Source organism: Sphingobium sp. TKS (assembly GCF_001563265.1).
GTDB lineage: Bacteria > Pseudomonadota > Alphaproteobacteria > Sphingomonadales > Sphingomonadaceae > Sphingobium.
The window spans coordinates 3,844,260-3,959,602 of record NZ_CP005083.1; the positions used below are offsets into that span (position 1 = coordinate 3,844,260).

The following is a 115,343-nucleotide window of genomic DNA, read 5'->3' on the forward strand; positions in this document are numbered from 1 at the left end:
ACCTGCAGGCCCGCCAGATGGTCGGAGTGCTTGCCGCGCCGGGATGCAGCCTCGAAATCCTGCCCAAGGTCGATCCCGACGCGCCGCACGAGGACATGCCCACGGTCCGCCGGCGGCTGGTCGCGCTCCTCGACCTCGCCCTGGGTCTCGACATCGGCGCCGGCGCCGCGACGGCGATGGGGTGGGGGGCCGGGAATCTGCTCGAGATTCTCATCAGGATATTCGCCGACCGGCTCCTTGTCGAAACCCGGCGAGGCCTCCCGCGGCGCTATCTGCCGCATGAGGACGATCTGTCGGCGTTGCGGGGGCGTCTCGATGTCACCCGGCAGTTCACGCATCATGCGGTCCGGCCCGATCGGCTCCCCTGCCGGTACGATCAGCTCTCGAGCGATCTTCCGCTGCTGCAGGTCATGAAAGCGGCCGTGCTTGCGCTGCGCCGGCTGAGCCGCGCGCCCGACACCCAGCGGCTGCTGGATGAGCTTCGTTTCGTGCTCGCCGGCGTCTCCGATATCCCCCTGTCGTCATTGCCGTGGGATCGGGTCAGTATAGATCGGACCAACCGGCGCTGGGAGAGCCTGTTCGCCCTCGCCCGTCTGCTTGTGAGGCGCGACTGGCAATCGACCTCGGCGAGCGCCGGCGGCGGGGAGGGTGTTGCGCTGCTGTTCGCGATGAACGACCTGTTCGAAGCTGCGGTCGCCGCGCTGCTTCGCCAGGATCTTGCCGGCAGCGGCATCGATGTCGTCGCGCAGGGCGGCCTGCGCTATTGCCTGGGCGACTGGCGTGGGGACGAGGATTGCACGGGGCACCTGTTCCAGACGCGGCCCGACATCCTGCTGCGCCGGGACGGCGAGGTGGTGGCCATCGTCGATACCAAGTGGAAGTCTCTGAGCGGAGATCCGCTCGATCGCCGCAAGGGCGTCGGCCAGGCCGATGTCTACCAGATGATGGCCTATGCGCGGCTCTACCGCTGCGACCGCCTGATGCTCCTCTATCCCGCGCGTCCGGGATCGGGAGGCGCCGTGGTGCGGGAGTTCGGTATGGATGGCGGCAGGGAATTACTCGTGTTGGGGCAGGTCGATATGTCGGGCAGCCTGGATGACGCACGAACCGGGCTTTCCGGGTTGGTTGCTGGGATGCTTTCGCCTTTGGCGACGTGACCATCGGCGCCGTCACAAATCTGGTCGGGCTTGCGTCAGTGTACTCCTTCGATGGGGCTGGCGGACTTGCACAGCTTGGCAGGCTTGGTGGACGGCCTGTGATCTGCTGATCGGTGAAACTGACGACAGGCAGGCAATGGCGCGATAGGGTGGCCACGAGGAGGGACAATGTTTCATGGAAATGTCAGCCTAGCACTACTTTGGCAGAATTGCAGGATGTGCAGTTGCCAGGCATCCTCCGCAATGAGGGCAATGGCGCGGCGGCGCGCGCGATAAGCGGTCAAGGATAGCTTGGCGTACAGCCGGTAGGCTCGGCTGAGGGGGCGGACCGGAGACTCTTTTTTTTCCGCCCCGTCTGAGCGAGCCTTCGTGTTTGCAGGAAGGCATAGGCGATCATTGTCATGAGCGCATGGCGATGCAGCCCGGTCCACGAGCGGCCCTCGAAATGGTCGAGACCAAGTTCTTCCTTGAGTTGCTGATGCGCCTGTTCGCAGACCCAGCGCGCCTTGATGGCGCCGGCGACATCTTTGGCTGGCGTGTCGGCGGGAAGGTTGGAAAGATAGTATTTTCGCTCGCCGCTGGAGCGATGCTCGCCCACCAGCCAAGCCTCTTCGCCTGGCATGTGCTGTGCGCCAGCAGCACCGATCCGCTGTGGCGCGCCATCAGCGATCCGCACGCGCATGACAGCGAAGCGGGCGCTCAGACGGCCTTTGGTTCCGCGGCGCCAACTGATCTTCCGCCACTTCGCCTCCTCCAGCATGGTATGGGCGGCCAGGGATTTGACGTCGGGTACGTGCCGGACACGCGGTCGTCCACGTCCCGCCACCGGGAAGATCAACTGCACGTCTGAGGGATAGACCTTCTGGTGGCGGGGGATGCCGACCGCCCAGCAGAGGCCCCGTGCGCTGAGCGCCTGCCGGAACGGTGCGGACAGGCCATAACCGGCATCGGCCAGGACGCAGCCAAAGCGCACGCCGGCAGCGATGATGCGGTCGATCTCCTCAATCGCGATGTCAGGCTTTGTGCGATAGGCCCGAAATGCTTCGGGCACAGCCGCCTTGGCCATCCGTGCAGTGTCGCTGGTCCAGCTTTCCGGCAGGAACAGCCGCAAACCCAGCATGACCGGAACTTCTCCCGAGGCCAACGTCACCGATACCAAGGTCTGGCAGTTGGCGTTCTTGCCCAACACCGTGGCGTATTGCGGCGCGACACCGACCGAGGCCTTGCCCTTCTTGGGTAGCGCTGTGTCGTCGATGATAAGCCAGGCCTTGTCGCCGCCGACCAGCTCATCAGCCTGTCGCCACAACGTCGCCTCCAGCGGCGCGCTGTCCCAGATCCCTGCTCCGACGAAATGGTGTAGCCGGTCATAGCTGAGCGCGTCGATGCGTGCTGCCATCGGCTGGATACTCTTGCGATCGCCCGGGCCTATCAATCCGGCGATATAAGCCGGACACATCCGCCGCCGCGTCTTGTTGGCCAGAGCCTGCAAATACGGCTCAAGCCACTGTTCGAGGTCCCGCCGCCAATCCTCTTCCATCGCCAGCCTCCACAAAAGCTGGCTCCCTATGAATCACGCATTCCTCCGAAGGGGAATCCCAAAAATTACACTTCTGCCAAAGTAGTGCTAGAGATCGCGCGAGCCCTGAAGGTTCTGCGCAGGCGCATCGAAGCGGCGCAGATCCCCTCATCGAATCTCGATGAGACGCTCAACATCGCCACCTGGAATAACCGCAGAACTATGTCCTGTATGATCTCGGCAAGCCGATTCTTGAGATATTCTTGAGATAAAGCGGCTGCGATATTGAGAGACTGGGCGATCAATTGAAAACATTTGGGATGAGTATGACGCCCGCGCCCGCAGCGGAATGATCATGCATTTGTGTTGCCCATGACCTGCTCTCGATCTTGGGCCATCCGGCCGGAGCTGATCCGGTCAATCTGATGATCGAGCTGAAGTCCATCGATACACTCAGGAGCCTTACGTAGTGACGTTGCCAGTCGGCGCGGTGATGGTGACCACAAAAGAGGTGGCTGGGTGAAACCTTGAGGCGGCCTCTGGCACCTTACGCAAGCTGGAGATGAGCTATGTCCAAGCCGATGATTTTGTGGTTCGAAGACATCGGTATCGCTGATGTGCCGGCCGTAGGCGGCAAGAACGCGTCTTTAGGCGAGATGACCGCGGCCCTCGCTCAGAAGGGCGTGAAGGTGCCCTCTGGCTTTGCCACCACTGCGGACGCTTACAGGGCGTTCGTTCACGACAATGAGCTTGCACCCCGCATTACGGAACATCTCTCCGCCTTCCACTCCGGCGGATGCACCCTTCAGGAAGCGGGGCAGGCTATAAGGAGTCTGTTTCTGGAAGCGGAAATGCCCTCCCATATCGCCGAGGAGATTGTGTCCGCTTATGCGGAACTTGGCCGGCGTACCGGCACAGAGCGTCCCGCCGTTGCCGTGCGCAGCAGCGCGACCGCCGAAGATCTGCCGGATGCGAGCTTCGCGGGCCAGCAGGAAACCTTCCTCAATGTCCGGGGCCGGGCCGCACTTCTGGCGGCCTGTCGTCGATGCTTCGCCTCGCTGTTCACCGATCGCGCGATCAGTTACCGCGATGCGAAAGGCTTCGATCATCTCGAGGTTGCGCTGTCGATCGGCATTCAGCAGATGGTCCGTTCGGACCTGTGCGGATCGGGCGTCATGTTCTCGATCGATACCGAAACCGGCTTTCCAAATGCTATCGTCATCAGCGCCGCCTGGGGGCTGGGTGAGACCGTCGTCCAGGGGAGCGTAAACCCGGACAGATATGTCGTATTCAAACCGCTTCTCGCGCAGCCGGGGACCGAACCGATCATCGACAAGGAGTTGGGCGGCAAGGCGTTCCGCATGGTCTATGGGGAAGGCGGAAGCCACCGTACGAGGATCGTCGAGACAACCGAGCAGGAGCGTCAGAGCTTCGTTCTCGATAACAGCGATATCGTCCAGCTCGCCCGGTGGGCCGTGGCGATCGAGGACCATTACCAGCGTCCCATGGACATGGAATGGGCGAAGGACGGCGAGACTGGTGAACTCTACATCGTCCAGGCACGCCCCGAAACGGTTCAGGCCCAGGCCAGCACCTCGACATTCCGGCATTACCGCCTCAAGGAGAAAGGCGACCCGCTATTGACGGGCGCGGCGGTGGGAACAGCCATCGCTGCTGGCAAGGCTTGTGTCATCCGGACCGCCGCCGACATCGCCCAGTTCCGGGACGGGTCTATTCTCATCACTGAGACGACCGACCCCGATTGGGTTCCGGTCATGAAACGCGCGGCGGGGATCGTGACCAATCATGGCGGCACCACCAGCCACGCCGCCATCGTCAGCCGCGAACTCGGTGTTCCCGCAATCGTCGGCACCGGAAACGCGACCGAGATCATTGCCGAGAACAGCGAGATCACGATCAGCTGCGCTAACGGTGACGTCGGAACAATCTACGCCAGCATACTCGATTTTTCCGTGACGGACGTGGATATCGGCTCCCTGCCGGCCACCCGGACGGACATCATGGTCAATATCGCGAACCCGGCGGCGGCATTCCAGTGGTGGCGGCTTCCTGCCCGAGGGGTCGGCCTTGCGCGCATGGAGTTCATCATCAACGCGCATATCAAGGTGCATCCGATGGCACTGGTTCACCCGGATCGCGTGAGCGCTGAAGCTCAGCGGCAAATACGCGATCTGACCAAGGGGTATTCCGACCCATCGGAGTTTTTTGTCGATGTCCTCGCGCGCGGCATCGCGAAGCTTGCAAGTCCCTATTACCCGCACCCCGCCATCGTGCGCCTGAGCGATTTCAAAACGAACGAATATGCGCACCTTGTGGGCGGCGACGCCTTCGAGCCGGATGAGGAGAATCCGATGCTCGGCTTCCGCGGCGCCTCGCGCTATTACGATGAACGGTATCGCGAAGGCTTCGCTCTCGAATGCCGCGCGCTCAAGCGGGTCCGGGAGGAACTGGGCTTCTCGAACGTCATCGTCATGGTCCCCTTCTGCCGCACGCCGGCCGAGGCGGATCGCGTGCTCGAAGCGATGGCCGAGAACGGTTTGCGCCGCGGGGAGAATGGGCTGCAAATCTACATGATGTGCGAGATACCCTCGAACGTCATTCTCGCCGAGCAGTTCGCTACGCGCTTCGACGGATTTTCCATCGGCTCCAACGACCTCACCCAGCTTGTGTTGGGTGTCGACCGCGATTCCGGGATTCTGGCCAATCTCTTCGATGAAAGAGACGAAGCCGTCACCCGCATGATCTCGGAAGCCATTCGCAACGCGCACGCGGCGGGCATCAAGATCGGCATATGCGGCCAGGGGCCGAGCAACCATCCGGACTTTGCGGCGTTCCTGGTTTCGGAGGGTATCGATTCCATGTCGCTCAATCCCGACAGCTTCGTGCGAACGATCAAGGCCGTCGCGGAGGCGGAGGGACAGTCGGGCTGAGCGCCGGGTGAAATGACACTGATGCGAGGTACAGGAAATTGCGTCTACCGGTGATGATCCGCCTGGTGTGCATGGCGGTGACAAAACCAGCCAGTGGAGCGCCGGCATTGTGCTGAGCGCGGCGGAGTAAAATCCGGCCATTGGTTAGGCTGAACCTTTTTGAGGTCGGCCAAGGATGTTTGCCGTGGAGAGCTACGCCGCTGTTCGGCGCTTTGTGTTTATCGAGGGTCACAGCCAGCGCGAGGCGGCGCGGGTCTTCGGGCTGAGCCGGGAGACGGTGGGGAAGATGTGCCGGTTCTCGCTACCGCCGGGCTACACGCGGACCAAGCCCGTGGAGAAGCCGAAGCTGGGTCCTCTGCTACCGGTGATCGACGCGATCCTGGCGGCGGATGGGACCGCGCCGGTGAAGCAGCGGCATACCGCCAAGCGGATCTTCGAGCGGCTCCGCGACGAGCATGGCTTTGCAGGCGGCTACACGGTGGTGAAGGATTATGTCCGGATCAGCCGAGCCCGCGGGCGCGAGACGTTCGTGCCACTGGCCCACCCACCGGGCCATGCGCAGGTCGATTTTGGCGAAGCGGTCGGGGTGATCGGCGGGGTGCGGCAGAAGATCCACTTCTTCTGTATCGACCTGCCGCAGTCGGACGCCTGCTTCGTGAAGGCGTTCCCGCGCGAGACCACCGAGGCATTCCTCGACGGGCACGTGTCGGCGTTCGCCTTCTTCGGCGGAGTGCCGCTATCGATCCTGTACGACAACACCAAGATCGCGGTGGCGAAGATCTGCGGCGACGGGAAGCGCGAGCGGACGCGGGCCTTCACCGAACTGGTCAGCCATTACCTGTTCCGAGACCGCTTCGGCCGTCCGGGCAAGGGCAACGACAAAGGCAAGGTCGAGGGACTGGTGAAGTTTGCCCGGCGCTGCTTCATGACGCCGGTCCCTGACGCGGCGAGCTTCGATGCCTTCAACGCCGAACTGGAGCATCGCTGCCGCGCGCGCCAGGCCGAGCGTGCCGGCCGGCACACCGCGACCATCGGTGAGCGCCTGGTGGCCGATCTGGCAGCGCTGCGCCCATTGCCGGCGGTGCCGCTGGAACCGTGCGAGAAGCGGGCAGCGCGTGTCTCCTCGACGGCGCTGGTGCGCTACCGGACCAACGACTACTCGGTGCCGACGGCCTATGGGTTCCAGGACGTCGTGGTGAAGGGCTTCGTCGATGAGGTCGTGATCCTGTGCGGTGGGCAGGAGATCGCCCGGCATCCCCGCTGCTACGCCGAAGGTGCGTTCATCGCCGAGCCGCTCCACTATCTCGCCCTCATCGAGACCAAGCCGGGGGCGCTCGACCAGGCGGCTGCGTTGCAGGGCTGGCGCCTGCCTGAGGTGTTCCAGCATCTGCGGCATCTGTTGGAGGCCAGGATGGGCAATCGCGGCAAGCGCGAGTTCATCCAGGTCCTGCGGCTGCTGGAGGCCTTGCCGCTCGATATCGTCACCGCTGCGGTGACCCAGGCGATCCAGATCGGCGCGCCCGGCTTCGACGCAGTCAAGCTGATCGCGCTGGCGCGCATCGAGCGGCGGCCCGCCCGGCTCGATCTGGCGGCCTATCCGCATCTGCCCAGAACCGCGGTGAAGACGACGTCGGCGGCCGACTATGCGGTGCTGGCGGCATGACCCGGGCTGATGACCCGATGCCCACGGGCACGATGAGCACGGCGCCGCAGGTGCTGCTCGCCCATCACCTCAAGCAGCTGAAGCTGCCGACGGTGCTGCGCGAGTATGACAAGGTCGCCCGCGAGTGCGCCCGCGATGGTGTCGATCACCCGCGCTACCTGCTCCGGCTGATCGAACTGGAGCTGATCGACCGCGAACGGCGCACGGTCGAGCGACGCATCCGGGCCGCCCGGTTCCCGGCGGTGAAGAGCTTCGACACGTTCGACTTCGCCGCCATCCCCAGCCTCAACAAGCCGCTGGTGCTCGAGCTGGCCCGCTGCGAGTACATCCTGCGCCGCGAGAACGTCATCGCACTTGGCAACAGCGGCACCGGCAAGACCCATGCCGCGCTCGCGCTGGGCCTGGCGGCCTGCCAGAAGGGGTTCACGGTCGCGTTCACCACCGCCGCCGCACTGGTCAACCAACTCATGGAGGCGCGCGACGAGCGCCGGCTGCTCAAGCTCCAGCGCGAGCTTGCCGCGGTCAAGCTGCTGATCGTCGATGAGCTGGGCTATGTGCCGCTGACGGCGACCGGCGCCGAACTGCTGTTCGAGGTCTTCTCGCAGCGCTACGAGCGCGGCTCGACCATCGTCACGTCCAACCTGCCCTTCGAGGACTGGACACAGGTCCTGGGCTCCGAACGGCTCACCGGCGCGCTGCTCGACCGGCTGACCCACCACGTCAGTATTCTGACCATGAACGGCGACAGCTACCGGCTGAAGCAGTCCGCCGGCCGCCGCCGATCCGCCGCCAGGGCGGAGCAATACCCGGCCAGCGACACCATCGACCCGGACACCGGCCAGATCACCACCACCTGATCGGCAAAGACAACAATGATATGAAGAGGGCCCCGATCGGGGCCCTCTTCATATCATCATCCCTGCATCAACAATGGCCTGCTTTTACTCCGCCCCGCTGGCTTGGAATCAGACCGCCGTTGACAGCCTGGGTTCACCCGCATATTGTCGCGCAATCGCGAGCTCGGGAAGGTTACCCGAGAACGTCGTCTGAGTCCGGCGGCATTCGTAAAAGCCCTAATGGCCCCATCCTGGAACCGCCGATAGCCTTTGAGTGCTGGCTGGAATCGGGGAACAGGGTCCGGCCAGATGACGTTGATAGCAACAGTCGGAATGAGCGCCGCCGGTAGCGGGGAGACGGACGGCAACAGGAGGTTTTCCTATGTCTGCCGTATCTGCCTTTCCATCCTTCTCCCAGCCCCGAATGTCCGCGAAGACATCCGGCGTCGTCGCGTGCATCGATTGCACCGATCGCAACGCGTGGATCTATCCACACGCTCTTGCTCTGGCTTCAACGCTCGACGTTCCGGTAACGCTGCTTCAGGTCTTGGACAGAGACGCGTCGCCCGACGCACGGCCTGACCCCATCGAGTGCAATCTTCGTCGCCGCGAGGCCATGCGGGTGCTCGATCGTTGTGCTGCGACGATCGAACCGTCCTCATCTCAAACGACCATTGAGCTCGCAGAAGGACCGGCGGCGGAGGAAATCTGCCGGTACGTGCGGGAGTGTGACGAAGGGATGGTCGTGCTGGGCAGGCGCGGACGAAAGGAAGCCGGCCGCGACGGCGTGGGGGGCACGGTCCACAAGGTGCTGTCCCAGGCACCAGGCCCTGTCCTGCTTGTTCCGGTGGAAGCGCCCGTCCCGGGTTCGGCCTATCGACGGATCGTGGTGCCGCTCGATGGCTCGCGCTGGGCCGAAAGCGTGCTGCCCCTTGCGGTGCGCCTCGCGAAGGCAGCCGACGCCGAGCTGCTGCTCGTTCATGTCGTCCCCACGCCCGAAATGATCCAGGCGCGACCCCTGGAAACCGAAGACGAGACGCTGCGCGAAAACCTGATCGAACGCAACGAGCAGGCCGCGCGCAGCTATCTGGATCGGACCAGGTCCAATCTTTCGGCGATGGGCCTTCGCGCTCGCGCGATTGTCATCCGTGGCGGCGACGTTCGCGACACGCTTTGCGCGTTGGTCGATCGCGAAGCGGCTGATCTCGCGGTGATGTCCGCACGCGGGCACGGGCATCAGCATGTCAGGGACGTCCCGTACGGAACGGTTGCCTCCTATCTGATGGCCCATTGCAGTGTCCCGATGCTCGTCCTGCCTTCGGCGAGCCGCAAGGCGCAAATGACTTCGCCTGCCGCCAGCCAGAGCGTGAGATTGCCAACGGCCATTCAGGTCTGATTGATGGCCGATTATGAGGAGCGCGATCCGCTCGCCGGGGCGGCGGAGGAGGTCGCCGACCGTCATCACCTGACAGGACTGCTCGGCAAGTCGGTGCCGCTGCCCGCATGGGCGCATCTCGAGGAGATGAAGACGTGGCTGAGGCAGGCCCGACAGGCGGCCGCCAAGGCCGACAAGCGCGCAGGCGCCGCGGCTGAATGGCTGCTCGACAACGATTATCAGATACAACGCGCCATCCTGCAGATCCGCGAGGATCTTCCCGAAGAGTTCTACGCGAAACTTCCGGCGATCTCCGGGGACGGGCTCGGTCGCCCTCGCGTGCATCAGCTTGCCCATGCCTTGCTGCAGGCTTCTCACCTGCAGGTCTCGCTGAATGGCGCGGTGCTGTTCGTAGAACAATATCAAAAGACGATGCCGCTCAGCATCGCCGAGACCTGGGCCTTCCCGACCATGCTGCGCATAGTCTGCCTGGAATTGCTCATCGGAGGTTTCAGCCACCTCTTCCCGGAGGTCGAGCCGCCCTTTGAGATCGTCGAGACGCCCGACACGGCGATGGTTGGTTTTGACGATACGGAATGCGTCGCGCGCGCAATCGCGAACCTTGGCGTGATCGCGACGATTCAATGGAACGACTTCTTCGATCGAACGAGCCAGGTCGAAGCCATCCTCCGGCGCGACCCGGCAGGCGTCTATCCACATATGGACTTCGATACGCGCGATCGATATCGCCATGCGGTCGAGCAGCTTGCCGACCAGTCGGGACTCCCGGAATGGGATGTCGCCGAGCGTGCCTTGCGCCAGTGCCATAGCAGCGACGAAGCGCCATCGGGCCATGTAGGCTTCTGGCTCATCGATATCGGACGGCCTGCCTTTGCCGACGCGATCGATCCTCGTCCATGGACGCCGGGCTCGATATTGCGACGCGCGCTGCGTTATCCAGGCCTGCTTTATGCAGCCGCCTTGCTGCTCGCGGGCCTTGCGGGCTTTGCTCTACCCGCAGCCTATCTGGTTTCCACCGGCGCCACCGCCGGATCCTGGCTTCTAGGGATCGCGCTCACCCTGCTACCCGCATCGATCCTGAGCATCACCTTCGTCAATTGGCTCGTGACCCACATCGTTCGGCCGAACGTACTCCCCAAGCTCGATTTCAAGGAAGGCATCCCCGAAAGTTCGGCGACGGCAGTCGTGATGCCTGTCTTGGTCGCGCGATTGTCGGACATCGCGCCGCTGCTTCGGCGCCTGGAGGCGCACCGCCTTTCCAATCCCGACGCCGCGCTCGAATTCGTGCTGCTCAGCGACTTCGCCGATGCATCACAGGAAAGTGTCTCGGTCGATGCCGATATCGTTCGCGCGCTGACCAGCGGGATCGAGGAACTCAACGCGCGCTTTGCCAATGCCAAGGGACGTGGGCCGTTCCATTTGCTGCATCGGCCACGACGGTTCAACGCGGCCCAGGGCTGCTGGATGGGCTGGGAGCGAAAGCGCGGAAAGCTTGAGCAGTTCAACGCCTTCATCCTGAACGGAGATGCGTCCCCCTTCAATGTGACCGTCGGCAGCATCGAACGGTTGCGGCGATGCCGTTTCGTGATGACGGCCGATGCCGATACCAGGTTGTCGGCCGGCATCGTCCGGCGACTGGTGGGGACGCTATCTCATCCCCTTAACCGCGCCCACTTCAACGCTGCGACCGGCGCGGTCGAACGAGGATATACGGTTCTTCAGCCGCGCGTTGAGCTGGCGCCGGAAGCGACCGGCCAATCCTTGTTTTCGCGCCTCTACGGGGGCGACACGACCATCGATATCTATTCGCGCGCCGTATCCGACGTCTATCAGGACCTGCTCGGCACAGGCGTCTACGTGGGCAAGGGCCTCTATGATGTGGCGGCCTTTCATCGGAGCCTCGAAGGGCGCGTTCCCGAGAATACACTTCTCAGCCATGACCTGTTCGAAGGACTGCACGGGCGAGCGGCGCTGGTCAGCGATGCGATCGTTTATGAGAGCTTCCCGACCAGCTATCTCGACTTCACCTGGCGCTGGCACAGATGGGTCCGTGGGGACTGGCAGATCCTGCCATGGCTCTTTCCCTTCGTGCCCGGCGGCGATGGCCGATGGCTGCGCAACCGGCTCGGCTGGTTCGATCGGCTGAAGATATTCGACAATTTGCGGCGCAGCATAATTCCAGCGAGTATTGTGGCGCTGCTGGTGGGTGGATGGTTTCTTCTCCATGGGCAGCCCTGGGTCTGGACCTTGCTTGCCGTCATCGCGCCCGGTGCATATCTCTTTACGGACCTCGTGACCGGCCTCGCGCAGGGCCGCCGCCGCGGCGTCATGCAGAACCTGCTGCGACGTCTGGCGGATCACGCGGGTCGCTGGTTTCTCGCTATCGTCTTTCTCGTCAGTGACGCGATGATAGCGCTGCATGCCATTGCCATCACCCTATGGCGTCTCCATTCGGGCCAAAGAAAGCTCGAATGGACGTCGGCCGCCCACATGGCGACGCGCAACGCGGCGCGACATCCGCGACTGGCGGCATGGCGTGACATGGCCGCCTCTCCGGTGTTCGCGCTGATCATCGGCGCGGGTCTGTTCCTTGCCGCGCCCGCTTCCCTGCCTGTCGCGGCTCCCCTGCTGCTGCTCTGGTTCATTGCGCCTGAGATCGCGATCCGGATCAGCCGTCCGATTGAGCCGGCAAAGGACACGCTGTCCGAAAACGATCGAAAGTTCCTGAGACTGATGGCGCGGCGCACCTGGCTCTTTTTCGAGACCTTTGTGCGCCCCGAGGACAACTGGCTGCCACCCGATAACTATCAGGAGCCGCCCGACGAGGAAATCGCGCACCGAACCTCGCCGACCAACATCGGAATGATGATGGTATCGGTCCTCACTGCCTGGCGCCTCGGACATATCGGCCTCAACGAGGTTGCGACACGGCTTCACAACACGCTCGATACGTTGGATCGCCTGGACCGCTACCGCGGGCATATTCTCAACTGGTACGAGACGAGAACGCTCGCGGCCCTGGAGCCCCGATATGTTTCGACCGTCGACAGCGGAAATCTCGCGGTCAGTCTGATCACCGTCGCGCGAGCCCTTCAGGAAGCCAGAAGCTTGCCACCGGTCGCCACGGATTTGTGGCGAGGGTTTGACGACAATATCGAGTTGCTCGCCGAAGCGATTGCGACGATCGACCTCGAAGCGGCCTCCGCCGCCGGCTCGATCCTTGAGGCTATGCGGGAAACCGCCCGCAGGATTGAGGAAGGGAGGCAAGACTGGGCCGAGAGGATCGACGATCTCCTGTCGACCGATCTTCCTCGCCTGCGCGAGCAGATTACCCTGATGGCCGAAAGCGTCGGCGAGGATGAAATCGCCTCCCTGCGGAATGTCCAAGCCTGGCTGGAGCGGCTCGAACATCATCTGTCCGGCATGCGGCGAGACCTTCGGCTGTTCTCGCCCTGGTGGGAGACGCTCGCGCCGCATCCGGCAGAGTGTTCGAACGTCGCGGCAAAAGTCGCCGACCTGTTGGCGAACGACCGGCTGCCGTCCACGCACGCGGGCGCCGCGGCAGCAATTGGCGTCCTCAATGCGGCGAGAGACCAGCTACCGGCGGAAAGCCGGCAATGGGCGCACGATCTCCAGGCGGTGATCGAGGAAGGCCAGGCGGCCCGGCAAGCGCTTCATGACCGCCTCGATGACCTCTCCAGTCGCGCTAACGCCGCCGCGCACGCCATGGACTTCTCGTTCCTGTTCGATGCCGGCAGCCGGCTCTTTCATATCGGCTACAATGTGAGCGCCGATCGAATAGATCCGCACCACTACGATCTGCTCGCCAGCGAAGCACGCCTCGCCAGCTTTTTCGCCATCGCGAAGGGCGACATAGAGCCTCTGCACTGGTTCCATCTCGGGCGGCCCATCACCAAGCAGCACGCAGGCCTGGCGTTGATATCGTGGAACGGCTCGATGTTCGAATATCTGATGCCGAACATCTTCCTGCAGAGCGATCCCCAAACCCTGCTCGGAATGAGTGACCGGACCGCGATTGCTATCCAGATCGCATTCGGGCGGTCACATGATATGCCTTGGGGTATTTCGGAGTCGTCCTTCGCATCGATGGGCGAGGACCGCGTCTACCGATATCACGCATTCGGCGTCCCTGCGCTCGGCCTCCAGCGAGGTCTGGGGCGCGATCTGGTTATCAGCCCCTATGCGACGGCGCTGGCGCTGACGATCCGGCCCGCGCTGGCGACGCGCAACCTTCAAACTCTGGCGGATCTTGGCCTCATCGGCCGATACGGATTTTTCGAAGCGGTCGACTTCACGCCCGAGCGGGCGCCTGACGGTGAACGCTTTGCCGTCGTGCGCTCCTACATGGCTCATCATCATGGCATGAGCCTTGCCGCGCTCGGAAACGCGTTGTGCGATGACATGCTCGTGCGCTGGTTCCACACCGATCCTCATATCCGCACCGTCGACCTGCTCCTTAACGAAAGGATTCCATGGGAGCTGCCGCCCGAGATCGCGCGGCTTGAGGTTCGTGAGCCACAGCCGGAACCCGACGAACTGATTCCGGGCCTTTACGGCTGGGCACCCACTCGGCGCCGTGGGGAGCACGCGTGGCAGATTCTCGGCAATGGCCGGCTTTCGAGCCGCATTCGGACAGACGGTGCAGGTGGGCTGAGCTGGAACCAGCATGCCCTGACCCGTGGGGACGCAGGTTTCTGGATCTATCTGCACGACCGGGATGCAGATGTTACCTGGTCGGCAACGGGCGGCCCCTTTTCTCGACCCGAAGACGCGCCGGAGGTGATCTTCCAAGCGCATCAGGTGGAGTTCCACCAGCGCGCCCACGGCTTGTCGGTCACGACAACGATCAATGTCGCCAATGCCGACGACCTGGAGATCCGGCGTGTCGCTCTTGTCAATGATAGCGATAAGCCCCGGACCATCGAAGTCACGGGCTACGCGCAGATCGTTCTGGCTCCGGCCCAGGACGCGGCGCGCCACCCTGCCTTCAGCAAGCTGTTCGTGGGGGCGGAAGCCTTGCCTGGCAATGACGGCCTGCTTTTCACGCGGCGGCCGCGCAGTTCGGCGGAACGTCCGCCCGTCCTGCTGACCCGTGTGATCGGGGATGAAGATGGCGTTACCCTGCTCGGTCTCGAAGCCGATCGCAGCGCTTTCATCGGACGATATGGGTGCCCCAGGCGGCCCGCATTGTTGACCGGGGAACTGCCTGGTGGCCCGCTCGGCTGGACGCTTGATCCGATCTGCGCGATCAGGATGACGGTGGAACTGCCTCCGCGCGCGCGACGTGAATTCGCCTTCGTCACCATTGCGGCTGGATCCCGGCAATCGGCCCTCGAACTTGCCGAGCGCTTTACCACCCTGCCGTCACTCGACTGGGCTGTGAGCGATACGGCAAGTGCGGCGGCGCGCGAGATGCACAAGCTGGGCCTGCAGCCGCACATCGTGCCGCAGGCGCAGGCGTTGCTGTCCACTCTTCTCACCAGAGCGGCAGAGCCGGGATCGGCCGGCGCGCGCACATTTCGGCGCGGGGACCTTTGGGCGCTCGGGATATCGGGCGACCATCCTATTTTGATGCTGCGTTCCGGAACCGCGGAGCAGCAGGACCTGCTTCGACAGCTTCTCTCCTTCCACAAGCTCATGCGGCAGCGTGGTATGCCGATCGACCTGGTGGTGACGCATGAAGGAACGTCGGGCTATATCGAGCCCGTCCGCGAGCGTCTTCTGGAAGTGCTGAAGGATGCCGGGCTACAGGATCGCCTTGGCACCCATGCCGGGATACACCTCGTCGGCATCGGTCCATCCGATGGCGAGCGGGCGGCGCTTCTCGATCAGGTTGCCCGCCTCATCCTTGACGAAGCCGGCGGCAGCCTAGTCGACCAGCTTGCGCGATACGACCAGCCGCCGCATCCGGGCCCTCTGTTCGCGCCGGTCGGGGCGAACTCCGGTACAATCATGACGGCGCCCGTACCGCGCCCGGCTGATCTGCAATTCGATAATGGGTGGGGAGGCTTCGATCCGGATACGGGCGACTATACTATCTATCTGGAACCCGGTGCGCCGACCCCTGCGCCCTGGGCCAACGTCCTCGCCAACGACGGCTTCGGGACGATCGTGACCGAGGGCGGTCTGGGCTTCACCTGGGCGATAAACAGTGGTGAAAACCGTCTCACGCCGTGGTTCAACGACCCTGTCGAAGATCCTCAAGGCGAACGCCTTTATCTGCGCGATGAGGAAAACGCACGGCTCTGGACGCCGACGCCGCTTCCGGCCGGTGGAGACACGGCATGCCGCATCGATCACGGCCCCGACCGTACGTCCTGGCACCGGCATAGCGAAGGCCTTGAACAGGAGCTCTCCGTCATCGTGCCGACGCACGACACCGTGAAGCTTGTCCGGCTTCGCTTGCGTAATCAGTTGCCGCGTCCGCGCCGGATCACGGCTACCTACTATGCCGAATGGCTGATGGGCGCTGTGCAAGGAGAACAGGCGCCCCTGCGCCGCTCATTCTATGATCCGATCTCGCACGCGATTCTCGGCCAAAATCCCTGGACCGACGAATTTGCCGACCGCATCTCCTTTCTTGCTTCGACACTTCCGGTCCACACGCTCACCACCTCACGCTACGATTTTCACGGCGATGACGCCGACCCCACCAGTCCCCTCGGACTTCTGAACTGGGATCTTGGTCACCGGCAGCATGCTGCCGGTGACGACTGCTGCGCCGCCCTGCAGGTCCATCTTGATATCCCGGCTGAAGGAACCGCAGAAGTTTGCTTTGTGCTGGGGCAGGGCGACGACCTGGATCACGCGCGTGACCTTGTCCGTCGCTGGCAGGACCCATCGGCCTTCGAGACCGCGGCGCGGGAGTGTGCCGGTTTCTGGAAGGACAGGCTGGACGCGGTGCAGGTCAAGACGCCCGATCCCGCCTTTGACCTGATGGTCAACCGGTGGTTGCCGCACCAGTCGCTCAGCGCCCGCATCCGCGCCCGCGCGGGCTTTTATCAGGCGAGCGGCGCTTTCGGTTTTCGCGACCAGCTGCAGGATGTTCTGGCACAGATCCATGTCGATCCGAATGCAACACGGCAGCATATCCTTGCCGCGGCTGCCCATCAGTTCGAGGAAGGCGACGTGCTGCATTGGTGGCATCCGCCATTGGATCGCGGCGTCCGCACGCGCTGCTCGGACGATCTGGTCTGGCTACCGTACGCCGTTGCTCATTATGTTGAGGCGACCGGAGACAAAACCATCCTGAGCGAGCTGGTTCCTTTTCTGCGGGCGCCCCCGCTCACGGCCGAAGAAACCGATCGCTATGCGCGTTTCGAGGTGAGTGACTACACGCAATCCCTGTTCGTTCATTGCGAGCGCGCGCTTTCCCACGCCTACCGCCTCGGGTCTCATGGCCTCCCGCTGATTGGTGCAGGGGACTGGAATGACGGCATGGATCGCGTGGGCAACCGGGGGCATGGCGAAAGCATATGGCTCGCCTGGTTTCTCATCGCGACCATCCGAAATTTCACGCGTCATTGTGTGGATGCGGACCGGAACGAGTTCCGCGACCATTGGAACGGCCGCGCAGAGACGCTCGCGGCCGCGGTGGAACGGTCGGGGTGGGATGGCGAATGGTATTTGCGCGCATTCGACGACGACGGCCGCCCATGGGGCGCGTCGGAAGAACAGGAATGCCGCATCGATTCCATCGCGCAGTCGTGGTCCGTATTGTCGGGTGCCGGCAAGGTCGAGCGTACCCGATCGGCGCTCGCTTCGGCCAGACGATATCTGGTTCGGGATGACGACAGTCTCGTGCGTCTGCTGGATCCGCCCTTTGACCGCACGCCGCGTGAGCCGGGTTATATCAAGGCCTATCCGCCGGGAATTCGCGAGAATGGAGGCCAGTATACTCACGCGGCAAGCTGGCTCGCGCTCGCGCTCGCGCGCACGGGGGATGGTGACGGGGCCAAGGCGCTCTTCGACCGGATCAATCCTATTCAGCATGCCGCGACGGCTCGCAGCGCCGCCCATTATCGAACCGAGCCTTATGTCGTGGCGGCTGACATTGCCGGCATGGAGCCCTACCTCGGCCGAGGTGGCTGGACCTGGTACACGGGTGCCGCAGCCTGGACATGGCGGTTGGCGGTAGAGGAGATTCTTGGCGTTCGGCTCGTGGGCGGCGAACTTCAGGTGCGCCCCGTCTTGCCCAGGGACTGGGAGAGCGTCGAATTGACCCTGCGGCGAGGCCGTGGATCTATTCATGTAACGATCGAGACGGATGATACTCTGGAGAGCGAAGAACCGGTAATCGAGGTTGAAGGGACGCTCTGGGACGCACGCGGAATCCCGTTCCCCGAGAACGATCATACGCGGATAGTCGTCGTGCGGGTTGCGCAGCGAGCCTGAAGAGCAATCCAGGACTGGGGCCAACGTGTATCCGGTGCTTTACGTAGCGCCCAGTGCTTCAGGCTCGGCTACAGGAACACTTCTCAACACCTTGTTGCCGGGGAGCGACCGATGAGCACCATTGAAGAACTTAAGGCTGATCTTGCCAAGCTCCGGGACGAAGCCAAGGTCCAGGTGCATCTGGGCGCGATGGAAGCTCGCGAGGAGTGGGACGAGCTCGAAACCAAATGGCACCATTTCGTTGCAGAAGCTCGCCTTCAGGAGAGCGGCGGTAACATCAAGGCCGCGCTCCAGGTGCTCGCTGATGAACTTCGTTCGGCTTACCTGCGTCTGAAGAAGGCGCTATAAATCTGCACCGAACCCCAAGCCGATTTCGGTACCTACTGTTCTGAAGGAATCTCCGTGACTGACACAGCCGCCATAGAAGAGCGCCTGACAGAGCGACTGTCGGAACTTCGCGCTCGGCTGACGCGAGTGAATGCGGATCTGGCTGAGCCCCTTAATGCGGACTCATCGGAACAGGCCGTCGAAGTCGAAGATGATGCGGGTCTGGAAGCCGAGGCAAGCTTGATCGTGCGGGAGGCCGCTTCGATCGATCGTGCCCTGGAGCGAATTGCGAAGGGCACCTATGGCGAATGCGTTCGTTGTGGGTCGCAGATTGCACCGGCTCGGCTGGATGCACGGCCGGAGGCAGCATTGTGCATCGATTGCGCACGCGCCGAACAATGATCGGCATCGCGACCTCACCGGATGGAGAATCCCTTCGGCTGGGGCGACATGCGCGGCTTGCATCATTCCCCGTCACAAATGGCGGACATCCAGGACGTCCATGACCTGCGTTGCGACCGTCTTGCGGTCATCCGCCGCGTTGACGCGGTGCCAGTTGATGTGACCCAGATCGTAGCGGGTCTGCATCGCGACAACAGCTGCGTTGGCATCCGAAGCGTCATGTGTCCGGCTGGATACCCTCGCGGTCAGCATATCCGGCGACGCGTTGAGCCATATGCCATCGAAGCGCGCATCTCGTCGCAGTGCGACCTCCTGGATCGCCGTGCGCTCTTCAGGCTTCGCATGGACAGCGTCGGCCACCACCGAATGCCCGGCGTAAAGCATGTGTCCCGCCAGCCGTCTCAGCTCTGTGTAAATCGCTGCGTTCGCGGACAGGGTATATGCGTCTTTGGGAAGCGGCGATTCTGGCGGCACGCCGGCAAGTCGCTTCCGCAGCACATCGGATCTCAGAATACGCGCGCCTGGAACCTCGCCGAGGGAATGGCCGATCAGTTTCGCTATTGTGGACTTGCCGGACCCGGAGAGCCCGCCAATGGCGACGAGCCGCGCGGGCACCGGTTCGAGCACTGCGCGCGCCAGCGTCAGATAGGCGCTGGCCTTTTGGGTCAGAGCTTCGTCTGAACCATCGCTCGCCTGTGCGGCCGATGTATGGGCGCGAATCCCGGCTCGGATCGAAAGAAACAATGGCACAAGAGCCACGCCGGCCTCGTCTTGAGGGGAAATGTCCAGATAGCGATTGAACAGGGCATTCGCTTCGCAATGAAGGCCGCGGCCCCATAAATCCATGAGTAGGAACGCAAGGTCGTAAAGGACATCGCCGGTCGCAAGTTCGGGACTGAATTCCAGGCAGTCGAACAGGACGGGGCTCCCGTCGATCACGGCAATGTTACCCAGATGCAGATCGCCATGGCCATGTCTCACGCGCCCGCTTCGCGCACGTGAATCGAGCAGATCGGAGTGCTGGGCCAGCAGGGCGACTTGCCTGTCGATCAGGTCTCTCACGAGCCGAGCGGGAAGAATGTCGGGGAATCGAGCCATGCTTCGATCATTCCCGGCAATGACGGCTTCCAAACGGCTGCGCCCCGATCCGGACAGGCAAGTCTCGGCGCCATCATGAAATGCCTTGATCCGGTCTGCGAGCTGCGTGATCAGCACATCGGTCAGGCCACCTTGGGTTGCCACATGATCGAGCAAGGCGTCATCGGGAAAGCGGCGCATCTCCAGAAGCCAATCGACAGGTTCTCCCTCGCCATCGAGGTTCAGGCAGCCCGCCGAATTCTTGGATACCGGGCGAACCGCCAGGTAGAGTTCCGGCGCGGTCCTGCGATTAAGCCGTAGCTCCGCTTCCAGGGCGGCGCGGCGTCTATCGGCGGTTGAAAAATCCAGATAGTCGAACTGGACGGCACGCTTGAGCTTCCATGCACGATCGCCGACGAGGAACACACGCGCCGCATGCGTGTCGATCCGACGCATGGTCTCTCCAGAGCCGAAGGCTCGTCCCTCGAGAAGGGTTATGACGTCGGCTTGCGGGTCTGCGTGGTGCCGAGGTCCCGTCGAAGCCTCCGGCAAACTGCTATGCCTGCCCGATTTCGATCTTCCGACTCCGCGCTGGCGCATTTTCATCCTTGGTCAGTGTGACGGTGAGGACACCATCCTTGAATGCAGCGGTGATCCCGTTCGGGTCAACGTCGCTGGGCAAGGATACCTGGCGCCGGAAGGAGCCATATCGCCGTTCGCTGAATACATAGCCCTTGTCCTTGCGTTCGGTCTCCTCCTTCTTTTCGCCGGCTATCGTCAGGAGACCGTCAGCGACGCTGATATCGATATCATCATCGGACAGGCCAGGGAGCTCGGCGGTGAGGCGATAGGCCTTGTCCTCATCGACAAGTTCAATAGCCGGAACTGGCGCGATTGAAGATCGATTGCCGACACCGAACAGACTGGCGGCGGGGCGGCCAAAATCTTCGAAGAGGCGGTCAATCTCCGTGCGAAGCCAATCAACCGGATGATCGAGAATTGGGCTGATCGGATTGGCCTTGGACGTGGTCGCTGGAACCTGATCATTCATGGCGGACCTCCTGCGAAATGAATGCTCGAGGTCCGGATTGGGCGGGGGGGGGGGGATGGCCGATGAATCAGGCCAACAGCGATCCGGCCCTCGAGCGAGGAGGAGGCTATGCGGTTGCCTGGGTGGGCTCTATCCGGAAAGTTACTGAGGGGCGTTTGGGGCGCTCACCATCTCACAATGGACCCGCGGGTCCATTGGTTCAGGTAGCAGCGCGCAAGTTGCACGGATGATGACAATCCGAAGAGCCCGGCCTAAAGAACGCCGACGGTTTGAAGCTCGTGGATGCGACGGTCTGGACATGTTTCCAGCGCTGAACTCCAAAGCAAGTAACATCATCGTTGAGATGGTTGCCAATTTTAATGGATCGCACGAGGCGCTGTTGATAGGCTTGAGACAGAAAGGGGTATCAGCGCTTGCTGCTTCCTTCTGACGACGAAGAGGCAGAGTCATCATTAAAACCGCTCCGCGATCCGGGAAATTCCTCCATTCATGGCAAGCGGGTGCCATTGCGCCACTGGTTGACCGTTCGATCCATGCCCGGCTTTTGACCGCGTCCCTCGCGGGACTGGCTATCGCCGTCATCGCGGTGGTCACACGATGGCAGCTTGGCCGGCAGATCGACGAGAGCGTTCATTATTTCGTCTCTCTCGGCGTGGCCGGTATGGTGCTCGTGGCGCTCAGGCCGGATATCGTGGTGTTGGCGGGCGTCACGCTCGTTACCCTTACGACGCTCGCAATCGTTGACGGTTGGCCGACCGTGGCAGAACAGTGGGTTGCCCTGTTCCTGTTTCTCGCCGCCATGGCTCTGCTTTGGCGGAATCACCATCGTACTCTCTCACGCGCTCGCGATCTCGCGGACGGGACGAGGATGCTGGCCGCAGAACTGAACCTGCTCATCGATGGGGCGGAAGATTATGCGATCTATATGCTCGATGCTGAAGGGCGGGTCACGATCTGGAACGGGGGCGCCGAGCGTCTGAAAGGCTGGACAGAGGTCGAGATGGCCGGCCAGCTTACAGATCGGTTTTATCCGGCCGATGTCGTCGCCAGCGGCAAGCCGACGTCCTTGCTTGCCGAAGCACAACACCGTGGCAAGATCGAGATCGACGAGTGGCAGATTCGTAAGGATGGCAGTGAGTTTCTGGCTCACATTTCCATCACCGCGTTGAAAAAACCCGACGGATCGTTGGGCGGTTTCGCGACAGTTGTCCACGACATCACCGACCAGCGAGCAACGCTGAGCTCTCTTCGCAACAGTGAAGCGCATCTTCGTTCGATTTTGTCGACGGTCCCCGATGCAATGATCGTCATCGATGAAGGCGGCACGATGGTGTCGTTCAGCACGGCGGCCGAGCGTTTGTTCGGTTACACTCAGGAGGAAGTCCTGGGTTCCAATGTCAGCATGTTGATGCCCTCGCCTTATCGCGAACGCCATGACGGTTTTCTCGAGCGCTATCTGCGTACAGGAGAGCGGCGCATCATCGGGATCGGACGCGTGGTTTTTGCACTGCGAAAGGATGGGACGACCTTCCCGATGGAGTTGTCGGTTGGAGAAGCGGCCGGCGAGAGCCAGCGGCTGTTCACCGGCTTCATTCGCGATCTGACGGATCGCCAAAGGACACAGGAGCGGCTAGAGCAGCTTCAATCCGAACTGATCCACGTCGCGCGCGTCAGCGCGATGGGGACGATGGCGTCGACGCTCGCCCATGAGCTGAATCAGCCGATCACCGCCGTAGCCAACTATCTCGAAGCGGTCCGGGACCTGCTCGACCAGCCAGATCCCGATGATCTGCCCGACATCCGGGAGGCGCTGACAGACGCCGCGGGGGAAGCGATGCGCGCGGGTCATATCGTGCGCCGTTTGCGTGATTTCGTTGCCAGGGGGGAGGTCGAGAAGACTGTCGAGAACTTGCCTAACCTTATCAACGAAGCGGCTGCCTTCGGCCTGATGGGCGCGGGCGAGAAATCGATCGAAACCCGCATGGACATCGATCACGAAGCTGCGACGGTCCTCGTCGATAAGGTCCAGATCCAGCAGGTCCTCGTGAACTTGATCCGCAATGCGGTCGAGGCCATGAATGCGCGCGCCAGGCCTGTGCTCACCATCCGCACCGGTCCCGACCAGGCGGGTTTTGTGCGTGTCACGGTGTCCGATACCGGCACGGGAATGGCCCCCGAGGTCGCTGCCCAACTCTTCAAGGCCTTTGTCAGCACCAAGTCGGACGGCATGGGGTTGGGTCTTTCGATTTGTCGAACGATTGTCGAAGCCAATGGCGGGCGCATCTGGATGGAGCCTGCGGAAGGGGGCGGCACGCAATTCCATTTCACACTGGTCAGGGCAGATAGGGAGCAATCTTATGGAGGATAAGCGGATCGTCCACATCGTCGACGATGAAGATGCAATCCGTCGATCTGCCGGTTTCATGCTCAAGAAATCAGGTTTCTCGGTCGAAACCTGGTCCTCCGGTGTTGAATTTCTGAAAGACGTGAGGAACGCGGCCGAGGGCTGCATTCTCCTCGATGTGCGTATGCCTCAGATGGATGGGCTCGAAGTCCAAAAGGAATTGAACGAACGCGGTATCGCGATGCCCGTCATCATCCTGACTGGGCATGGCGATGTGTCGATCGCTGTAAGCGCGATGAAGGCCGGCGCAGTCGACTTCATCGAGAAACCGTTCGAGAAGGCGGTGTTGCTCGCGGCTATTGAAAGTGCCTTCGAACGGCTTGCCGACGTTGAAGGCAGGGCAACCCGCGCCGCCGACGCAACGATCCGCGTCGCCGCTCTGTCCGGGCGCGAACAGGATGTGCTCAAGGGGCTTGCGCGAGGACTGCCAAACAAGACGATCGCTTATGATCTTGGGATTTCGCCGCGCACCGTAGAGGTGCATCGCGCCAACCTCATGACCAAGCTGGGCGTTCGCAGCCTGTCGGAGGCGCTCCGTATCGCGTTTTCCGCGGGGATCACGGGCTGAGGATCGGGACACTTACGTAGCGACCCGGGGATCGTTTCCTGACATCGTCCGAGGGACCAGCAATGCCGCTGGGCCGATGGTGTGAGATGTCAGGCGAGAATATTGCGGCCCCGTTGCGGGAACGCCCGCGTCTTCTTCTGGTCGAGGATGACGCCGGTGTTCGCCGTTCACTGCAGCTTCTCTTTCGTGCGCAGGGTTTTGACGTCCGGGCCTATGCGGCTGGTGCGGCGCTTCTGGACGATCCGTTATCGGGGGATGCCTGCTGCTTCGTTGCTGATTTTCGATTGGAGCAGAGCGATGGCATCGAGGTGCTTTGCCGCCTGCGCGAACGTGGCTGGCCGGGTCCAGCCATACTCATCACCGCGTTCCCATCGGCCGAACTGACCGAGCGTGCCTTGGCGCAGGGGTTCGCCCATGTTCTGGAAAAGCCCCTGCGGGAACATGCGCTGACTGGCGCGCTTGCCAGGCTGACGGGCGTGGGAAAGCGCATTTGAAACGACGCTCGACCAAAAGGGAGTGCGCAGCATAACAGGAGAAACGTGTGACAGCAGCGGAACAGAAACAGCAGGCGCCCTATGATCTGGTTGGAGGGGCCGTCGTCGTCCGGAATATCGTAGACCGCTTCTATGATCTGATGGATCAGGAGGACGCCTATCGGGAGTTGCGTGCGCTACACGCCCCGGAGTTGGGGCCGATGCGCGTTTCGCTTGCCGGTTTTCTCAACGCATGGCTGGGCGGACCGCGAGATTGGTTTGATGATCACCCTGGCGTTTGCATGATGTCGGCCCATGCGCGCCTGCCGATCACTGGTGAGACAGCGGATCAGTGGTGTGACGCGATGCGCCGCGCCATCGCTGATTCGACGGTAGATCCTGCCCTGGGCGTCAAGATGGCCGAAGCCTTGTCGAACATGGCGCAGGGCATGGCGGCGCGTGCCGCGTCGGCAGCGTGACCCCGCGGCGCGAACAGGCGAAGAAATCACTATGACCGAGATGTTCGCGATGCAGCTCGAAGCGGTCGGCACGCCGCTGCGGCTCGTCGCGCGACAGGTTCCAACGCCTGGTCGAGGCGAGCTTCTCATCGAGGTCGCTGCTTGCGGCGTCTGCCGAACCGATCTGCATATCGTCGATGGGGAGATCGAATCCCGCCTCCCCATCGTTCCCGGGCACGAAATTGTCGGCATCGTTGTTGCGGCGGGGGAAGGGGTCGCCGATGTCGCGATCGGTGATCGCGTCGGCGTTCCCTGGCTCGGACATAGCTGCGGCCATTGCGACTATTGCCGAACAGGTCATGAAAATCTGTGCGATAGTCCCGCATTCACGGGATGCACCCGGGATGGCGGTTATGCGACCCATACGGTTGCGGACGCTCGCTTCTGCTTCAGGATACCCGACGCCTTTTCCAATGAAGAAGCCGCGCCCTTGCTGTGCGCCGGGCTGATCGGCTGGCGGTCCCTGCGCGCTGCGGGGGAGGGAACGCGGATCGGTCTCTACGGATTTGGCGCCGCCGCGCATATCATCGCCCAGATTGCGCTGTGGCAGGGCCGGGCGGTTTATGCCTTTACCAGGGCGGGAGACGACGAGGGACAGGCTTTTGCGCGATCACTCGGCTGCGCCTGGGCCGGATCATCGGAGGATGACCCGCCCGTGGAACTCGATGCGGCGATCCTCTTTGCCCCCGTCGGTGATCTTGTTCCGCGCGCGCTGCGTGCAATCCACAAGGGAGGCAGGGTGATCTGCGCAGGGATCCACATGAGCGACATTCCGTCGTTCCCCTATGCTGACCTCTGGGGTGAGCGAACCATTGCATCGGTGGCTAGGCTCAGGACTCGTTGATCAGAGCCAGAAGAGCACTGTTGCCGCGAGCGCGAGAGCGGAGAAGAAGACGGTCGGGCAGCGGTCGTATCGCGTTGCCACGCGTCGCCAGTCCTTGAGGCGACCAAACATGATCTCGATGCGGTTACGGCGTTTGTATCGGCGCTTGTCGTATTTGACGGGCAAGGATCGAGATTTCCGGCCGGGAATGCAGGGTTTGATGCCTTTTTGCTCGAGTGCGTCCCGGAACCATTCGGCGTCATAGCCCCGGTCGGCAAGCATCCATTGCGCCTTGGGCAGATCGTCGAGCAAGGCTGCCGCGCCGGTATAATCGCTGATCTGTCCAGCGGTGATGAAGAAGCTCAAGGGGCGGCCATGGGCATCGGTGATGGCGTGAAGCTTGGTATTCATGCCGCCCTTCGTGCGTCCGATCAGGCGGCCGCGATCCCCTTTTTTACCCGCAGGCTCGAAGCCGTGCGGTGTGCCTTCAGATAGGTCGCATCGATCATGACGGTCGTTGGCTCTGCGCGTTCGGCAGCGAGGCCTTCCATCATGCGCCCGAAGACACCCATCTCGCCCCAGCGCTTCCAACGGTTGTAGAGCGTCTTGTGCGGCCCGTATTCCCTGGGAGCATCCCGCCAACGCAGGCCGTTCCGATTGACGAAGATGATCCCGCTCAGGACCCGCCTGTCATCCACACGAGGTTTGCCGTGGCTCTTGGGAAAATACGGCGAAAGTCGCGCCATCTGCTCGTCGGTCAGCCAGTACAGGTCACTCACGCTCAGTCTCCTTGCGGAGCCTGAATCACAGACCACTCAGCCAATCAATGGGTCCTGAGCCTAACACTACTTTGGCAGAAATGTGATTTTCGGGATTCCCAAAGGGCAGAATCCCTGATTCATGGGGAGCCAGCTTTTATGGGGGCTGGCGATGAACGGGGATTGGCGGAGCGAACTGGACGCATGGCTTGCGCCGTTTGTCGTGGCTTTGCGGAACAAGACGCGCGGTCGGATGTGCCCTGCCTACATAGCAGGTCTGATTGGACCTGGTGACCGCAAGAGCGTGCAGCCGATGGCGGCGCGGGATGGCGATGTCAGCTACGACAAGCTGCACCACTTCATCGGCAGCGGCGTCTGGGATGAAGCACCACTGGAGATGGCGCTGCTTGCCGAAGCCGACCGGCAGGTGGGTGCCAATGACGCCTGGCTGATCATCGACGACACGGCCTTGCCTAAGAAGGGACGGCATTCGGTTGGCGTGGCGCCGCAATATGCTTCGGCCCTCGGCAAAAACGCCAACTGCCAGACGCTGGTGTCGCTGACTCTGGCTTCGGGCGAGGTACCAGTCATGGTGGGCTTGCGCCTGTTCCTGCCGGAAAGTTGGACGAGCGATATGGCTCGCCTGGAACGTGCCGGAGTTCCCGAGGACTTCCGGCACTACCGGACCAAGCCGGAGATTGCGCTGGCCGAGATCGACAGGGTTCACGCAGCCGGCGTCCGCTTCGGCTGCGTGCTTGCCGACGCAGGATACGGCCTTTCCGCGCCGTTCCGGCAGGGCCTGAGCAAGCGTGGCCTCACCTGGGCAGTTGGCATACCCTTCAAGCAGAAGGTCTACCCCGCCGACGTCGCGATGGTCTTTCCGGTCGCTGGCCGGGGCCGCCCTCGCAAGAACGCGATACCCAACATCACGTCCGTATCGGCGCAGGCGATGTTGGAGACTGTGCCATGGCGCAAGGTCAGCTGGCGGCGTGGAACCAAAGGTCAACTCTCGGCCCGTTTCGCCGCGGTCCGCGTCAAGGTTGCTGACGGTCCGCCGCAGCGCATTCATGACATGGGCGCCCAGCACCTGCCGGGCGAGGAAGTGTGGCTCATTGGCGAGCATCGCTCAACCGGCGAGCGCAAATACTACCTCACCAACCTCCCAGTCGATACTCCGATCAAGCAGCTTGCCGGCGCCATCAAGGCCCGCTGGATCTGCGAACAGGCGCATCAGCAACTCAAGGAAGAACTCGGGCTCGATCACTTCGAGGGCCGATCATGGAAGGGCCTGCACCGGCACGCGCTGATGTCCATGATCGCCTTCGCCTTCCTCCAGTCACTACGCCTCAAGCAAGCCAAAGGGGGGGAAAAAGAATCGCCGGGCCGCCACCGAAGCCGAGCTTGCCGGCGATCCGGCAAGCCATCATTGACCGCCTCCCCAAGCCGCCCGATCGGCCATGTCCGCACTGCGGACGTAGTCCTTTGGAAACTCCTCGGCAAAATCTGCCAAAGTAGTGCTAATCTGACCCGCGAAGACGGCACAAGCTTTTTCGAGATCGCGCAGAAAGCCAACGTCAAATCCGTGACGACGGTCTTTCCGCTGGCTCAAGCCAATGTCGCGCTTGAGCGGTTGCGCAGTGGCGCCGTTGTTGGAGCGGCCGTCCTGGTGCCATCGAACTACGCGAAGGCTTGAGTATGCACTCGCCGCGAAGCGCCCTCTTCACGGCCCCAGGGGCGAGTGCGCGTCACGCGGTGCCTCTGTAAAGTTACGGAGTGCGGTCATCAATGGCCGGGGCCATGATGCGATCATGAGCAGCATTTCACAGATCAAACATGTGCTCGTCGTCGTGGACGGTGCAGAGCATTCCCTGACCGCCGTTGATCAGGCGCTTGCCTATGCCGGTATGCATGAAGCGGCGCTTACGATCGTCGTCGTGACCGAAAATCTCGCATTCGCCGCGGCGGCCGATGCCATGGCTTTCGCGCAGGCCATCACGGTATCCGAGGACCAGCGCGACGAACATCTGGCGGCCGTTCGCGAACGAACCAGGAATACCGCGATCGAAGTAGAGGTTCACTCGGTGTTCGAGGCCAGCGGGCTGATACCCGGTCTCGTGAAGGCTGAAGGCCAGTACGCGGATATCGCGCTGATTCCGGGTGTCGGGCGCTGGCAAAGGGATGGCTTGAGGCGCCGTATCTCCGAGGCGCTTCTGTTTACGGGCGTGCCGACGGTCATTTTGCCGGCCTCCTGGAATCCTGGTCCCATCGATCACGCCGTATTGGGCTGGAACGCATCACTTGAATCGTTCCGCGCCGCGAGGGCGCTTCTCAATCTGGCCGAACCCGATGCCCGTATCGACGTTGCGATTGTCGATGATCCGGGTGTCGAATCCGGGGAGCACCGGGGCGGTGTCCAGATCGCCCGCCTTTTCGCGCGACATGGCCATAGCGGCGGCGTTTGTCCGATCAGCTCATCCGGTAAGGATACGTCGGCTGTCCTTCAGAATTACGCAGTGGAGCAGAAAGCCGATGTGCTCGTGATCGGTGGCTATGGGCGTTCGCGCGCACTCGAGTTCGTGCTTGGCGGCGTGACGCGGGAACTGATCGATCATCAGCGCCTGCCGATCGTTTTCGTACACTGACTGGCGAACCCGTCTAACGGTTGAACGGAGGAGATCATGAAAGCTCTCGTTTATCATGGCCCCGGCGAGAAGAGTCTCGAGGATCGCCCGAGGCCGGCCTTGCAGGCACCCGGCGATGCGATCGTGCGGATCACGAAGACCACCATTTGCGGCACCGACCTGCACATCCTGAAGGGGGATGTGCCGACGTGCGAGCCGGGCAGGATCCTCGGACATGAGGGTGTCGGGATCGTGGAGGAGGTCGGAACCGCGGTTGGAGCCTTCAAGCCCGGAGATCATGTCCTGATCTCCTGCATCACCTCTTGTGCCCGGTGTGAATATTGCCGGCGCGGCATGTATTCGCATTGCGTCGAGGGCGGCTGGATATTGGGCAACAGGATCGATGGCACGCAAGCCGAATTCGTGCGCATCCCCCATGCCGACAACAGCCTTCACGCGATCCCGCCGGGGGCCGATGAGGATGCCCTCGTCATGCTGAGCGACATTCTTCCGACGGGCTATGAGTGCGGCGTCCTGAACGGGAAGGTTGCACCGGGCAGCAGCGTCGCGATCGTCGGCGCTGGACCGATCGGCCTGGCGACCCTGCTGACTGCGCAATTTTATGCACCGGCCCGGATCATCATGATCGATCTCGACGACAATCGCCTCGCCGTCGCGCGCAAGTTCGGCGCGACGGACACGTTCAACAGCGGACGTGATCCGGTCGTGAGCCTGGTTCGAGAGCTCACCGACGGCAAGGGGGTCGATACGGCTATCGAAGCAGTCGGGATCCCTGCGACATTCGCGTTATGCGAAGAACTGGTCGCGCCCGGCGGGGTAATTGCCAATGTCGGTGTCCACGGCGCCAAGGTCGACCTCCATCTGGAGGAACTCTGGTCGCGCAACATCACCATCACCACCCGGCTCGTCGACACCGTCAGCACGCCGATGCTCCTGAAGACGGTCGAGGCCAAGCGCCTGCGGCCCGAACAGCTCGTCACCCATCGTTTCGCGTTGTCGGACATGTTGGAGGCGTATGAGACGTTCGCGCGCGCAGCCGATACTCATGCCTTGAAGGTGGTGATCGACACGTGATCGGGGTTTCCAGCGATATTCCGGGCGATGCGCAGCAATTCCATCCGAATATAGGGAGTTCCGAACCGGCGGAACCATCGTTCGCGCGCGCGCGCCGGCTGCGCCTTCACACGCATCATGAGCTGGTCGCGATCATGCGGACCGACAGCCCGGTGTGCCATGCCGAGGGCCTTGCCGCGCACACCCAGGTCTATATCCGCAACGGCAGCCAGCCGATCGCGGCCACGCTCTATCAGGTGGAGGGCGACTTCCTGGCCGGCGACGAGATCGGTCTGTCCGAAGCGGCCTGGGTCGCGCTTGGCGTGGAGGAGGGAACCGTTGTCCAGGTCGGTCATGCGCCGCCCCTCGAATCGATCGCCTGCGTCCGCCAGCGCATCTACGGACACAGGCTGAACGGGGCCGCGCTGACCAGCATCGTCGGTGACGTGGTGGCGGGCCGCTATGCCGATGTGCACCTCGCCGCCTTCCTCACGGCTACCGCCACGCTTCCCTTCGACGAGGACGAGACCTACCATCTCACCAGGGCGATGGTCGAGGCCGGCGACCGTTTGTGTGCATGGCGGTGACAAAACCAGCCAGTGGAGCGCCGGCATTGTGCTGAGCGCGGCGGAGTAAAATCCGGCCATTGGTTAGGCTGAACCTTTTTGAGGTCGGCCAAGGATGTTTGCCGTGGAGAGCTACGCCGCTGTTCGGCGCTTTGTGTTTATCGAGGGTCACAGCCAGCGCGAGGCGGCGCGGGTCTTCGGGCTGAGCCGGGAGACGGTGGGGAAGATGTGCCGGTTCTCGCTACCGCCGGGCTACACGCGGACCAAGCCCGTGGAGAAGCCGAAGCTGGGTCCTCTGCTACCGGTGATCGACGCGATCCTGGCGGCGGATGGGACCGCGCCGGTGAAGCAGCGGCATACCGCCAAGCGGATCTTCGAGCGGCTCCGCGACGAGCATGGCTTTGCAGGCGGCTACACGGTGGTGAAGGATTATGTCCGGATCAGCCGAGCCCGCGGGCGCGAGACGTTCGTGCCACTGGCCCACCCACCGGGCCATGCGCAGGTCGATTTTGGCGAAGCGGTCGGGGTGATCGGCGGGGTGCGGCAGAAGATCCACTTCTTCTGTATCGACCTGCCGCAGTCGGACGCCTGCTTCGTGAAGGCGTTCCCGCGCGAGACCACCGAGGCATTCCTCGACGGGCACGTGTCGGCGTTCGCCTTCTTCGGCGGAGTGCCGCTATCGATCCTGTACGACAACACCAAGATCGCGGTGGCGAAGATCTGCGGCGACGGGAAGCGCGAGCGGACGCGGGCCTTCACCGAACTGGTCAGCCATTACCTGTTCCGAGACCGCTTCGGCCGTCCGGGCAAGGGCAACGACAAAGGCAAGGTCGAGGGACTGGTGAAGTTTGCCCGGCGCTGCTTCATGACGCCGGTCCCTGACGCGGCGAGCTTCGATGCCTTCAACGCCGAACTGGAGCATCGCTGCCGCGCGCGCCAGGCCGAGCGTGCCGGCCGGCACACCGCGACCATCGGTGAGCGCCTGGTGGCCGATCTGGCAGCGCTGCGCCCATTGCCGGCGGTGCCGCTGGAACCGTGCGAGAAGCGGGCAGCGCGTGTCTCCTCGACGGCGCTGGTGCGCTACCGGACCAACGACTACTCGGTGCCGACGGCCTATGGGTTCCAGGACGTCGTGGTGAAGGGCTTCGTCGATGAGGTCGTGATCCTGTGCGGTGGGCAGGAGATCGCCCGGCATCCCCGCTGCTACGCCGAAGGTGCGTTCATCGCCGAGCCGCTCCACTATCTCGCCCTCATCGAGACCAAGCCGGGGGCGCTCGACCAGGCGGCTGCGTTGCAGGGCTGGCGCCTGCCTGAGGTGTTCCAGCATCTGCGGCATCTGTTGGAGGCCAGGATGGGCAATCGCGGCAAGCGCGAGTTCATCCAGGTCCTGCGGCTGCTGGAGGCCTTGCCGCTCGATATCGTCACCGCTGCGGTGACCCAGGCGATCCAGATCGGCGCGCCCGGCTTCGACGCAGTCAAGCTGATCGCGCTGGCGCGCATCGAGCGGCGGCCCGCCCGGCTCGATCTGGCGGCCTATCCGCATCTGCCCAGAACCGCGGTGAAGACGACGTCGGCGGCCGACTATGCGGTGCTGGCGGCATGACCCGGGCTGATGACCCGATGCCCACGGGCACGATGAGCACGGCGCCGCAGGTGCTGCTCGCCCATCACCTCAAGCAGCTGAAGCTGCCGACGGTGCTGCGCGAGTATGACAAGGTCGCCCGCGAGTGCGCCCGCGATGGTGTCGATCACCCGCGCTACCTGCTCCGGCTGATCGAACTGGAGCTGATCGACCGCGAACGGCGCACGGTCGAGCGACGCATCCGGGCCGCCCGGTTCCCGGCGGTGAAGAGCTTCGACACGTTCGACTTCGCCGCCATCCCCAGCCTCAACAAGCCGCTGGTGCTCGAGCTGGCCCGCTGCGAGTACATCCTGCGCCGCGAGAACGTCATCGCACTTGGCAACAGCGGCACCGGCAAGACCCATGCCGCGCTCGCGCTGGGCCTGGCGGCCTGCCAGAAGGGGTTCACGGTCGCGTTCACCACCGCCGCCGCACTGGTCAACCAACTCATGGAGGCGCGCGACGAGCGCCGGCTGCTCAAGCTCCAGCGCGAGCTTGCCGCGGTCAAGCTGCTGATCGTCGATGAGCTGGGCTATGTGCCGCTGACGGCGACCGGCGCCGAACTGCTGTTCGAGGTCTTCTCGCAGCGCTACGAGCGCGGCTCGACCATCGTCACGTCCAACCTGCCCTTCGAGGACTGGACACAGGTCCTGGGCTCCGAACGGCTCACCGGCGCGCTGCTCGACCGGCTGACCCACCACGTCAGTATTCTGACCATGAACGGCGACAGCTACCGGCTGAAGCAGTCCGCCGGCCGCCGCCGATCCGCCGCCAGGGCGGAGCAATACCCGGCCAGCGACACCATCGACCCGGACACCGGCCAGATCACCACCACCTGATCGGCAAAGACAACAATGATATGAAGAGGGCCCCGATCGGGGCCCTCTTCATATCATCATCCCTGCATCAACAATGGCCTGCTTTTACTCCGCCCCGCTGGCTTGGAATCAGACCGCCGTTGACACACACGAAGCCCCGGCGCTGAAGACCGTCGGCGATCAGTGCCGCCATTCGCTCATTATCTTCGACGATGAGAAGGCGCATGGGTTTAATGTAGACTTTCCACCAGGAACGAAAGGCAAGAAGGATTGAAGCTTTCTACCAGACCATCAACCGATGTTTTCAATCCCTTTCCTCGTGCGAACCGTGATGGGAATGGCGTTGCTGCGGCGCGAAGGCGGTCGGATCCACCATGACAATGGCGATGATTGCCAGAACGATCGCTGCGGCACCAAGTAGAGCCGCAAACAAGCCTGGTCCCCGAGCCTCACGCACATTCGGATAGAGGCTGTTCTTCTTGCGGCCGCTGATCATCGCGCGAACAAGGTTTTCGCCGGTGAGCAGCGACATCAACAGCACGGCGCCGACATGAAGCCCGATCAAAGCAAGCAGGCTGTAGGCGAGGGCTTCATGAAGGTCTTTGTCCATGCCGCCTGCCGCAACGCTGCTGCCGCTCCAGATGACGATTCCGGTCAATCCGATCAGCGCCACGACTGCGATCGCGCCCAGTGGATTATGACCCACGGAACGTCGAGGATGGCCAGCTAGAAGGTCGCGTGCATGGGTGGCGATTGCTGTTGGCCGAATGAAATTCACGAACCGGGCATGCTCGCCTCCGACGAAGCCCCAGATCAGACGGAACGCAAGCAAGGCAGCAGCAGACCATCCTGCGACCATATGCCACGATGCGATCGGACTATCGTCGTCGGAAGAGAGAAACGCGATCGAGATCGCTAGGACCAGCAGCCAATGGAATAGCCGTAGCGGCGTGTCCCAAACCTTGAATGTCCTTGTATATTCAGAATTTGTCATCACGTTCGCCTTTCCAGCTGGAAGGGCTACGGGTGTTCACTGACCGAATCCTGACGATGTGAGCAGCGTGGTTCAAACCACTGTTCCGAACAGCCTCCCGATGCCCGCGGTCGCAGCCAGGGCCAGCGCGCCCCAGAATGTGACCCGTAGGATTGATTTCATGGGGCGGGCGCCCCCGGCCCAGGCGCCAAGCGCGCCCAGCAGTGCGAGAAACAACAGGGTTGCCGCGACCTCGATTGCGACGAGGCTATCATGCGGAACGACGGCGACCAACATCAGGGGCATGAGGGCGCCTGTGCTGAAAGTTGCGGCGGATGTGAGCGCGGCCTGGATAGGGCGGGCGGTCACGACTTCGGAAATGCCGAGTTCGTCGCGGGCATGCGCGGCCAGCGCATCCTTTGCCATTAGTTCGTCGGCTACCTGCCGGGCCAGTTCCTCATTCAGACCGCGTTTGACGTAGATGTCCGCCAGTTCCTGATGCTCGAGCACCGGTTGAACGGCGAGTTCACCTCTTTCCCGGGCGAGGTCGGCATTCTCCGTGTCCGCCTGAGAGCTGACCGAGACATATTCGCCGGCGGCCATCGACATGGCGCCTGCCACCAGCGCCGCCATCCCTGCGACCAGGATATTGGCCTTGCCCGCGCCGGAGGCTGCGACGCCGACGATGAGGCTCGCGGTCGAAACGATCCCATCATTGGCTCCCAGCACTGCCGCGCGTAGCCAGCCGATGCGTGACACCGCATGGCGTTCGGGATGGGATCTTAGTCGGCTCATGGTGTCCTTCGTAAAATGCCGTGAAAAAGTTCAACAGTCTTTCCTGACGAAACCCTGACGATGATTGGTAGCCGGCATAGCTCAGCAATCCCTACTTGAATCGGTCTACATTTGTCGCACCACGCTGAAATCGGCACTCGGTGAAGGGGCCGTCACGCTTGAATCCATAGAGATTGGAGAGACCCGGCCTAGTTCATGTGATCATGGCCTCCTGCAGGCGGCTCATGAGAGGCAGCGCCAATTCCAGATCATCCGGTTCGACGGCTGCCTCCAATATGGTTTCGACGTGCATGACGGCTATGTTCACAGCTTTGGCCTTCGCATGACCGCGGGGATCGATTTCGGAATCCGTCTTCTTGCGAAACTTCGGGGTGAAGAGACTGCAAAAATTACGTAACTCGCGATCGAATATGATCCAGCCCCCCGTTCGATACGGGTCGTCCACGTAATGCGAGTCCTGAACTAATCGCGACAGCGCGTGCGATTATGGGTGAGGATGCGGCCTATCAGGCCGCTTTGATCGCTGCGGAACGTCGCGTATGAGTGAGAGGCGCGTTAGAGGGGCTTACAAGCCGCATCAGCTTCCAGCCCAGGAAATAGCGGAACGGGAGCCGAACTGGGCAAGGATAACTTGCACTACGTCGCTCAATAACTGCGGCAATCCCCATTCGGATAACGGAAACCGAGCGTATATTGCGAGATGAAGCGATACGGCCTTCCGCTCGAACATGATCGCCGTCGCTGGACAATGGAAGCCGTGGACCGAAAGGGAGGTCCACGAAATCGTAGCCCGATCACGGGAAAGGAATTATCTTTCCCGATTGCTGACCCACATGCTTGCCGTTTTTCGCTGGCGGATGATCGAACAAGATTGGCGGCGCCTCCTCTCGCTGCTTGCTCCGTCAAAGTGAGCGGTTTCGCGCGGGCATCGTCCCCAGTCTACCGTTTCGGCGCCTTTGGGCGCTGCGCGCGGATTTCCGCCAGCAGCACGCCAAGATATTTCTCAGCTTCGGCAGCTTCGCTTTCGGGATAGGCGGCCGTCATGCGTCCGCTCCAATAGCCATAGTCGACTGTCGTCAGGCTGGAACGCCATGGTTTGCCGTCGCGATAGCCGGTGAAAGTTCCGCGATAGGCCTTGAGGCGGCGATTGGTTGGGATCGTCGCCGGTCCTTCCGACACGATGGTCGGCGCGGCAAAATGGGACATCGTAGCCTGACGCATGATCATATAGTGGTCGCGTGGCGGCATCTGGTCGATATGGACCACCGCCATCCGCACCACGATGCGATCGTCGCCGGTGCCGAGTGGCCGGTCGTAGCCGATGGCGATATACTCGCCGCCCGGATCGAATGCCCGTTCCCTGAGGCGGGTAAAGCCCTCGAATTCCTCCGGGAAGCGCAGGCCGCTGGCCACGTGGACAAGAGTTGTGCCGTCCGGCGCCAACTCAAATCCGTCGGGTACCGCGATTGCCGTGGCGTCGGCCGAAGGTGGCGCAGCGGGCGCGGTTTCAGCCAGTGACGGAGCCGCCGAGGACAGCCCCAGCAGGATGGCGGCGGCAAGGGAAACTGGAACGCGCAATGATCGGGACATCGAAGTCAAATCCTCTGGTGAGTATGTCGTAATTAGGCCGGTCTTCGCAATTACGGCAGGGGATTGTTTGGAATCAGGCGGTAAGACGCTGCGATGGACGCGAAGTCGGGATTGCACAACGTCATCGTTCGTTTGTATCCGCTTGGGCATCCTCGCCCGTGAGCACGGTCAGGGATGTGCCTGTACTCCCGCTTTCGAGGGTATCGGCCGTGACGATCAGCGTGCTTCCCGGTTTGAGCACCGACAGCAGGCCCCGTCTGAAGTCCTCGGGAAGGATTAGCCGCTCCCGGTCCTGCCGCGAGACTTCCCCCGTCTGTGCACCGCCAAATACAGGGAGGAACATCCAATGCGTCCCGTGTTCGTCGATGGAGGCGAGGTTGAAGGCCTGAAGGCCGGAGATCTTGCCGCGGATGGCGACAGGCGCCGAACCGATTTCGATGCCGTTTCGCAACACCACGGCGCGCTGGTCCGCCGCGCTGACGATTATGGAGATCGGCCCTGTGAGTGCTTTCTCTGGCTGCCAGACCGTCAAAAAGGCATTCCCGAACGACGAGCGCCGGGCCGTATCCTGCAGGATACGGGGAGCTGGGGCAAAGCGCGGAATCTCGCTTGCCTGCGTGATGATGACCGTCAGGCCAAGCTGCGTGACATCATAGAGGTGCTCGGCGAACGTCAGGGGAAACCGGATGCATCCGTGCGAGGCGGGATAGCCCGGAAGATTGCCGGCGTGCATGGCAATCCCGTCCCAGGTGAGGCGCTGCATGTAGGGCATCGGCGCGTCATTGTAGAGGTTCGATCTGTGCGCGACTTTCTTTTGGAGGATGGTGAAAACCCCGGTGGGCGTTTCGTGGCCGGCTGCGCCGGTGGAAACGGTCGAGATGCCGATCAGGACGCCGTTGCGATAGACATAGGCCCGCTGCCTGGCGAGGCTGACGATGATGACCACCGGACCATCGGGAGCCGTTTCGGGCGCCCACAGGAACTCTCCTGGCCGTAACGCTTCCACGCTCGCCGCGATCGATCCTGGATCAAGCGCCATAGCGCGGATCGGAGCGGCGGTCAGGCAGAGCGCGGCAGTCATGGTGCCGGCAAGAAGCGTTCGGCGCGAGAAGCGTGTCGATGGTGCGTGGGATGCGCCGGCCGTTGCCACGGCAGTGAGCGTCGGGGTTCGCAATATGATGTCTGGTGTTGTGATCTTATCCATCCTCTTCTGATCAGGCCATAATATCGGTCTGCTTCGCGACGGCCAGCGAATCCTTGCCGAAGAACATTTCTGTCCGTCCTGCAAATACACGGCGACACGTTCCTTGGTTGGCGGACCACTGCTGCTATGTTGCGTCGATATGACCCCGCGAACGATTCTGTTTCCAACCGATTTTAGCGGTCGCTGCGACCGAGCCCGCGACCGCGCGATACAGCTGGCGAGCGAGTGGCGCGCACATCTGGTTCTTCTCCATGTTCAGAGGGATCCCGATCCCGCAGACATGCTCGACGGACTGCAGGCTGCCGAGAGTCGCCTTCATGCCCGCTTGCGGGCGGAGGTGGCGGACCCGGATATTCCGGTCGAGACACGCCTCGCCACCGGCGCCGTCTCGCAGGCGGTGCTGGAAGCGTCAACCGCATGCGGGGCGGATCTCATCGTGACCGGCATCTCGCGCCATGACGATATCGGGGATTTCCTGATCGGCACGACCGTGGAGCGCATGATACGCCATGCTCATGCGCCGGTGCTTATCGTGAAGGAAAAGACTCAGCACCACTATCGCCGGGTCTTGGTCGCAACCGATTTCTCCGGCTGCTCGGCCCAGGCGCTTCGCACGGCCATGGCCGCATTCCCCGCTGCCGAGATCACTCTCGTTCACGCCTATCACGTGCCGCTGGAGGCACTTCGGGGCCGGGAAGGGCCGGCAGCTGCGCTGCAGGCCAGGATAGCCTATGATCTGGATGCCTTTCTGGACAGGACCGATCTGCCCGCCGACGCACGCGACAGGCTGGATATCAATGTCGACTATGGCGAGGTTTGCGAGGTTGTCCGCAATCATGTGAAGCTGAGCGAAACCGACCTGGCCGTGATCGGAACGCACGGTCGATCGGCCCTGACGGTGGCGGTGCTCGGCAGCACGGCGCGGGCGCTGCTCAGCCGTCTCGATTGCGATGTCCTGCTCGTGCGCCAGCAGCCGCAGGCGGATGCTGCCGTCTGATCCGGATCGTCATCCTTGCCTGCCTGGGCTTCGTCGCGGCGTCGATGCTCGCGACCTGGGTCTACGGCCTGTTCGCCAGTCGCGCGCAGGGGGAGCCTTCCTACGCACTGTCGATCGAACGCGGCCGGACGCCGCTCGATCAGCGTATTGGCGCCACGACGGATGCGCACCCCGGTGAGAGCGGCCTGCTTTTGCTGGACGAGAATCTCGACGCCTTCGCGGCACGTGGATTGTCGGCGCGCAAGGTCGAGCGCTCGCTCGATCTGATGTATTACATCTGGCACGACGATCTGACCGGCCGCCTTCTTCTGGCCGAGGCCCTGTCCGCGGCCGATCGCGGCGTCAGGGTGCGGATCCTGATCGACGACATCGGCACCAGCCATACATCTGATGCGATGATCGCCATGGCGCATCATCCGCATATCGAGATCCGTATCTTCAACCCGACCCGGGCGCGGCAGGGCGGCTTGCGGCGCGGCATCGAAATGATGCTGCGCGCCTTCAGCGTGACCCGGCGCATGCACAACAAGGCCTGGATCGCTGATGGCCGCGTCGCCATCCTTGGCGGGCGCAATATCGGCGACGCCTATTTCGATGCCGCGACGCAAACCAATTTCCGCGACATGGACGTGCTGGTGATGGGGCCAGCCGTCGCCCAGACGGAGAAGATCTTCGACGATTACTGGAACAGCGGCCTGGCGTTGCCGGTCGATAGGCTTTCGCCCTTGAAAGATCCTGGCGTGGCGCTGACGCGGATCGCCGCCGAATTGAGCAACGCTGCCAATGAGGCTGCCGCGCGCCCCTATCTGGAGCGCATCGCCAAACGGCTCTCGCTTCTCGATCCCGAGACCACGCGGCCCGACTGGACTCGCGCCGCCCGCGTGATCGCCGATCCGCCGCGCAAAGTGCTGGGCAAGGAGGGCAAGAACTGGCTGATGCACGACCTGCTGCCGGTCTTCGATGCGGCGCGGGAAAGGCTTGAAATCACTTCGCCCTATTTCATCCCCGGCGAGGAAGGCACGGCGGCGCTCGCCGCGATTGCGGCAAAGGGGGTTTCGGTCTCGGTCCTGACCAATTCTCTTGCGGCAACCGATGTCGCCGCGGTCCATGGCGGTTATGCGCGCTACCGTGTTCCGCTGCTCGAGGCAGGGATCAAGCTCTGGGAATTGCGGCCCGAGCATCAGGAGCGGGACTTTTCCCTGCGAGGATCGAGCCGGGCAAGCCTGCACACCAAGGCTTTCACTGCCGACGGGCATATGGGGTTCATCGGCTCGATGAACCTGGATCCTCGTTCGGCTTCCCTCAACACGGAAATGGGCGTCCTCTTCGAGTCCGAGGCCCTGGCCCGGAAGATGGCTGCCATCTGGCAGCGCGATACCGCGCCCTCCCGCAGCTATGAGGTCTGTCTGACGTCGGATGGCGACGTGGAATGGGCCGGGAGCCGGAACGGCGTGCCCGTCCGATACGACCGGGAACCGGAAGCCTCGTTCTGGCGCAGACTAACCGCACAGGCCATTGGCCTTCTGCCGCTGGAATCGCAGCTTTGACCCAAGCAGGCTTTCGGCGCCGTCTTCAATTTTGCGTGTTGCCGACGAATGGACCGTCTGCGACGGGGACCTGTTTCCTTGAGATCATGCGCTTGAGCGCGGATCGTTGTCGGAGCGCAGAAATCTGCTCCAGTCGATCTGGGCGAGCGCAGCAAGCAGGATGATCATGCCGATCTGCATCGCGATGCCCCACGGACTGGTGAGGCGCTCGGTAAAGACGTCACCCAGGCTCGATTTGCGGATCACGCCTGCTGTCGCGGCATAGATCGAATAGGAGACGAGACGCCCGACGAAAAACGCTGCTGTGAACTTCCCCAGCCTGATACCCGCAAGGCCGGCCGCTTCGAACAGTTGCGCCGAGGGAAGCGGAGAGAGAGCGAACAGTGCGAGCCCGAAAATCGCGCTTTTCGGTCGGTCCTCGACGACTTTTTTCGCTGCTTCGAGGTTGCGCTTTTGTTTCGCGGGCAAATAGTCCTTGAGAAATCGAAAGCCCCAGGCAAGCAGCAAACGTCCAAGAGCGGCCGCGAGCGCGCCAATGAACACGATCAAGGCGACAGGCAGATCGGTCGTCAGGCCATAGAGAACGATGATCGACCATGTCGGGGGACCGAACGCGGGCAACAGGTTGATACCAAGGACGATCAGGAAGAGAATCAGGCACGCGGTCATTTCGCCTTCGGCGTTATCGCATTTGCGCAGGGTCAGCGAGCCGGATGGGAGAGATGTCTTTCAGCCTGTCAATCCATGCGTCTACTTCTCGACGCGCGTCCAGATCTGCGACCGGCACCCGATGCGCCCGACGAGGCAGCCGTTCGCCTCGAGCCTGTTGCTGTCGAGTACCGTGACGCGCCCGGTGAAGGTCCGGCCGATATCGGGCACGAAAACGCGGCCGCGCCACACGCCGGGCTGCTCCTGCTCGAAATCACGAAACAGCTGTGCGCCCACCAGAGGATCCGGGCTGCCCTTGCGCGCATCGGCTTTCGCCTTGTCGTTAGCCCAGACGACGACACCGCACATCCTGTCGTCGCACGGTTGCGCGCGGATATGCACACTGTTTGCAGGGTTGCGCCAGATAGTCCCGGAAATGCTCGATGCCGGAGCATTTCCGACCGTTGCCGCCAGGATGAGCAAGACCGAAAGCGGTTTGTATCCTCCGATCATCCTGGCGTTTCCTTTGTTGTTCGGGGCAGGGCACCCTTGCCGCACTAAGTCTATAGCTTACCGATGCGGCGCAGACCCATGGCGAGGATGATGAGGAAGGTTCCTCGCAGCAGGAAGCTCAGGCCGACCGCCAATGCCAGGAAGGCAAGTCCGGTCGCGGGATCGCTGAACAGGAGGAGACCGCCCAGAACAGTGTCGAGAACGCCGAGTAGCAGGCGCCAGCCCCGGTCATGCGCAGACTGGAATGCGCCGACGATTTCGAAAACGCCGATGATGAGCAACCAGGCGCCGATCAGCGCGACGAGCGTCAAGGCCCCGGCGAAGGGATTGAAGAAAGTGATGGCGGCCGCGACGAGGCTCAGCACGCCGAGGAGGATCTCGATCCAGCGTGCGCGCCGGGAGAGCGAGGACAACCCGGCCGCGATAGCCAGTATTCCGTATATGAGGAGCGCCACGGCAAGGAAAACACCTGTCGCGAAGCCCGTCGCGATTGGGTTGAGGAGCGCAAAAACGCCGATCAGGATCACGAGCAGCCCATAAGCCAGGACCCAGCCCCAACTGGTCTCCAATGCCGGGTCGGCCATACCATAGGGGCTGGAATAGCGCCTCGATTGTGACGGCATGTGAAGGGCTCCTTCTTGGTGACTCGGAACTTTTGCTGTGAGCGTGTCGACTATTGCCAGAGTGCAACCTCAAGTCGAGCAGGAAGCGCTGATGTCGCAGGAGGCGTCGCTCAAGTGCGTGATGTGCATGAAGGCGGGTTTCAACGCACCAGTGCCACGCCCAGACGAAAACGGGTCGTATGGCGATCATAGTCGAGCAGATTCTCGCCATAGCCGATGAAGCTCTGGCCGAAGAGATAGAAGTCGGGTCCCCCACCCAATAGCCGCGAGAGCGGATAGGAAAGATCGGCGGCGAGTGCGCCTTTGCCGCTGGAGACGCTGAACCGCGTGGATGTCGTAAGGCGTAGGCCGTCATCTTTCCCGACTTCCAGGAAGAGCGAGCTATTGCCCCTGTAGCGGCGGATATCGGGATTGTCGGATTTGTCGCCGACAAGGAGGGAGAAGCGCGGAGCTACCGACAGGCGATAGCCGCCGCCCAGTGGGAAGGCGGCCATCGGCGCCACATAGAGCGTGTTGAGGCTGCGGGAATCGAGACCGGAGCGACCGTTGGATTCATGGCGAAAGCCGCCCTGTGCGCTCAGCGAGATGCCGCGTGTCAACGTAGCTGAAGGGGTCAGGTAGAAGAGTTCCGGCTGATAGTCGATGTTACGAAACGGCGAGGAATCCGCGCCAAGATCCCAGAACATGCGCTGGGTATAGGCAAAATGCAGTCCGTCGCGCCAGGAAAGTGGCAAGCCCTGGGCGCGTCTCGTTCCGAAAATCTGATATTTGAAGCTGATCTGGATGCGTGCGGCGCTGTCGGTGCTCGGACCATAGACAGCATAGATCGGTTCATAGGCCGACAGGTTGGCGAAAAAGGCGTTGCCCGCCGACCGGTCCGAGGGAGGCGGCACAGCCTTGTTTTCCAACCCCGGCGCGTTGGGAGGCCCGGATTGCGCGGAGGTGTTCGTGGCTATTTGCGCCCCTCGGTCCGCGGGCCGCAATGCCAGCGTGATCTGCCGCGTGCCCCATGCGGGAACGGAGATCGCGGCGCCTTCCAGCGACAGATTGGTCCTCCGCGCAAGCCGGTAGGTCGCGCGCGTGAAACCGCCAGGTGGAATGATCGGGTTTGGAGGCGTCGTCGCCATGCGCTCCAGCCAGACGGTGCGAGAGACGCCGCTCTGCTCCACCTGCGCTTCGATGCGGTCCGGAAGGGCCATGCCCTGCGGATCGCCGCTGTCATTGAGCAGGCGCAGATCGACCAGAACGGCGCCGGTTTCGTCCTCCTGCCCGGCATCGCTGATCAGGATTTCGACGGGCGATGCGGCATGAGCCGCGGCAGGGGTGGCAAGCGCGATGGCGGCAAGGCTTATCGCGCGCCTCATGATGGATTCTCCCCCAGCACATGCAAGGTGTGGAGCGCGATCATCCGTTCCTCGTCGGTGGGAATGACGCGCACCGCGACATGGCTGCCGGGCGTGCTGACAAGCGGGGCGCCGGCAGCGTTCGCCTGTTCGTCGAGTTCCACGCCCAGCCATGCGAGGCGTGCGCAGATACGCTGGCGCATCGCGGCGTCGTTCTCTCCGATCCCGGCGGTGAAGACGATGCCGTCCAGCCCGCCCATCGACGAGGCGAGCGCGGCCGTCTCGCGCGCGGCGCGCCAGGCGAACAGCGCCATCGCCTCTTCCGCTTCCGGCGCATCGCTGGCCGCGAGCGCCCGCATGTCGCTCGACAGGCCGGACACGCCGAGCAGGCCGGACTGCCGGTAAAGCATGTCCTCCACATCGGCCGCGCTCATGCCCATGCGGAGCTGAAAGTGCAGGATCACGCCGGGATCGATAGTGCCGCAGCGCGTGCCCATCACCAGGCCGTCGAGCGCAGTGAAGCCCATGGTCGTATCGACGCTCCTGCAGTCCCGCATGGCGCAGAGGCTGGCCCCGTTGCCCAGGTGCGCCGCGACCACGCGGCCCGCGGCCAGCGCCGGGTCGATCTCCGCGAGACGCATTGCGACATATTCATAGGACAGGCCGTGAAAGCCGTAGCGGCGGATGCCCTGATCGTGGAACTTGCGCGGGATGGCCAGGCGCGAGGCGACGTCCGGCTTGTCGTGGTGGAAGGCCGTATCGAAGCAGGCGACCTGCGGCAGGTCGGGTTTCAGCTTCGCGATCGCGCGGATCGCCGCGAGGTTGTGCGGCTGATGCAGCGGGGCGAGGGGGCACAGCGTTTCCAGCCTGTCCAGCAGGTCGGCATCGACCAGGCGGGGCGTGACGAAGTCCAGGCCGCCATGCACCACGCGATGGCCGATGGCGATCACGTCCCGCCCTTCCAGCGGATGATCTCCCGCCCAGGCGAAGAGGTCCGCCAGGAGATCCGCATGGCTGAGCGCAGCGCCGTCCGGCCAGTCCCGCTCGATGAGGATTTCTCCCGTCGCGGAGCGGGCCCGCAGGCTGGGCGCGATGCCGATCTTCTCGATCTTGCCGCCTGCCGAGAGCGTCAGCCCGTCCCGGCCATCGAGCGTGAACAGCGAGAACTTGATGCTGGACGAACCGGAGTTGATCGCGACGACGGCTTTCATGCGCTCGCCGTCCCCGGCAGGCCGGGCGCGGCCTTGGTGGCGGCGCGCGCCATCAGCACCGCGACCGCGCAGGAGGCGAGGCGGGTGCGCAGGCTGTCGGCCCGGCTGGCGAGGATGATCGGCACGCGCGCGCCCAGCACGATGCCTGCCGCGTCCGCACCGCCCAGGAAGGTGAGTTGCTTGGCCAGCATGTTGCCAGCCTCCAGGTTTGGCACGACGAGAATTTCCGCTTTGCCCGCCACCGGCGAGACGATGCCTTTCTCCTTCGCGGCGGCTTCGCTGATCGCATTGTCGAAAGCCAGGGGTCCGTCCAGCACGCCGCCCGTGATCTGACCGCGATCGGCCATCTTGCACAGGGCAGCGGCGTCGAGTGTGGATTGCATCGCGGGATTGACAGTCTCCACGGCGGAAAGGATCGCCACTTTCGGTTCCGCGATGCCGATGACATGGGCAAGGTCGATGGCGTTGCGGATGATGTCCGCCTTCTCCTCGAGTGTCGGCGCGATGTTGATCGCGGCATCCGTGATGATGAGCGGTGTCGGATGGTTCTGGACGTCCATGACATAGGCATGGCTGATCCGGCGCTCGGTTCGCAGGCCCGTGGCGGAGCGCACGATGGCGCCCATCAATTCGTCGGTATGGAGCGAGCCTTTCATCAACAGCTTCGCTTCGCCGCCGCGCACCAGGTCCACGGCCTTTGCCGCCGCTTCGTGGCTATGGGCGGCGGATACGATGCGGAAAGGCGAAATGTCCTTGCCGGCGTCTTCGGCCGCCTTGCGGATCTTCGCTTCCGGCCCGACCAGGATCGGCATGATGAGATTGGCTTCGGCGGCTTCAATCGCGGCCAGCATGGCGGCCGCGCTGCAGGGATGAGCCACCGCCGTCGGTTCCGGCACGCCATTGGCGGTCATCTCGATCAGCTTGCGGTAGCCGTCATGGTCGCGCAGGCTGACCTCCGGCAGCGCCGCACGGGGGCGGCGGACCTTCTCGGCCGGCGCCTTGACTTCGGCCTGGCCGCTGATGACTTCCTCGCCGTCCTGGTTGACGCAGCGGCAATCGAACAGGATATCATGGTGCGCGCGTTTTTCCGCCACCGTCACCGACGCCGTGATCGTGTCGCCAAGGCCTACCGGCCGCGTGAACTGCAGCGACTGGCTGAGATAGATCGCGCCGGGGCCGGGCAGTTCGGTGCCCAGCACGGCGGAGATGAGACCGCCGCCCCATAGTCCGTGCGCGATGACGCGGCGGAACATGTCGGTCGCGGCATAGTCGGCGTCCATATGCGCCGGGTTCACGTCGCCGGACACGAGCGCGAAAAGCTGGATGTCCTCTTCGGTCAGCGTGCGCGAGATACTGGCGGTATCGCCCACTTTTATCTCGTCGAAGGTGCGGTTCTCGATCATGGTTCCGTCAGTCATTGCTCAATGCTCCAGCACATAATGGCCGGGAGCATCGGCGATCGCCGCATAGCCCTTGTCCGCTGCGCCCATGGGCGGCGGCGCACCAGGTTCTCCCGAACGCGCGGCCAGCCATTCTCCCCACGCCGTCCACCATGAGCCTTGCTTTTGCTCGGCGCGGCTTGCCCATTCTTCGGGATCGTAGGAGGTGCCGTCGACCTCGCGGGTCAACACGCGGTAGCGGCGGCCCTTGTGGCCCGGTTCCGAAACGATGCCGGCATTGTGCCCGCCGCTGGTCAGGACGAAAGTGATCTCGGCCCCGGTCAGCAGGTGGATCTTGTGGACGGAATGCCATGGCGCGACATGATCGCGCTCGGTTCCGACCACGAACAGCGGTTTGCGGATGGAGGCAAGGTTGATGGTTCGCCCATCCACCCGGTATTTTCCTTCGGCCAGGTCGTCGTCGAGGAACAGGCGGCGCAGATACTGGCTGTGCATGGCATAGGGCATCCGTGTGCCGTCGGCGTTCCAGGCCATGAGGTCGTTCATCGGTTCGCGCTCGCCCATCAGGTAGGTGGCGAGCACACGCGACCAGACCAGATCGTTGGAACGCAGGATCTGGAAGGCGCCGCCCATCTGGCTGCTGTCCAGATAGCCCCGGCTCCACATCATGTTCTCCAGCAGGTTGAGCTGGCCTTCGTCGATAAACAGGCCCAATTCCCCCGGCTCGCTGAATTCCGTCTGTGCGGCCAGCAGTGTGACGCTGGCGAGCCTGTCATCTCCGTCGCGCGCCATGGCCGCGGCCGCGATCGAGAGCAGCGTGCCGCCCAGGCAATAGCCCATGGCATGGATGCCCGTCGCGCCGGTGATCGCCGTCACCGCATCGAGCGCCGCCATCGGTCCGAGGTGCCGGTAGGCGTCCATGTCGAGGTCACGGTCGGCACTGCCGGGATTGTGCCACGAAATCATGAACACGGTGAAGCCTTGCGCCGTCAGCCAGCGGACCAGCGAGTTCTCGGGCGACAGGTCGAGAATATAGTATTTCATGATCCACGCGGGCACGATCAGGATTGGCTCGGGCCGCACGGTGTCCGTGGTCGGTTCATACTGGATCAGTTCGATCAGCTTGTTGCGGTAGACGACCTTGCCTTTGGCCGTGGCGACGTTTTCGCCCACGCGAAAGGCTTCGGCGCCGACCGGCGGCAGGCCGCGCGCCATGTGCTGCATGTCCTCGACCAGGTGCCGGAAGCCGTCGACCAGGCATTGGCCACCTGTTTCCGCGATCTTGTGTTGGAGAACGGGATTGGTGGCGAGAAAGTTGGTCGGCGCGAGCATGTCCAGCATCTGCCGTGCGGCGAATTCCACCATGTCTTCATGATGTTTCGAGACACCGCCAATGCCTGTCGTCGCGGCGTGCCACCATTGCTGGTTGAGCAGGAAGGCCTGAGCGACGAGATTGAAAGGTAATTCTTTCCAGGCGGGATCGGCGAAGCGCCGGTCCTGCGGCAATGGTTCGATGGCCGGTTCGGCCTCGCTGTCTTCCATGCGGCGCTGCAGATAGTCGAAAAGCCGGGCATGCTTGCGGATGGCCTTGGCGCCAAGCTGCATTTGTTTGCCCGGCGACGTGGCGAGATGAATCCCCCAATCGGCCATGGCAAGCAGGAGCGTGGCCGGCGAAAGGCCGAAAGTCGTCTGCGCGATGGCCGCCGATGCCGTGCGGTCGAGCGTTTCGCTGATTCCGTCCAGCGGATCGTCGGAAGGCGGAGGGGACGTGGCCATGACTATATACTCCGAGTTCCGCTGGAAGGTGCCTCGTCTCTCCGACAGGATTCCACAGCAGATGTTTGGGCCGCCCCTCCCGGTTCTTCTTATGCCGAACGGTACTGCATAGGTAAGATAGAATGCAAGCCGCACGGAGCTTGGTTGCGACCGGACGGCTGTCTGACGGCCAGTCGCAACCGCGGGCGCGGGGATATTCGGCCATGGCCTGCTGGAGAAAAAGGAGCCTCAATCATTGAGCGTAAAGCCACTAGGTATAGTTCACGATGGCGATGCATTGCCTGGAGATACAGTGTACGGCGGTCGTCATCCCGGGCAATTTTGCGGGAAATTGAAGGAGAATGGATGATCCGCGAGATCGCCATGATGGCAGCGGTTGCGCTGGTGCTGGCCGGCCGGGATGGAGACGCGTACTGACCCGGCTTTTGAGGGACCTTGGCGGAAATCTCGGGCATGATGCCCAACTCGTATCGCCGGCCGCGCGTTCGGAGAGCGAGCCGCTTGCGCCCGCGTCAATCGGACCGGTCGCAGTCGAGCGCGCGCCGACGGTTCTTTCGATCGCCGGGATCGAGAAGTCCTTTGGCAAGCGGAAGGTGCTTGACGATGTCGCGCTCGAAGTGCGGGCAGGCGAAATCGTGGGGCTTCTGGGGCCAAACGGGGCCGGCAAGACGCTCTGCTTCTATGCGATTGCCGGCCTGATGAGCGTGGATGCCGGCAGGATCGAGATTGGCGGTCAGGATGTCACCGCGCTTCCCATGGATCGAAGAGCGAAGCTGGGCCTCGGCTATCTTCCCCAGGAAGGATCGATCTTCCGCGGCATGACGGCTGCGGAGAATATCGCGGCCGTGCTCGAACTGCATATCGCCGATCGCGATGTAGCTGCCGCGCGGCTCGATGAACTTCTTGCCGAGTTCAATATCGCCCACATTCGCGACGTTCCCGCACAGCGGTTGTCCGGCGGGGAACGCAGGCGCTGCGAGATCGCCAGGGCCATGGCGGCAGCGCCCTCGGTCATCCTGCTCGATGAACCGTTCGCGGGCATCGATCCCATGTCGATCGCCGACGTCAAGGCGATGGTGCGAAAGCTCAAGCGAGAAGGCGTGGCGATCCTTCTGACCGACCACAATGTGCATGAGATGCTCGAACTGGTCGAGCGGGCCTATATCATCGATCAGGGCAGGATGCTGTTCGAGGGCGGCCCAGAAGCGGTACTCGACAACCCCGAAGTCCGGCATCGCTATCTTGGCGAGGGCTTCAGGATGTGAGGCGGTTACCGCGCCCTTCGTTCAGGAACGGAATGGCCTTTGCCATGAGGTCGAGCGCTCGCTCGATATAGGCAGCCTTTGTCCGGGTGGTGTTGTGCAGATCATGGCGCTGCAGGATGCGCTGGCGCGGCACGGTGACCAGCGCGTCGAAGAGAAAAGCAGCGAGGAACGGAAGATCGCCTGCTTCCTCGCTGTTCGGTTCGCTCGCCTCGGCAAGGATCGTCTGCATCAGATCGATGCCGAACTGGGTGCCGATCGCGGGCTGTGCCCGCATCATGCCCGGATTGTGGTTTGCCAGCCAGATGATGAGCGCTTCGATGCCCACGACATCGCCTTGAAGCGACAGGTCGAGCATCCTGCGAGCGATATAGGCGATTTTTTTGCGGGTGCTTCCTCGAGGGACCGATGCCGCGATCGGATCGAGATAGCGGGCAAGGCTGTGTTCCATGGCGGCGACGAGCAGGGCGAGCTTTGAGCCGAAGCGGGAATAGAGCGTTCGCTTCGATGTCTGTGCGGCGGCGGCGATAGCTTCCATACTCGTACCCTCGACGCCGCCGGCGATGAATTGGGCAAGCGCCGTCTCGAGGATATGATGTCCAAGCCGGGCTGCGACCTCCTGTGGCGGCCTTCCTCCCCTGGGATCGCGGGCAGGCAGACGCGAGCCGGTTCCCGATGCGGCGCCGTCATCTTTCATGAATCGCTCGCGGCCCATCGCTGCTTCATTCCAGCTTTCGCGCTTGATCGGCAAGTGATACCGGGCAATATCAAAACCACTAAGTGTAGATACTAATAGTCCGGAGAGGTGCTTGCCCATAGGCGTACCGCCTGTTTGAACCAGAATGGAACCGGACTAGATGGCTCGCAGCGCTCATATTACTGGCCGTTTATGCGGGTTCCGGGCCGTCATGGCGGCGATGATCGTGCCATCTTTCCTGTCCGGCTGTTCCTTCGCGCCGCCCAATGTCCGGCCGGCCCAGCCGGTGCCGCAGGACTATCCCGCGCCAGCCGCGCTGGGCGCGTCCATCGCGCGGATCGGTTGGCATGATTTCTTCCGGGAAGAGCATCTGCGTGTGCTGATCGCGGCCGCGCTGGAGAACAACCGCGATATCCGTATCGCCGCGGCCCGCGTCGATCAGGCGCGCGCGGCCTGGCGTATCGAGGGATCGGCGCTCTATCCCGAACTCAACGCCGTCGGCACCGGCACGCGGGGTCGTTCCATCATCAGCCTGCCGGGCGCAGGCACGCAGAGCTATGACATCAAGCAGGTCACCGCGCAGGTGAGCGCGAGCTGGGAAATCGATTTCTGGGGCCGTCTGCGCAACCTGAACGACGCCGCGCGCAATCGTTATCTGGCGACGGAAGAGGCGAAGCGCGCCGTTGCCACCGGCCTGATCGCGCAGGTCGCCAATGGCTATCTGCTGGAGCGCGAATATGAGGAACGCCTCGCGCTTGCCCGGCGGACGATCGTCACGCGCGAGGACTCACTGCGGATCATGCGCCGCCGCTATGAAGTCGGGTCCGGCTCGAAGCTCGAAATGACCCAGGCGCAGTTGCTGCTGGCGCAGGCGCAGGATGCGCTGCAAGCGCTTGAGCAGGACCGCGACGTGAACCGCAACGCGCTGGCGCTGCTGGTCGGGCGGCCCGTGGAGATCGTGCCTGGGCCCCTCGGTCTTGCCGAAACCGGACCGGATATCGCCCTTCCGCCGGGCTTGCCCTCCGACCTTCTGGTCAACCGGCCTGATATCGTGGCGGCGGAATATCAATTGCGGGCGGCCAACGCCGATATCGGCGCGGCGCGGGCGGCGTTCTTTCCCAATATCAGCCTGACGGGTGCCTTCGGCACGGCGAGTTCCGATCTCGACGGGCTGTTCGGCGACGGGAGCCGCGCGTGGAGCTTCACCCCGACGATCGCCCTGCCGCTGTTCAATGCGGGCCGCCTTTCCGGCAACCTCGATCTGGCGAAAGCGCGGCAGGTCGAAGCCGTGGCCAGCTATGAAAAGACCGTGCAGGGCGCGTTTCGTGATGTTTCCGACGCGCTGGTCCGGCGCCGGCAACTGGCGTTGCGGATCGACACCGCGCGCAGCTCGCTGGACGCCTTGCGCGAACGGGCTCGGCTGGCCGGGTTGCGGTTCGACAACGGGCGTTCGGCCTATTTGGAAGTGCTGGACGCGCAACGCGACCTTTTCGACACCGAACAGGCGCTGATCCAGTTGCGCCGCGCTCATCTGGCGAGCGGCATAGCCCTCTACGCGGCGCTTGGCGGGGGCTTTCCCGCCGAAGTCGTCCACGACAGCAACGATCAAGGCGGAGAACACAGGCGATGACGGCGTCCCGGAAGACATGGCTCATCAGGGGCGGCATCGCGGCGGCGCTCGTCGTTGTAGCTCTGCTCCTTTGGCAGGTGCTCAAGCCCGGCGATTTGCCCGAAGGCATCGTCGGCGGTAACGGCCGGATCGAAGCGGTTGAAATCGACGTTTCCGCCAAATCGCCCGGCCGCATCCGCGAAATCCTGGTCGACGAAGGCGCGTTCGTGCAGGCGGGGCAAGTCGTCGCCCATATGGATACGGACGTGCTGAGTGCCCAGAGGGCCGAAGCCGAAGCGCAACTGGCGCCGGCGCTGAACGGCATCCAGATCGCGACCAGCCAGGTCGCGCAGCAGCAGAGCAACCGGGCGGCGGCTCTCGCCGGCGTCCGCCAGCGTGAGGCGGAGCTGAACGCGGCGCGCAAGCGGCTGGCGCGATCGGAAACGCTGGCGCGAGAAGGTGCGACCGCCGTGCAGGAACGGGATGACGATCAGGCCCGCGTCGAAGGCGCGGCGGCGGCAGTGGAGGCCGCTCGCGCCCAACTCGCGGCCGTCGACGCGGCGATCACGACGGCGCGCAACCAGGTGATCGGCGCGCGTTCGCAGGTCGATGCCGTGCGCGCCACCATCCAGCGGATCGAGGCCGATATCCGCGACAGCGACCTCAAGGCGCCGACGGCCGGCCGCGTGCAATATCGCGTCGCCCAGCCGGGCGAAGTCGTGGGTGGCGGCGGGCGCGTGCTCAACCTGGTCAATCTGGGCGACGTCTACATGACCTTCTTCCTGCCGGAAACGGTCGCGGGCAAGGTGGCGCTGGGCAGCGATGTACGCATCGTGCTCGATGCGCTTCCGGATCGTGCGATCCCTGCGAAAGTCAGCTTCGTTGCCGATGTGGCCCAGTTCACGCCCAAGACGGTGGAGACGCAAAGCGAGCGCCAGAAACTGATGTTCCGCGTGAAGGCGCAGATCGATCGCAAGTTGCTCGATCGCTATATCACCCAGGTCAAGACCGGCCTTCCGGGCATGGCCTATGTGCGGATCGATCCGAAATCCGAATGGCCCGCGAAACTGACCGTCAACGTGCCGCAATGACGGAAGCTGTCGCCCGCGTTTCGGGCGTGAGCCTGCATTACGGCAAGGTGCTGGCGCTCGATGATGTGAATCTTGAAATCCCCGCCGGGCGCATGGTGGCGATGATCGGCCCGGACGGCGTCGGCAAGTCCAGCCTGTTTTCCCTGATCGCGGGCGCGCGAGCCATCCAGGAGGGCCGGGTCGAGGTGCTGGGCGGCGACATGGCCGAGGCCCGCCACCGCAACGCCGTGTGTCCGCGCATCGCCTATATGCCGCAGGGGCTGGGCAAGAACCTCTATCCTACGCTCTCCATCGACGAAAATCTCGAATTCTTCGGGCGGTTGTTCGGGCAGGACGCGGCCGAACGCGAGCGCCGCATTGCCGACCTCACCGAAAGCACGGGCCTCGCGCCGTTCCGCAAGCGCCCGGCGGGCAAGCTTTCGGGCGGCATGAAGCAGAAGCTCGGCTTGTGCTGCGCGCTCATCCACGATCCCGATTTCCTGCTGCTGGATGAGCCGACAACCGGCGTCGATCCCATGTCGCGCGCGCAATTCTGGGATCTGATCGACCGCATCCGCGCGAACCGCCCGCACATGAGCGTGCTGGTCGCCACGGCCTATATGGAAGAGGCCGAACGCTTCGACTGGCTAATCGCGATGGACGCGGGAAAGGTGCTGGCCACCGGCACCGCAGCCGACTTCTATGCACGCACCGGCGAACAGTCGCTGGAACAGGCGTTTATCTCGATGCTTCCCGAGGAGCGCCGCCGCGGGCACAAGCCGGTGGAGATTCCGCCGCGCAGCGACGGCGGCGAGGCCGAGATCGCCATCGAGGCGCAGGGGCTCACCATGCGTTTCGGTGATTTCACGGCAGTCGATCATGTCGATTTTCGCATCGAGCGCGGCGAGATCTTTGGATTCCTCGGCTCCAACGGCTGCGGCAAGTCGACCACCATGAAGATGCTGACCGGCCTGCTGAAAGCCAGCGAAGGCCAGGCCTGGCTGTTCGGCCGCGAGGTCGAGAATGACGACATGGCGACGCGCCGGCGCGTTGGCTATATGAGCCAGGCCTTCTCGCTCTACTCGGAACTGACGGTCCGGCAGAACCTCGAGCTGCATGCCCAGCTCTTCCATGTTCCCGCCGGGGAAGTGCCGGCCCGCGTGAGGGAAATGGCGCAGCGGTTCGGCCTGGATGGCATCATGGATGCGTTGCCCGGCGCCTTGCCGCTGGGCCAGCGCCAGCGGCTCAGCCTAGCCGTCGCCATGATCCACAAGCCGGAAATGCTGATCCTGGATGAACCGACGTCCGGCGTCGATCCGATCGCGCGGGACCAGTTCTGGCAGATGATGATCGACCTGTCCCGGCGCGACAAGGTGACGATCTTCATTTCCACGCACTTCATGAACGAAGCGGAGCGGTGCGACCGCATATCGCTGATGCATGCGGGCAAGGTGCTGGTCAGCGACACCCCCGCCGCCATTGTCGAGAACCGCGGCGCGGCGGACCTGGAAGAAGCGTTCATCGCCTATCTTCAGGATGCGAGCGGCGAGACGCCGACAGAAAAGAGGGACGATCCGGTTCCTGCGGGCGCGCCTGCCGCGGCCGATCAGGACATTTCGGCTGCACCGGCCCGCTCCCCATGGTTCATGCGGCGCCGGATGATGAGCTATGCCCGGCGCGAAGGGCTGGAATTGCGCCGCGATCCCATCCGCGCCACCCTGGCCCTGCTGGGCAGCGTCATCCTGATGTTCATCATGGGCTATGGCATCAGCATGGACGTGGAGGACTTGCCGTTCGCCGTGCTGGACCGCGACGGCACGACCACCAGCGAGAACTACGTCCTCAACCTGGCCGGATCGCGCTATTTCATCGAACGGCCGCCGATCACCGACTATAGCCAGTTGGACCGGCGGATGCGCTCGGGCGAACTGAGCGTGGCCCTGGAGATTCCGCCCAATTTCGCGCGCGACCTGCGCCGGGGCGTGCCGGTGCAGATCGGTGTATGGGTCGATGGCGCCATGCCGCAGCGGGCCGAGACCGTGCAAGGCTATGTCCAGGCCCTGCATGCCCACTGGCTCAGTGAAATGGCCGTGCAGGAAACAGGTGCGCGGCCATCGATGGGTCTCGTCAATATCGAGCTGCGCTATCGTTACAATCCGGACGTGAAAAGCCTTGTAGCCATCGCGCCGGCCGTGATTCCGATGATGCTGCTCTTGTTCCCGGCGATGCTGACGGCTTTGAGCGTGGTGCGGGAAAAGGAGCTGGGTTCCATCGTCAATTTCTACGTGACGCCGATCAGCAAGGTGGAATTCCTGCTGGGCAAGCAGCTTCCCTATGTCGCGCTCGCCATGCTGAACTATGTCTTGCTGGTGTTCCTCGCCGTCACGATGTTCGGTGTGCCGTTGACGGGCAGTTTCCTCGCGATGACGCTGGGCGCTCTCTTCTATACGCTGTCGGCGACGGCCATCGGCCTGCTGTTCTCCATCTTCATGCGCAGCCAGATTGCCGCGATGTTCGCCACCGCCATCGGCACGATCCTGCCCGCCGTGCAGTTTTCCGGCCTGATCAACCCGGTGTCCTCGCTCGAGGGGGCGGGCGCGGTGATCGGATCGATATATCCCGCGACCTGGTTCGTCACCATCTGCCGCGGCGTCTTTTCCAAGGGGCTGGGCTTCGCCGACCTCTGGCCTGACCTTCTCGTGCTGTTCGCGACGTTTCCCGTCATCCTGGCGCTGTGTGTCGCGTTGCTGCGTAAGCAGGAGAGCTGATATGCGCCACGCGGCCAACATCTACCGGCTCGGCATCAAGGAACTGCGCAGCCTGTGGCGCGATCCGATGATGCTGTTCCTGATCCTCTATTCGTTCTCGGTGGGGATCTACGTCGCGGCAACCGCCATGCCGGAAACGCTGCACAAGGCGCCTATCGCGATCGTCGATGAAGACCAGTCGCAGCTTTCCAGCCGGATAACCGGCGCCTTTTATCCGCCGCACTTCACGCCCCCTTCGATCGTGGGACTGAACGAAGTGGACAAGGGGCTGGATGCCGGGCGCTATACGTTCGCTCTCGACATCCCGCCCGATTTTCAGCGAGACGTACTTGCGGGACGCCAACCCGGCTTGCAGCTCAACGTTGACGCTACGCGGATGAGCCAGGCTTTCACGGGCGGCGGCTACATCCAGCAGATCGTGCAGGGCGAAGTTGCCGAATTCATGAAAGGCACGCGTGCGAGCACGCCGGTCCCGGTCGAGCTGGCGCTGCGCGTGCGGTTCAATCCTACGCTGGCGCAAAGCTGGTTCGGCGCGGTCATGGAAATCATCAACAGCGTCACCATGCTGTCGATCGTGCTGACGGGCGCGGCCCTGATCCGCGAGCGCGAGCACGGCACGATCGAACACCTGCTAGTGATGCCGGTGACGCCGTTCGAGATCATGGCCAGCAAGGTCTGGGCCATGGGGCTCGTTGTCCTGGTCGCCTGCGCTTTCGCGCTTTTCGTGATGGTGGAAGGGGTACTGTCCGTTCCCGTCGAAGGGTCGATCGCGCTGTTCCTCGCCGGAGCGGGGCTGCACCTGTTCGCCACGACCTCCATCGGCATCTTCATGGGGACGATCGCGCGCTCCATGCCGCAGTTCGGCTTGTTGCTGATGCTGGTGCTGCTGCCGTTGCAGATGCTGTCCGGCGGTTCGACGCCGCGCGAAAGCATGCCGGAGTTCGTCCAGACGGTCATGTTGGCCGCGCCCACCACCCATTTCGTGAAGATGGCGCAGGCCATCCTTTACCGGGGCGCGGGCTTTGACGTGGTCTGGCCCCAGTTCCTGGCTATCATTGCTATCGGCGCGATCTTCTTCGCCATTGCGTTGGCGCGGTTCCGGCGAACCATCGGCACGATGGCGTGAGGAGGCAGTCGAATGTCAGAACACCAAATTGCGTGGGACATCGTAACGATGCTTCAGACTAACGATTGCCGAACGGTTCCGCGCAGGTTTCGCAGGAGAATAATACCGGCGGCGGTGTCGCGGATCCTGAGCCAGGTTTTCGAAACAGCGAATCCACGATTGCCCTAGCAGCCTCACGCGTCAGCCATAGCGCTGGCTGACGGCTGTGAATGCCCCCTATCTCCCATAGGTATCACAACGGCTTCTTCTGGCACGTTTGCCGGTGCACGGCCAACACAACCCAAGGAGGATGCCATGTATGTCAATGCCAGAATGCGTGAGACACTCTCACGCTTCAATGCCGCTTCTTCAATGGAAGCGCTGCTCGCCGCCTTAGCTGATGCCGCCACGAAAATGGGCTTCCCCTATGTCGCGATGATCCAACATGGCGGCCTCCCACGCTTGGTCGAACGGGCGCTGGTTATTACCAACTATCCGGCGGAGTTCGTGCGTTTCTACACCGAGAGCCACGCGTACGTCATCGATCCAGTCTATGAGGTGAGCCAGTTGCTGGACCGCCCGTTCAGCTGGGACGAGATTCCCGGTTATGTCGATCTCACAGGCACACAATCAGCCCTGTTCGAAGAAGCGCGGCTGCATGGTCTCGTCCACGGTGTCACCGTGCCGCTCCACATACCGAGCGAATCCCATGCGTCTTGCACTTTCGCACGCGCGGAGCCGATCATGGCTTCGCCATCGCTACTGACGACGCTCCACATCGTCGCTGCCTTCGGGTTCAAGGCGGGCCTCAGACTACATCATGCCTCGCGCGGACATGACGTACCCAGGCTCACGCGCCGCGAAGCTCAATGCACGGCATTGGTCGCCGTCGGCAAGAGCGATTGGGAGATCAGCCAGATACTCGGTCTGAGCGAGACCTCGGTGCGCTATTTCGTCTCCCACGCAAAGCAGCGTTACGGCGTCTACAAGCGCTCAGAGCTTGTCGCCAGGGCGCTCATCGACGCGCAGATCCTTCGAAACGACCAAGGGATCATTGAGGCTGGACCCCGCCGCCCGCGCCACAGGGCGAAACGGCGCAGTCCTTGACAGTCCTGTCGGTGTCGCCGTGTTGCGCATCCCGTCAATTGGCCCGCGAATCGCCATGCCTAGGGCGGATAAGTGTATTGACCTACGGTCGCACGATCCAGTTTGCCGAGCTCTGATAATGCCAAGCAAGGCTTAGCCAATTTCGAAATTAATAAACTCGACAGTAGTTTCCCAATCTGTCAAAATGCATAGCATGGCTTCGCAAACATTAGGAAAATTAAACCGGCTGCAACGGGATCTCCCAGAGAGCCTGCTGGTCGACGCGGCATGGATGGAAGCCCATGGTTACTCATCATCGCTGCGGAGCCAATATGTTCGCGCGGGATGGCTCGATAGCCCGACCCGGCGCGTCTATCGCCGCTCGCGTGGACCGCTCACCTGGGAACAGGCCGTTATCTCACTGCAATCCCTGTTGGACCTGCCTTTGACAGTTGGCGGGCGCACAGCGCTCGAACAGCAGGGCTACGCTCATTATCTCTCCATAACGGTGCGCGAAGTCCATCTCTATGGGCCAAGCCGGCCGCCGACATGGCTCGACAGCCTGCCACTCGATGTCTCGTTCCGCTGGCATAACAGCCTCCGGCTGTTTCCAGTCGACGGCGAGATTCCTCCCGAGCCTGCGCCCCGGATGTCCAGCACCGCCGGCACGACCTTGCCGATCCGCTGTTCGAGCAAGGAACGCGCCGTTCTCGAACTGCTCGATGAGCTTCCCCATGAGAGCTTCCATCAGGTCGACATGCTGATGGAAGGAATGAGCGACCTCAGCCCACGTCGCCTTCAGACACTTCTTGAGGCGTGCGCGAGCGTAAAAGTGAAGCGTCTCTTCCTCTTCTTCGCGGATCGCCATGGCCATGCCTGGCGTTCGAAGCTCGATGTTTCCCGCCTGGATCTCGGATCGGGCAAACGCGTCCTGGTCAAAGGAGGGAAGCTCGACCGGCGCTACAACATCACCGTGCCCTCCGACCTGGCGGGAGAATAGCTGTATGGCGTTTCTCGACGGCTACCGGAGACAGGTCGCTCTTCTTCTGCGTGTTATGCCTCACGTCGCGAAGGAGGATATCTTCGCGCTGAAAGGCGGAACAGCGATCAATCTGTTCGTGCGTGACCTGCCGCGACTTTCGGTGGACATCGACCTCACCTATCTGCCGATCGAGGACCGCGCGACCTCGCTCGCCACGATCGATGCGGCGATGCTGCGGATCAAGGAACGCATCAAGGAAGGACTGGTCGGAGCCAGGATTCATGCGTCGCGTTCCGCTGACGAAAAAATCGTCACCAAGCTCATCGTTCGTGCGGATGATGTGCAGATCAAGATCGAGGTCACGCCAGTGTTGCGCGGGACGGTCTATGATCCCGTCGTTATGGGTGTCGTTCCCGCAGTCGAGGACGCCTTTGGTTTTGCTGAGATTCAGGTGGTGTCCTTCGCCGATCTCTATGCGGGAAAAATCGTGGCGGCGCTCGACCGGCAGCACCCTCGCGACCTCTTCGACGTCCGCGACTTGCTGGCGAACGAAGGCGTCACAGACGATTTGCGACGTGCATTTCTCGTCTACCTCGCCAGCCATAATCGCCCGATGGCCGAGGTTCTCGCTCCCGCCCGTAAACCGCTCGCCGAGGAGTTCGAGCGCGGTTTCGTCGGAATGACTCACCAGCCGATCACTCTGGCGGAACTGGAATCAGCGCGTGAAGACATCATCGCGCGCATGGTTGCCGGGATGCCTGACACTCATCGGCAATTCCTTGTCGGCTTCAAGCGTGGTGAACCGGACTGGGCGCTTGCGGGCATTGATGAGGCGAGGCGACTGCCCGCGGTCTTGTGGAAGCAACGTAACCTGGACCGGTTGGACCCTGGCAAGAGGCAGGAGCTTGTTGCCGCGTTGGAGAAGCAATTGCTGCCGGGATAGGTCAGGCGCCCCTCCGACGCCTGCAGGTCAGCCTGTTTGCGGCGAGCAGCGCGGAAGGGTGGTGGTTAGGTGAAGTGCGGGAGCAGCGAGGAAAGGGTGGAGGTGATGGGAGAGGGAGCCGCTCGCGTTTGGGACCAGCAGGTACATTGAAGGCTTACGGTTCGACATGGATTTTGGCGGAATGGCCGGGCAATGTCTTTCCGCTAGCGCTGCCTATATTCTTGGTGATGCAGGCGCGCGAACATAGCGCACAGCGTGGTCGAGGCGCTCCGCCGCGTCGGCCTCGCTGATGCGGAGGCGGCGTGCGATCTGGCCAACGGTAAAGCCGTCATTGCGATGAAGGAACAAGGCCCGCATGGTCAGGTGCGGTAGATCGGTAAAAACAGAATCCCATACCTCGCCTTCTTCCCCCATCTTGCCCGACGACCCCATGACCCTCTCAATCACATCGTGGAGATCGGCAGCAGCGGGTTCCTGCAAGGCGTATAGGATCGCCAAGGACTGCTCCATCATTTCCAGCGCTTGTTCTTTCAATTCGTCGTTGCCCGGCTCGTTACCGCTCCCCATGCTCTCACCTCCTTCTTAGTTGCAGAGGAGCATGACAGAAATCGCGGGATTTTCATCAACAACAACCCCCAACTTGGATATTGTTGTGCGCTGGCTTTTTGCGCGAAGGTGCCATGCGCTATTTTATGATTTCCGAGCCGTTAGCCGGACTTCAGATTTTGAAAACATCATGACTGCCAGCCTTACAGGTCGCGCCGCCGCTCGCATCAGCGGAGGTGCCGAGAATGGGGTTGCCCGGGGATGGAGATGCTCGAGATATGGAAAATGCACGGTCTCGTGCCGACCTTGTAAGTCATATGCCCAGCAGAAGCGGCTGAGACGCAGTCCGTGTTGGACACCGCAAAAGCTGTCCCAACCGCGACATTTACCGGAACTGGCAAGAACGACCGTCATGCATTGACATTGGTGACGGTTATTGCGGCGGCGCCAATACCCTCTCTCTGGAATTGACGCCGCCACATCGATCCCTGTTCGCAAAGATGGGTCAATGCCGATAGATTAGAAGCGTTGTTCCCAATCGGTTTCCAGATCGAGCCGATTCACAAATGATGGAACACCGACAGAATTCTGCTATAGTCCTCCAGTGAGGATATAGCGATGAACAACGCCGCCCATATTCAAGCGCCCGAACCGGCATCGCCTCGGCTGAAACCGTCCGATTGGCTCTGGCGTCCGTGGTACGCGAAGCTGTGGTGGTCGGCAATTCCGGTCTGGTGGATTGGCATGGCTACATCGACCAGGATCGCGCCGCTTGAGGCGTTCTACGACAGTGCGGCGGCCGGTTTTCTCAACCTCCTGTTCTTTCCGATGACGGCACTCATGGTGCTTGGACTCGGCTATGTGCAGCAGTGGGTGGCCGGGTTTTCATCGACGGGCGAGGGTACGCCTGTGTCCGATGAAGCGGTGGCCAGAACCTCCAAAAGAATGTGGGAGGAACATGAGCGAGGAATGGAAGACCTTCGTGCTGGCACCGATATATTCGATCCACGGTCGGGAGGTCTCTACATCGGCAACCCGCTGAGCCTTCAGCACCCTAGTCGGTTCTTCAAGCACTAACGATTCTTGAAGCTGCTGTCGCCATCGCCGGGGCTGCCATCCACGTCCGTAGAAAATCTACCGCTCTTCAGGACGGAGTTCTGTTCGACCGAAGTCAGGGGCCCGGTAATGTCGAAAGTTGCCCGGCCGGAATCCGCATCATGGAGATATCGGTTGCGTATGCCATCCGGGCCAAGAATCCGGTCCGACAGTTCACGCGAGAAGGTCGCCGCCGGGTCGCTCGAGCGCGCGGCTTCGCGCTCGGCGGCGGCAATCGCTTCGCGCACGTCGTAGTTGACGATGTCAATCGACGACTGTGCTGTCTCGTTGCTGATTCCGACGTCACGACTTTCAAAACCAAGACTGGCGCCCACTCGACCTGAGGTCGACGTGGTCTTCTGTGGCGACTGCGCTTGGCCCGCTTGCTTGCCTTTCTCTGCAGGCTGCCCGCGACCGCCTATCGCCTCCGATTCATCGACCCCAACCGAGCCTCCGAGTTGAGCGCCGACGCTTGTACCGATCGTGACATTATCCTGCGCGGATCGCGAGAGCCCGCGCTGCCACCCGGTCTGCGCGATGATCGCCTGCACGTCGCGCGTAAGCGTATCGGCCACCTGCGGGTTCAGACGCCAGTTGCCATGACGGTCCATCTCGAACCCGCCCTTGAGCCAGTTCTGCATCATCGCCTGGCCCTGTTCGCCGCTGCTGAGGAAATGCTCGATCGTGTCGGGCCCGGCCTGTTTCCCTGCCTCGAACCGCGTAGAGGTATCGTTGCGGGCCGATTGCTGGAACCCGACCGAGCTGGAGACGAGAAGATCGTTGTCGGCGAACGAGAACCTTGCCCGCCCGCCATTGGCGACCGCGCCCAATTGGCTCTCGTTGATGAGCCCGCCGCGCCACATCTGCGCCGCCGTCTCCGGGGTGAGATTGAGGCTCAGATCGCCATTCTGCGCCATGGCGATCTGCCGCTTCGACATGTCGACACCATGATCGGCCAGCAGCTTCTGCATGCGCGTCAGGCGCTCATTATCGATGATCCGCGTCATCCGTTCGTTGCGAGCGCGGTCAGCGATCCCGGCCGCACCACCTTCGGCCATGTCGACCTGATTGCCGGCGCCCTGCGACAGCGTGCGGATGAAGCTGTCGAGATGTGCGGCCTGGCGCACCGACATGCCCGCGGCGGCCGCGCCTTCCGCGAACCCGGCATTGTCGGCCTGTCGCCGCTGCTCCCCGATCCGGGCGGCCGAGCGCGTACCGTCGTGACCGACCTCACGCTGCGCGTCGAGCTTGCCCGACCGCTCCGCAAAATCGAAGCCCGCTGCCTCGCGGGTGCGGCCATAGACGCTGGCGCCCTCGCGCGCGGCCTCGACGGTCGCACCGTCGGCGGTGCCGACCTGCACGGCGGCATTGTAGGTTTCGAGCGCCCGCATGACCTGCGCCTCGTTGCGGCCGGTTGCGCGGGAGAGTTGGGAAATGGCTGTCGACCGAGCCTCTCCGGATAGCGCATTGATAAAGGCGATGCGGCGGGAGGTTTCCTGGACTGAGAGGCCGAGCATGGAGGCGGCGTTGCGCTGGCCCTCATTGCTGCCGGTCCTATGCGCCTGCTCGGTCGCGACATTGCCGCGCTCGATCCGCCTTACATTGTCGCCAGCAAAATCGCGCCGGCCTTCCATCGCGCCGACTTGAATCTGCGCGCCGGTAAGATCGTTGCGCAGCATCTGCTCCTGGTCGAAGGTATTGGCGATCAGTTTGGCGAAGGTCGGATCAGCCGACGCTTGGGCGATCACCGTCGAGGCTTTGAGCGCGGCATCCTTTTGGTCGTAGCCGTTCCTCTCAAAATGCCGCTGGGCTCCGGACAGCATCATGTCATAGGCGCGCGTATCCCCGAACGCCTTCCACTGGACCATCTTCTGCGTGAAGGCCGCGAACGAACGTTCCCCGGATTGCCCCTCGCCAAAATAGCCGGTGCCAAGGCTGCGGAGCGCATCCTTCTCGGCAAAATTATGGATCGCACTGGTCGCGGCATTGTCGCGCACGGCGCGCACGGTCGCGGGATCGGTGAGGCTGCGGCCGGTGAGGGCAGGGGAGAGCCCGCCCAGTTCGCGTGCCGCATCGAGCTTGCCCATGCCGAATGCGGCCGTCCCGCTGGCGCCGCCGCCATGTTCGCCGAGCACGCTGCTCGCGGCACCGAACGCACGGGTTGCGCCGAAGGCCGAGCGCTCCCCGAAATCCCCGAAGTTCGAAGCCGCGCCCCGCCGCGCCATGGTGCCCGCTGCTCCCGCCTGCGCCTCGAGCGCGCCGGCATAGCCTTCGCTGGTGGCAAGCGGTGCGGCGGCTGCCGTGCCCTGACCCTGCACACCGAGCGCGCCGGATGTGAACGAGGTGAACACATTACCGGAGAACCGGAAAACCGTGAAGACGAACGCCCCCGCAAGACCCGCGGACGCGGTGCGGAAACTCCCGAAGATGGCGAGCGCCTTCATCGCGGACGACGGCGCCAGCATCCAGGCATTGGCCGCGACATGGTTGGCGCGCATCTCGGCCAGCACATCGGTCGCGCGGCCGAGCGTCAGCTGATAGATCCCGGCGTCGATCACGCCCCAGAGCGCCACGAAGACGAACAGGCCGAGGGCGAAGGAAGCCACGCGCAGATTGATCGGGGTGAGGATGAACAGCAGCGCGACGGGCATCATGAAGAGCATGATCCCGAAGACCGTCGCCCGGATCGTGGGCATCCACTCGTTGGCCGTCGACATGGTGGCCAGGCCTGACGAGACGACAGCGCGATTGGCCATGACACGCGCCGCCGTTGCAGGACTGTCCTCGAACAGCACATCGCCCACCGTGCTGCCGAGCATCACATTGGTCAGGAACTGCTGGAGCGAGAGCGGCGTATCCATCATCATCTGGCCAAGTTCGCCGATGTTGGAGCGGCAGCGCTGAAGCTGGGTCGCATTGCCGATGTCGTAGCCGGTGCGGGTGCAGACCTGCGCGACATAATTGTCGAACAGCGCAGGTTCGGAGAGGCGTGTCGAGATATGTTCCCACGCCTCGTTGCAGCTCACCGTCGTGCCGCCCTTGTCGGTGGACGTGAACACCGTGCTGAAGGTCGCCGGCCCCGCCATCGCGGCAAAGGCGGCAGGAAGATCGGTCGCCGTGCGGAACAGCTGATCGTCGTCGACGCCATAGGCGGGCGAGACCCGCGCGACCGGATAGCATTGCCGGACATAGTCCTTGATCGTCGCGTCAAGGAACGTGTCGGTCATCGGGCCGCGCGGGCTCGCTGCATTGAGGAACAGGTCGAAACTGTGCCCGCCCGCCCCGAACTCAAGCTTGGCATGGGGATCGGTGGTGTTGTCGTCGATCACTTCCGCGAGCGCGCGCTCCATCATGTTGGTCATGCCCGCGACCAGCACGATGAGGTTCGGCACGTCGCCGACCGGCTGATAGGCGTTGCGGACGCGGTCGTAGACATGGACCGTGCCCGTCGTCGCGACCAGGCCGACGAACAGGCCGACGCCGATCAGCATCTGGAACCCGAAGGCGACGATGCCCATGCCTTGCCCGCGGATGCTGGCGAGCAGGACGCCGAGCGCGATGCCCACCACCGCGACGATCAGCACCAATGTCTCGTAACGCGAATCCCCGAAGATCATCGAGACGAGGCGGAAGGCGTCCACCGTCTCCGCAAAGCCGTCATAGGTGTGGAAACTCGCATCGATCGCCAGCGCGGGACTGGCCGAGAAGAGAGCGATCAGGACCGAGATCGCGCGAACTAAGCGGTGCATGACGCGGCCCTCCGTCAGCGGTTGCGGTTGGCGGCGGCGCCGGCGGCGTCGCGCGCATCACGGTCGCGCTGGCGCACGACCCCGGCATAGTTGGCCGAGAGGTTCGCCTGGTTGAGGGCGGCCATGTAGGACTGGCGCATCTGCGCGCGCTGGCGCAGCACCTCGTCGCGTAGCCCGCTCAATTGCTCAATGCCCTTGGCGAGGATGCGGGTCTGGCAGATCCGGGCGCTGCCGGCATCGGCCGCGCCGGCGGCGGTCACGCCACGTTCGGCATTGGACACGGCAAAATCTATGCTACGCGTGAGGTCGTTGAGCATCTGGTATGCGAGCGTCAACGCGACCAGTTCGTCGGTATCGCCGATCACGCTCTCGACCAGCCCCTGGCGCACGCCCCATTCCAGAAGACGATAGACGGGGAGGGTGCGCACATTGGCGACGAACTGGCGTTCCTCCGCCGTCAGCGCGGCGCGCGTGCGGATCTTGATCGCGATCGACTCCATCCGGCCGCGCGCGAGCACCAGCGCGCCCTTGCCGCTGCCGTCGGTCGAGCAGTCGGCCGAGGTCGGCGGCACCGCGATCGCGCGGGTCTGGACCTTGCCGGTCAGGAAATCATCGACGCTCTCGGTGTCCTGCCGCGCGCAGGCGGGGATAGCCGTGAACAGCGGTACCTTGTCCGCCGGGTCCCAGCGCATATAGACGTCGCCGACGCGGGCGCGCATGACGCCGGCCCAGTCGGACGCGCCGACACGCGCGGCGGCATGGGCGAGGAGCGAGCCGGTCTTGAAGATGTCGGTGACCTCGGCCGGGCAGTTTTCCAGCGCGTCGCGCAGATCCTCGGTCGGATTGCCCTGGTTCGCCTGAATCTTTTCGCGGCTCTGCTGATAGCTCTTGGAGAAGCCCTCGCGGACGCTCTTGTAGCCGGTCATCTCTTCGATGATGCCCGACATATTGTCGTCGCCCCGGGCGATCTGGACCATGCGGTTGGCGAGCCGGCAATCGTTGACCTGGATCGAGTTGAGGAAGTTGGTCGCCGCCTCCATCTTCGAGATGATGTTGCCCATTTTTTCATCGAGGGTTTCCAGCAGGTACTGGAAAGCGACCGCCGGGGCGGCCTGAAGGATGCTTTCGAGCTTCTGGACGAGATAGTCGGGATCGAGGAACGACATGCCGCCCAAAAACATGTCGATTCCCCCGCAGCCCGCGCGGACCTTGGGCAGCGTGACCGACATGAGATAGTCGTTATGGACATCGATCCGGCCCGACATGCCGCCCGCGGTGATATAGCCGCGGGTCTGGTCCTCGAACGAGCCGGGGCTGGTATAGGTCACATTGTCGAACCAGCTTTCGGCCCAGCTTTGCGCACAAGCCGGTGTGGCGAAGGCAACGCAAGCCAGCAGGGGCAAGGCGAGCAGGGTCAGGCGGCGGCGCGGGTTTGCCATGGCGGGCAGCTTTCGTTTGCGCGGGCAAGGGTCTGGCTCCCCATGTCAGTTCCTTGCTCGGTTGGAGGATGGAGGCGTGGGCGCGGCCACGATTCCGGTGAACTTCGCCATGCCGCGCACGCCGACAGCGGGCTTCACCCCGGTCAGCATCTTGGCGGCGAGGTAGAGATTGCGCGCGAGGTTGGGCGCGTGATCGGTGCCGATCGCGACGGGAATGATGCGATTGGAATCGGCGACAGGGCGGACCCAGGCGACCGGATGCCCGACCCATGGCAGACCGAGGCGCCCGGAGCGCAGCATCGCTTCCTGGCTGCCGATCGTGCGGACCTTCCAGCCATAGCGTTGCCCCAATGTGCCGAGCCGCGCCCAGAGATCGGCGCAGGGGATGCAGCCGGGCGCCGTGCTCATCTCGACGATGAACGCGGGGGCCTGGCCTTTCATGGTTTCGGCGAAGTCGGGCGGCCAGTCGCGCGTCACCGGAACGCGGGCGAGCCATTGGCGCATCTTCGCGTCGGTGGCGACCGGGTGGATCGCCGCGCGCATCGCCTGTTCGTGCGTCGGCGCCTGCGCGTGCGCGGATCCATTGGCCATGAGCATCGCCGTAAGCAGGATGGGGGCAAAGCGGATCATGGCCGGGGTCCCATCCGAACGTCCACCAGATCGCCGCCCAGGACGCGCGGATCGGTGGCGGAGACCGGGCCGTTGGCGAGCGCGTCGAAGAACCCGTCTTCCTCGCCCGCGCCGGTCAGGAACTGTTCGGGCCGGATATCGCCCGCGAGCAGCCGGACCGCCTGGTAGGCCATCTGGATGAGGTTGGGATAGGCCTCGACCCCGCTGGCGATCACCATGCGCTGCTGGCTGCCCCGCCGGATCACCATCGTCGTGGGCGTGACCTCGACCCCGAAGCGCTGCGCGAGTTCCGGCTTGCGGTCGATGTCCTGAAGTGTGACCTGCCAGCCCATCTCGTCCTGGAAGCGCTGGACGATCGGCCACTGGACGCGGCAGTAGCCGCAGGTCGAACGCGAGAACATGACCAGCGCGAATTCATTGGCGCGGCTACGCAGATACTGGCGGCGGACCTGATCCTTCTGAGCGGAGAGTTGGTCACGCGCCTCGCCGACCATCGGATTGGCGGACTTGGCGTTGAGTTCGGGATTTTGCAGCATGGCGATCTGCGTGACACCGGCGAAGGCTCGGGCCTTGCGCCGGGCGAAGTCCTGCAGACGCCAGAAATCCGCGACCGCATCGACGGTGAGCACGGTCGCCGCGTAGTCGCGCTGTTCCTCGATCAGCTTCCTGATCTTCGGCGGCGTCCAGGTGGCCAGTTCGACCATCGGCGGGATCACCGGCTTTTTGAGAGCGTCGGGATCGGCATCCTCTTCCGTGGGTTTGGGCGGCGCCTGATACCACCAGTAGCCGGTGCGTTGCTCGCCGGTCTGCGCATGGACAGGCAGGATCGGCAGGAGCACCGCCACGATGAGGAGGGCGAGGCGGATCACAGCAGCTTCTCCATGCGCTTCAGCCGCTCGATCTCGACCGGGCCGTAGTAGCGGCTGTCGAACCCGCTGGCGTGCGACGAGCCGACATAGATCATGCCCGGCGGGATCGTTCCGATCATCGGACGCCAATGGTCGAGCTTCTGCCCATTGTGCCCATAAGGCTTGCTGATCCCGAGCAGCTTGCCGTTGCAATAGTACCAGCCATCCCATTCGCCGGGATGTATGGGGCCAGATGCAGACGACGGCTTCTCGATCCAGTCGATGCGGTCGCCCGGCAGGCACAGCGCCATCTTGGTAACATCGACCGGCTTGGGACCGGCGAGCGGATGCGACAGGGTAAACGATACGAAATCGCCGCGATGGATCGGCCCCGGCGCCTTGCGGACGAGCCAGGCGTCGATCGACGGGCTCATCACGATCGTCGCCTGGGGAATGGCCCACCACGTCAGCAGGCCCACCGGCAGGACGATGCCGAACGCCTTCCACAACTGTTCGGGTCGGGGTGGCTGGCCGAGCCCCGAACTGCCGAGCGCGACCGCGGCCTTGAGCGGCAGCAGCTTCAGTTCGGCCCAGCCGGATCTAGCGGCCCTGAAGGCGAGTCTGAGCATCGCGCACCTCCTGCTTGCCGCCGAGGCGGGCATATTCTTCGAGCAATCCTGAAAGTGCGGCGTCGCCGTAGATGACATGCGCGGCGCGCGGGGCATCATCCTCGCGCTCGCAATAGGGCAGCGCCGGATCGCCGGGCACCATGGCGAGTGCGGGGACGCGGGTGACGCCGTGCTGGCGGAAAATGAGCGGATCGACGATCAACTGCACGTCGCGCATCGCGCAGGCCGGGCCTTCGCATCCCGGATCATGGCGCAGGATTTCCGCGGAGAGTTTCGCCATCGGCGCGACCTTCGTGAGCCCGCCGGGCATCCCGCGAAAGGCCAGCACGCCGCCGACCCGTTCGAGCTGCCCGGCATAGATGCGCAATGTCGTCACCGGCATCGAGGACGAGACGAACAGCACCGGCACCCAGCCTTTGGTTTCGGGAGGCGTGGTGATGCCGGCTACGGCCTGCATGTCGGGCGCATCGAGACCGAGCGCCTGGCCGAGCCGTCTGGCCATGGCGTCGTGCTCGGCGGCCATGGCCTCCTTGCCGTTGTCGAGCGCGGTTCGCGCCCGCGCATCCATCGCCGGCGACGGAGCGCGCTTGCGCAGCCCCTCGAAAGCGCGGCGGCGGGTCTCGTCCGATGGCGTCGGCAGCGCGGTCGGACCGCGCATTTCCGCTTCGGCCTTGCGCGCGGCGGTGGCGCGTTCGAGCCGGTCCATCGCCGTGTCGCCTTGCTCTTGCGCGCGCTCCCTCGCGCTTACCGGCGGAGCGGTGTCCTGCGCTGGCGCGGAGGTGGAGAGGAAAGCGATACCGGCCAGCGCGAGCGAGACGCGCGCGTTATTGGCCGATGACCTGCATATAGGCATCGATCTTGTCCTTCATGTCGATCTGGATGTCGGCCTGGGCGCGGGCCTCGATTTCGGAATAATATTCGGAGAGGTCCATCTTGCTGAAATCCAGCGCCTGGAATTCCTCGGGGGTGAATCCGCGGCAATAGGGGTTCTTCGGCGTGCCCCAGCCAAGGCCGTTGAAGCTCTTGAGCTGCGGGCGACCCTGTTCCTGGATGATGCGGCCAAGCTTGGTGTTGAAGCAGCAGTGGCCCTTGGATTTCTGCACGCAGATGCCGAGGATCTTCGAGGAGCAATACGTCCCGACCTCGTGGCACATGCCCGACCCGCGCAGCATGCCCACTTCCATGTCCTGCTGGTCACAGCCGGACAGGAGGAAATCCATCATGAAATTGATCGCGAGACTGATGGCGATCGAGGTCGGATCGATCCCGGCGATGATCGCGTTCGCGCCGGAGCTCGCGGCCTGGCCGGCGGTCGCGCCCGCCTTGAACGCGCCATAGGCGGCCTTCATGCCGGTGAAGACGCCTTTCGCCACCGCGATCTTAGTGCCGATCGACGAGATGGACGAGCCCATCCCGTCCTTGACGATCTTGCCTTTGTCCTTGCAGCAGTTCGAGAAGGTGGTCTTGAGACCCGCTGGGCGGCAGCGCACCGCGCGTCCCGCGAATATCTCGATATTGCCGAGGCAATGCCCTTCGGCATCGACTTCGCCATCGGCAGGCGCGCCGGGATCGTCGACGATGGGATCGTCCTCAATTCCGGTGCCGTCGCTGCCGGTGCAGGCATTGGGCGAGCACATCGGCGTGCCGCCGCCGACCGGCGTCAGGCATGAGTGCTGGCTGCCGAGCGGGCAGCTATACGCGCCCTCGGCATCGGCCACGCACATCACTTGCTGGATCGGGCAGAGCCATTCTTCATCCGCCATGATCGTGCAGTTCGCGACCTCGCCAGGATCACCGGCATCGCCGTTGCCATCGAGATCGACCGCGCAGACCGGGAGCGTTTGCGCTTGCGCTGGCGTGACATGCCCCGCGAGCAGCAAGCCGTACAGGCCGAGCGCAAGCAGCTGTGCGCGCTTCCGCCAGGGAAGGAGGCGCCCGATCATCGGACTTCCCCCGTGCAGACCATGTCGGCCCCACCGAGGCGGACGGTCTGCATCATGACGACGGCTTCGGGAAAATCGTCGAGGCAGCCGCAGGCCGAGACGATTTCCTCGCCCGGACCCACAGGGCAGACATCGCCGCCGCCTGCCGCCGTGCAGGCATGGTAGAAGGTGTCCCACCCGACAGGCGCATTCTGTTTCGTGCCGACCACTCCGTCGAGGGTAGCCGCCGTATTGCGCGCGGGCGCGCGGGTCTTGCAGACCGGCTCGCAGGCCGGAACCGAGCCGCGATCGGGCAGCGCGAAGGGCCGTGACGCGGTGGCATAACCCCCGTCCGAGGTCCTCGTCCGGTCGGCCAGCATGGTCTCGGTCGAATGGTCGATGATATAGGCGCCGCGGCTCAGATCAGGTTCCGGCATCGATCCGGTATCGACGGTACAACGATAACGGCGCTGACGCTCGAACCATGGCCGCGCGAGACGGAGCGAGCAGGCGCCGCTCTCGAACAGGCGTGCCTGGGGGAGGGGTGTAAGGCCGGTGCCGACGCCGTTGCGGAACGTCTCGACGCCATCGACGCTTTCGTCATGAAGCGCGCAATTGACGTCGCCGGCATAGCCCGCGCACAGGTCGACGATCCGCTCGGTCGGGTTGCAACTGAGGTCGAGCATTGCATCGAACTGCGCGAAGGCCTCTCCTTCACCGCCGACCGCGATGCGCATGGAAATGACATGCTCGCCGCGGGTCAGCCACGGCTTGAGGTCGAGATTGGGATAGGCATGCCAGGTCCGTTTCCGCTCGCACTTGCCGGGCGGCAGGCCGGTCCCGGTCCAGTTCGCCGGATTGGACAGCACGAGCTCGCCGTCGATGCGAAGCTGGAGCCAGTCGTCGAAGAAATAGTGCGAGAGCCGGAACTGCGCGAGGCGATCGGGATCATCGATCCGCAGCCGCATGGAAAACTCGAAGATGCGGCAGCTCCCGCCTCGCAGGCTGTCGTCGCGCGGCGAGCCCATCTGCAATGTGAGCTGATCGGGTGCGGGCGCATAGATCGCATAGGCGCCGCCGAGATGCGCGATCACATCGTCCGCCTTGACGGCGTTCAACGACACCTCCCGCGTGATCGTGCAGGACCGGATCTGCTCGGCCTTGCCGACGCCGGCGGGCGAGCCCTTGAGCGCCTGGAAGATGCTGTTCGATGCGGCGACGCTCGCGGCATCGCCCTGGATCGTGGCGGGACTGGCGCGATAGGCCGTCTGCGGGAGCGCGGGGTTGGGCGAGCAGGCCGTGCTTTGGGCGCCAGTGTAACGGATGGCCGGGCCGTCGATCACCGCCTGCGCGACGCCGACGCGCGGATCGGCCGTGGTGAGCGCGCCGATGACGCCGCCGCCCAGGTCTTTCAGCACCGAGGCCATATTGCCCCAGACGAGGTTGCTGCCGCAGCTGTTGTTGATGCAGTAGCAACCGGCGAGATCGGTCAGGTCGACTTGCGCGAGCTTGAGATCGCCGCCTGACGCAACATCCCATTTGAAGCTCTTGCACTGGTTCCAGGTGCCCGGCTGACAGGAGACGACGCCATTGGCGCAAATGCCCGATACCGGCACCGGCAGGGTCAATGTCTGGTCGACCGTGCCGTCGAGATCCTTGTCGCGCGATATCCGCAGCGTGCCGATATCGCCGGTCGCCGCCGGCTGCGCGATCAGTTCGAGCAGCGTCGCCGTCTTCTGGCACGCTATATTGGGGTTGAACGTCCGGCTGTTGTCGACTGTCGAGATCGGTTGTCCGGCAAGCCCCGGCGTCAGATAATTCTGCTGGATCGCATCGCTGTCCGAGGTCTTCGCGCGGGATGCTTCGGCGGCGGCGCGGGCGCGGTCCTCGACCGTCTGGGCCGAGAGCGGCGCCGGCGCCAGAGCGCTGGCCGCGAGGAGGAGGATGCCGCGCTTCACCATGGCGTCCTCGCGCGGGTGGTTCGCGAGCCATGGGCGAAGCGCAGCACGTCTCCCGCCCGGAACGCGCTGGATCCGGGCGAGAGTATCCTGAAGACGGCCTGTCCCTCAAAAATGGTCAGCGCGGCCGCCACCGGAGATACGGCGGGAGGGGGCATTGCCGGCCCCGGCGGGGGGCTTTCGGCCGCGCTGACCGAGGGGGGAGCGGCGGTTGAAAGGCACACCGCCGCTCCTTCCGCGCGCCCGCTCACGGTGGGGAGCGTTCCGTGACGAGCGGGGCAGCTACCCGCGCGAGACGCACGGTTTGGGGGAAGCGATCTGCTCATGGCGTGGAAATCCCCGCGCAGCAGATCGCCTTCTCGAACAACATGAATTGGGCATTGTCCTTGCCCGGCGCGTGCTTGCCCGATGTCCAGAGCGCGCCGGGACGGCCGATGTTGACGCACTTGCCGCCCTTGACCGGCTCCATGATCTGCATCTTGTAGCGGCTCTTGGTCCAGATCGGCTGCGGCTTGAACGAGCAGCCGTCCGCCGAGTGGATCGTGAGAGCGCCCAGCCTGCCCATCATGAACGTCGAGCGCGCGGCGAGACCCGCCCAGGCCTCGACGCTGTCCCCGAAATGGATGTCGCCGGCGACCGGATAGGTCGCGCCCCAGGAGCCCATGCACCAGAACAGGGGATCGATGACCTTGCCAGCAGCTGCGGCGGCGCTGTCGGCCATACAGGCGAGGCCGGCCGCCGGATTGCCGAACAGGATGCCTTCGGGCTGGATGATAGCGCCCAATGTGCCCGACTGCCAGGTCGGCAGCACCTCGGTGATCATCGCGACGTCGAAGCCATCATCCTCGATGCACGGCAGGTCCGTGAACATGTCGAGCATCTTCCAGACCGGCGAGATGTAATAATGCGCCTGCGCGAACATCTTGCGGGTGTTGGTGCCGTCCGAGATCGACGACTGGCTGCCCTGCAATTTCCCACCGGTCGGCATGAGATCGACACCGAGCGCCATCATGCAGCCCGGCTCGGTCACGACATCAACCATGCGATTGGGTGACCAGAACGAAACCTTGACCCCTAACCAGAAGGTCGCACCCTTGCGGCAGGCGCAGAGCGGTTTGGAGGCCGACTGGGCGTCCAGTTCCTTGTCGAGCTTATCGTAGGAGCCCACCCGCACGCCCCCGATCGTGATCGGGAAGATGCAGTTCCAGCGCACCTTGGTGATCGGATTGAACACGGTGCCCGCCTCGCATTTGGAGGCATGCGCAGGCGTGGCGGGCGCGACGAGCGCCAGAGCGAGGGCCGCCGCGCCGGTGCGCAGCATCGAGATGAGCCGACTCATGGGATGGCCTTTCGTACGGGAGCGCGATCGACGCGCACCTCTGTCAGCTCCAGCTTCTGGCCGACCTGCCGGACGATCACGGGCGCGACGGTGAGGCCCAACCGCTCCTTCACGCGCTCCTCGAGAATGAAGAGGGCACGGCCGTGCTTCTCGCCAAGCGAGAGCGCATCGTCCTTTGCGTCCCCACCGCCGGTGAGGATGATCCAGTCGGTGAGCGCGGCGGTCTTCAGCGCCCAGCCCAGATCGCGGGGATGCACGACCACCAGCTTCTGCGGCAGCGACACATAGGTCAGCGGGTTGAAGGTGAAGCCCGCAGGATAGAGCAGCTTGCCGTCCGGCAGCCGGATTTCCTGATCGAGCGTGTAGAACGGCACAACGCTGCGAACCTGGTTCTGGCGCGCGACACCGAGCGTCGCGCCTTTCAATGCGCTCCAGCCCGAACGCGGCCCGAACTTTTCGGCCATATTGGGCGGCTGCTTTGCGGCACGCGCCTCGATCTCGGCCATCGCGTCGGGCTCGGCGATCGGCCATGTACGACCAATGGTCGATGTCTCGGCGTGGGCCACCCCCGCGACGATCAGCGCGCCGGCCAGACACCCGGCGATGAGCGCGGACTGGATGGCGAGGACATGCCAGCCTTGGGGGACACGTCTATCGACCACGGCGGCGCTCCCTCCAGGGAACGGCAGGCGTACGACTCTCGCCGCAGACCGCGCAGATGAACGCGGTGACGCCCAGGAACAGCGTGAGCCAGATCAGCGCCTGGCTGCCGCCGAGGTCGGGGGCCGACCAGAGCACCAGCGAAGACTGGAGGATCAACAGCAGATGGGTGCCGACCAGCAGGCGAATGGATGACGGACAAGGCGCGCCGGAGAAGATGCCGTTCATCGGCCCCACCTTTCGGCATGTCGGGCGAGGGCATTTGCCATCCTCGACGCGCGGTGCAGGAACCAAAGTCCTCCCCGCACAAGCGCGATCGGCGTCAGGACAAGAATGGCCGCCCGCATGAACAGGGGCATTTCCGGGACGAGCAGGAACAGGCCGACGATGATCGAGGCCGCCGCCGCTTCGAGGCCCACGATCTGCCGAAAGCGCAGAGCCGCGATCCTCTCGTCCCGACCGGACGTATATTCCATGGCAAGCGCGGAACGGGTCATGATCAGGAGCACGGCTTCATTCGAGCGATGCAGGCGTTCGACGTAGGCTTCCTGCGTCTCGCCCGGCAGGCGCGGGGCCATCCCTGGACGGATCAAAAGATTCTCCGGCCGTTTTCCGGGACGAGGAGGGATTTCGTCGATCCCGCCGTCGATCTGTCGGGCAAGCCAACGGATCATGTCGCCGATCAGCGGCCGGATCGACGACGGGTCGGGCGAGCCGGAGAAGCTGCCGTTCATGCCCATCTCCGTGCCCTCCGCGTGACCAGCCAATTCGGGATGCTGTCGATGATGCGGGCGATGCCGATCGCCAGCGCGGCGCCGGCAATTCCGGCACAGGCGATCAGCCCGGCCATGAGCGGCACTGGCAGCACGCTGTCCGCGGCCCCGCACAAGCCAAGAGCGGCATAGGCCAGGGCGGTGATGACCGGCCCGGTGAAGGTTAGCAGGAGAGCGTGCCGCCGCCAGCGCTGGCGCTCGCTTTCTAGGATGGTCCATTGCGCATCGCGAACGGACGCGAGGAACCGGACCCGGTCGCCCAGTTCCCACTGGCAGCGGACCAGGTAGTCGTGAAGGGATTCGTCCGGCCTGCGCACGACGAGGGTCAGGCGCTCATTGCCGCCACTGGGCGGGAGTATGTCCAGCATCATCTTTTCCTCCTGAGTTTTGCGAGCAAGCGGCCCGCGGCCCCGGTCAGGCCGATGAGGATGAGCCCGGTCAGGAAACAGCCGCCGCCAACGATCGCCGCGCCGCGAAGAACGATGCCAGCGGGCTGTTCGAGCACCAGCCCGGCCGCGAGCACGAGCGATGCGATCATCACGGATTCGATGACCACCAGGCGGAAGCGCCAGCGCAATGCGTCGGCTTCCGCCCGTGCGGCGACGCGCGCCTCGATGATCCGCTCGATATCCTCATCCGGGCTCTCCACGAGCCGGAGCGGCAACTGGTCGGGGGAGGGGGAGCGCCGCGTCATGACAGCGCGCTCCGCTTCAGCGGCGCTGCGTCATCGAAGGACGTGCCGATTATCCCGGCGGGATCGACGCCGGCGAGATCGCACACCGCTTCGAGCGGCGAGCGTCCGGCGCGGACCAGCGCCTCGAACGCGGCCACGTCTTCGGGCGCGGAGGTGTTGATCCAGTAGCTGAACGGATCGACGACGAGCCGGGCGATGCCGAGGCCAAGCGGGCTGTCGATGAAGACTTCCGAATAGTTCGGTTTGTTGTTGCGGACCGATTTCAGGAGGTCGAGGACGAAACCCGAATAGTCGAGGATCTTGTTTTCGACCGCCTTGTCATAGGTCGATCCCTGCAGGAGGAAGCGCGTCGCGGCATTTTCCAGGATCACCTGTCCCGTGCCGCCGAACAGCAGCAGATCGTTCATGCTCTGGAGAATGATGCCGAAGCTGCCGCGATATTTTCGGGCGCGGCGATAGCCCTGGCTGATCGCCTCGGCGAGGCGCGACAGGTCCTGGCCCTCTTCGCGGGTCATGAACTGCGCGGCTTCATCGCACAGCACGAAGCGGGGGCGATCACGGGCGGACAGGTAGAGTTCCTGCGTTACCGCGTTGATCACCACCATGACGACCACGTTGAACAGGTCAGGCATGGCCTTCAGGCGCTCGAGTTCGAGCACCACGAATTCATCGTTCGAGATGTCGAACGTGCTGGGACCGTTGAAATAATGGCCGTAGGCTCCGTCCGACCCGAAATCACGCAGGTTGAAGGCCAATTCGCGCGCCGTGGGCACGAGGTGGTCGACCCGGTCGAGATCGGAGACGGTGTTGGCCGGATAGGAGCCGAGCCATTCGCGCACCGCATCGATCCCGGCTTCCGCGCGGCCGCTCTCGATCGCCCATTGCACGGCGGACTTGAGCAGGTTCCATTCGGACGTGGTGACGCCCTTGCGCGTCCCGGCGTTGGCCATCTCCGCGACGATCGACACCGCCATCGAGATCGCGGACTCTCGATCGTCGCCGTCGAGAGCGAGCCCCAGGTCGAACGGATTGAGGACGAGATGCTCTTCGCCCAGATCGATGTAACGGCCCGAGCAGAGCGTGCAGAGCTTCTTGTAGCTGCCGCCGATGTCGATGATGCGGATGAGCGCGTTCTGCGCGAAATACTGCTGGCACAGGTTATTGAGCAGGAAGCTCTTGCCCGCGCCCGATTCCGCCGAGACGATGAAGTTGTAGTTGTTGATACGCGGATCGAAGAGGTCGAGCGTGATGAGCTGCCCCTTGCGGCCCGTGTAGAGCAGCGCCGGCCGCCCGCCGCCCCGGAAATCGGTTTGGATCGGCGACATCAGCACGCCCGCGCGCACCGGCACGCGGAAATCGCGCTGCAGCATACCGATCGTGCGTCGCTCGGGGTACAGGCCGAAGGGCAGGCTCGCGGCCAGCAGGATCGGGTTGAGGTAGGATTCCTCCTGGACCATCCACGGCAGCGGTTCGCTCTCCCACAGCCGCTTGGCGCGCGCCGCCATCTCGCGGGCCTGATGGCGGTCGCGGCCGAACACCCACATGGTGGGGATTACCGAGACGAACCGGGTGTTTCCGGCCTCGTCCAGGATCCACCCGATCTCTTCGATCTGCTTGCCGACCTCGACCGCGAAGGACCCCGCCGCCTTCTGCGCCGAGAGAATCTGCGCGCGCTTGTGGATCTCGAAGGCCGAGTGATCGAAGAGGACATTGAGCGTATAGAGGAACGGCCCGCCGATCTGGTCGCTGTCCTCGGACGACCCGCGCATGCCGCCGGTGAGACGATTGGCACGTTCGGCGGTGATCCGCCGCGGCGGCGACTTGGGCGTCAGACAGCGCGCCACCTGGTTGCCCAGATATACTTCCGGCCCGTCGAAGCGGAGCGCCGGCCCGGCATCGATGATCTGGCGGCGCAGCGGCACGTCGGCGGTCTGGGTGAAGACGCCGGGCGCGGGCGCATGAACGCCGTTGAAAATGCGCCGGTAGAGCGAGATGATCTCGCTCGGCGCCATCGGGCGGATGCCGAGCTTGGCGAGCTGCTCCTCGATCTGGCGGCGCAGGTCGCTGTCCATCGGCGCGCGCGTCTTGACCGACAGGAATGCGCGGAAATCGCGGATCGGGATGCCATGCAGGGCCTTCAAGCCCATGGTGCCGGCGCGCAGATAGTCGAAGGTGCGCCGGGCCGAGGCCTGGATGAGCGGATCGGGCCGTGTCTTGAGGTCGAGAAAGGCGTCGAGCGCATCGTCGATCAGCGGGTCGGCGAAACTCTGGAGCTGGAGGATCGTGCCTTCGGGAAAATTGACGTTGAGCAGCCCCAGCAGCGCCTCATGGACATGGGCGAACATGTAGGGGGAGGGGATCAGCTCCCAGCTATAGCCCCAGCCATCGTCGATGGTGAGGAAGGCCTGTTCTTCCTCGACCCAGGCGGCGAGCGGAAGAAAATCGGAATAGCTGTCGCGCTCGACGCTGCGGCGCAGCCGCGCCAGCGTCATGCCCGATTGATAGCTGGTCATGGCCGGGCCCCCGCATCATTCTGGCCATCGTCGGGGCGGTCCCTGACCTGTTCGAGCACGTTCGCGCGGGACGCGGGCGAAACCGGGGCGACAAGATAGTCGCCGACCACCCATTGCGGGCGCTCGACCAGCGAATAGACATAGCGCGGCATGTAGAGCCGGTCGGGCCGCTGGCGGTCGGCATAGGGCAGGATCAGCGTCCGGACCGAACGCGGGGGCTTGAGCATCGGCGTGACCGGCTGCTCGATCAGCCCCTGGAGCTCGCGATAGACGCTATCGCGATAACCGGCGAAGGCGCCCGACGTTGTTCCAGTGGAACCGCGCGCGGCCTTGCCGTCCCTGAGCAACTTCCTGTCCCTGGTGACCGCCGGATCGGACTTCGACGCGACGCCCGCAACGGCATCGGCATAGGCCTTCTCAGGGTGGATGCACTGGCCGTGATCGTCGTTCTTGCAACTGAACTTCTCGCTATAGGGCGACATGATCGAGCCCATCGTCGCGCAGCCGCTCAGCATGAAGGCGGCGCAGACCGGAAGAAGCGGGGAGAGGGCGCGCGATCGGCGCGCGGGCGATAGAGGCCGCATGGGCGATACTCCCTGTTGGATGAGGAGCCGGCGCATCAGAACTTGCTTCCGGCGGTCGGCTTGATATCGAGGGTGACGCCCTCCTGGATCACAACCACGACGTCCTTCGCCGCGCCGACCTCAACGATCGGCCCCGCCTGGCGCGCGAGATCGAGATAGAAATCGGTGAGCTTCTCGGACGATCGCGACAGGCCGCCGGCGATGCCGGCCTTGGCGGCGTCGCCCGCATCGAGCGTGCGCACCGAACCCAGCGCCGAGGTCGAGACGTCGCCGACCGTATTCTGGACCGTATCGGCGACCCCGGTGATGGTCCCGGCGATGAACGCGCGGGCAAGGGCCGCGCCGGCGCGGGTGACGACCTTGCCGGAGAGGCCCTTCTTGCCGTCGGCGTCGACGAAGAAGCCCTTGATGGGCTGGTCGACCACCGAGCGTTCGTCGAAATCGACGCAAGAGAGGCTGACCAACTGGACTTCGACCCGTTCCTTCGCGAGGCTGCCGGTGGCGTTGCCGATGACGAAGCAGCCGGCGAGGTTGGCTTTGACGTCATTGGGCAGGACGGCGGGGGCTTGCACCCGCGCGATCAACGGTTCGGGATTGTTGGTCGCATCCCGGCTCGCCAGCGCATCGATCCCGGTCAGCAGCCGCGCCTTCATGAAACCAGGTGGCAAATAGATGGTCCGCGTCTTTTTTTTAGCGGCCTGTGCCCCATCGGCGGCCGCGACCGGACTGGTCGCGGCGCCGATCGCGCCCACGGTCTTCTCGACCGGCGGGGCCGGAGGCGCTGGCGGCGCGGCGGGCGGCGCGGGCGGCTTCGCGACGGAAGGATCGATGTCACCGGTCGCGGGCGGTTCGGGAAAGTCGGGAACCGAGCCGGGGATCGCCGGAGGAAGATCGCCGTCCAGCGCATGGGGCGGCGTGCCGGAACCGGGCGCGACCTTGCCTTCCTCGATGGCGGAGACGCGATCGCCGAGCAATTGCTGTCCATCAAGAATCTTCTGCAGGTCGCCGCGCAGCTTGACCTCTAGGCTGTCGCCGCGAAGCCCCGCGCCCATGTCGAGCTTCGAACTGGGCGATGGCGCGGCCTGCTCGGTCTTGTCGCCGCTGGCCGTGTAGAGGCCGAGCCCCAGCACGCCGATCGCACCGGCAACGCCAAGCTGCCTCAAACGCAGCTGCTGGCGTGCGGTCAGCGTTTGCCACCGCGTCTTGAGATCGAGCAGCGCGGGGCCGCGCGTATTCTCGCCAGGACGAGGGCGGTCCGCCTCATAGCCGTCGAGGTCGAGTTCCTCCGCGCGATCGGCAGGACCGCGCCCGCGGGGCCCGCGACCGCCGCGAGAGTCCCCGCCGCTCATTGCCCGGCTCCCCGGCGAACGACGATCAGCCGCGCGGCTTCCCCGGCCTCGATATTGCCCCGGTCGAGGGTGATCGCGAAGATGTTGGCGCCGAGCGCGCCGTCGAGAAAACCGCGTTCGTCGAGCTGCGCGCCGCCGGCGGCAGAGACCAGATATTCCGATGCCGAGAGGCCGGACCCGTCGATTTCGATGCGGCGTCGTTCCTCCAGCGTGGCGCCCGGCAGCGTCGCGAGCCGGATCGGCCCGGATCGGGGCGCAACGCTGGTGAAGCTCGCCGGGATCCGGTCCTGGAGCATCGAGAGCGTGATCGAGACTGCACGCTCTTCTTCGACCAGGGGTCCTAGCAGTTCCTCATTGGCGCGGGCGCGCTGGGGAGCGCCGGGCTGGAGCATCACCGTCTGCGCCGGAATATCCGACGGCTCGGCATAGAGCGCATAGACCGCGCCGTTGCAGGTGATGAAGAACTCAGACGGCACGGTGACGAAGCTGCGCGTCACCATCCCGGCGTCGTCGATCTCGCGAACGAGGAACTTGATCCAGGCGTCGGAACCGGCGCGCTCCACGGCGATCGCCTTTTCGGCGCTGAACCTGACGTCCTCGATTTCTCCGCCCGAACAGATGACATGGTTGATGTCGCGGTTTGACAGGCGGATCGTGCTGGTCTGGTCGGGCAGAACCATGATGGATTGCGCGGCGGCCGGAGCGGCAAGCGACAGGGCGAGCAGCATCAGGCTCGGCCGCGCGGACTTAGCGAGGCTGGACATCGAAATTTTCCTCATTGAGGGCGGTCAGCCAGAAGCGGCCATTGTCGATCACGTAACGGATCCGAAGATTGCCCCGGAACTTGCGGATCACCCCGCCGATCACCCGGACCTTCTCGACCGGCACGAGAATCTCGGTCCGGGTCCAGGTGACGGGCTGGTCGGGGCGGATATAGGTCGCGATCGAGAGCGTCGGATTATTGGCCAGTTCGTCGAGCAGCCGGTTGAGGCTGTCGCGCAGGCTGTTGTAGGTCGAGGGGTGCGTGATGCTCAGCAGTTCCTGGAACTGCCGATCCGCGGAGTAGGCGGAGTAGGTGCCCGAGAGCGACACGACATTGCGCGTGATCGAGCGCAGATAGGCCTCGGACGGCTCGCCGCCCGTGACATAGAGGTCGCCGCCCGCGCCGTAGGGGACGATGATCGTCCGGGTGTTCTGGTTGGAGGTGTAGATCACCGTGCCCAGCACCGCCGTGATCCCGAACAGGCCGATGACGGCGAGCTTCAACAGCCGGTTCTCCTCGAACAGGTTGCTCGCCCCTTGCAGGTAGCGGTGGATGCCATAGCTGCCCGGCTTGCCGATCAGCGGATCGCGTGGGGGTGTGCCGGGGGATTTGCGTCCGAACATGGCCCGCCTCATTCGTAGAACCGAGTCTGGGTCGGACCCGGATAGTTGGACCAGCGGACCAGGCCCCAGCGCCAGGCCATGTGCGGGATGAAGCCGCGCGGCTTGGTGCGGAGCCAGGGAACGAAAAGGAGAAGACCCGCGACGAGCGCCCAACCGAGCATCCCGCCCACGATCACGGCGACGAAGATCACCGTGATCACGAGCACGAACTCGTCCGATCCGAACCACAGGATCTGGACGGGTTTGTGCAGATATTGGGGTAGCCGCTCGTCCACGAGCCTTCTCCTCCTTGCGTCGTGACCTCCCTGCGAAGCTGGTTGAACTTCGGGGGTTGTCCCGCCAGTGCGCCTCATGCGCCCTGGCCCGTTGAGGTCCGCCGACCGCGCCCAGGCGCGGCGGCGGACCAATCCGTCAGATGACCATTCCGAATGTCTGGAGGATCGAGTCCGCCTTGATCAGGCAGACGGCCGCCACGATGGTCGGGATGCCGATCATGATGTTCGAGAAGAGCCTGCTCACGCCGAACAGGAAGGCCGCGACGCCGCCGACGAAGCCGAGCGGGCCTTTGACCCCTTGATTGACCACGATATCGTAGATGTCGTAGCCGAGGTCGCCGGCCGCCGGCGCCGAGAAGGCGTGAGCCCCACCGGCCCCGAGCAGCGCGAGCAGGGTTACGGGAATGCCGACATTGGCGATTGAGGCGGATTGTCTGCCGAGTGTTTTCAACATGCACTTGCTCCAGGGAAGATGGGCCGCTCCGGGGACTGCTTGCCGGCATCGATGAGGATCGCTGTCGGCCGACGGCGAGGCTGGACGGCCCGGTTCGGGTCCCGCCGCCGGCATTGGGATTTGCGCGGCAGCGGCAGAGCCGATGCACCGCGCGTTCGCGATGTGAGGAGCCGGAAGGCGATCAGCGGCCGGCATTGGCGAGCGCCTTCTTACCGTCGAGGAACGCCTCGATCTCGGCCTGCCGGAAACCGGAAATCATCTGTCCGTCCGCGATCAGGGTCGGCGTGCCGGTGATGCCGGTCTTGCCGACGATTCCGGCATGCGCCTCGACCCTGGCCTTGCCTTCCGCGCATGTGCGCAAAGGCGTGGGCGCGGTTCCGGCGTAGATCGCCTTGAACGCCGCTTCCTTGTCCGGGGAGCAAAGGACATGCTCGGCCTTGGCGGCGGCCTCGGCGTGGATGCCGGAGACGAAGAAGATCAGGCGCCGCACCGGCTTGCCTTCGGCCGCTTTCGCCGCCCAGAAGCGGTCGAGCGCCCGGCAGTAGGGACAGTCGGGATCGGTGAACTCAATCACCGTGGGCGCGCCCGCCGGACCGATGGCGAGGGCCATGCCGGTGTCGATCCCGGCGAGTTTCTTCGCTGAAGCGGCGTTCTGCGCCAGCGCGGTGAGGTTCTGGCCGTTGCGGTCGTAGATTTCCGCGAACAACAGATGTTCGCTGTCAGGCGCATAGTAGATGATGCGGCCGCCCGCCGTCGCCTGATAGATCGGGCCCTTGACGGGCGCCGGCCCGAAATCCTCGAATTGCAGATTGACGAAGGTCTGCCGCAACTCGCTTTCGGCATCGCGCGCGGCGGCGGTAAGCGGATCGGCGGCTTGCGCGAACGCTGCGCCTTGAGCAGCGAGCAACAAGGGGAGGACGAGGGCTGCCGCACCAAACAGGCGGGTGGGCTTATGGATGTGCATGCGATCTCTCCTGAAGAGTGCTGGCAGGGCGGGAGAGCAGGCGCGCATCGACATGCGTGCCCGACCCCACCGGGATGTGCTCGGCAGTGACGGGTGCGGGCATCGACTCCATCCGGTTCGTCACGGCGGCGCGCAGAACGAACCCATCGACCGTCGCCACCACGATGCGCGGCTGCTCGGCCACCGGCGCGATAACTGTCTGTCGGCCATGTCCGCCGGGTCCGGCACAGGCTGTCGTCGTGACGATCAGTGTGCCCAGGGCAGCCGTCATCGCTTTGGCAATCGGCATCATGCACGACTCCATGTTGGCGCCCCGCGCCATGGTTGATGAATACTTAATGGTCCGAAGTATCAGGTCCGATTCGACTTGAACCCTCGCAACACGATCTGAGTGATTTGAAACGAAGAGGATTGCAACAGGCCCCGGCAGTGGGGTGCCTGAAATGGCGATATTAGCCGTAAATATGCGAACTTAGCCTTATAAATTCGCTTTCGGGATCACATGGACTGATCTGGTGCCGGTTCGGCAATAAAGTTCCTGAATGATCCGATTTGGAGGAAAATGGAAATTAACTGCTCATTGTGCGTCGAAACATAAATATGGTCGCGCATCCGCTATAAATGGGCAGAGATATTCCTCTAAAATCATCGGCATCTATTCTTGATGCTGGTTACTCCACGATCCTACCTTTGCCGGATTACCCACAGAGCCCGACGGGCCGAACCGGGGAGGAAGGACATATGGCATCCGATGGAAAATTCGCCGACGTCGACCTGTCGATCTTCAAGGAACTCAAGAAGCTCTCCGGCGAGAAGATCAGGCAGGCGCGAAAGGCGCTCGGTTTGACGCAGCTGGAGGTCGCCACCGAAATGGGCGGAAGCCTGCGCTGGTATCGCGCGATCGAGTCCGGCGATCCGGGGATTAGGCTGGAGGATCATCTGATCGCACTGCTCCGGCTCGGTGCATCGACCGCGCATATCGCGCTGCCTGTCCTCTATGCGGGCCAACGCATGCGGTTCCCGCGGCAACTGATCCACGGTGACCTGGCCAGCATCGAACGCACATGCATTGAGGCGATCTCGGATGCGGTGATCGCCGGGCTGAAACAGGACCTCTCACCCGAATGGTAGCGGGACGGCGGGAAGGACCAGTCATGAAAATTGACGGTCCGGTTCGGGCGTGACGCTGGGACAGGCGGAAAAGATGGCGATCTTTCATTTCCATGTGAATATCATCAGCCGCGGCGCCGGACGCAGTATCGTCGCGGCCGCGGCATGGCAAAACAGCTGCCGCCTGTACGATGAGCGCTACGGCCGGTTTTCCAATTTCGTGAACAAGCGGGCGGTTGCCTGGTCTGCGCTGATACTGCCGTCCGGGGGCCCCGCGCAGTGGGAGGATCGCGAGTGTTTCTGGAACGCGCTCGAAGCCGCCGAAATCCGCAAGGATGCGCAGCTTGGCCGTCAGTTCGACGTGGCGCTGCCCGATGAACTGGACCTGCCGGCGTCGATCGCGGTTCTGCAGCGTTTCGCCAGCGAGATATTTTGCATCGCGGGTTTTGCCGCCGACCTGACACTGATCGAAATGGGCGATACGCCCAGAGGCAAGCGCCACCATGGCTATGTGCTGATACCGACCCGTCCGATTGTCGACGGCATGTTCGGCCGGAAACCGCGCGAATGGAACAGCCGCGTGAAGCTGCTCGAAATCCGCGCGGCCTGGGCGATGATGCTGAACGATAAGTTCGCGGCGCTCGGCTATGATGTCCGCGTCGATCATCGGTCCAACGAAGAACGCGGCATCGACGCTCCGCCGGTTAAGCATATCGGCATGGCCCGCAAGCGTATCGCGGCGCGCGCCCGGCAAACATCCTGACAATAGTCCGTGGCCGGCGCCTCACCGGCGGTGCGGTCCATCATGACGACGGCGAGGGCGGTTGCGGCGGGCGTGTAGAGGAGAAAATAACCGACTGCACATGCGGCGACGGCAGCGGCAGGGATTGCCGTCGCCATGACCGCTGCCGCCACGGCGAAAACGGCTAGAAGCTGAACGGCCGCTGCGACAAGAAGTATCCGCCGCCGACCGAGCCTGTTGGCCAGCCACCCGGTGAGCATTGCGGAGGCCATGCCGGCGAGCGGACCGGTCATGTTGACGATGACGCCGAGACGATCGAGGCTCCACCCCCTCCTGTCAATCAGCGCGCCCGCGATCGCGCGCGGCAGGCCGCCATGCGTCCCGATCATTTGTCCCATTCTTCGAGGCCATCAACAACGGCGAGTGGAACGCTGCGAGTCTCTTCCAAGGCGCGACAACGCCAATAGGCTGACAGGCGAAAGCACGAGATTAGGCAGTGGGTTGCCCAAATATGCGATCTTGGCCTCTTTTTAGGACCAGGATCGAAATGCTAGACTGACGTCGCGTCATGGCCTGCTTGCGCTGCCCAACAGGCCAGCGATCCATGCGCCATTTCTGCGAGGATTATCCAGACCCACGTTCGCGAGCGCCTGCCCGTCCTGGTCGGCCGGCCATGCGGTCATCGCAGATCGGCCGGAAGGGAAGGGAGCGGGAGGAGAGAGGAAGCAGCGGACGGTTGGCTGTCCGTGGTTTCCTTTCCTCAACCGGAGCACTGTCATGACGGGCGCGCGCTACGTGCGCATCAAGCGCTTCGCCGAGCTGACCGGCTACACCGAGAAAGCGGTCTATCGAAAGATCGCCGACGGCGTGTGGATTCAGGGCCGCGAATATCGCCGCGCTCCCGATGGCAGCATCTGCATCGACCTCGAAGGCTTCCACAAATGGGTAGAAAACGGCCAGGGACTGGCGTCGAGCCGCTGAAAAGCTGCATTCGCGTCCGCTTCCGCTGGAACGGGCGGCTCTATCGCGAAACGCTCCAGCTCCAACCCACATCCGCTAACATCAAGGCGGCCGAGCGCTTGATGGCCCGTGTCCATCAGGAAATCGATCTCGGCGTCTTCGATTATGAAAGCACGTTTCCCAAGGGTGATGCCAAACCCGACCGGAACAAATACGCGGGCTTCAAGACTTATGCGAAAGAGTGGCTCGCAACGCTCGTAGTCGAGAAATCGACGATGTCCGACTATGTGTCGGCGATCAATAATGTCTGGTCGCCGGCTTTCGGTGAGCGGCAACTCAAGAGCATCAAGCCGAGCGAGATCAAGAAGGTCATCGCCGACCGGGCGAAGCAGGTCAGCGGCAAGACGATCAACAACAACGTCATTCCGCTGCGCGGCATCTTCGAGATGGCTCTCGACGACGAGCTGATCGACCGCTCGCCGCTGGAACGGATCAAGAGCCAGAAGCATCAGAAACGCGAGCCGGACCCGTTCGACCGGGAAGAGACCGAACGCATCCTCACCTATATGCACGAGCGTTACGACGAGCAGGTCTGGAACTGGTATGAGTTCGCCTTCGGGACCGGCATGCGTCCCAGCGAACAGATCGTCGTCCAGTGGCGCGACGTCGACTGGAAGCGCCAGTCCATCCGGGTCGAGCGTGCCCGCGTCCGGGCCGTGGAGAAATCGACCAAGACCAGGACCGTGCGCGACGTCGATCTTACTCCGCGAATGATGGCCGTGCTTAGACGCCAGAAGGCGCACAGCTTCATGCGGGGGCTCGATTCGCCGATCTTCATCAACCCGGTCACAAACACGCCGTGGCCGGACGTGCAGGATCAGCGGAAGCTCTATTTCCATCCCGCACTGCGTGCGCTCGGCATCCGCAGCCGTGATGCCTATCAAACGCGCCACACTTACGCGACGACGGCGCTGATGGGCGGGGTGAACCCGGCCTATATCGCCCGCCAGCTTGGCCACAAGAGCGCGGCAATGCTGTTCCGGCACTACTCGAAATGGATCGATCACGCGGACTATGGCCGCGAAGCAGCCAAGCTCAATCAGATCTACGGTTCCTGACGCGGATGTCTGGCTGGTCTGTGGGGAGGGCTTGCCTGTCGGTGGCGGCTGCCGCGAACGAATCCCTCGTCTACTGGGCAGCTATTGAGGTGATCTAAAAGAGCCTGGAACGGGGGCTGGGGTGGCCTCGAAAAACGCCAAATGTGCCACGAAAGTGCCACGGAAACCGCATTTTCGCGATTCCCCCTAACAATATCAACTACTTAGCTGGTGACCCCTACGGGAATCGAACCCGTGTTTCAGCCGTGAAAGGGCCGCGTCCTAGACCGCTAGACGAAGGGGCCACTGCAGTTCCACTTGGGCGTCACTGCGAAGCGAGGCGGGCATTAGGCGGTGGCTTCGGAGCGGTCAACCCCCTTTTCGTCATGTAAATGACGCAGAGCAAAAAATTGCCGATCCGCTCTTCAATCGGCCCAGGCGGCATCCTCCAGATGCAGTTCGGCAGCCGGGCGCGACCCCCAATCGTCGATCTTCGCCCGGCCCGCAATCCACAGCCGCCGGTCGCGGGGCGCGCCCAGAATGGCCTGGCCGAGATCGGATTCGGCCTGGCGGAAAGCGATGGTCTTGATCGAGCGGCCGTCGTCGCCCGCCATGATCGCACGCAAATGACCATTGCCGACGACATCCGCCTTGATGACCCGCATTGGCCCGGAAGCGATCAACGGCGCAGGCCAGCCCGCGCCATAGGGGCCGCCCGCGTCGATGGCGGCGACGAAGTCCGGATTGACCCCCGCAGGCGCCAGGACCGCGTCGATCAGCAGCGCCCGGTCGTCGCGAGCCTTGGCCACTGCGTTGGCAAGCCGCTCATCCAGAAATTCGGCCAGCGCATCGATCCTGTCCGCCGCAACCGTCAGCCCCGCCGCCATGGCATGGCCACCGCCCGCGACCAGCAGGCCGCTGTCTTTCGCTGCCAGCACCGCCGCGCCCAGATCAACGCCGGAGATCGAGCGGCCCGATCCCTTGCCGGTGCCATTCTCATCGATCGCGACGACGATGGCTGGGCGGCCCGCTTTCTCCTTGATGCGCCCGGCGACGATGCCGATCACGCCCGGATGCCAGCCCGCGCCCGATACCAGCGCCACCGCCCGATTGCCTTGCGCGGCGAGCAGTTCCTCCGCCTCAGCCTGAACGGCGGCCTCTATGGCGCGGCGTTCTTCATTGAGCTGGTCGAGTTCGGCGGCGATCTTCGCGGCCTCCGCCGGGTCTTCGGTGGTCAGCAGCCGCACGCCCAGATCCGCCTTGCCCACGCGCCCGCCCGCATTGATGCGCGGGCCGAGTGCAAAGCCCAGATCATGGCAGAGCGGCGCCCGCGTCAGGCGGCTGGCGTCGATCAGCGCGGAGAGGCCGATATTACGCCGCTTCGCCATGATCTTGAGACCCTGCGCGACGAAGGCGCGGTTGAGACCCTTGAGTTGCGCCACATCCGCGACCGTCCCAAGCGCAACGATGTCGAGCAGTTCCATCAGCGGCGGTTCGGATCGCTGGGCGAACCAGCCGCGCCCGCGCAACACCCGGATCAGCGCCGCGCCGAGCAGGAACGCCACGCCCACCGCCGCCAGATGGCCATGAGCGGCGGCTTCTGTCGCTTCGTCAAGACGATTGGGGTTCACCAGCGCCAGCGCTTCGGGCAGCGACGCGCCACATTTATGATGGTCGACCACTACCACATCGACGCCTGCCGCCTTCGCCATGGCAAGCGCCTCGAAAGCCTGCGCGCCGCAATCGACGGTGACGATCAGTGTGGCGCCCTCTCCCGCCAGCCGGACCAGCGCTTCGCCTGATGGGCCATAGCCCTCCATCAGCCGGTCGGGAATATAGGGGCGGGCAGCCAGCCCAAGATCGCGCAGCAAGCGGATCAGCAGCGCGGCGCTGGTCGCGCCGTCCACGTCATAATCACCGAAGATGCGGACATCCTCCCCGCGCACCACCGCGTCGGCCAAGCGTTCGGCGGCGGCGTCCATGTCGCGGAACAGGCTGGGGTCGGGCATGAAATGACGGATGGTGGGATTGCGATGCGCCTCTACCGCGTCGCGCGGACAACCCCGCGCCAACAGCAATTGCGTCACCAGATCGTCGGGCCGATAGCCCGGATCGCGCCCGTCCCCATTGCCTCCACGCCACCGCCAGGGCTGACCGACGATCGAACGGGTGATGTTGAGCGCAATGGTCATGGGTCCGCTCTAGACCGGTTGGGATTCGGAGGGAAGCGGTCGCCCCCATGACGCAAGCGGAACCGAAGCAACTTATTGCGCGTATTGCTATTCCCGCCCGCAACGGGCGCCGGGCAAAAAGGGGCAACGCGGTTTCCATGGGTTCAAGGCAGAAGCGGGTCCGGCGAGCCTTGGGTCTGATGATGATGGCGGCCTCCCCCCTCCCCCTGATGGCCCAAACGCCGCCCCCGCCCCAGCAGGAGGAACCGATCCTGCCCGACAGCGAGTTCGAGGCGCGGCTGCCCAAGACGGGCGAGGCTCCTGCGAACAGCAGCGCGTCCTTGCCGCCGATCGATCAATGGATCGATCAGCAAATGCCGGGGGCGAGCGCGACGCAGGAACTGCCGCCGGCAGTCGAGCCGCAGGAGGAACGCGAACTGGCGCAGCCGCTGCCGCCGCTCGACAGCGTGCAGGCGCCGTTGCAAGTCGCGACCGACGCCAACCCCCATGAAAAGACACTGGCGGTGCGTTATGCGGTGACGGTCGAGGGCTTCGGCAAGACGGGGCTGGAAGACGAGTTCCGCGACTCTTCCGCGCTGATCGACGGCGGCGGCAAGGCCGACACCGCCGCGATGGTCCAGGCCCGCGCCCATGAAGACGAGGCGCTGGCCATCCGGCTGCTCTATTCGGAGGGCTATTATGACGCGACCGCCCTCGCCTCGCTGGATCAGGCGGGCGATGGTGCGCTGAAGGCCATCGTCTCGGTCACGCCGGGCAAGCGCTACAGGATCGGGGACATCGTCATCCATGCCGGGCCGACGGTGCCGCCGGACCTGGTCCGCGACAGCCTGCCGCTCCAGACCGGCGACTTCATCGTCGCGGCGGCGGTCGAGGGCGCGGAGGCCAATGTCGGCGTCAAGCTGCCGGAAAACGGCTATCCCTTCGCCAAGGTCGGGCAGCGCGACATATTGCTCGATCCCGCGACAGCGACAGGCGACTATAAGCTGCCGGTGGAGACGGGGCCGCGCGGATCGTTCCGGAGCATCACCACCGCGGGCGAGAAGCAGGCCTTTGGCGCCGATCATATGAAGGTCATCAGCCGCTTCAAGCCGGGCGAGCTCTATGACAGCCGCAAGGTCGACGATCTGCGCCGGGCGCTTGTGGCCACGGGGCTGTTTTCGAGCATTTCGATCGATCCCGTGCGCACCAACGAGCCGGGTCCGGACGGCACCGAATATGTCGACCTGAGCGTCACGCAGGAGGCAGGCAAGCCCCGCACGCTGGCCGGAGAACTAGGCTATGGCACGGGCCAGGGCTTTCGCGCCGAGGGCACCTGGACCCACCGCAACCTCTTCCCGCCCGAAGGCGCGGTGATCGCCAGCGTCATTGCGGGCACGCAGGAACAAGGCGCATCGGGCACCTTCCGCCGCTCCAATGCGGGCAAGCGCGACAAGAGCTTCCAGACCGGCATCTCGCTCAACCATCAGAATTACGACGCCTATGAAGCCTATACGGCGGGTCTCAATATCGGCTGGTCGCGCCAGTCGACGCCGATCTTCCAGAAGCGCTGGACCTACAGCTATGGCGCGGAAGTGTTGCTGAGCAACGAACAGGTGGTGGTCGACCCGGCGACGGCGGACAAGGCGCGGCGGACCTATTTCATCGGCGGTCTGCCGGTGCAGATCGGCTATGACCGCTCCAACGATCTGCTGAACCCGACCAAGGGCTTCCGCGCCAATTTGCGCGGGGAGCCGGAAGGGTCGCTGCATGGCCGCTTCTCGCCCTATCTGCGCGCGACCTTCGACCTTACCGGCTATTATCCGCTATCCGACAGTCTGGTGATCGCCGGGCGGGCGCGGGTCGGCACGATCAGCGGGGTGAAGCGCGACGATGTGGCGCCCTCCCGGCGCATCTATGCCGGCGGCGGCGGATCGGTGCGCGGCTATGGCTATCAGGAACTGGGGCCGAAGGACGCGAACAACGATCCGATCGGCGGCCGATCCGTCAACGAATTCGCGGTCGAGGGCCGCTACCGCTTCGGGGACTATGGCGTGGTCGCCTTCGTCGATGCGGGTCAGGTCTATGAAAGCTCCATGCCGCAATTTTCCGACGTTCGTTACGGCGTCGGCATCGGCGGGCGCTTCTATACCAATTTCGGCCCCTTCCGCGCGGACATCGCCATGCCGGTCAACCGGCAGCCGGGCGAGTCCAAATTCGCGCTCTATATCGGCATCGGGCAGGCATTTTGATGGTGGATCAGACCCCTCCCACCGAAACGATCATCATTCGCGAGAAGCGGCCGCTCTGGCAGAAGATCGCGCTGGGCGCGGTCGGCCTTGTCATCGCGCTGGTGGTTTTGGCCGCCGGGCTGCTGCTGTTCCTCAACACCCAGCCGGGCAAGACATTCCTGATCCGCCAGATCGCCGCGCTCAAGCTGGAATCGGGCATGGCGATCGAGGTCGGCCGGATCGACGGGTCGATCTATGACGACATGACGATCCGCAATCTGGTGCTGCGCGATCCCAAGGGCATCTTCGCGGTCAGCCCGGAAGTGCATGTGGTGTGGAACCCCTTCCGCTACATCAACAACCATATTTCGGTGCGGCTGCTGGAAAGCCCGATGGTGGTGCTGGCGCGTAGCCCGCAGTTCAACGTCACCAGGACCGATCCCAATGCCCCGATCCTGCCCGACCTCGACATCGACGTCGACCGGCTGAAGATCGCCCGTTTCCTCGTCGCCAAGCCCGTCATCGGCCAGAAGCGCGAGATCGCCATCGACGGCGTCACGCATATCGCGGACGGCCGGGCGATCCTGTCGGCCAATGCGGTGGTGGACAGCGGCGACCGTTTGGCTGCAAGCTTGGACGCCGTGCCCGCACAGAACCGCCTTGCCATGAAGGGTAGGCTGACCGCGCCCAAGGGCGGCGTGATCGCGGCAATGAGCGGCCTGACTGACGGCTTCACCGCGACATTGGACGGCAAGGGGACATGGCAGGCGTGGAACGGACTGCTGGTCGCGACCTCGGGCAAGGGAGAGTTGGCGAAGATCGCGCTCGCGGCCCGGGACGGCAATTTCACAGCAAAGGGACCAGTGCGCCCCGGGCTGGTCTTTGCCGGGACGGTCGACCGGCTGACCACCCCAGCATTGGACGTCGATCTGTTCGCCGGCCTCAACGAGCGGCGGGTGAACCTCAAGGGATCGCTGAAATCTCCCGCTCTTTCCGCCACGGCGCAAGGTCTGGTCGACCTCGGCAAGAGCCGGTTCAGCGCGCTCAAGATCGATGCCGCGCTACTCACCCCCGGCGCGATCATGGAAAAGGTGAAGGGCCGCGACGTGCGCGCCTCCGTGATCCTTGACGGGCCGATGGCGACGCCCTTCATCGACTATGACATCACGGCGAAGCAACTCGCCTTCGACGCCACCGGCATCGAAAATCTGAAAGCCAGCGGGCGCGCGGTGATCGATGCCGACCGCATCCGCATTCCCGTGAGCGCCACCGCCAACCGCGTCACCGGCCTCAATGCGGCGGCGGGCGGCCTGTTGCACGATCTGCGGGTGAAGGGCGATTTCGCTTATGCCGCGGGCAAGCTGATCAGCGACAATCTGAAGATCGACAGCGACCGGGTGGACGCCACCGCCATCGTGCTGGCCGATCTCGACAACGCCATTTATCGCGGCGCGCTCAAGGGCCGGGTGAACGACTACAAGATCGATGGCGTCGGCATCGTCAATCTCAACACCGATGTGCATCTGGTGCCGGGGCCGAGGGGTGGCTTCGGTCTGGATGGCAGGTTCGGCGTCCGCACCGCGCGGTGGGAGAATGCCTCGGTCCGCGATTTCCTGGGCGGCAATGCCGTGATGTCGGGGCGCATCGGCATGACGCCGGAGGGCAAGTTCACGCTCGCCGGGCTGAAAGGCGCGGCACCCAATTTCCAGGTCCATTCCGGGTCCGGCAGCTATGATACGGACGGCGCGATCAGCTTCGACGCCAAGGCTTCGTCCCGCCAATATGGTCCGTTGGCGTTAACCGTGCGCGGCACGATGGAACGACCGCAGGCGGTGCTGCGCGCTGCCCGGCCCAATATCGGCGTGCAGTTGCATGACGTGGTCGCGAAGCTGCATGGAGAGGCGGCAGGCTATCGGCTCGAAACCATCGGCGGGTCGCCCTATGGACCCTTTTTCGCCAATGTACTGATCCGCACCGCGAAAGGCCCGCTGATCGTCGACATCACCAGGGCGCGTTTCGCCGGGGTCGACATGAACGGTCGCGTGCAGCAAAGCCCGGCTGGTTCCTTTACCGGCCAGCTTGCCATGAATGGCTCCGGGATCAGCGGCGCGGTGAAGTTGATGGCAGTGGGTAAGGCGCAGGGCGCGCAGCTCAATGCCATCGCGAGCAATGCGAAGCTGCCGGGCGAAGCCGATGTGGCGATCGGCCGCGCGCTGATCGCGGCGAATATGGTGCTGGCCGACCAGCCTCAGATCACCGCCGACGTACAGATGGCGAACGCCGCCTATGGCGGTTATGTCGTGCGCAAGGCGCGTGGGCGGATCGACTATCGGGGCGGGCGCGGCCGGGCGCAGCTCGTCGCGGATGGATCGACGGGCGCGCCCTTCTCCATTGCGATGAACGCCGCGCTGCGGCCAACCCTCTATGCCATCGCACTGGAGGGCCGGGCGAGCAACATCCCCTTCCGCTTCGCCACGCCCGCCATCATCCGTATCGAACGCGGGGGCTATCGCCTCGAACCCGCGACCTTGGTGCTGCCGCAGGGCCGCGTGGACCTCGCAGGCCGCTTCGGCCAGCAGACGGCAATGCAGGCGCGCTTCAAGGATTTCGACCTGGCCATCGTCAATATGGCGACGCCGGGCCTGGGCGTCAGCGGCAAGGCCACCGGCACGTTGGACTTCGCGCAAAATGGATATGCTTTCCCGACCGCAACCACCCGCCTTGCGATCAGCGATTTCCGCCGCTCCAGCCTGACCGCCGTGTCCGATCCGGTATCAATGGCGATCGAGGGCAAGCTGTCCAGCGCGGGCGGCGACATGCGCGGTCTCATCCGGCGCGGCAATGCGACGCTGGGCCGCTTCGTCGCGACGCTCGCCCCACCGGGACCGGGGGCGAACTGGAGCGAACAACTGCAGTCCGCGCCGCTGGGCGGCGGCATCCGCTATGCCGGACCGGCCGATGTACTTTTTTCCTTCGCCGGGCTGGCGGATCAGCAATTGACGGGGCCGATTGCGGTCGCGGCGGATTTCGGCGGGCGGCTGACCGCGCCGCGCCTCAATGGCCTGGTCCGCGCCAATGCGCTGACTTATGAGAATGAGAGCTTCGGCACCCGGGTCACGCAGCTGCGGCTCGATGGGCGGTTCACCAACGACCGGCTCGACCTGCGCGACTTTTCCGGGCGTGCGGGGGACGGGACCGTACAGGCAAGCGGCACTGTAGGGCTGGCGGCGGAAAGCCGCTATCCGATGGACATAGCGGTGAAGCTGAACCGTGCGCGACTGGCGCGCAGCGAGGCGATCACCAGCGTCGTCAGCGGCACGCTCAACATCAGCAACAGCGCGGCCAATGGCGGCCTGATCAAGGGCGACCTGTCGCTCCCGGAAACTCGCTATCGCGTCGCCAGGCAGGGCGGCACCGATATACGCCAATTGACCGGCGTCCGGCGCAAGGGCGAAGGCTCCGAGCTGCTCGACCAGCGCCTCGCCGCGCGGCAGGCAGCGGCCAAGCCGACGCCATGGAAACTCGATGTCCGCCTGCGCGCCGATAACGAAATCTATGTGACCGGCATGGGACTCGATTCCGAATGGAAGACGGACATGCGCATCACCGGCACCGCCACCGATCCTCGCCTGATCGGAAAGATCGAGGTGATCCGGGGCCGCTACAGCTTCTCCGGCCACCAGTTCGATCTGGAACAGGGCGTCATCAGCTTCAACGGCCCGATGATGAACCCCACGCTGGCGATCCGCGCCGAAACCCGGATCGACGATGTGACGGCGGGGATCGCGGTCGGCGGCACGGCGCAGCGGCCGGACATCGCCTTCGTATCCACCCCGACGCTGCCGCAGGACGAAATATTGGCGCGCATCTTGTTCGGGGACAATGTGGCGAACCTCTCCGCCACGCAGGCGATCCAGTTGGCGGCGGCGCTCAACGGCCTGCGCGGGGGCGGCGGCGGCCTTAATCCGATGGGCAAGCTGCAAAACGCCTCAGGCGTCGACCGCATCGGCATCGTCGGCGGCGACGAAGCGACCGGGCGCGGAACGTCGCTCTCGGTCGGCCAGCATATTTCCAACAATATCTATGTGGAGGTGATCACCGACCCCAAGGGTTTCACCGCCACGCAGCTTGAAATCTCCCTGTCCAAGACGCTCAGCCTGTTGTCGAAGACCGGCACCAATGCAGGGTCGTCGGCCAACCTGCGCTATTCGAAGGATTATTAAGCCCGTTCGGCGGTAGCGGGCGATGGGATCAAAATTGACCGTCGGCCTTAAAAAAATCGAGCAGCTTTGGGTGGAAGGCGGACATTAGCCCCTCCCCTTCAGGGGAGGGGTTGGGGTGGGGGAGTGCCCCATAGGCTGAGTCTGCGCGTGGGGCACGCCCCCACCCCTCGATCTCCTCCCCTGAAGGGGAGGGGAAGACTCCGCGTCCGCAATTGGCCAATCCCAGTCATTATATTCTCTGCCACCGTATCGCCTCGATGCCACCAGCGAATGTCTGGCGCATATATCCCTACGGTAAAAGGCCCGCTGCGCCAGTCGCGCAGCGGGCCTTTTCAGTGCGTGAAGCGACAGGCGGGCAGTATCGCGCCAAGGCTCTCCGGTTGATCTGGCCGGAAAGCCTGTCAGCGCTTATTCGCCATCATCCTCCGCTTCGGGTCCGGCCATCATCCCTTCAGCCACTTCCTCGGTCTTGCCGCGGATCGCCTTTTCAAGGCGTTCCGCCATCTCAGGATGTTCTTTCAGAAAGGTTTTCGCATTCTCGCGACCCTGGCCGATACGAACCGAGTCATAGGAGAACCAGGCGCCCGATTTCTCGACCAGACCCGCTTTCACGCCAATGTCGAGCAGTTCCCCGATCTTGGACACGCCCTCGCCATACATGATGTCGAATTCGACCTGCTTGAACGGCGGGGCCACCTTGTTCTTGACCACCTTCACCCGGGTCGCGTTGCCGACAATGTCTTCGCGGTCCTTGATCTGGCCCGTGCGGCGGATGTCGAGACGCACCGAGGCATAGAATTTGAGCGCATTGCCACCGGTCGTTGTTTCGGGGTTCCCGTACATGACGCCGATCTTCATGCGGACCTGGTTGATGAAGATCACCAAGCAGCGCGAGCGCGAGATGGAGCCGGTCAGCTTGCGCAGCGCCTGGCTCATCAGGCGGGCCTGAAGGCCGACATGGCTGTCGCCCATTTCGCCCTCGATTTCCGCACGCGGCACCAGCGCGGCGACCGAATCGATCACCAGCACGTCGATCGCATTCGATCGCACCAGCGTGTCGACGATCTCCAGCGCCTGTTCGCCGGTGTCGGGCTGCGACACGATCAGTTCGTCGATGTCGACGCCCAGCTTCTTGGCATAGCCGGGGTCGAGCGCATGTTCCGCGTCCACGAAAGCCGCGGTGCCGCCGGCCTTCTGCGCTTCGGCAATGGCATGCAATGCCAGCGTGGTCTTGCCCGAGCTTTCCGGGCCATAGATTTCCACGATGCGCCCGCGCGGCAGGCCGCCAATGCCAAGCGCGATGTCCAGTCCCAACGATCCGGTCGAGATCGCCTCGATCTCGATCTTCTCGCGGCTGCCCAGCTTCATCGCAGAGCCCTTGCCAAAGGCACGGTCGATCTGGGAAAGGGCCGCTTCCAATGCTTTCTGTCTGTCCATTGTCCCTGTCTTCTTGGAATCGATGAGTGAGAGCATTGCTGTCATCGGCCTATCCCCTGTCAAGCGGAACACGCCGATTTAAGTGGCGCGTGGCCACCATGTATCCTGTTTGTTCTTATGGAACAAGAGGGGAACGAAAATTTCCCTTTATATTCCCAGCGCCTTGTTCAGCGCGCGTTCGACCGCGCCGATGGTGAAGGGCTTGGCCAATGTCGGCCGGTCCGCATGGCCGGTCGGCAGATCGTCCGCCATGCCCCCCGTCGCAAAGACGAAGGGTATGCCGCTCTGCGCCAATATGTCCGCCACCGGCCAGCTTTTCTCACCATGCAGGTTGCAGTCGAGCAGCGCCGCGTCGAAGCCGCCCTCACGCGCCTTGACGCAAGCCTCATCGACCGATTCGGCAATGGCATGCAGCCGGTAGCCGAGCGTGTCGAGATAATCCTCCAGCATCATGCCGATCATTGCTTCATCCTCGACGATCAGGATGGTCTTGCCGTCAGACATGCTTGCGGTCCCCAATATTGCCCATCGCTGCCCCAAACGCGATTTCCGACCAGCATAATTCCCCGGCTGCGCAGAAGTTCATTCTCCAAACTCACTCCGGCGCCGGCCGCATCGCCAGTGCATCCCGCGCCGCTTCCGCCAACTGGCTGACGGAAAAGGGTTTTGGCAGGAAGGCCACATTGGCGATATCGATCGATTTACGCAACTGTTCCTCGGCATAGCCGGACATGAACAGCACCGGCAGGTCGGGATGGCTGGCCCTGGCCCGCGCCACCATGGACGGGCCGTCCATATTGGGCATCACCACGTCGGAAATGAGCAGGTCGATCTTTTCATCGCCGCCCAAGACTTCCAGCCCCTGTTCGCCGTCATTGGCGGTCAGCACCTTATAGCCCTGCCGCGTCAGCGCGCGTTCGGCAACGGCGCGCACCATATCCTCGTCCTCCACCAGCAGCACCGTGCCGGTGCCCCAGGTTTCGCTGCGGCGGACCGGCGCCTTGGGCTGGGCGGCCTGATCGGCATCGGCGCCCTGATAGACCGGCAGGTAGATGACGAAGCTCGCCCCGCGCCCCAGCTCGGACTCCGCGAAGATGAACCCGCCCGACTGCTTGACGATGCCGTAGACGGTGGAAAGGCCCAGACCGGTCCCCTTCCCCAATTCCTTGGTGGTGAAGAAGGGCTCGAAAATCTTCGAGAGAATATCGGGCGGAATGCCGAGGCCAGTGTCGGACACCCGCACCGCCGTATAATCGGCAGGCGGCAATATGTCCGATCGCATCTCCCGCACTTTGGCGGCGGGCACGGCATAGGTCTGGATATTGAGCGTGCCGCCTTCCGGCATGGCGTCGCGCGCATTGACCGCCAGGTTGACGATCACCTGCTCCAATTGGCCAGGGTCGGCACGCACCGCGCCCAGATTGCGGCCATGGGTGACTTCCAGCTTCACGCTCTCGCCCAGCAGGCGCTTCAGCAGATTGGAGACGTCCGCGACGATATCGGGCAATTGCAATATCTGCGGCCGCAACGTCTGCTGGCGCGAGAAGGCCAGCAACTGCCGCGTCAGCCCCGCCGCGCGGTTGCTGTTCGACTTGATCTGCTGGATGTCGTCATAGTCGCTGTCGCCCGGCGTATGACGCATCAGCATCAGGTCGCAATGGCCGATGATCGCGGTCAGGATATTGTTGAAGTCATGCGCCACGCCGCCCGCGAGCTGGCCGATCGCCTGCATCTTGGTCGCCTGCGCCACCTGCCGCTTGAGCTTGCTTTCCTCGCTATTGTCCTTGAGGGACAGCAGCACCGCCGCCTCGCCCAAGCCCCGCACACCGGCAAGGCTGAGCGCGATCGGCTCGTCGGGCTGGCTGCGCATGCGCACGGCGACGTCGCCCGACATTTGCGGTCCGACCGCAAAGCGCCGCACCGCATCGGCCACCGCCGCCTGATCCTCCCGCACCACCAGATCGCCAGGATAGCTCGGCTTTTCCTCGACCTTGAGGCCCGCCGCCCGCGAAAAGGCCTTGTTCATGAACAAAACCCGTCCGTCGCGATCCGCCATGGCCAGACCGAAAGGCAGCAAGGACAGCAGGGTTTCGATATAGGAAAGCGCTGATGTCCCACCCGCATTGCCCGCCGGCTCGTCGATCAGCAGCAGCAGCATCGGCCCGTCCTGCGCGCCCGATTGCGCGCCGGCGGGCTGGGTGGCGCGCTTTAGCGGCACCTGCAACAGCCGCAGCGGAATGCCGCCCGATTCCTCCCGCGCCAGGAACAACCGCGCCTTGTCGTCCACCCGCATATGCGCGGCGAAATCGCGGCCGGTGATATTCGCATCGATCCGCCCGGCGGCGCGCAGCAGGAAAGCGCCATTGGCCGCCCGGATGCGCCCTTCGCCGCCGATCATCACCGCCATGATGCCCGCCTCGCCCAATTGCCGCCCGGCTTCCCCGGTCAGCAGGCGATGCACGTCATCCAGCGCGCTCGGCTGGCGCACCGGGGAAAAGCGCCACAGCAGATAATCTTCCGACCGGCCGGTGCGGCCAATGAAGGCGTCCAGACGCAGCGCGCCCTGAACGATCCCCTCGACCCGCGCTTCGCCATCGCGCCAGGCGGCGCGGGCGGCATTGCCCAGATTGTCGGACAGGGCAGCATCGCTGGTGATATGCGGCGGCGCGGGAAATCCGGGGAACCACTCCCCGAACAGATCGCTGGCGCAGACCAGCCGCCCGGCGCGGTCAGTGACGGCGATCGCCATGTTGGACGCATCCGCCGCAGCCCGCGCCACCGTCCAGTCGGGCACGGCCTCGCCCACCGCCACTTCCTGCGGATGGAGCTTGCGATACCAGCTCAGTAGCGCCGCCCCGGCCAGCACCGCCGCGCCGAAACCGGCGCCCAGCGCCCAGTTCCCGGCGGCATAGACGACCAGCCCCGCCGAAATCAGCGCCAGCAGGATCAGCAGAGGCAGGATCAGAGGCGACGGCCGGTCAGCCGCCCAAGCGTCTCCATCCCTGATCACACGCGCGGACACGGCCCGGCTATCCCCCTGCATTCACAATGGACTTGCCGCCCCTGCCCGTCAGGCCGAAGCGACTTCCTCCAATGCGCTGCTTTCGAGTGCCTTGCCAATCCTCAATTTGCGCGCATGCCATTTCCGGCCCATGCGATGGCGCCAGATCCAGTCGGCCAGGAAATAGCCCACCACCGCGAAAGCGAGGGAAATCAGCGCCAGCCCCAGCAACATCGCCGGCGCCGCTTCGGAAAAGAGCCAGGCGCACCAGTCGCGGATCGAGGCGTGCTTGTCGACCAGCGCCATGAAGCCCGATGCGTCGGCGCTGCGTCCCAGCATCCAGTTGCCCATATAGACCGACGCCATCAGGAACAGCGGCGTCGTCGCGGGATTGGAAAGGAAGGTCATCGCCGCCGCCAGCGGAATATTCGCACGGAAGGGCAGCGCCAGCAGCGCCGCGCCCGCAATCTGCACGCCGGGGATCAGCAGGAAGATGCCGACCAGCAGTCCCAAGGCCACGCCACGCGGCACCGACCGCCGGGTAAAGCGCCACAAGGACGGCTCCAGCACCCGATGCGCCACCGGGGCCAGGAAGCGATTATGTTCCAGCGACTCGCGGGTCGGGGCATTGGCGTGCCACCAGCGGCTGAGTCTGTTGTCCATCAGCGATGCGCCTTCATGATGCGCTGCTGATCGCGCTTCCAGTCGCGTTCCTTGATCGTCTCGCGCTTGTCATGGGTCTTCTTGCCCTTGGCCAGCGCCAGCTCGACCTTCGCCTTGCCCCGGCTGTTGAAATAGATGCTCAAGGGCACCAGCGTCATGCCCTTGCGCTCCACCGCGCCGTGCATCCGGGCGATCTCCCGCTCATGCAACAGCAGCTTGCGGGGGCGCTTGGGCTCATGGTTGAAGCGGTTGCCATGGCTGAATTCCGGGATGTTGCTGTTGACCAGCCACACCTGCTCGCCCTTCAGCTCGGCATAGCTTTCCGCGATATTGCCCTCGCCAAAGCGCAGCGATTTGACCTCGGTCCCTTGCAGGGCGATGCCCGCCTCGAACACATCCTCCAGAAAATATTCGAATTTCGCGCGCCGGTTCTCGGCAACGATCTTCTTCTTATCGAAGGCTTCGGGACGGGGTCGGGCCATCAGTCTTTTCTAAACTTCCGTTCGATTATGGCGTTCGTGTCGAACCCAGTCGCATCCTATACGCACTGCGCCCGGTCCTTATTCCGGGCACGCGGCCCGAAAGAAGGGGATATGGGGACGGCGCAGCCTTATACCAGTCCGGCAATCTCCAACGCCCGGTCAACGGCGGCGCGGCTCGATTCCGACGGCCAAGTGATCGGCAAGCGGACATCGCCGGGCATGTCGGGCCGCACGCGCGTAAGGGCGTATTTGACCGGGCCGGGTGAAGAATCGCTGAACAGAGCATCATGCAGCGGGTAGAGACGATCCTGAAGCGCCAAGGCACCATCCCAATCTCCGCACGCAATCGCTTTCTGGAAATCGGCGCACAGGCGCGGTGCGACATTGGCCGTGACCGAGATGCAGCCCTTCCCCCCCATGGCGTTGAATCCCAGCGCGGTTTCGTCATTCCCGGAAAGCTGGCAGAAATCGGGCCGGCAGGCGAGGCGCTGTGCGCTGACCCGCCCCAGATTCCCGGTAGCGTCCTTGATGCCGACGATGGACTGGAATTCTTCGGACAGGCGGTGGATGACGGGGACGCCGATATCGGTGATGGTGCGGCTCGGCACATTATACAGCACGATCGGCAGGTCGCATCGCTCGGCCAGATAGGCGAAATGCTGATAGACGCCGTCCTGATTGGGCTTGTTGTAATAGGGCGCGACCACCAGCGCCGCATCGGCGCCCGCCGCCTGCGCCGCGAACATATGCTCCAGCGCGATTCGCGTGTCGTTGGAGCCGCAGCCCGCGATCACCGGCACCCGGCCCGCCGCCTGGTCGACGCAGATGGCGATGACGCGATTATGCTCCTCGACCGTCATGGTCGCGCTTTCGCCGGTCGTGCCGCAGGGCACCAGAGCGCTGCTGCCCTCGGCAATCTGCCAGTCGACAAAGGCGCGGAAAGCCGCCTCGTCCACGGCGCCATCGCGGAAGGGCGTGATCAGCGCCGGAATCGACCCGGAAAACATCGCAAACAAACTCCTTCAATTCACCGGGATTCCGGGGCATCATAGCGTCAAACACGCGAACGGCGCGCTATAGCGCGTCATTCAGGGCCTGATAAGGATGCAATTGCGATAATGTCCAGTAGGGTGACATCTCGTAATCCTGAATTAACCCCAGAAACCGTCATGGTCCGTATGCCTTTGATTGCTCTTTTGCTTTTTACCGCAGGCGCCAGCGCCCAGACGGAAACGCCCGTGCCAGCACCCGCTGCGGCCTATCCGCCGGGCGCCGTGGTGCAGTCGATTCCCAATTCCCATGAGCCGAGTCCCTGGCAACAGGCGCAGGGCCGAATCGGCATGGCGAGCGATCCCAGCATCTCCGGCACGATCAGCCAGTGGCGCGCGCTCCAGCAAAGCGATGCCCTGGGCTTTTCGACCTATGCCAGCTTCATCATGGCCAATCCCGGCTGGCCGGGCGAGGACCGGATGCGGCGGCTGGCGGAAACCGGCATCAACCCCAACAGCTATGATCCGGGTCAGGTCGTCGCCTTCTTCACCCGCTTCCCTCCGCGCACCGCCACCGGCAATGCGCGCTATGCGCTGGCGCTGATGCAGCAGAATCGCATGGGCGAAGCGCGGGTCGCCGCGCGCAATGCCTGGATCGGCGGCACGCTGTCGCCCGATGACGAAGCGCGGCTGCTCCCGCTCTTCGGTTCAAGCTGGACCTCGGTCGAACATGACCTGCGCGCCGACATGCTGCTGTGGAAGGGCGACATCATGGGCGCACAGCGGATGCTTGGCCTTGTCTCGCCCGCCCGCCGCCCGGTCTATGAGGCGCGCATCGCTTTCCGCCAGAAGGCGCCGGATGCCCCGATGAAAATGCAGTTTGCGGAAAGCATCGGCGCGAGCGACGCGGGTTTCGTCGCGGACAAGGCAAGCTGGCTGCTGGGCACCGGCAACTGGATCGCCAGCCGCCAATATCTCGCCAACCGCCCGGCGCTGACCTTCCGTCCCGGCGACGCGGAAAAATGGTATGAGACGCTGCTCACACAAGCCCGCGCCGCCGCAAATGACAGCCAGTGGAGCTTCGCCTACGGCATCGCCAGCAAGCTGGACGACGCCTATCTGCCCGGCACCGACGTCAACACGCGCCCGATTGGCGAGCGCGACGATTATACCAGCCTCGCCTGGCTGGCGGGGTCGACGGCCTTCTACAATCTGAACCGGCCCGCCGACGCGGTGGAGATGTTCCGCCGCTACGCCACCGCCGCCAAATCGCCGCAGACCCAGTCCAAGGGCTTTTATTGGGCCGGGCGCGCCGCACTCCAGGCGGGCGATGCCGCCAGCGCGAACAGCTATTTCGCCCGCGCCGCCGTCTTCCCGGACCAGTTTTACGGCCAGCTCGCGCTCGAACGGCTGGGCAGCCCGATCCCGGCCCCTGCCGCTGTCGAGCGCCCGGTGGAAATTTCCGCTGCCGAACGCACCGCCTTCGCCAACCGCTCGGTCGTCCGGGCGGTGAAGGCGCTGGGCGAAATGGGCTATTGGGAGGATCAGAGCAAATTCGCCCGCGCCATCGCGAACAATGCCGACAGCGACGCGGACCATTATCTGGCCGTCGAACTGGCGCAGAGCATCGGCCGTCCCGACATGGGCGTGATGGTCGGCCGCCGCGCCGTGTCGAGCGGCCTCACCGGCTATGGGACAAGCGCCTTCCCGCGCGTGCCGGTTCCGACCGAAGCGCAAGTTAACTGGACCATGGTCCACGCCATCGCCCGGCAGGAAAGCCAGTTCGACCGGCAGATCGTCAGCCATGCGGGCGCGCGCGGCCTGATGCAGCTCATGCCCGGCACGGCGCGGGAGCAGGCGGGGAAACTGGGCATGAGTTATGACCCCGGCGCGCTCAACGATCCCAGCTACAACATCATGCTGGGCTCCTCCTATTTCCAGCGGATGCTCGACTATTATGGCGGCAGCTATCCGCTGGCGGTGGCGGCCTATAATGCCGGGCCGGGCAATGTGAACCGCTGGATCAGCGCCAATGGCGACCCGCGCCTGCCCGGCGCTGACATGCTGCGCTGGATCGAGCAGATTCCGCTGTTCGAGACGCGCAACTATGTCCAGCGGGTGCTGGAAAATGCCGTGGTCTACGAAGCGATGAACCCGCAGCGCGCGCGTTTCCGGGGCACAATGACGCCGCTGTCCAAATATCTCGGCAAGCAGACACCGGGCTGAACTTAGTTTATGGGCAGGGGCATGAGCACCGCCTATCCCAATTACATCAGCCCCGAAGGCTTTGCGAAGCTGCGCGCCGATTATGACCAGTTGCTCGGCGTCGAGCGTCCGAAGATCGTGGAAGTGGTGAGCTGGGCCGCGGGCAATGGCGACCGCAGCGAAAATGGCGACTATCTCTACGGCCGCAAGCGGATGCGCGAGATTGACGGCCAGTTGAAGCGCCTGTCGCGCAAAATGAAGGACGCCAAGGTCGTCGATCCGCGCCAGCAGCCCGACAAGAGCAAGGTCTATTTCGGCGCCACCGTCACCATCGCGGACGAGGACGACCAGCATCGCACCGTGACCCTGGTCGGCAATGACGAGACGGACGCCAGCGCGGGCCGCATCGGCTGGGCCACCCCCATCGCCCGCGCCCTGCGCGGCGCGGCGGTGGGCGACCTGCGCCGCGTCATGCTCCCGGCGGGGGAGAAGGAGTATGAGGTGATGGCGATCCGCTATCCGGAGTGATTATTGGTCAATTTCCGCCATTAAGCGCATCCGTGTTCCTGCGAAGGCAGGAACCCAGTCCCGCCGTTTGCGGATCATCGCACCGCAGGAACTGGGCTCCTGCCTTCGCAGGAGCACGATGCGCTTCAAGAAAAACAGCGCGAAGCAGACCGTCCGCCTTCCCCCTCACCCACCAACGCGCCGGCCGCTAATCATGCGGTCGCAACGACACGTTGAGCCGCTCCATCACTTCCCCGATCGGCTCAACCACGGTCACGCTGCGCCCCTCTCCGAAGCGGATGCGGGTGCCGTCGGTGACCGATGAAACGAAGGTGACCTGCGCGGCATTGACGGCGGTTTCGGTCCGGTCGGCGCCCACGAACATGACGAGCATGCATCCTCTCCTTCTTTTTTGGAAGCTGAGCCTAACCCGATTTGCCGCCGACGCCAGCCCGTTTTCTCTTCAGGCCGCCTGAATCGCCCGGATGAAGGCACTGGCGCGATCATCCAGCCGGTGCGCTTCTTCCGACAAGCGGCTCGCCGCGTTGCGCATGGCCTGCGCACCTTCCACCGCCACGCCCGCATTGACGCTGATCTGGCTGGCGCTGGCGCGGATATGTTCGCTGGCCTCGCCCGCCTCCTCCACGCTGCCCGCAATCGCCCGGCTGAAGGCTCCGTGCCGCGCCACCGCCTGGAATACGGAGGCCGACAGCCGGTCCGCCGTCGCGATCGCCGCGTCCATATGCGCATGGCCCTGCGCGACATGGCCGACGGTGACGCGAATATGGTCGATCCGCTGCGCGATCTCCGCCGCCGCCTCCCGCGTCTGCCCGGCAAGCGATTTCACTTCCCGCGCAACCACCGCAAAGCCGCGCCCGGCATCCCCGGCACGCGCCGCCTCGATCCCGGCATTGAGCGCCAAGGTCGTCGTCGCCCGCGCAATCGCGTCGATCAGCGCGGTCACTTCACCGATCCCGTCGGCCTGCACGCTCAGCGTCCGCGTCTGCGCCGCGCCCGATTGCGTCTGGTCGACCGCTGCACGAATGGCGGCGCCCGCCTCCCGCACTTCTTCCTCCATCGACTGGAACAACAGCCCCAATTCCCGCCCCGACGCCGCGATGCCCGACAGATTGTCCGCCGTCTGCGCCGCCGCCACCGCCATCCCCGCCGAAGCATGGCCATTATGCGCCGACCGCTCCGCCGCATCCTCCGCCAGCCGCGAGAGCATGTCCGCCATAGCCACCAGATCCGCGATCAGCGTCTGGATATCGCCCCGGAAGGTCGCGCTTTCACGCGTCACCATCTCCAGCCGCTCGACCCGCGCCAGCGCCACCCGCGCATCCCGCTCCGCCGCCAGCTTGAGCAGGAGCTGCCCTCCGGCGATCCCGGCATAGCGATCGCCATCGACCACGATCAGCCCCTCGCAGCCCTGCCCCTGCGCGGCATAAAGGTCGATCAGCGCTTCGATGCTGGCGCGCCGCTCGACCGTCGCGCAAGTCCGCACATGATCGTCCAGCCGGCCGCCAAAACTGGGATTGCGCAACAGAGCATGGCCGAAGGGATTGAAGAGGATGCGCCGCATGTCGCGCTCGTAGATCGCGCCCACCGGCCGGTCCGCGGCGTCCAGCACCGGCAACAGCCGCAGCGCCGGATCATGCTGAAAATGGTCGACCGCTTCGCTGAGCGGGCGCCCCAGTCGAATCGCCGGACTGGGCGTCACAGGAACCAGGCCTGTCCCCTGGGAAGGGATCGGTTTCGGCGGAGATCGGTCGAGCATCTGGGGCGCGTACATAAGCGCCGATTAGGCCCAAAATGGTAAATGAGCCGTTAGAATTTGATGACAGTTTTGTTACAAGGCACTGATTTCACGATATTTTCTATGGCACCTTATAACCATAGGCCTTGGCCGCCAGCTTCACGACTTCGGGATCGGCCTCCGGAAAGTCCATCGGCACCAGCTTTTCCAGGCGCTTGACCACATAAGCCAGCGCGGCGATCCGCCCGGCCCGGCGATGATTATTGTCGATCGCCTGCCAGGGCGCCGCTTTCATATCGGTCTTGCGGAACATGTCGTGCATGGCGTCCAGATAATCCGCCCGCCGCGCCCGGTTGCGATAATCGTCGGCCCCGGTCTTCCACCGCTTCCACGGCGTGTCCAGCCGCTGGGCGAGTTGCTCGTCCTGCACTTCCTGCGTGATATGGACGAACAGCTTGATGATGTTGGTCCCGGCGTCGACCTGCTGCTTTTCGAAGGCGTTGATCTCGTCATAGGCGCGTTTCCATTCGCCCTTGGAACAGAAACCCTCGACCCGCTCGACCAGCACACGGCCATACCAACTGCGGTCGAAGATGGAGATGTTGCGCCCGGCTGGCAGCCGCGTCCAGAAACGCCAGAGGAAATGATGGTCGCGCTCCGCCCCATTGGGCGCTGAAATGGGATGGACCTGATAATAGCGCGGGTCCCATTCGGCGGTCATGCGCTTGATGATGCCGCCCTTGCCCGCCGCGTCCCAGCCTTCCAGCAGGATGACGCTGCGCCGGTCATGAATGATGTGCGCGACCTGGATTTTCGCGAGCCGCTGCTGGAGCTGCGCCAGCTTCTCCTCATAATCGCCCTTGAGCTTCGCGCCCTTTTCATAATCGGCAAGGTCGATGGTCATGTCTGCACCTTCCACTGGCCACGGCGGCAGAGCACCAGCTTATACCAAAGAATCGAACCCGCAATCTGCGCGGCGGTGGCGATCAGGCCGGGGCGCCCCTCCTCGACATCGAGCCAGCTCGTCCAGACGACATAGGCCAGAGCCAGCAAGGTCACGATCGGCGCAAGCGGATAAAGCGGCATCTTGTAGGGCGCATGGGCGCTCGCTCCGCTGCGACGCCCGGCCAAAGCCGCGAACGCGATGCCGCCATAGATCGCCACCAGCCAGTCGTCGATGCGCGGAATCCACGCTCGGTCCCGCCCGGTCGAATAGAAGAAACGTGCGCAGGCCAGCACGCAGGCGATGATCGCGTTGACGATGGCGAGCACGATGCCGACCGACACCAGAGCCGACAGCCCCGCGCTGCCCCTTTGCCGGACCAGCAGGCCGAAGGGGTCATCGACGGTCAGCAGGGTCGCAAGGTCGATCTTCACCAACAAGAGCGCAAGCAGCGGCACCCCTTCGAACAGCAGCGCCAGCCCCAGAGCGGCAAGGATGGTCCTGGCGATCCGCTTGGGCGCCTCATGCATTTCCTCACCGAAATAGACGGCCATGCCATAGCCGTTGAGCGCAAAGATCGCGATGGTCGTGGCGACGCCGATGGAAGCGGCGCTGGCGGGCGCCCAGCCGTCTCCCGCAATCGCGACAGGGTGGGTAAGGAACTCCAGCGCCGGTCGCGCATGATCGGCAAAGCCCAGCACCACCACCACGGCCACCGCCAGCAATTCGACCAGCAGGAACAGCCCGGTGATGACGGCATTCACCCGGATATTGAGGATCGCGACCAGCGTCGACCCGATCATCACCGCGACGGCGACCGGGACGGCGGGCAGCCCCGGCACGACCGTCGCCATGACCGATGCGATGCCGAGCGCCGCGACGGGCGGAAACAGCACATTGTTGAAGACATTGACGCCCAGCATGACAAAGCCCGCCATCGGCCCCAAGGTCTGCGCCACCGCGACATATTCGCCGCCCGCGACCGGCCAGGCGGAGGAGAGTTCGGCATAGATGAAGGCGGTGGTGACGCAGATCAGGCTGGCCAGGATCATCGCCCAGATCGCGCCGGTTCCGGCCTCCTGCAACATGCCGGGGATGATGACGAAGACGGAAGAAGCGGGGGTGGTCGCGGACAGGGTCAGGAACAGCACGCCCGCCACGCCCAGGCTGCGCGCAAGGCCGGTCTGTTTGTCCGGCAACATCTGTTCGTCAAGCATGGCGGTCCCCCTTGCCCTTCCTTACATCGAAAGGGCAGAAAGGAAGCAAGCCCCGCTTGCACCGTGCTCCTGCGAAGGCAGGAGCCCAGTTCAGACGGCGGGACTGGGCTCCTGCCTTCGCAGGAGCACGATACCCTAAAAAGGAAAGGTCAAGCCTTGGCCTGCGGCTCCACCACCCGGACATGCAGTTCCCGCAACTGCTTGAACTCCGCAGCGCTCGGCGCCCCCATGAGCAGGTCCTCCGCCCGCTGGTTCATCGGGAACAGCGTGATCTCGCGCAGATTCTGCGCACCGCAAAGCAGCATCACGATCCGGTCCACGCCAGCGGCCATGCCACCATGCGGCGGCGCGCCATATTGGAACGCGCGATAGAGGCCACCGAAGCGCTCCTCCACATCCTGCTGGCTCAGACCCACCTTCTCGAAGGCCTTCACCATCAGCTCCGGCGACTGGTTGCGGATCGAGCCCGAAGCAATCTCATAGCCGTTGCAGACCATGTCATATTGATAGGCATTGATCGTCAGCGGGTCCTGATGCTCCAGCGCATCCAGCCCACCCTGCGGCATGGAGAAGGGATTGTGCGCAAAGTCGATCGACTTGGTCTCTTCATCATATTCGTAGAAGGGGAAGTCGACGATCCAGCACAGTTCGAAGCGATCCTTGTCGATCAGGTCGAGCTGCTCACCCACGCGGATGCGCGCCAGACCCGCCAGCTTGGCGGCCTGGCTTTCCTTGCCCGCCGCGAAGAACACGCCGTCATTCGGCCCCAGGCCCAGCGCGTCGATCAGCTTGGCCGTCCGCTCCTCGCCATGATTCTTGGCGATGGGGCCGCCCGGCACGCCATCCTTGATGTTGATATAGCCAAGGCCCGAATAGCCCTCGCTGCGCGCCCAGTTGTTCATCTCGTCGAAGAACTTCCGGCTGCCCGCACCGGCACCCGGCGCCGGGATCGCGCGGATCACGCTGCCGCTCTCGACCAGCGAGGCGAAGATGCCGAAGCCCGAACCCACGAAATGCTCGGTCACGTCGGTGATGACGATCGGGTTGCGCAGGTCGGGCTTGTCCGAGCCATATTTCAGCATCGCCTCGGCATGCGGGATGCGCGGAAAGCTGCCTGCGGGCGTCACCGGCTTACCGTCGGCGAACGCCTCGAACACCTGCGCGATCACCGGCTCCATCGTGTTCCAGACGTCTTCCTGCGTGACGAAGCTCATTTCGAGGTCGAGCTGGTAGAATTCGCCCGGCAGGCGATCGGCGCGCGGGTCTTCGTCGCGGAAGCAGGGCGCGATCTGGAAATAACGGTCGAAACCCGCCACCATCAGCAGCTGCTTATATTGCTGCGGCGCCTGCGGCAGCGCGTAGAATTTGCCCGCGTGGATACGGCTCGGCACCAGAAAGTCGCGTGCGCCTTCCGGGCTGCTCGCGGTCAGGATCGGCGTCGAATATTCGGTGAAGCCAATGCCTTCCATGCGGCGGCGCATGTCGGAAATGATCTTCGTGCGCTTGACGATGTTCGCGTGCAGCGTCTCGCGCCGCAAATCGAGGAAGCGGTAACGCAGGCGGATATCCTCGGGATAGTCCTGCTCGCCCGCGACCGGCAGCGGCAGATCGGCGGCGGCGGAGAGCACCACCGCGTCCAGCGCGCGAATCTCGATCTCCCCGGTCGGCAGGTTCGGGTTCACCGCTTCCTTCGCCCGCGCCACGACCTTGCCCGTCACCGTCACGACGCTTTCCGCGCGCAGCGATTCGATCACCTGGAACACCGGCCCGTCGACCTCGGTGACGATCTGCACCATGCCATAATGGTCGCGCAGGTCGATGAAGACCAGGTCGCCATGATCGCGCTTGCGATGCACCCAGCCGGACACGCGCACCTCATTGCCGACTTCGGCAGAGGTCAGGGCGCCGCAGGTATGAGTGCGATAAGCATGCATGGCGATCTATTCTTTCAGCTACGTTTTACGGAAATGACAAATTGTTGCAGCGCCGCTATGGGCAGTCTTGTCAAGCATTGACGAGCCCGTGCGCGACGGGCCAGCCCATAATAAGATCGAAGACCATATGCAAATCCATCCGCTGATTACCGACAGCAAGACTCTCGCCCAATTCTGCGCCCGGATCGCCAAATCGCCCTATATTGCGGTCGATACCGAATTCATGCGCGAAAACAGCTATTGGCCCGATCTCTGCCTGGTGCAGGTCGCGGACGAGAATGAAGCAGCGGCCATCGATCCCAAGGCGCCCGGCATCGACCTTTCCCCCCTGCTCGACCTGATGGTCGACAATGAGGATGTGCTGAAGGTCTTCCACGCCGGCGGCCAGGATCTGGAAATCATCTACAACCTGACCGGCAAGACGCCCCATCCACTGTTCGACACGCAGATCGCGGCGATGGCGCTGGGGCTGGGCGAGCAGATCGGTTACGGCAATCTGGTCGACGCCTGGCTGGGGGTTCAACTCGACAAGGGCGCCCGCTTCACCGACTGGGCACGCCGTCCGCTCGACAAGCGGCAGATCGACTATGCGATCGGGGACGTCACCTACCTCATCCAGATATTCCCCAAGATGCTGGAGGAACTGCGCCGCACCGGCCGGGGCGACTGGCTGGATCAGGAGATGGAGCGGATCAGCGACGCTTCCAATTATGAGAACAAGCCCGAGGAGGCGTGGCAGCGCGTCCGCATCGCCAGCCGCAAGGCCGATGTGCTGGGCCGCCTGAAGGCGCTCGCCGCTTGGCGCGAAATGGAGGCGCAGGACAAGAACCTGCCCCGCGGCCGCATCGTCAAGGACGAGACGCTGGCCGATATCGCCAGCCATCCGCCGCGCATCCAGGAAGATCTTGGCAAGGTACGCGGCCTGTCCGCCACCTGGAAGACCAATGACATCGGCAACCGCCTGATGCTCGCGCTCAACAACCACACGCCGCTCGCCAAGGAAGAAATGCCCGAGCGCGACCCCAAGCGCCCGGGCCTGGGCAAGGACGGCGCGTTGGTGGCGGACCTGCTTAAGCTGCTCCTCAAGATCCGCTCGCGCGACATCAACGTCGCGGCGCGCCTGATCGCCCGCAGCGACGATATCGACGCGCTGGCGGCGGGCGTGCGCGAGGATCTGTCGATCCTCGAAGGCTGGCGCTATGAACAATTCGGCCGCGACGCGGTCGATCTGGTCGAGGGCCGTCTTGCCTTCGCGGTCAGAAACGGCCGCCTCAAGATGACCCGCACGCAATAGGAGCCAAGACGGATGCGGACGGCAGCACTGATCCTTCTTCCCCTGCTGGCCGCCTGTTCCGGCACCCAAGGCCCCGCCACGCCGCCGCCTGCCGCCGAAGGACCGTGCCGCAACGAAGGGCTGGACCGCTTCGTCGGCCAGACCGCCAGTGCCGATCTCGGCGCGCAATTGCTCAAGGCGTCGGGCGCCCGCACCCTGCGCTGGGGCGCGCCCGGCATGGCGATGACCATGGATTTCCGCGCCGACCGGCTGACCGTCAGCTATGACGATAAGATGGCGATCATCTCCGCCCGCTGCGGCTGAATCCCTCCCCTCAGAAAGCGGATGCGGATCGCGATGGAATAAACCGCTCGCGCCGGTCGTATTCCCCCCGGCACCGGTCGCGATCCCCCTGATCATGGCCGGTCGCTCCCATGGGTGGTCCCCTAAGGGCGGCGTAGCGGTGGCGCCAAGAGGCAGGCCCCTCCCGGCACCATCGCTACGCCATTCCGGTTTCGCCGCAATCTGTTAGGGTGCGCCATACAGGAGGCGCCGATGGACAAGGATGCACCCTCCGCGCTGATCGATGCGCGGATCGCGGCACTGGACGATTGGCGCGGAGAGATGCTGGGGCATGTCCGCGCACTGATCAAGGAAGCCGATCCCGAAGTGGTCGAGCAATGGAAATGGCGCGGCGTCCCGGTCTGGTCGCATGACGGCATCCTCTGCACAGGCGAAAGCTACAAGACGGTGGTCAAGCTGACTTTCGCGAAGGGCGCATCACTGGAAGACCCGGCGGGCCTGTTCAACGCCAGCCTGGAAGGCAATGTGCGGCGCGCCATCGACATCGTTGAAGGCGAGAGGATCGACGCGGATGCGTTCAAGGCGCTGATCCGCGCCGCCGTGGCGCTCAATGTGGCCAAGCCGCGGAAGAAGAAGGATTGAGATTGAGAACCAGCGTGCTCCTGCGAAGGCAGGAGCCCAGTTCCAACGTCTGATCTAGACTGTCGCGAGCCGCTCGTCTCGCTCCACTCAGGAACGAGGACATCCGATGGAAGCGCGGCCCACGCCCGATCAACATTCCAGCCCGATCAACGTCCCGCTGCCGATCCGCCCGACATAGCGCTTGCCGTCGATTTCCAACCAGTCCGGCGTCACCTCCAGCCGGCGTCCTCTGATCGTGGTGCGCAGATGCTCCACCGCGATCCGGTTGCGCGCCACGATCCGCAGCACCGCCAGCCCCTCGCCCCGCGCCGCCATCATGGTGTAGCGATCGCCGCGCAGCAGAAAGTGCCAGCTCCCGTCGGTCGGCATCCATTCATTGCCGTTCACGACCTGCACCGGCTCGCCATCGGGACCACCCATGCGCACGCTGATTCGCGTGGCGCCATTGCTCCGGCGCGGCGGGGCGAAGATCAGGATCGGTTCGCCCTCCAGCGTCAGCGGGATCGGCGTATCCCTCAACAACTGGGAGCCGCCCATGATCAGCGTCGGCAGCTCCGGCGAAAAGGGCAGCCGGTCACGCGCAAAATGGCGCTGCCGCACGACCGGATTGGCGTGGAAGCCCTGCACCTGCATCGGCGTCAACCGCCCTTCCTCGACCAGCCCATGGCAGGTCGGGCAGAGCAGCGTCACCCCATGACTCTCGGGCAAACGCAGATAACGGTAAATCGTCACGCCGCAGCGGACACAAGCAAAACCGCAAGTCTGACGGATTTCGTCCTGCTGCTGCGCAGTCAGACCTGGCAGCGACGGCATCACGCGAAAGCCCATGCAGACGACCCCTTGCAATCACCTGCCCGCGCCACTGCGGACCGGCGTTCCTTCGGCGTCCTTCCTGCTGGTCTTGGGGGCGTTTCGAACCGCCCCTCTCGCTATTACACTATCGTTGAAATAAATGCGGACAAGTCAAGAGGCGGTTCGGCATTCTCCTACCGCTGGGGCAGCAGGTCCAGGTTGCGCGATGCGGCAATCGCCCGGATGCGGTCCGGCCGCGGCATGGATTTGATAGCGATTTCCGCCATGTCGCCCGCGCTGAACAATTCCACATTGCCGACGTTGAAAATCCGCTGGCCCAGCGTCTGGGTGATGCGCACGCTGCGGATGCTGGACAGCGCGATCTCCGTCCGCTGCTTGGCGAGCAGGCCGCGTTCGAACAACACTTCGCGGTCGGACAGTGCCAGACGCTCGCCCTTGTTCAGCACCCACCATATGCCGATGGCGACTATGCCGACGACGGAAATCAGCAGCAGGGCGAACAGAAAGGGGTGTGCGCGGAACATCGCGGGATGCTCATCATACAGCCAAGTCTCGCTCATGCCGGTCCCCTGCCGCTAACCGTTTGCATTGACCATGGACGCTCCACCGCCGTCAAGGCCGCCCAAGCATGATACGCTTCGGACTAGCTCTCGTCCCCCATGCGCAGCGCCGCGATGAAGGCCTCCTGCGGGATCTGCACGCTGCCATATTCGCGCATCCGCTTCTTGCCCTCTTTCTGCTTCTCCAGCAGCTTCTTCTTGCGAGTGATATCGCCGCCATAGCATTTGGCGGTCACGTCCTTGCGCATCGCCGCGATAGTTTCGCGGGCGATCACCTTGCCGCCGATCGCCGCCTGAATCGGAATCTTGAACAGATGGCGGGGGATCAGGTCTTTCAGCCGCTCGCACATGCCGCGTCCGCGCGATTCGGCGGTGCCCCGGTGGACGATCATGGAGAGCGCGTCGACCGGCTCGTTATTGACGAGGATGCCCATCTTGACCAGATCGCCCTCTCGCGTGCCGATCTGGTGATAGTCGAAGCTGGCATAGCCACGCGAGATCGACTTCAGCCGGTCGTAAAAGTCGAACACCACCTCGTTGAGCGGCAGTTCATACGTCACCTGCGCCCGCCCGCCGACATAGGTCAGATTCTTCTGAATGCCGCGCCGGTCCTGGCAGAGCTTCAGGATGGAGCCGAGATATTCGTCGGGGCAGTAGATCACCGCCTCGATCCACGGCTCCTCGATAAAATCGATATGGTTGGCGTCGGGCATGTCGGCGGGGTTGTGCAGGTGCCGCGTCGTCCCGTCGTTCATATGAATCTCATAGACCACCGACGGCGCGGTGGTGATGAGGTCGAGATCATATTCGCGCGTCAGCCGCTCCTGGATGATCTCCAGATGCAGCAGGCCCAGAAAACCGCAGCGGAAGCCGAAGCCCAACGCCGCCGACGTCTCCATCTCGAAGGAGAAGCTGGCGTCGTTCAGCCGCAGCTTCGAAATCGAATCGCGCAGCTTCTCGAAATCATTGGCGTCCACCGGAAACAGGCCGCAGAACACCACCGGCTGCACTTCCTTGAAGCCCGGCAGCGGCACCTTCGCCGGATTCTTGACCGTGGTGATGGTGTCGCCCACGCGGGTCTGGCTGATATCCTTGATCTGCGC

At 63.8% G+C, this 115,343-nt stretch carries 97 protein-coding genes, 1 tRNA gene and 2 pseudogenes (2 of these 100 cut by a window edge); 43 read left to right on the plus strand and 57 right to left on the minus strand.

Annotation, left to right across the window (positions count from 1 at the left end):
* A protein-coding gene (locus K426_RS19050) for an McrC family protein (protein WP_082748709.1) crosses the window boundary here: on the plus strand, positions 1–1,157 show its 3' portion. 151 nt of this gene lie to the left of the window's left edge; 1,157 of the gene's 1,308 nt are visible here — the last part of the coding sequence; the start codon falls outside the window, past its left edge; the stop codon is at positions 1,155–1,157.
* Between the two features lie 280 nt (positions 1,158–1,437).
* Here K426_RS19050 and K426_RS19055 read toward each other — a convergent pair whose 3' ends face one another.
* Positions 1,438–2,694, minus strand: a complete 1,257-nt coding sequence (locus tag K426_RS19055) for an IS701 family transposase (protein WP_021243113.1) — start codon at positions 2,692–2,694, stop codon at positions 1,438–1,440.
* Positions 2,695–3,242: 548 nt separating this feature from the next.
* Between K426_RS19055 and ppsA the strand changes: the two genes are divergently transcribed.
* The 7 genes from ppsA (at position 3,243) to K426_RS19095 (ending at position 18,663) form a co-directional block, all read left to right on the plus strand.
* A complete protein-coding gene (gene ppsA, locus K426_RS19065; RefSeq protein ID WP_021243110.1) occupies positions 3,243–5,624 on the plus strand; it encodes a phosphoenolpyruvate synthase in 2,382 nt (793 codons plus the stop codon).
* Between the two features lie 175 nt (positions 5,625–5,799).
* Positions 5,800–7,287: an IS21 family transposase gene (gene istA, locus K426_RS19070; protein WP_037487497.1), complete on the plus strand. Its 1,488-nt coding sequence runs from the start codon at positions 5,800–5,802 to the stop codon at positions 7,285–7,287.
* Between the two features lie 17 nt (positions 7,288–7,304).
* A complete protein-coding gene (gene istB / locus K426_RS19075; RefSeq protein WP_037487499.1) occupies positions 7,305–8,144 on the plus strand; it encodes an IS21-like element helper ATPase IstB in 840 nt (279 codons plus the stop codon).
* 361 nt (positions 8,145–8,505) lie between these two features.
* Positions 8,506–9,519, plus strand: coding sequence for a universal stress protein (locus tag K426_RS30450; protein WP_021690817.1), 1,014 nt, complete (start codon positions 8,506–8,508; stop codon positions 9,517–9,519).
* A 3-nt stretch (positions 9,520–9,522) separates the two neighbouring features.
* Positions 9,523–17,934 carry a GH36-type glycosyl hydrolase domain-containing protein gene (locus tag K426_RS19085; protein WP_021690816.1) on the plus strand — a complete coding sequence of 2,804 codons (8,412 nt, stop codon included), beginning with the start codon at positions 9,523–9,525 and terminating at the stop codon, positions 17,932–17,934.
* A gap of 111 nt (positions 17,935–18,045) precedes the next feature.
* The gene (locus tag K426_RS19090; RefSeq protein WP_013846854.1) at positions 18,046–18,282 is read left to right on the plus strand and encodes a hypothetical protein; all 237 of its coding nucleotides are present in this window, start codon (positions 18,046–18,048) and stop codon (positions 18,280–18,282) included.
* 54 nt (positions 18,283–18,336) lie between these two features.
* Positions 18,337–18,663: a TraR/DksA family transcriptional regulator gene (locus K426_RS19095; RefSeq protein WP_013846853.1), complete on the plus strand. Its 327-nt coding sequence runs from the start codon at positions 18,337–18,339 to the stop codon at positions 18,661–18,663.
* A 72-nt stretch (positions 18,664–18,735) separates the two neighbouring features.
* Here K426_RS19095 and K426_RS19100 read toward each other — a convergent pair whose 3' ends face one another.
* Both K426_RS19100 and K426_RS19105 read right to left on the minus strand, forming a co-directional pair.
* Positions 18,736–20,196 carry a bifunctional aminoglycoside phosphotransferase/ATP-binding protein gene (locus K426_RS19100; RefSeq protein WP_021243108.1) on the minus strand — a complete coding sequence of 487 codons (1,461 nt, stop codon included), beginning with the start codon at positions 20,194–20,196 and terminating at the stop codon, positions 18,736–18,738.
* Between the two features lie 100 nt (positions 20,197–20,296).
* The gene (locus K426_RS19105) at positions 20,297–20,791 is read right to left on the minus strand and encodes an Hsp20/alpha crystallin family protein (protein ID WP_037487144.1); all 495 of its coding nucleotides are present in this window, start codon (positions 20,789–20,791) and stop codon (positions 20,297–20,299) included.
* Between the two features lie 544 nt (positions 20,792–21,335).
* Between K426_RS19105 and K426_RS19110 the strand changes: the two genes are divergently transcribed.
* From K426_RS19110 to K426_RS19130, 5 genes are all read left to right on the plus strand, one after another.
* On the plus strand, positions 21,336–23,159 hold the full coding sequence (locus tag K426_RS19110) for a PAS domain-containing sensor histidine kinase (protein WP_021243106.1): 1,824 nt from the start codon (positions 21,336–21,338) through the stop codon (positions 23,157–23,159).
* Positions 23,149–23,763: a response regulator transcription factor gene (locus tag K426_RS19115; RefSeq protein WP_021243105.1), complete on the plus strand. Its 615-nt coding sequence runs from the start codon at positions 23,149–23,151 to the stop codon at positions 23,761–23,763. The genes K426_RS19110 and K426_RS19115 overlap by 11 nt, the downstream gene beginning before the upstream one ends.
* Before the next feature lie 62 nt (positions 23,764–23,825).
* Positions 23,826–24,257, plus strand: coding sequence for a response regulator transcription factor (locus K426_RS19120; protein WP_021690815.1), 432 nt, complete (start codon positions 23,826–23,828; stop codon positions 24,255–24,257).
* A gap of 47 nt (positions 24,258–24,304) precedes the next feature.
* Positions 24,305–24,715 carry a group II truncated hemoglobin gene (locus tag K426_RS19125; RefSeq protein ID WP_013846847.1) on the plus strand — a complete coding sequence of 137 codons (411 nt, stop codon included), beginning with the start codon at positions 24,305–24,307 and terminating at the stop codon, positions 24,713–24,715.
* A gap of 31 nt (positions 24,716–24,746) precedes the next feature.
* Positions 24,747–25,598: a zinc-binding alcohol dehydrogenase family protein gene (locus K426_RS19130; RefSeq protein WP_021243103.1), complete on the plus strand. Its 852-nt coding sequence runs from the start codon at positions 24,747–24,749 to the stop codon at positions 25,596–25,598.
* On the opposite strand, the gene K426_RS30455 is transcribed toward K426_RS19130, so the two are convergent.
* Positions 25,599–26,356, minus strand: a protein-coding gene (locus tag K426_RS30455) for an IS5 family transposase (protein ID WP_124916812.1) whose coding sequence is annotated in 2 segments (ribosomal slippage) — positions 25,599–26,023 and positions 26,023–26,356 — 759 coding nt in all. Because the reading frame shifts where the segments join, the coding sequence is not laid out codon by codon here.
* A gap of 151 nt (positions 26,357–26,507) precedes the next feature.
* Between K426_RS30455 and K426_RS19145 the strand changes: the two are divergent.
* The 7 genes and pseudogenes from K426_RS19145 (at position 26,508) to istB (K426_RS19170) (ending at position 33,056) form a co-directional block, all read left to right on the plus strand.
* A pseudogene (locus K426_RS19145) lies at positions 26,508–27,765 on the plus strand (IS701 family transposase).
* Positions 27,762–28,028 carry a hypothetical protein gene (locus tag K426_RS33125; protein ID WP_021246213.1) on the plus strand — a complete coding sequence of 89 codons (267 nt, stop codon included), beginning with the start codon at positions 27,762–27,764 and terminating at the stop codon, positions 28,026–28,028. Before K426_RS19145 ends, K426_RS33125 begins: the two are co-directional and overlap by 4 nt.
* 115 nt (positions 28,029–28,143) lie before the next feature.
* Entirely contained in the window at positions 28,144–28,977 is an 834-nt protein-coding gene (locus K426_RS19150) for a universal stress protein (RefSeq protein WP_013846845.1), read from the plus strand.
* 36 nt (positions 28,978–29,013) lie between these two features.
* Positions 29,014–30,051: a zinc-dependent alcohol dehydrogenase family protein gene (locus K426_RS19155; protein ID WP_021246214.1), complete on the plus strand. Its 1,038-nt coding sequence runs from the start codon at positions 29,014–29,016 to the stop codon at positions 30,049–30,051.
* Positions 30,048–30,617, plus strand: coding sequence for a hypothetical protein (locus K426_RS19160; RefSeq protein WP_037487444.1), 570 nt, complete (start codon positions 30,048–30,050; stop codon positions 30,615–30,617). The genes K426_RS19155 and K426_RS19160 overlap by 4 nt, the downstream gene beginning before the upstream one ends.
* A gap of 94 nt (positions 30,618–30,711) precedes the next feature.
* Complete coding sequence (istA, locus tag K426_RS19165; RefSeq protein ID WP_037487497.1) at positions 30,712–32,199, plus strand: IS21 family transposase; 1,488 nt, start codon at positions 30,712–30,714, stop codon at positions 32,197–32,199.
* Between the two features lie 17 nt (positions 32,200–32,216).
* On the plus strand, positions 32,217–33,056 hold the full coding sequence (gene istB / locus K426_RS19170; protein ID WP_037487499.1) for an IS21-like element helper ATPase IstB: 840 nt from the start codon (positions 32,217–32,219) through the stop codon (positions 33,054–33,056).
* 283 nt (positions 33,057–33,339) lie between these two features.
* On the opposite strand, the gene K426_RS19180 is transcribed toward istB (K426_RS19170), so the two are convergent.
* The 3 genes from K426_RS19180 to K426_RS19190 all read right to left on the minus strand — a co-directional run bounded on the left by K426_RS19180 (position 33,340) and on the right by K426_RS19190 (position 35,248).
* Positions 33,340–34,029 (minus strand): cytochrome b/b6 domain-containing protein, encoded by a 690-nt coding sequence (locus tag K426_RS19180; RefSeq protein WP_021246265.1) that lies wholly within the window; start codon positions 34,027–34,029, stop codon positions 33,340–33,342.
* Positions 34,030–34,101: 72 nt separating this feature from the next.
* Entirely contained in the window at positions 34,102–34,803 is a 702-nt protein-coding gene (locus tag K426_RS19185) for a VIT1/CCC1 transporter family protein (protein ID WP_021246266.1), read from the minus strand.
* A 193-nt stretch (positions 34,804–34,996) separates the two neighbouring features.
* Entirely contained in the window at positions 34,997–35,248 is a 252-nt protein-coding gene (locus tag K426_RS19190) for a hypothetical protein (protein WP_021246267.1), read from the minus strand.
* A gap of 280 nt (positions 35,249–35,528) precedes the next feature.
* Between K426_RS19190 and K426_RS33130 the strand changes: the two are divergent.
* Positions 35,529–35,714: pseudogene (locus K426_RS33130) on the plus strand (DUF7079 family protein); the annotation flags it as partial.
* A gap of 28 nt (positions 35,715–35,742) precedes the next feature.
* Here the strand turns inward: K426_RS33130 and K426_RS19195 are convergent.
* A complete protein-coding gene (locus tag K426_RS19195; RefSeq protein ID WP_021246268.1) occupies positions 35,743–36,393 on the minus strand; it encodes a hypothetical protein in 651 nt (216 codons plus the stop codon).
* Positions 36,394–36,514: 121 nt separating this feature from the next.
* Entirely contained in the window at positions 36,515–37,543 is a 1,029-nt protein-coding gene (locus K426_RS19200; protein ID WP_373280351.1) for a L,D-transpeptidase, read from the minus strand.
* A gap of 193 nt (positions 37,544–37,736) precedes the next feature.
* Between K426_RS19200 and K426_RS19205 the strand changes: the two genes are divergently transcribed.
* Both K426_RS19205 and K426_RS19210 read left to right on the plus strand, forming a co-directional pair.
* Positions 37,737–38,594, plus strand: a complete 858-nt coding sequence (locus K426_RS19205; protein WP_021690797.1) for a universal stress protein — start codon at positions 37,737–37,739, stop codon at positions 38,592–38,594.
* Positions 38,543–40,141 (plus strand): phospholipase D family protein, encoded by a 1,599-nt coding sequence (locus K426_RS19210; RefSeq protein ID WP_066962650.1) that lies wholly within the window; start codon positions 38,543–38,545, stop codon positions 40,139–40,141. The genes K426_RS19205 and K426_RS19210 overlap by 52 nt, the downstream gene beginning before the upstream one ends.
* A gap of 84 nt (positions 40,142–40,225) precedes the next feature.
* Here K426_RS19210 and K426_RS19215 read toward each other — a convergent pair whose 3' ends face one another.
* The 7 genes from K426_RS19215 to K426_RS19245 all read right to left on the minus strand — a co-directional run bounded on the left by K426_RS19215 (position 40,226) and on the right by K426_RS19245 (position 47,655).
* Complete coding sequence (locus tag K426_RS19215) at positions 40,226–40,810, minus strand: hypothetical protein (protein ID WP_021246272.1); 585 nt, start codon at positions 40,808–40,810, stop codon at positions 40,226–40,228.
* An 81-nt stretch (positions 40,811–40,891) separates the two neighbouring features.
* Positions 40,892–41,302 (minus strand): DUF2147 domain-containing protein, encoded by a 411-nt coding sequence (locus K426_RS19220; RefSeq protein ID WP_021246273.1) that lies wholly within the window; start codon positions 41,300–41,302, stop codon positions 40,892–40,894.
* 50 nt (positions 41,303–41,352) lie between these two features.
* Positions 41,353–41,925 (minus strand): HdeD family acid-resistance protein, encoded by a 573-nt coding sequence (locus K426_RS19225; RefSeq protein ID WP_021246274.1) that lies wholly within the window; start codon positions 41,923–41,925, stop codon positions 41,353–41,355.
* A 140-nt stretch (positions 41,926–42,065) separates the two neighbouring features.
* On the minus strand, positions 42,066–43,289 hold the full coding sequence (locus K426_RS19230; RefSeq protein WP_021246275.1) for a phospholipase A: 1,224 nt from the start codon (positions 43,287–43,289) through the stop codon (positions 42,066–42,068).
* Positions 43,286–44,479, minus strand: a complete 1,194-nt coding sequence (locus K426_RS19235) for an acetate/propionate family kinase (protein WP_021246276.1) — start codon at positions 44,477–44,479, stop codon at positions 43,286–43,288. Before K426_RS19235 ends, K426_RS19230 begins: the two co-directional genes overlap by 4 nt.
* Complete coding sequence (locus K426_RS19240; RefSeq protein ID WP_021690796.1) at positions 44,476–45,897, minus strand: bifunctional enoyl-CoA hydratase/phosphate acetyltransferase; 1,422 nt, start codon at positions 45,895–45,897, stop codon at positions 44,476–44,478. The genes K426_RS19235 and K426_RS19240 overlap by 4 nt, the downstream gene beginning before the upstream one ends.
* A 3-nt stretch (positions 45,898–45,900) precedes the next feature.
* On the minus strand, positions 45,901–47,655 hold the full coding sequence (locus tag K426_RS19245) for a PHA/PHB synthase family protein (protein WP_021246278.1): 1,755 nt from the start codon (positions 47,653–47,655) through the stop codon (positions 45,901–45,903).
* A gap of 341 nt (positions 47,656–47,996) precedes the next feature.
* On the opposite strand from K426_RS19245, the gene lptB reads away from it, so the two are divergent.
* Positions 47,997–48,920: an LPS export ABC transporter ATP-binding protein gene (lptB, locus tag K426_RS19250; protein WP_062066091.1), complete on the plus strand. Its 924-nt coding sequence runs from the start codon at positions 47,997–47,999 to the stop codon at positions 48,918–48,920.
* Here the strand turns inward: lptB and K426_RS19255 are convergent.
* Positions 48,910–49,632, minus strand: a complete 723-nt coding sequence (locus K426_RS19255) for a TetR/AcrR family transcriptional regulator (protein WP_021246280.1) — start codon at positions 49,630–49,632, stop codon at positions 48,910–48,912. The genes lptB and K426_RS19255 overlap by 11 nt on opposite strands.
* Before the next feature lie 142 nt (positions 49,633–49,774).
* Here K426_RS19255 and K426_RS19260 point away from each other — a divergent pair, with 142 nt between their 5' ends.
* The 7 genes from K426_RS19260 (at position 49,775) to K426_RS19290 (ending at position 59,177) form a co-directional block, all read left to right on the plus strand.
* Positions 49,775–51,244, plus strand: coding sequence for an efflux transporter outer membrane subunit (locus K426_RS19260; RefSeq protein ID WP_210766564.1), 1,470 nt, complete (start codon positions 49,775–49,777; stop codon positions 51,242–51,244).
* Positions 51,241–52,314 (plus strand): HlyD family secretion protein, encoded by a 1,074-nt coding sequence (locus K426_RS19265; protein WP_066560443.1) that lies wholly within the window; start codon positions 51,241–51,243, stop codon positions 52,312–52,314. The genes K426_RS19260 and K426_RS19265 overlap by 4 nt, the downstream gene beginning before the upstream one ends.
* Complete coding sequence (gene rbbA / locus K426_RS19270) at positions 52,311–55,061, plus strand: ribosome-associated ATPase/putative transporter RbbA (RefSeq protein ID WP_021246283.1); 2,751 nt, start codon at positions 52,311–52,313, stop codon at positions 55,059–55,061. Before K426_RS19265 ends, rbbA begins: the two co-directional genes overlap by 4 nt.
* 1 nt (position 55,062) lies before the next feature.
* Positions 55,063–56,187, plus strand: coding sequence for an ABC transporter permease (locus tag K426_RS19275; protein ID WP_021246284.1), 1,125 nt, complete (start codon positions 55,063–55,065; stop codon positions 56,185–56,187).
* A 294-nt stretch (positions 56,188–56,481) separates the two neighbouring features.
* Positions 56,482–57,273, plus strand: a complete 792-nt coding sequence (locus tag K426_RS19280) for a helix-turn-helix transcriptional regulator (protein WP_021246285.1) — start codon at positions 56,482–56,484, stop codon at positions 57,271–57,273.
* 193 nt (positions 57,274–57,466) lie between these two features.
* Positions 57,467–58,252: a type IV toxin-antitoxin system AbiEi family antitoxin gene (locus K426_RS19285; RefSeq protein ID WP_021690794.1), complete on the plus strand. Its 786-nt coding sequence runs from the start codon at positions 57,467–57,469 to the stop codon at positions 58,250–58,252.
* A 4-nt stretch (positions 58,253–58,256) separates the two neighbouring features.
* Entirely contained in the window at positions 58,257–59,177 is a 921-nt protein-coding gene (locus tag K426_RS19290) for a nucleotidyl transferase AbiEii/AbiGii toxin family protein (RefSeq protein ID WP_037484334.1), read from the plus strand.
* Between the two features lie 213 nt (positions 59,178–59,390).
* Here the strand turns inward: K426_RS19290 and K426_RS19295 are convergent, their stop codons facing one another.
* Positions 59,391–59,744 carry a hypothetical protein gene (locus tag K426_RS19295; protein ID WP_013846840.1) on the minus strand — a complete coding sequence of 118 codons (354 nt, stop codon included), beginning with the start codon at positions 59,742–59,744 and terminating at the stop codon, positions 59,391–59,393.
* A 597-nt stretch (positions 59,745–60,341) separates the two neighbouring features.
* On the opposite strand from K426_RS19295, the gene K426_RS19300 reads away from it, so the two are divergent.
* Positions 60,342–60,800: a hypothetical protein gene (locus K426_RS19300; RefSeq protein WP_021246288.1), complete on the plus strand. Its 459-nt coding sequence runs from the start codon at positions 60,342–60,344 to the stop codon at positions 60,798–60,800.
* Here the strand turns inward: K426_RS19300 and K426_RS19305 are convergent.
* The 23 genes from K426_RS19305 to K426_RS19415 form a co-directional block, all read right to left on the minus strand.
* Positions 60,797–64,567 (minus strand): conjugal transfer protein TraG N-terminal domain-containing protein, encoded by a 3,771-nt coding sequence (locus K426_RS19305; RefSeq protein WP_021690792.1) that lies wholly within the window; start codon positions 64,565–64,567, stop codon positions 60,797–60,799. The genes K426_RS19300 and K426_RS19305 overlap by 4 nt on opposite strands.
* 14 nt (positions 64,568–64,581) lie before the next feature.
* Entirely contained in the window at positions 64,582–66,006 is a 1,425-nt protein-coding gene (locus K426_RS19310) for a conjugal transfer protein TraH (RefSeq protein ID WP_021246290.1), read from the minus strand.
* A 45-nt stretch (positions 66,007–66,051) separates the two neighbouring features.
* Positions 66,052–66,636 (minus strand): hypothetical protein, encoded by a 585-nt coding sequence (locus K426_RS19315; protein ID WP_021246291.1) that lies wholly within the window; start codon positions 66,634–66,636, stop codon positions 66,052–66,054.
* Complete coding sequence (locus K426_RS19320) at positions 66,633–67,505, minus strand: conjugal transfer protein TraF (protein ID WP_021246292.1); 873 nt, start codon at positions 67,503–67,505, stop codon at positions 66,633–66,635. Before K426_RS19320 ends, K426_RS19315 begins: the two co-directional genes overlap by 4 nt.
* Positions 67,502–68,113 carry a S26 family signal peptidase gene (locus tag K426_RS19325; protein WP_021246293.1) on the minus strand — a complete coding sequence of 204 codons (612 nt, stop codon included), beginning with the start codon at positions 68,111–68,113 and terminating at the stop codon, positions 67,502–67,504. Before K426_RS19325 ends, K426_RS19320 begins: the two co-directional genes overlap by 4 nt.
* Positions 68,085–68,966 (minus strand): type-F conjugative transfer system pilin assembly protein TrbC, encoded by an 882-nt coding sequence (locus K426_RS19330; RefSeq protein ID WP_021246294.1) that lies wholly within the window; start codon positions 68,964–68,966, stop codon positions 68,085–68,087. Before K426_RS19330 ends, K426_RS19325 begins: the two co-directional genes overlap by 29 nt.
* The gene (gene traN, locus K426_RS19335) at positions 68,938–70,056 is read right to left on the minus strand and encodes a conjugal transfer protein TraN (protein WP_021246295.1); all 1,119 of its coding nucleotides are present in this window, start codon (positions 70,054–70,056) and stop codon (positions 68,938–68,940) included. The genes K426_RS19330 and traN overlap by 29 nt, the downstream gene beginning before the upstream one ends.
* Positions 70,053–71,996, minus strand: a complete 1,944-nt coding sequence (locus K426_RS19340; protein WP_013846831.1) for a hypothetical protein — start codon at positions 71,994–71,996, stop codon at positions 70,053–70,055. Before K426_RS19340 ends, traN begins: the two co-directional genes overlap by 4 nt.
* A 319-nt stretch (positions 71,997–72,315) precedes the next feature.
* Positions 72,316–73,332, minus strand: coding sequence for a TraU family protein (locus K426_RS19345; protein WP_021246296.1), 1,017 nt, complete (start codon positions 73,330–73,332; stop codon positions 72,316–72,318).
* Complete coding sequence (locus tag K426_RS19350) at positions 73,329–73,994, minus strand: conjugal transfer protein TraW (protein WP_021246297.1); 666 nt, start codon at positions 73,992–73,994, stop codon at positions 73,329–73,331. Before K426_RS19350 ends, K426_RS19345 begins: the two co-directional genes overlap by 4 nt.
* Positions 73,984–74,220, minus strand: a complete 237-nt coding sequence (locus K426_RS19355; RefSeq protein ID WP_021246298.1) for a hypothetical protein — start codon at positions 74,218–74,220, stop codon at positions 73,984–73,986. Before K426_RS19355 ends, K426_RS19350 begins: the two co-directional genes overlap by 11 nt.
* Positions 74,217–74,726 carry a hypothetical protein gene (locus tag K426_RS19360; RefSeq protein WP_037484338.1) on the minus strand — a complete coding sequence of 170 codons (510 nt, stop codon included), beginning with the start codon at positions 74,724–74,726 and terminating at the stop codon, positions 74,217–74,219. The genes K426_RS19355 and K426_RS19360 overlap by 4 nt, the downstream gene beginning before the upstream one ends.
* Positions 74,723–75,136: a hypothetical protein gene (locus tag K426_RS19365; protein WP_021246300.1), complete on the minus strand. Its 414-nt coding sequence runs from the start codon at positions 75,134–75,136 to the stop codon at positions 74,723–74,725. Before K426_RS19365 ends, K426_RS19360 begins: the two co-directional genes overlap by 4 nt.
* Positions 75,133–75,459, minus strand: a complete 327-nt coding sequence (locus K426_RS19370) for a hypothetical protein (RefSeq protein ID WP_013846825.1) — start codon at positions 75,457–75,459, stop codon at positions 75,133–75,135. Before K426_RS19370 ends, K426_RS19365 begins: the two co-directional genes overlap by 4 nt.
* Positions 75,456–77,972, minus strand: a complete 2,517-nt coding sequence (locus K426_RS19375; RefSeq protein ID WP_021246302.1) for a TraC family protein — start codon at positions 77,970–77,972, stop codon at positions 75,456–75,458. Before K426_RS19375 ends, K426_RS19370 begins: the two co-directional genes overlap by 4 nt.
* Positions 77,969–78,556, minus strand: a complete 588-nt coding sequence (locus K426_RS19380) for a TraV family lipoprotein (RefSeq protein ID WP_031291881.1) — start codon at positions 78,554–78,556, stop codon at positions 77,969–77,971. The genes K426_RS19375 and K426_RS19380 overlap by 4 nt, the downstream gene beginning before the upstream one ends.
* Before the next feature lie 35 nt (positions 78,557–78,591).
* Complete coding sequence (locus tag K426_RS19385) at positions 78,592–79,905, minus strand: TraB/VirB10 family protein (RefSeq protein ID WP_021246304.1); 1,314 nt, start codon at positions 79,903–79,905, stop codon at positions 78,592–78,594.
* Positions 79,902–80,669 (minus strand): type-F conjugative transfer system secretin TraK, encoded by a 768-nt coding sequence (locus tag K426_RS19390; RefSeq protein WP_021246305.1) that lies wholly within the window; start codon positions 80,667–80,669, stop codon positions 79,902–79,904. Before K426_RS19390 ends, K426_RS19385 begins: the two co-directional genes overlap by 4 nt.
* Complete coding sequence (locus tag K426_RS19395) at positions 80,653–81,291, minus strand: TraE/TraK family type IV conjugative transfer system protein (protein WP_021246306.1); 639 nt, start codon at positions 81,289–81,291, stop codon at positions 80,653–80,655. Before K426_RS19395 ends, K426_RS19390 begins: the two co-directional genes overlap by 17 nt.
* Positions 81,292–81,299: 8 nt before the next feature.
* On the minus strand, positions 81,300–81,566 hold the full coding sequence (locus tag K426_RS19400) for a type IV conjugative transfer system protein TraL (RefSeq protein ID WP_013846819.1): 267 nt from the start codon (positions 81,564–81,566) through the stop codon (positions 81,300–81,302).
* 136 nt (positions 81,567–81,702) lie between these two features.
* Positions 81,703–82,020: a hypothetical protein gene (locus K426_RS19405; protein WP_013846818.1), complete on the minus strand. Its 318-nt coding sequence runs from the start codon at positions 82,018–82,020 to the stop codon at positions 81,703–81,705.
* Positions 82,021–82,201: 181 nt separating this feature from the next.
* Positions 82,202–82,984, minus strand: a complete 783-nt coding sequence (locus K426_RS19410) for a DsbC family protein (protein WP_021246307.1) — start codon at positions 82,982–82,984, stop codon at positions 82,202–82,204.
* Positions 82,971–83,276 carry a hypothetical protein gene (locus K426_RS19415; protein ID WP_037484342.1) on the minus strand — a complete coding sequence of 102 codons (306 nt, stop codon included), beginning with the start codon at positions 83,274–83,276 and terminating at the stop codon, positions 82,971–82,973. Before K426_RS19415 ends, K426_RS19410 begins: the two co-directional genes overlap by 14 nt.
* 449 nt (positions 83,277–83,725) lie before the next feature.
* Here K426_RS19415 and K426_RS19420 point away from each other — a divergent pair, with 449 nt between their 5' ends.
* The 4 genes from K426_RS19420 to K426_RS19435 all read left to right on the plus strand — a co-directional run bounded on the left by K426_RS19420 (position 83,726) and on the right by K426_RS19435 (position 86,914).
* Positions 83,726–84,115 carry a helix-turn-helix domain-containing protein gene (locus K426_RS19420; protein ID WP_021246309.1) on the plus strand — a complete coding sequence of 130 codons (390 nt, stop codon included), beginning with the start codon at positions 83,726–83,728 and terminating at the stop codon, positions 84,113–84,115.
* A 73-nt stretch (positions 84,116–84,188) separates the two neighbouring features.
* The gene (locus K426_RS19425; RefSeq protein ID WP_021690788.1) at positions 84,189–84,857 is read left to right on the plus strand and encodes a MobA/MobL family protein; all 669 of its coding nucleotides are present in this window, start codon (positions 84,189–84,191) and stop codon (positions 84,855–84,857) included.
* Positions 84,858–85,613: 756 nt separating this feature from the next.
* On the plus strand, positions 85,614–85,817 hold the full coding sequence (locus K426_RS19430) for an excisionase (RefSeq protein WP_021246311.1): 204 nt from the start codon (positions 85,614–85,616) through the stop codon (positions 85,815–85,817).
* Positions 85,778–86,914, plus strand: a complete 1,137-nt coding sequence (locus tag K426_RS19435; protein ID WP_021246312.1) for an Arm DNA-binding domain-containing protein — start codon at positions 85,778–85,780, stop codon at positions 86,912–86,914. Before K426_RS19430 ends, K426_RS19435 begins: the two co-directional genes overlap by 40 nt.
* A 208-nt stretch (positions 86,915–87,122) precedes the next feature.
* Here the strand turns inward: K426_RS19435 and K426_RS19440 are convergent.
* Together K426_RS19440 and recJ are read right to left on the minus strand one after the other, a co-directional pair.
* Positions 87,123–87,198 (minus strand) — tRNA-Glu (locus tag K426_RS19440).
* A 120-nt stretch (positions 87,199–87,318) separates the two neighbouring features.
* Positions 87,319–89,085 (minus strand): single-stranded-DNA-specific exonuclease RecJ, encoded by a 1,767-nt coding sequence (gene recJ, locus K426_RS19445; RefSeq protein ID WP_066560446.1) that lies wholly within the window; start codon positions 89,083–89,085, stop codon positions 87,319–87,321.
* Positions 89,086–89,222: 137 nt separating this feature from the next.
* On the opposite strand from recJ, the gene K426_RS19450 reads away from it, so the two are divergent.
* Both K426_RS19450 and K426_RS19455 read left to right on the plus strand, forming a co-directional pair.
* Positions 89,223–91,313, plus strand: coding sequence for an autotransporter assembly complex protein TamA (locus K426_RS19450; protein WP_066560449.1), 2,091 nt, complete (start codon positions 89,223–89,225; stop codon positions 91,311–91,313).
* Complete coding sequence (locus K426_RS19455; RefSeq protein ID WP_066560452.1) at positions 91,313–95,515, plus strand: translocation/assembly module TamB domain-containing protein; 4,203 nt, start codon at positions 91,313–91,315, stop codon at positions 95,513–95,515. Before K426_RS19450 ends, K426_RS19455 begins: the two co-directional genes overlap by 1 nt.
* Positions 95,516–95,923: 408 nt before the next feature.
* Here the strand turns inward: K426_RS19455 and recA are convergent, their stop codons facing one another.
* The 6 genes from recA to dapA form a co-directional block, all read right to left on the minus strand.
* The gene (recA, locus tag K426_RS19460; RefSeq protein ID WP_066560453.1) at positions 95,924–96,997 is read right to left on the minus strand and encodes a recombinase RecA; all 1,074 of its coding nucleotides are present in this window, start codon (positions 96,995–96,997) and stop codon (positions 95,924–95,926) included.
* Between the two features lie 102 nt (positions 96,998–97,099).
* Positions 97,100–97,456 (minus strand): response regulator, encoded by a 357-nt coding sequence (locus tag K426_RS19465; RefSeq protein WP_066560455.1) that lies wholly within the window; start codon positions 97,454–97,456, stop codon positions 97,100–97,102.
* A 91-nt stretch (positions 97,457–97,547) separates the two neighbouring features.
* The gene (locus tag K426_RS19470; RefSeq protein ID WP_066562023.1) at positions 97,548–99,974 is read right to left on the minus strand and encodes a response regulator; all 2,427 of its coding nucleotides are present in this window, start codon (positions 99,972–99,974) and stop codon (positions 97,548–97,550) included.
* Between the two features lie 48 nt (positions 99,975–100,022).
* Positions 100,023–100,616: a DUF2062 domain-containing protein gene (locus tag K426_RS19475; RefSeq protein ID WP_066560457.1), complete on the minus strand. Its 594-nt coding sequence runs from the start codon at positions 100,614–100,616 to the stop codon at positions 100,023–100,025.
* On the minus strand, positions 100,616–101,098 hold the full coding sequence (gene smpB, locus K426_RS19480; protein WP_066560460.1) for an SsrA-binding protein SmpB: 483 nt from the start codon (positions 101,096–101,098) through the stop codon (positions 100,616–100,618). The genes K426_RS19475 and smpB overlap by 1 nt, the downstream gene beginning before the upstream one ends.
* Positions 101,099–101,226: 128 nt before the next feature.
* Positions 101,227–102,105: a 4-hydroxy-tetrahydrodipicolinate synthase gene (dapA, locus tag K426_RS19485; RefSeq protein ID WP_066560463.1), complete on the minus strand. Its 879-nt coding sequence runs from the start codon at positions 102,103–102,105 to the stop codon at positions 101,227–101,229.
* Between the two features lie 171 nt (positions 102,106–102,276).
* Between dapA and K426_RS19490 the strand changes: the two genes are divergently transcribed.
* Positions 102,277–104,313: a lytic transglycosylase domain-containing protein gene (locus K426_RS19490; protein WP_066562025.1), complete on the plus strand. Its 2,037-nt coding sequence runs from the start codon at positions 102,277–102,279 to the stop codon at positions 104,311–104,313.
* A 21-nt stretch (positions 104,314–104,334) separates the two neighbouring features.
* Positions 104,335–104,820, plus strand: coding sequence for a transcription elongation factor GreB (greB, locus tag K426_RS19495; RefSeq protein WP_066562027.1), 486 nt, complete (start codon positions 104,335–104,337; stop codon positions 104,818–104,820).
* A 187-nt stretch (positions 104,821–105,007) separates the two neighbouring features.
* Here the strand turns inward: greB and K426_RS19500 are convergent, their stop codons facing one another.
* The 5 genes from K426_RS19500 to aspS all read right to left on the minus strand — a co-directional run bounded on the left by K426_RS19500 (position 105,008) and on the right by aspS (position 110,649).
* On the minus strand, positions 105,008–105,193 hold the full coding sequence (locus tag K426_RS19500) for a hypothetical protein (RefSeq protein WP_066560473.1): 186 nt from the start codon (positions 105,191–105,193) through the stop codon (positions 105,008–105,010).
* Positions 105,194–105,262: 69 nt separating this feature from the next.
* A complete protein-coding gene (locus K426_RS19505) occupies positions 105,263–106,519 on the minus strand; it encodes a methyl-accepting chemotaxis protein (RefSeq protein WP_269465588.1) in 1,257 nt (418 codons plus the stop codon).
* Positions 106,520–106,676: 157 nt separating this feature from the next.
* Positions 106,677–107,459, minus strand: a complete 783-nt coding sequence (locus K426_RS19510; protein ID WP_066562029.1) for a polyphosphate kinase 2 family protein — start codon at positions 107,457–107,459, stop codon at positions 106,677–106,679.
* Positions 107,456–108,715 carry an APC family permease gene (locus K426_RS19515; RefSeq protein ID WP_082748711.1) on the minus strand — a complete coding sequence of 420 codons (1,260 nt, stop codon included), beginning with the start codon at positions 108,713–108,715 and terminating at the stop codon, positions 107,456–107,458. The genes K426_RS19510 and K426_RS19515 overlap by 4 nt, the downstream gene beginning before the upstream one ends.
* A gap of 149 nt (positions 108,716–108,864) precedes the next feature.
* Positions 108,865–110,649: an aspartate--tRNA ligase gene (gene aspS, locus K426_RS19520; protein ID WP_066560477.1), complete on the minus strand. Its 1,785-nt coding sequence runs from the start codon at positions 110,647–110,649 to the stop codon at positions 108,865–108,867.
* Between the two features lie 127 nt (positions 110,650–110,776).
* Between aspS and rnd the strand changes: the two genes are divergently transcribed.
* The 3 genes from rnd (at position 110,777) to K426_RS19535 (ending at position 112,867) form a co-directional block, all read left to right on the plus strand.
* Complete coding sequence (gene rnd, locus K426_RS19525; protein ID WP_066562035.1) at positions 110,777–111,943, plus strand: ribonuclease D; 1,167 nt, start codon at positions 110,777–110,779, stop codon at positions 111,941–111,943.
* A 12-nt stretch (positions 111,944–111,955) separates the two neighbouring features.
* The gene (locus tag K426_RS19530; protein ID WP_066560479.1) at positions 111,956–112,246 is read left to right on the plus strand and encodes an I78 family peptidase inhibitor; all 291 of its coding nucleotides are present in this window, start codon (positions 111,956–111,958) and stop codon (positions 112,244–112,246) included.
* A gap of 231 nt (positions 112,247–112,477) precedes the next feature.
* On the plus strand, positions 112,478–112,867 hold the full coding sequence (locus K426_RS19535) for a DUF1801 domain-containing protein (RefSeq protein ID WP_066560481.1): 390 nt from the start codon (positions 112,478–112,480) through the stop codon (positions 112,865–112,867).
* A 129-nt stretch (positions 112,868–112,996) separates the two neighbouring features.
* Here the strand turns inward: K426_RS19535 and K426_RS19540 are convergent, their stop codons facing one another.
* The 3 genes from K426_RS19540 to lepA form a co-directional block, all read right to left on the minus strand.
* Entirely contained in the window at positions 112,997–113,680 is a 684-nt protein-coding gene (locus K426_RS19540; protein WP_066562040.1) for a hypothetical protein, read from the minus strand.
* Positions 113,681–113,853: 173 nt separating this feature from the next.
* Entirely contained in the window at positions 113,854–114,240 is a 387-nt protein-coding gene (locus tag K426_RS19545; protein ID WP_066560486.1) for a PH domain-containing protein, read from the minus strand.
* A gap of 83 nt (positions 114,241–114,323) precedes the next feature.
* Positions 114,324–115,343: the 3' portion of a translation elongation factor 4 gene (gene lepA / locus K426_RS19550; RefSeq protein WP_066560489.1), read on the minus strand. The gene runs 786 nt beyond the window's last position; the window shows 1,020 of its 1,806 coding nt (coding positions 787–1,806); its start codon lies off the right edge, out of view; the stop codon is at positions 114,324–114,326.

Excerpts from the sequence above, each read along its gene's own strand:
- K426_RS19055 (WP_021243113.1), bottom strand. The coding sequence starts at position 2,694 with ATGGAAGAGGATTGGCGGCGGGACCTCGAACAGTGGCTTGAGCCGTAT.
- ppsA (WP_021243110.1), top strand. The coding sequence starts at position 3,243 with ATGTCCAAGCCGATGATTTTGTGGTTCGAAGACATCGGTATCGCTGAT.
- istA (WP_037487497.1), top strand. The coding sequence starts at position 5,800 with ATGTTTGCCGTGGAGAGCTACGCCGCTGTTCGGCGCTTTGTGTTTATC.
- istB (WP_037487499.1), top strand. The coding sequence starts at position 7,305 with ATGCCCACGGGCACGATGAGCACGGCGCCGCAGGTGCTGCTCGCCCAT.
- K426_RS30450 (WP_021690817.1), top strand. The coding sequence starts at position 8,506 with ATGTCTGCCGTATCTGCCTTTCCATCCTTCTCCCAGCCCCGAATGTCC.
- K426_RS19085 (WP_021690816.1), top strand. The coding sequence starts at position 9,523 with ATGGCCGATTATGAGGAGCGCGATCCGCTCGCCGGGGCGGCGGAGGAG.
- K426_RS19090 (WP_013846854.1), top strand. The coding sequence starts at position 18,046 with ATGAGCACCATTGAAGAACTTAAGGCTGATCTTGCCAAGCTCCGGGAC.
- K426_RS19100 (WP_021243108.1), bottom strand. The coding sequence starts at position 20,196 with ATGCGTCGGATCGACACGCATGCGGCGCGTGTGTTCCTCGTCGGCGAT.
- K426_RS19105 (WP_037487144.1), bottom strand. The coding sequence starts at position 20,791 with ATGAATGATCAGGTTCCAGCGACCACGTCCAAGGCCAATCCGATCAGC.
- K426_RS19115 (WP_021243105.1), top strand. The coding sequence starts at position 23,149 with ATGGAGGATAAGCGGATCGTCCACATCGTCGACGATGAAGATGCAATC.
- K426_RS19120 (WP_021690815.1), top strand. The coding sequence starts at position 23,826 with ATGCCGCTGGGCCGATGGTGTGAGATGTCAGGCGAGAATATTGCGGCC.
- K426_RS19130 (WP_021243103.1), top strand. The coding sequence starts at position 24,747 with ATGACCGAGATGTTCGCGATGCAGCTCGAAGCGGTCGGCACGCCGCTG.
- K426_RS19150 (WP_013846845.1), top strand. The coding sequence starts at position 28,144 with ATGAGCAGCATTTCACAGATCAAACATGTGCTCGTCGTCGTGGACGGT.
- K426_RS19155 (WP_021246214.1), top strand. The coding sequence starts at position 29,014 with ATGAAAGCTCTCGTTTATCATGGCCCCGGCGAGAAGAGTCTCGAGGAT.
- istA (WP_037487497.1), top strand. The coding sequence starts at position 30,712 with ATGTTTGCCGTGGAGAGCTACGCCGCTGTTCGGCGCTTTGTGTTTATC.
- istB (WP_037487499.1), top strand. The coding sequence starts at position 32,217 with ATGCCCACGGGCACGATGAGCACGGCGCCGCAGGTGCTGCTCGCCCAT.
- K426_RS19180 (WP_021246265.1), bottom strand. The coding sequence starts at position 34,029 with ATGACAAATTCTGAATATACAAGGACATTCAAGGTTTGGGACACGCCG.
- K426_RS19185 (WP_021246266.1), bottom strand. The coding sequence starts at position 34,803 with ATGAGCCGACTAAGATCCCATCCCGAACGCCATGCGGTGTCACGCATC.
- K426_RS19195 (WP_021246268.1), bottom strand. The coding sequence starts at position 36,393 with ATGTCCCGATCATTGCGCGTTCCAGTTTCCCTTGCCGCCGCCATCCTG.
- K426_RS19205 (WP_021690797.1), top strand. The coding sequence starts at position 37,737 with ATGACCCCGCGAACGATTCTGTTTCCAACCGATTTTAGCGGTCGCTGC.
- K426_RS19215 (WP_021246272.1), bottom strand. The coding sequence starts at position 40,810 with ATGACCGCGTGCCTGATTCTCTTCCTGATCGTCCTTGGTATCAACCTG.
- K426_RS19220 (WP_021246273.1), bottom strand. The coding sequence starts at position 41,302 with ATGATCGGAGGATACAAACCGCTTTCGGTCTTGCTCATCCTGGCGGCA.
- K426_RS19225 (WP_021246274.1), bottom strand. The coding sequence starts at position 41,925 with ATGCCGTCACAATCGAGGCGCTATTCCAGCCCCTATGGTATGGCCGAC.
- K426_RS19230 (WP_021246275.1), bottom strand. The coding sequence starts at position 43,289 with ATGAGGCGCGCGATAAGCCTTGCCGCCATCGCGCTTGCCACCCCTGCC.
- K426_RS19235 (WP_021246276.1), bottom strand. The coding sequence starts at position 44,479 with ATGAAAGCCGTCGTCGCGATCAACTCCGGTTCGTCCAGCATCAAGTTC.
- K426_RS19240 (WP_021690796.1), bottom strand. The coding sequence starts at position 45,897 with ATGACTGACGGAACCATGATCGAGAACCGCACCTTCGACGAGATAAAA.
- K426_RS19245 (WP_021246278.1), bottom strand. The coding sequence starts at position 47,655 with ATGGCCACGTCCCCTCCGCCTTCCGACGATCCGCTGGACGGAATCAGC.
- lptB (WP_062066091.1), top strand. The coding sequence starts at position 47,997 with ATGGATGATCCGCGAGATCGCCATGATGGCAGCGGTTGCGCTGGTGCT.
- K426_RS19255 (WP_021246280.1), bottom strand. The coding sequence starts at position 49,632 with ATGGGCCGCGAGCGATTCATGAAAGATGACGGCGCCGCATCGGGAACC.
- K426_RS19260 (WP_210766564.1), top strand. The coding sequence starts at position 49,775 with ATGGCTCGCAGCGCTCATATTACTGGCCGTTTATGCGGGTTCCGGGCC.
- K426_RS19265 (WP_066560443.1), top strand. The coding sequence starts at position 51,241 with ATGACGGCGTCCCGGAAGACATGGCTCATCAGGGGCGGCATCGCGGCG.
- rbbA (WP_021246283.1), top strand. The coding sequence starts at position 52,311 with ATGACGGAAGCTGTCGCCCGCGTTTCGGGCGTGAGCCTGCATTACGGC.
- K426_RS19275 (WP_021246284.1), top strand. The coding sequence starts at position 55,063 with ATGCGCCACGCGGCCAACATCTACCGGCTCGGCATCAAGGAACTGCGC.
- K426_RS19280 (WP_021246285.1), top strand. The coding sequence starts at position 56,482 with ATGTATGTCAATGCCAGAATGCGTGAGACACTCTCACGCTTCAATGCC.
- K426_RS19285 (WP_021690794.1), top strand. The coding sequence starts at position 57,467 with ATGGCTTCGCAAACATTAGGAAAATTAAACCGGCTGCAACGGGATCTC.
- K426_RS19290 (WP_037484334.1), top strand. The coding sequence starts at position 58,257 with ATGGCGTTTCTCGACGGCTACCGGAGACAGGTCGCTCTTCTTCTGCGT.
- K426_RS19295 (WP_013846840.1), bottom strand. The coding sequence starts at position 59,744 with ATGGGGAGCGGTAACGAGCCGGGCAACGACGAATTGAAAGAACAAGCG.
- K426_RS19300 (WP_021246288.1), top strand. The coding sequence starts at position 60,342 with ATGAACAACGCCGCCCATATTCAAGCGCCCGAACCGGCATCGCCTCGG.
- K426_RS19305 (WP_021690792.1), bottom strand. The coding sequence starts at position 64,567 with ATGCACCGCTTAGTTCGCGCGATCTCGGTCCTGATCGCTCTCTTCTCG.
- K426_RS19310 (WP_021246290.1), bottom strand. The coding sequence starts at position 66,006 with ATGGCAAACCCGCGCCGCCGCCTGACCCTGCTCGCCTTGCCCCTGCTG.
- K426_RS19315 (WP_021246291.1), bottom strand. The coding sequence starts at position 66,636 with ATGATCCGCTTTGCCCCCATCCTGCTTACGGCGATGCTCATGGCCAAT.
- K426_RS19325 (WP_021246293.1), bottom strand. The coding sequence starts at position 68,113 with ATGCTCAGACTCGCCTTCAGGGCCGCTAGATCCGGCTGGGCCGAACTG.
- K426_RS19330 (WP_021246294.1), bottom strand. The coding sequence starts at position 68,966 with ATGCCTATATGCAGGTCATCGGCCAATAACGCGCGCGTCTCGCTCGCG.
- traN (WP_021246295.1), bottom strand. The coding sequence starts at position 70,056 with ATGATCGGGCGCCTCCTTCCCTGGCGGAAGCGCGCACAGCTGCTTGCG.
- K426_RS19340 (WP_013846831.1), bottom strand. The coding sequence starts at position 71,996 with ATGGTGAAGCGCGGCATCCTCCTCCTCGCGGCCAGCGCTCTGGCGCCG.
- K426_RS19345 (WP_021246296.1), bottom strand. The coding sequence starts at position 73,332 with ATGAGTCGGCTCATCTCGATGCTGCGCACCGGCGCGGCGGCCCTCGCT.
- K426_RS19355 (WP_021246298.1), bottom strand. The coding sequence starts at position 74,220 with ATGAACGGCATCTTCTCCGGCGCGCCTTGTCCGTCATCCATTCGCCTG.
- K426_RS19360 (WP_037484338.1), bottom strand. The coding sequence starts at position 74,726 with ATGAACGGCAGCTTCTCCGGCTCGCCCGACCCGTCGTCGATCCGGCCG.
- K426_RS19365 (WP_021246300.1), bottom strand. The coding sequence starts at position 75,136 with ATGATGCTGGACATACTCCCGCCCAGTGGCGGCAATGAGCGCCTGACC.
- K426_RS19370 (WP_013846825.1), bottom strand. The coding sequence starts at position 75,459 with ATGACGCGGCGCTCCCCCTCCCCCGACCAGTTGCCGCTCCGGCTCGTG.
- K426_RS19375 (WP_021246302.1), bottom strand. The coding sequence starts at position 77,972 with ATGACCAGCTATCAATCGGGCATGACGCTGGCGCGGCTGCGCCGCAGC.
- K426_RS19380 (WP_031291881.1), bottom strand. The coding sequence starts at position 78,556 with ATGCGGCCTCTATCGCCCGCGCGCCGATCGCGCGCCCTCTCCCCGCTT.
- K426_RS19385 (WP_021246304.1), bottom strand. The coding sequence starts at position 79,905 with ATGAGCGGCGGGGACTCTCGCGGCGGTCGCGGGCCCCGCGGGCGCGGT.
- K426_RS19390 (WP_021246305.1), bottom strand. The coding sequence starts at position 80,669 with ATGTCCAGCCTCGCTAAGTCCGCGCGGCCGAGCCTGATGCTGCTCGCC.
- K426_RS19395 (WP_021246306.1), bottom strand. The coding sequence starts at position 81,291 with ATGTTCGGACGCAAATCCCCCGGCACACCCCCACGCGATCCGCTGATC.
- K426_RS19405 (WP_013846818.1), bottom strand. The coding sequence starts at position 82,020 with ATGTTGAAAACACTCGGCAGACAATCCGCCTCAATCGCCAATGTCGGC.
- K426_RS19410 (WP_021246307.1), bottom strand. The coding sequence starts at position 82,984 with ATGCACATCCATAAGCCCACCCGCCTGTTTGGTGCGGCAGCCCTCGTC.
- K426_RS19415 (WP_037484342.1), bottom strand. The coding sequence starts at position 83,276 with ATGATGCCGATTGCCAAAGCGATGACGGCTGCCCTGGGCACACTGATC.
- K426_RS19420 (WP_021246309.1), top strand. The coding sequence starts at position 83,726 with ATGGCATCCGATGGAAAATTCGCCGACGTCGACCTGTCGATCTTCAAG.
- K426_RS19425 (WP_021690788.1), top strand. The coding sequence starts at position 84,189 with ATGGCGATCTTTCATTTCCATGTGAATATCATCAGCCGCGGCGCCGGA.
- K426_RS19430 (WP_021246311.1), top strand. The coding sequence starts at position 85,614 with ATGACGGGCGCGCGCTACGTGCGCATCAAGCGCTTCGCCGAGCTGACC.
- K426_RS19435 (WP_021246312.1), top strand. The coding sequence starts at position 85,778 with ATGGGTAGAAAACGGCCAGGGACTGGCGTCGAGCCGCTGAAAAGCTGC.
- recJ (WP_066560446.1), bottom strand. The coding sequence starts at position 89,085 with ATGACCATTGCGCTCAACATCACCCGTTCGATCGTCGGTCAGCCCTGG.
- K426_RS19450 (WP_066560449.1), top strand. The coding sequence starts at position 89,223 with ATGGGTTCAAGGCAGAAGCGGGTCCGGCGAGCCTTGGGTCTGATGATG.
- K426_RS19455 (WP_066560452.1), top strand. The coding sequence starts at position 91,313 with ATGGTGGATCAGACCCCTCCCACCGAAACGATCATCATTCGCGAGAAG.
- recA (WP_066560453.1), bottom strand. The coding sequence starts at position 96,997 with ATGACAGCAATGCTCTCACTCATCGATTCCAAGAAGACAGGGACAATG.
- K426_RS19465 (WP_066560455.1), bottom strand. The coding sequence starts at position 97,456 with ATGTCTGACGGCAAGACCATCCTGATCGTCGAGGATGAAGCAATGATC.
- K426_RS19475 (WP_066560457.1), bottom strand. The coding sequence starts at position 100,616 with ATGGACAACAGACTCAGCCGCTGGTGGCACGCCAATGCCCCGACCCGC.
- smpB (WP_066560460.1), bottom strand. The coding sequence starts at position 101,098 with ATGGCCCGACCCCGTCCCGAAGCCTTCGATAAGAAGAAGATCGTTGCC.
- dapA (WP_066560463.1), bottom strand. The coding sequence starts at position 102,105 with ATGTTTTCCGGGTCGATTCCGGCGCTGATCACGCCCTTCCGCGATGGC.
- K426_RS19490 (WP_066562025.1), top strand. The coding sequence starts at position 102,277 with ATGCCTTTGATTGCTCTTTTGCTTTTTACCGCAGGCGCCAGCGCCCAG.
- greB (WP_066562027.1), top strand. The coding sequence starts at position 104,335 with ATGAGCACCGCCTATCCCAATTACATCAGCCCCGAAGGCTTTGCGAAG.
- K426_RS19500 (WP_066560473.1), bottom strand. The coding sequence starts at position 105,193 with ATGCTCGTCATGTTCGTGGGCGCCGACCGGACCGAAACCGCCGTCAAT.
- K426_RS19510 (WP_066562029.1), bottom strand. The coding sequence starts at position 107,459 with ATGACCATCGACCTTGCCGATTATGAAAAGGGCGCGAAGCTCAAGGGC.
- K426_RS19515 (WP_082748711.1), bottom strand. The coding sequence starts at position 108,715 with ATGCTTGACGAACAGATGTTGCCGGACAAACAGACCGGCCTTGCGCGC.
- aspS (WP_066560477.1), bottom strand. The coding sequence starts at position 110,649 with ATGCATGCTTATCGCACTCATACCTGCGGCGCCCTGACCTCTGCCGAA.
- rnd (WP_066562035.1), top strand. The coding sequence starts at position 110,777 with ATGCAAATCCATCCGCTGATTACCGACAGCAAGACTCTCGCCCAATTC.
- K426_RS19530 (WP_066560479.1), top strand. The coding sequence starts at position 111,956 with ATGCGGACGGCAGCACTGATCCTTCTTCCCCTGCTGGCCGCCTGTTCC.
- K426_RS19535 (WP_066560481.1), top strand. The coding sequence starts at position 112,478 with ATGGACAAGGATGCACCCTCCGCGCTGATCGATGCGCGGATCGCGGCA.
- K426_RS19540 (WP_066562040.1), bottom strand. The coding sequence starts at position 113,680 with ATGCCGTCGCTGCCAGGTCTGACTGCGCAGCAGCAGGACGAAATCCGT.
- K426_RS19545 (WP_066560486.1), bottom strand. The coding sequence starts at position 114,240 with ATGAGCGAGACTTGGCTGTATGATGAGCATCCCGCGATGTTCCGCGCA.